Source organism: Acidilobus aceticus (assembly GCF_055392325.1).
In genome coordinates, this window is record NZ_AP042407.1 from 677,374 (window position 1) to 792,716 (window position 115,343).

A 115,343-nucleotide genomic window follows, 5' to 3' on the forward strand; every position below is an offset into this window, starting at 1 on the left:
CCCAGGTCGCTGCACGTTAATATCCTTGAGGTGTTGGGCATCGCTGTGAAGAAGCCTGACCTGACCAGGTACTGCCACTCGGACACCAGCTCCTGGTACTCCTGCTGGTTTATGCAGACAGACGTTGGGGTGTCGTTGGTGGAGGCCCACACCAGCTGGGACACGTTGCCGGGCACGCCGTAGAGCTTCTCAAGGGCGAGGGCCGCCAGGCTCTCGTTGTGGTCCCAGGCCTCGGCCGACTCAGCGTGCAGGGTGAGCACGTTGACCAGCAGGTGCCTGTTGCTGACAAGCTTTGACGTGGCCACCCAGACGAGGAAAGGAGCCGTCTCCTGCCCGGTCAGGTTGCGCCACATCTCCTGGTAGGTGGCTATGACCCTCATGTGGTAGAGCTCCACCGCCTCGGCCAGCATGGGCTGCCATATGACGCCCGCCTGGGCCGAGCCTGTGAGCACGGCGTCTATGACGTTCCCCGGGGCGGCGTTTATGACGTGGACCACGTCGGGGCCCGTCAGGTTAGGCGACACGGTTAGGTTGTAGAGCTCCTTCATCATTATCACGAAGAGGTAGTAGGTGCCCGTGCCCACGGGTATGGCGACTGTCTTGCCTGCCAGCTGGGCCGGCGAAGTTATGTTCGAGCCCACGGGCACAACTATTCCCTGGAATAGCGGGAAGTCGACGGCGACCACGTAGGTGTTGTTGCTCTGCAGCAGGGCCAGCCCGGCCAGGTCAGCTGGCAGTATGGCTATGTCGACCTCGCCCCTGAGCAGGGCGTCGAAGAGCGAGGGCGTGAGCGAGTAAATCACGTAGTTAACCTTGACGGGGACGTTTGATATCGACGGGTCAACCCTGTAGGCGTCGAAGGAGGAGACGCCAACTGATATGCTCCCGACGCTAACCGAGCTGCTGCCATGGCTGACCACGAGGGCCACCGAGGCCCCTATGACAATAACTATGATAATGACCGCGACCGCCAGCAGCGCAGGCCTCGTGATAACCACCAAAGGGTGGTGTGCAGGCCTTAAATTTAAACTTAACCTGTTAGAGTTAAAATTTCTAGAGGTTATAATTAAAACACCATTAAAATCGCCGATTGAAACCCCTCAAATCCTTAGCTGGGATAGCATATGGCAAAAAGGCTTAACAATATTAAGTTAGATCGCCTCACACAGAGCCGGAGTGAAGGTTGCCCGCGAAGGCCATTCTAAGGCCTGAGGTCGACTCCTTCTACTCCTTCTACAAGGTTGCCGTGGGCGAGGAGCACTGCAGGGGGCTGGCGTGCTACGCAGCCAGGTCCCTTAACCCTGAGGCCTGGAGGAGGGCCGTGGCGCAGCAGCCGCCTACCTACTGCCTCGGCAAGTGCTACGCCGGGCCCTCAAGCACGCTGACCGGCGGCGCCCCTCACGTCGAGGTCAGGTCCAGGAAGGCCATAGTGCTCAGGCACGTCGTGGACGGGCCAGTCAAGTCGCTGCAGCAGTACCTTCAGCTCGGCGGCATGAGGGGCCTGGGGAGGGCCCTCTCCATGCCCCAGGCCGAGGTCGTCGAGGAGGTCAAGAGGTCCCAGCTGAGGGGCAGGGGAGGCGCTTACTTCCCGACGGGCCTCAAGTGGGAGTCAGCCATGAGGCAGGCGGCGCCCGCTAAATATGTCGTCGTCAACGGGGACGAGGGGGACGCGGGGGCCTACGTGGACAGGTTCCTCATGGAGTGGGACCCATACCTCGTGATTGAGGGCGCGCTGATAGCTGCCTATGCAATAGACGCGGGCAAAGTCTACTTCTACATAAGGAGGGAGTACCCAGGTGCCGTCGCAGCCGTCAAGAGGGCAGTGCAGGAGCTGCGGGAGGCAGGCTACATAGGAAGCAAGGCCAGTAGGGGGCCTAACGTTGAACTTGAGGTCCACGTCGGCAAGGGCTCCTACGTGGTTGGCGAGGAGACGGCTATGATAAACGCCATAATGGGCAGGAGGCCCGAGCCAACCCCGAGGCCCCCTTACCCAACCGAGAGGGGGCTCTTCGGCATGCCGACAGTTGTGAACAACGTGGAGACCCTCTCCAGCGTCCCCTGGATCATAGAGAACGGAGGCGATGCCTACGCCGAGCTCGGCTTCAGCAGGAGCAGGGGCACCAAGGTGCTGAGCCTCAGCTCAACGTTCTCGAGGCCTGGCCTCTACGAGGTGGAGTTCGGGGTCAGCCTCAGGGAGGTGGTCTACGACATGGGAGGGGGAGTGAGGTTCGGGAAGCTGAAGTTCCTGGTGGTTGGGGGACCCCTCGCGGGGCCTGTGCTCCCCTCAGAGCTTGACGTGAAGCTCGGCGTGGAGGAGCTGAGGGCCATAGGGGCCAGCCTGGGCCACGGCAACGTCATAGCTTTCAGCGACGACACCAGTATGCTTGAGGCGCTTCACGAGATCGTTCACTTCGCCTCCTTCGAGTCGTGCGGCAAGTGCTTCCCGTGCAGGCTCGGCACGGCCAGGGCTGACGAGATATTGGAGGAGGCCCTCAGCAGGGGGTACCTGACTCCCGCTGAGGCGGACGAGCTGAAGTCAATAGCCACGGCAATGAGAGCTGCCAGCCTCTGCGGCCACGGCCAGGCCACAGGCGACGCCATACTCTCGTTCCTGGCGAAGGGGGCAGATGAAATGGTCAGGGGGTGAGCGAGGTGGCCGTCAGGATTAAGGTTAACGGCGTCGAGCATGAAGTCGATGGCAACCTGAGCCTCCTCGAGGCCCTCAGGAGGCTCGGCTACTACGTGCCAAGCCTATGCTACGACGACAGGCTTGGCCCCCAGGGGTCGTGCAGGCTGTGCGTCGTCGAGGCCAACGGCAGGCTGGTGACCAGCTGCACCACTAAGGTCCAGGACGGCATGGAAGTCAGGACCGACAGCGAGCAGGTGAACCAGGTTAGGAGGGAGGTGCTGGGGCTCCTGGCAAGGAGCTACCCAAGGGACGCTTACGCCAGGTACCCGTTCAAGGAGTTCCACGTGGCTATGAGCAAGTACGGCGTTGAGCCTCAGGGAACCGAGAGGCAGGACCTAGTGGACCTCTCACACCCCTACATAGTCGTTGACATGAACAGGTGCATCAAGTGCTTCAGGTGCGTGAAGGCCTGCGACGAGGTTCAGGGCTACCACGTCTGGAGGGCGTGGGGCCGCGGCGGCAGGATAATGATAAGGCCAGATGGCCCTGACTTCGCCCACAGCTCCTGCGTGAGCTGCGGCCTCTGCGTCGACGTCTGCCCCACGGGGGCCCTTGAGGACAGGAGCGTGCTGATCTACGGGTGGCCGGACTCGTGGGTCAAGACAACGTGTCCCTACTGCGGCGTCGGCTGTGAGCTTAACGTCGGAGTCAAGGACGGGAGGATAGTGGACGTCAGGCCGTCCAGGACGTCAGTTGTGAACAGGGGGAACCTCTGCGTCAAGGGCAGGTACGCGTGGGACTACATATATTCACAGGACAGAGTGCTGAGGCCGCTGATCAAGGTCAACGGCGAGTGGCGCGAGGTCAGCTGGGACGAGGCGATAGGCTTCGTCGCCTCAAGGCTGAAGGAGATACTGGCCAAGTACGGCCCGGGCAGCGTGGGGGTACTTGTAGGTGCGAGGGTAACTAACGAGGAGGAGTACCTGGCCGGCAGGTTTGCCAGGGTGGTGCTGGGAACGAACAACGTTGACAGCTGCGCGAGGGTCTGCCACGAGCCCTCCGCCCAGGGCCTTGAGGACATGTTGGGCACGGGAGGCGCCACAAACACGTTTGAGGATATAGACCTGGCCAGGACAATAATGGTCGTGGGCTCTAACACCACCGAGAACCACCCGGTCATAGGGAACAGGATCAAGCTGCTCGCGGAGCAGGGCAAGGTGAAGCTGATAGTCGTGGACCCAAGGAGGACGGAGATCGCTGAGTACGCCGACTACCACCTGGCCCTGAGGCCTGGCACCGACGTGGTGCTCTTTAATGCAATGGCTAACGTGATAATAAGCGAGGGCCTCATAGATAGGGAGTTCGTGGCAGAGAGGGTCGACGGCCTTGAGGAGTTCGAGGACGTTGTCAGGAACTACACGCCTGAGTTCGCTGAGAGGATAACAGGGGTTAAGGCAAACCTAATAAGGGAGGCGGCGAGGCTCTACGCGACTAACAGGCCCTCGATGATATTCTGGGGCCTCGGTGCCACCGAGCACATACAGGGGACGGAGATCATATATCAGCTCATAGACCTCGCGCTCCTCACGGGTAACGTTGGCAGGCCGGGCTCGGGCCTCATGCCGCTGAGGGGCAAGAACAACGTCCAGGGCACTGCTATAATGGGGGACCACCCTAAGAAGCTGCCCGGCTCGGTGCCGCTGGCCCAGAACTTGGAGAGGTTTGAGAAGCTTTGGGGGGTCAGGCTTAACCCCAACCCCGGGCTCGACGGCATCGAGATGGTCGACGCTGCCATGAGGGGTGACCTGAAGGCGCTCATAGTGTTCGGCGAGGACGTGGTCATGTCGCACCCGTACAGGGAGATGACCGAGAGGGCGCTCTCAAAGCTGGAGCTCCTCGTGCTTGTTGACATGTTCCACAACGAGACCTCCAGGTACGCCCACGTCTTCCTGCCGGCGGCCAGCTCCTTTGAGAAGGAGGGCACCTTCACCAACGCCGAGAGGAGGATCCAGAGGGTGAGGAAGGTCATAGAGCCCCTGGGCGAGTCCCTGCCCGACTGGCAGATAATAATTAGGCTGGCCAAAGCCATGGGTTACGGGGACTACTTCAGGTACTCGTCGCCCGAGGACGTGTGGAACGAGATAAGGTCCGCGTGGCCGGCGGTCTACGGCATAACTTACGAGAGGCTGGAGAGGGAGGGGGGCCTGCCCTACCCAACCCCAGGCCTCGACGCCCCGCCGGTCAAGGTGCTCCACGTTAACCAGTTCACCGTAGGCAGGAGGGCCAGGCTGAGGCCCGTGGCCTACATACCGTCGCCGGAGCAGCCAACGGAGGAGTACCCGTTCACGCTGATAACCGGCAGGACCCTCTACCACTTCAACATGGGCTCTATGACGAGGCGCACCGGGGACCAGGTCATAGAGTCCGAGGACTTCATAGAGATAAGTGAGGACGACGCCAGGGCCCTGGGCATAGGCGACGGCGACATGGTCAGGGTCACCAGCAGGTGGGGCTCAGCGGTGGTCAGGGCGAGGATATCAAGGAGGGTCTCCAGGGGCACAGCCTTCGCCACGGTGCACCACCCCGAGGCCTCAATTAACTACGTGGTCTCGCCCGCGGTCGACAGGATATCCCACATACCGGAGTACAAGGTGACGGCCGTCAGGATAGAGAGGGTCTCCTGAGCAGGGCCCTCAGCCTCTCGACCCTCCTGGCCACGCCAAGCCCAAGGGCCTGGGCGTCAAGCAGTGAGTGGAGCTCGAGGTGCCACACCCTCAGCCGCCTGTAGGCCGCCGACTCCTCTCGGAAGGCCAGGGCCGCCCCCTGAACGTCGCCAGCAGCTGCCAGCGAGACTGCCCTCCTGTAGGCGGCCGGGTCGAGCTCAACGGTCCTCCGCGGCCCCCTCGACCTCGGAGGCCTGTCGCCCGGGACGTCAAGGTCGTAGAACCTGGCCTGGCCGCCCAGCGGCGAGGCGCCAACGAGCCTAGAACTTGAGGACCTCAGCAGGTCCGTCATCCTTGCCCTTAGCCCGAGCGACGCCTTAGAGCACATGAGGTCCACGGCCTCCCTCAGCAGGCCTGTGGGGCCGCAGACGAAGGAGGGGTTGACGAGGCCCCCGCTCATCAGAGGCGAGGCGAGCCTCTCGGCGCACTGCCTGAGCAGGGCCTCAAGGCTTCCTGCCGTCGCCCACGCCGCGTCGCCCGGCATTACGAGCACGCGGTCCGAGCTCACGTGCCCTATTGCGCTTGCAACGCCCCTCGGCGGGCCCCCGCACGGGAGCTGGGGCAGGTCCTCGACAACCCTCGCGCCGGCCAGGAGCCCGCCAAGCCTTGAGATCTCCTCCCACGAGGACACAACTATGACGTCGCCCACCTCCGCGGCCACGCTAAGAACCCTTGATATCAGAGGCCTCCCGTTGAAGGGGGCCAGCAGCTTGTCCGAGCCAAACCTTGATGAGGAGCCGCCCGCCACTACTATTACTTCAGGCTTCCCCGGCACCCCTTTCACCGCGGGGCACGAGCAGCGCGGCCCAGAAGGCCACGGAGGCAAGGAGCATGGCGACCCCGGCGTACATAGTGTACCTGCAGGCGCCGCAGCCAAGGGCCACGGCCAGGGCGCTCAGGAACATGGCTACGGCGCCAACGCCTCCGAGGAGCGACGCCGCAAGAGTGGAGACGTCGTCCTTTTCCAACGGGGTCCCCCTTACCTGACGCCCTGCAGGCCTTATGTCTGCAGCGGCAGTCAAAGCATGCACCGCGGAGGCCTATTATGTGAGTGAGCCCGCGGGCCTGGGAATGCCGTCAACGTGGGGGACCTGCCCCAGGGCGGCCGCCCTCGGGGGCGAAGTGGGTTTGCAACACGCCCAGGCGTCTCGCGCCAAATATTTCCCCTTCCGCCTAGCCCTGCGGTGGGCGCGCTGATAACCTATCAGAGGGACGAGGCGCTCGAGAGGGCCGTCAAGTGCATAATAGAGAGCGCTGGGCTTAACTACATAGACCCCGGCAGGGTCTATGTCATAAGGAGCAGGGGCTCGAGGTCAAGGGCCATAGCCAGGATATACTCAATGCCGTCCGCCTGGAGGTACGCCCTTAACATGGAGCCTGCCTACCTCATAGAGTTCATCTCTGAGAGGTTCGACAGGCTCACGCCAGGGAGGAAGGCCGAGGTCATAGTTCACGAGCTGCTCCACATACCCATGGCCTTCAGCGGCGGCCTGAGGCCCCACGGCAAGTACGTCAACGACAGGGTGGCGGCGAGGATAGCCGCTAGGGTTGACAAGAGCTGCCTTGAGGCTTTAAGCTTGACAGGACAGCAGGGACTGGGCCGATGATGTCACCATCAGTGTCGGAGCCGTGAAGACGGGTTATCCCCCTGAGGCCCCTAGATCCTCATCAGCTGCCTGGCCGCCAAAACCACCGGGTCCCAGGCCCTTCCAGAGCTGGGGTGGTAGCCTATCTCTACGAAGAACAGCTCCTCGGCGGTCATCCTCTTCATAATAGCCGCGGCTATGACGCCCAGCCTCCCTATGACCTCCTCAGGCCCCGCGACCTGGCCCCCTATTATGACCCCGCTGGACTCCTCGGCCAGGAGCTTCACAGTCACATCGCCGCCGCCCGGGTAGTACCTGGCCCTCGACCTGGTGGTTATTATTGATGTCACGTACCTTATGTTGGCCCTCCTCGCCTCGGCCTCGTTGAGGCCAACCCTGCCAAAGGCGACGCCCTCAAACCTAGTCACTATGTCGCCCAGGACGCCGGGGAACCTCTTGTCGCCCCCAGCCGCGTTGACCCCCGCCACAAGGCCGGACTTGTTGGCTATGGGGGCCAGGGGCCTCCAGTCAGGCTGCCCCGTGACCATGTTCCTGTGTTCCATGGCGTCACCAGCAGCGAAGGCGTAGTCGTAGGTCGCCTGCAGCCTGTCGTCAACTGCAATGGCCCCGTGGGGGCCCAGCCTCAGCTGTCCCCTGACAAGGTCAACGTCTGGCTCAACCCCTACGGCGGCCACCACCAGGTCAGACCTCAGCTCGCTGCCGTCGCTGAGCCTAACCCTGTCCCCGCTCACCTTGGCCACAGTAACCCCGAGCCTCAGGTCGACGCCCGCCCTCCTGGCCATCTCCGTCAGGCTTGAGCCCAGCTCCTCGTCCAGGTCCCTGCTCATCAGGTAGGGCCCCCTGTGCACCAGGTGAACGACCTTGCCCATGTTCCTCAGCTGCTCGGCCATCTCGACGCCCAGGACGCCTCCGCCAACCACGGTGACCTCCCTGGCCGCCTCTGCGGCCCTCCTGGCGGTTTCGGCGTCAGCAGGGTGGTGAACGTAGATCACCTTGGCGTCGTCGACGTTGTTGAGCCTCCTGGGCCTCGCGCCCGTGGCTATGACGAGCCTGTCGAACTCAAGCTTGACCCTCTGCCCGCCCACCCTGGCAACCGCTACCCTTGACTTAACGTCGAGCTCCTCCGCCTCGGCGTTCGTTATAACCTCTATGTTCCTCCTCTCCCTGAAGAACTTGACGTCGTAGGCCTGGAGCAGCCAGTAGTCCTTGAACAGCCCGCCTATGTAGTAGGGCACGCCGCAGGGGGCGTGGCTTATTATGTTGGTCCTCTCGAGGACCGTTATCCTTGCATCAGGGGCCCTCCTCCTGGCCCAGGAGGCCGCTGACATGCCGGCCGCTCCGCCGCCTATGACGAGTATCTCCATGCACTTCCCTTGCTACCCGCTGATGCCGGGAGTTTAACGCTCAGCTACTGGCCTCCAGCCTGAAGCCCCTGTTGAGAAGCGGCCTGCAGCCCCCGCTCAGGTCGACCTCTATTGGCCTCGTTGACGGCATGGGCTCCCCCCAGACCCTGAGCGGCTCAAGGATCGCCCTGTTCCCCCTGGCGGAGAGGTAGAAGACGTAGTCGTAGTAGCCCGAGAGCGGCACGCTCCAGACGGAGTCCCTGGGCGAGGCATAGAGGTGGAACGTGCTTATGTTCATTGATGACCTCCTGAGCAGCGTCCTGTAGACGAGCCCCACGTAATCGCCCTTCTCGCTGAACTCGCTGAGCAGGTGGACACCCTCAACTATAACTACGTCCGGCCTGAAGCTGACGTCGCTGGAGTAAGTCATTATTTCAGCCTCGCCTATGGTGAGCGAGGACGCGTCGTAGCTCTCAATAAGGAGGTTATCAGCCCTATTAATGACTTCAGGCCCGCAGTCCTCCATGAGGTCCCTCATGCTTGCCATGCCATGTATGTAGGAGCCCATCTTGACCCTGAGGCCCGAGGCCAGGGCAGGCGCGGCCAGGTACCAGAGGGAGAACTTGGTGGGGTCGAGCGAAGGGTCATATACTATTAGCGTGCCGGTGCCAATGGGCATCGCAAGGTCGTCGAGGCGGTACCTGCGCGCGGGCTTCACCCCGCTGGGCAGTGCCTCAGGCCTGAGGGGCGGTGCGAACTCAACGCCCCTCCCAGTGAAGGCATAGGGGAGGGACGCGTACCCTATGTTAGTCCCCCTCATCTTCCTTATCTCGGCGTACCTCTCAAGCTTCCCCTTGACGACCCTGTACCTCAGGACTATTATGCCGTCAACTATGAACTCCTCGGGCCCCAGGCCTGAGGCCTCCTGGCCCACGGGGAGCTCAGAAATTAGCAGCGCCGTCGCCCCCCTCCTCTTCAGGCCCAGGTAGAGGGCCGAGTGCATTATCTCCCTCGCCCTGGGAGGGTCCCGGGCCAGCTGCTCAACCGCTGTGACGCTGTCTATGACCACCCTCTTCGCCCCCATGCTGTCGGCCTGCGACAGCACGTCCTCGACCACTTCCCCCAGGGCGTCCGGGTCGCTGACGCTCAGCGCCTCGTAGTACCTGAACAGGCCCCTGCCCTCCAGGGGCCTGAAGTCCATGTTGAACTGAAGGGCGTTGGCCATGAAGTCCTCCCTGGGCTCCACGAAGCTCACGTAGAGCGAGGGCTCCCCGGATGAGGCCCCGTGGTACGCGAACTGGCTCGCCAGCGTCGTCTTCCCCGCCCCGGGGTAGCCGGCGACCAGTATTATGGAGCCCCTCGGCACGCCCTCAGAGAACATGTCGTCTAGGCCTGGCACCCCAAGGAGTATCCTCTGCCTGGCGGCCTGGCTGCTCTGGCTCAACGCGATAACCTCTACTCAGTCATGGACAGGATATTGTCGCAGTGGGTTTTTAATCTAACTCCCCCGGCGCGTTAACCCTAGAAAGTAAACCCTTTTATGGGACCAGACCTTTCCATGGGCGTATTTTTATCTTCCCCAGGCAGCGAAGGGCGCGGTGCAAGAGGACTTGATGCCGAGGGTCTCCGAGGCCGAGCTCAACAGGAGGCTGAGGGCCCTCAGGGAAAGGGTAGCCGCCTCAGGGGCCCAGGCGGCCGTGCTTACTTCCTCCGTAAGCATATTCTACTTCACAAACCTCTCGTTCATAACCACTGAAAGGCCCGTTGTAGTCATAGTGCCTGTGGACGGTGAGCCCTTCGCGGTCCTGCCGAGCGTCGAGATGGGCCACGCGGAGTACAGGAACTCCAGGTGGGGAGGCGTTGTCAAGCGCTTTGAGTACTACTTTGACTACCCCGGGGAGGTGCACGTGGCCAACTTCATAGCCGACGCCATAGCAGGCTCTGGGCTAAGGCATGTCATGGGGGAGCCCCTGGGGCCCAAGGGGGCCTACGGCTACTCTGGCCCGCCCCTCCAGGAGCTGCTTGCCAAGAGGGGGGTCAAGTGGACTGACATGGGTGACCTGGTGGCGGAGATGAGGCTCACTAAGTCGCAGGAGGAGCTCTCGCTGATAGAGGAGAGCGGCAGGTGGGCCTCAAGGGCCATAGACAAAGCCATGGAGCTTATGGCCCCGGGCAGGTGGGACTGGGAGGTCTCGCTGGAGGCCAGCCTCGAGGTCAGCAGGGAGATGAACAGCCGCTACTCTCCCTACGTGCCCCTCAGGGGCACCGTGGGCTGGGTCGTGGGCTTCAGGGGGCAGGTGGGCGAGTTCTCGGCCTACCCCCACGCCCTGGTGGCGGAGAGGCCCATGAGGGAGGGGGACGTCATTGGGATAGGCTCTGGGCCTGAGGTGGGGGGCTACTTCGCTGAGCTCGAGAGGACCCTCGTCCTTGGGACGCCGAGCAGGGAGGTGAGGGAGTACTTTGACAAGATGCTGAAGGTGAGGCAGGCGGCCATTGAGTCCCTGAGGCCAGGCGCCAGGGCCTCAGACGTGGACAGGGCCATGAGGACCAGGGCAAGGGAGCTCGGGGTGGAGGGCCTGCTGAGGCACCACAGCGGCCACGGCCTGGGGCTTGAGGAGCACGAGCCCCCGTTCCTCGACGTCGGCAATGGCCAGGAGCTCAGGCCGGGCATGGTAGTGACCATAGAGCCAGGCCTTTACGTGCCCGGCCTAGGGGGCTTCAGGCACAGCGACACCTTCGTCATAACTGAGGACGGCGCCAGGAGGCTGACAAGTTACCCGGAGGACATAGACGAGCTCACAGTAAGGCGCTAGAGCTCGTAGTAGGCGTTAGCTACAGAGCACGCCACGTCCCACGACTTGAGGGGCTCCCCCTCCCTTATCCTGTAGTACTTGAGGGCCAGGGACTTCACCTCGTCAGAGAAGTCGCCCCTCGGGAAGGCCCCGAAGCCTACTGGAACACCGAGGGACGAGGCCTCCCTGAGGACTGAGAGCGTGTCTGAGCTGGCCCCGCCCTCAGAGAACACTATGATCCTCCTGTCCCCCAGGAAGTCCCTGAGGCTGTCCGCCACCCTCCACGCCAGCGGCCTCCCGCTCGGCGGCACCCTGTTGTCCCTCAGCAGCTGCGCCATGAGTCCCTTGAACCTGTCGTAGTTCTTTGGAACCCTTACGTCTGGGGCGAAAGCGAAGACCCTGCCGTCCTGGACGTGCATGTAGACCTCCACCTTGCCCTCCAGCACCGGCCTCTTCTCGAGCAGGTTCAGGAGGCTGAGGTGCACTATGTCCGGCCTGCCCCTCCTCCACCAGCCCTCCAGCGACCTCATAGCCTTCCAGTGCAGGCCAGCGTCGAGGACCATCTCCTCCGGCCTGAGGCCGTACCTCCTGGCCGTCTTGACCACCTGGGGGTGGGAGGCGAGCTCCCTGGGGATGACCTCCAGCGCGGAGTCCAGGAGGAGCACGGTGAGCTTGGCCAGGCCCCCTCACCCTATATTATAATAGGAAATACAGAGATGGAGAAAGGGCTGCGCAGCGGCGTCTACTCATAGTCTTCGCCGCCCTCCTCGGCCTCCCCCTTGCCCTCCCTGCCCCAGAGCTCCCTTCTCCTGGCCTCCAGCTGGTTCACCTCAACCCCCATCAGCTCGGCCGCCGTGAGCAGCCTGACGCCGGCGTCCTCAGCGGCCCTGTAGTGCTCCCTCAGCCTCTCCCTGTAGTTGAGGTCCCTGAGGAGGTGGTGGTCAACTACTATGGTTTCGGCCACACGGGCCTTGATCAGCTCCATCAGGCCATCCAGGCCCCTCTGGACGGCCTCAACGGGCACCTTGAAGCCGGCGAAGTAGGTGGGAGGGCCGCTGAGCACCAGGAGCCTGGCCCCCGCCCATGACTTTAGCTGCTCCACGGCCTGGGGGTCCGCGGGCCCCTGGGAGTCGCTGGCGAATATTATGGATTCGCCGTCGCACGAGGCCCTGACCATTATCAGCCTCCCCACCTTGGTGCCCGGCTCGCCGTGCCACACGGGCGGGGAGAACTCGAGCGTCAGGTCCCCCACCCTGAAGGTCTGCCCGTCGGCGTAGGACACCTGGGAGTTCTGCTCAACCTTGCCCTCAACAAGGAACCTCCTGGCCCTCCCCCTCTGGCTCCAGTTGATGTTACTGTTTGGGTCCTTGACGAGGAGTCTCTTGCCGTAGTAGAGGTTGGGCCTGTCCTTGAGGTAGTGGTCGTAGTGGTAGTGCGTTATTATTATAGCGTCCGAGCTGGAGACCTCCTCGGCTATCCTCTCAAGGGCGCTGTGTAGCGCCTGGAGCTCAAGCTGGTGGGGCGGCAGGCCGTACCTCCTGGGCGCGAGCGAGGCGCCGAGGTCTATGCCGAGCCTGACGCCGCAGGCCTCGGCCACTGTTGCTATGCTCCTCACGCCCATGCTGTCGGCCGCGAGTATAGAGACGTCGAAGGGACCAGCCCTTACCAAGCTCCCGCCGAGGACCCTGTGGCCCCCGGCAATAGTAAGCGTTTACACCTGCGGCTCAGGGTTAAAGGCACAAGCGGACCTGGGCCTGGGAGGGGTTAGAGGCGATCTCAGTAATACTCTCGGGCGAGAACCCGACGCTGCAGAGGGACCTTGAGGCCCTCTACCCGGACCAGTTCAAGTTCTTCTACATGCAGTACAGGCCCGGCCACGGCATAAGGAAGGACGAGATGGACATCATGTTCGCCGAGCTCTCCAAGATAAAGGGGGAGGCGGAGCGGGCCGACGGCATACTCTACGCCAGGTCCTACGGCGCCTTCAAGGAGTTCCAGTTCAGGCTGCTCAGGGACTTCTTCTCGGTGCCCGTGGTGATAGCCACAGAGGCCATACTCACCAGGCTCAGGGAGCTCAGGGCCAGGAGGGTCTACCTCGTGACCCCCTACAACCAGTGGAGGCACGACTACGAGGTCAGGTGGCTCAGGGATAACGACTTCGAGGTGGTGGGCTCCATAGCGCTGGGCAGGACGGGGGGCAAGGCCATAGCGTCAACGCCCCACGAGCTTGTGATAGACGCTGTCAGCGTGGCCCAGAGGAGCGAGGCCGACGCGATATACGTGGCGTGCACGATACTTTCAACGCTCCCCATCCTCGACAGGCTGAGGGGGAGGCTGCCCGTGGTCACGGCCTCCTCAGCGATGCTCGACGTGGCCAGGGAGATCGGCATCTTCAAGGGGTGAGCCGGTTGCTCTCCATAAGCTCCGAGCTGCTCGAGTTCCTCAGGCTCAGGGAGGGCACGGTAGAGGTCATAGACAGGGCCCCTCCCTCTGACGAGCAGCTGGTGGGGCTAGTCAAGGAGGCCATGGAGAGGGAGAAGTCCCTGGTGTCGGGCCTCAGGCTGGGCGACGACATGAAGTACGCCATAGACGTGGGCCTCACCAACGCGTCCTCAGGGCTCCTCTACCCGGCCGAGGTGGCCGTCAGGTTCTTCCTCGAGAGGGGCTCGCTGTGCCTCATAGCGTCGAGGACCACGGAGCTCTACATAAGGGCCCTTAGGGAGAGGGCCTGGCACGCCATGGTAGATGACGGCTACATAGTGAGGAGCGGGCCGGAGGCCGTGGGCAGGGTGAAGAAGCTGAGCGGCAGGAAGAGCCTTGAGGGGGACGCCATATTCCTTGCCGGGAAGCCCGTGTGCGAAAGGCACCTTAAGTGGCCCGAGTACTCAAAGCCCATTGAGGAGCTGCCCCTCGAGAAGAAGTACCTTAAGGCGACCCTCGACACCAGGAAGAGGAAGAAGGGCTCGGCAATAAGGTGCGCGTTCTGCAACAGGGAGGCCAGGTACTTCACCTTACCCATGATAAAGGCCAGCGCCCTGGTCTTCATAGCGAGCTACCTGGCCGGCCTTAATCCCGAGGGGCCCATGGAGCTCTACTCAAACCTCTCCAGGGTTCTCCACCCCTACGGCTTCTCGTGGCTGAGGCCCGAGGTGGCGTTCACCGTGTGGGCCAGGGACATGCTGACTGCGGCCTTCTACGTTAACTCCATGCTCGGCTTCCCGCTGCCGAGGGTCAGCCCGAGGAGGGCCCCGGCCGAGGCCGCGCTCGAGCAGCTGTCCATAAGCGACACTGACGAGGCCTCAAATGCCCCCGCATAGGGCTCCCCAAGGGAAGTAGGTTGCTGTGGCTGGTGTTCACCACGGGCTTTTGCAACCTGAGGTGCGACTACTGCGGCGGCTCCTTCCCAAGCAAGGTGGTGCCCTACACGGTGAGGTACGACATTGAGAAGCTTAAGAGGCTCGTGGAGGCGGACCCCCAGGCCACGGTCATATTTTACGGCGGCGAGCCCCTGGCCAACCCCAGGTTCATAGAGGAGTTCATGGACAGGGTCAGGGCCAGGAGGTACGGCGTGCAGACCAACGGAACGCTTTACAGGCTGCTGCCCGACCCCTACTGGAAAAGGATGAGCGTGGCCCTCCTCTCAATAGACGGCAGGGAGTCGGTCACCGACAGGCACAGGGGCAGGGGGGTCTACAGGAGGGTGCTGGAGGCCGCCAGGCACCTCAAGTCCCTAGGGGTTGAGACGATAGCTAGGATGGCGGTGACCCAGGACACGGACATATACGAGGACGTCACGCACCTCCTGGGCCTTGGGCTCTTCGACAAGGTGCACTGGCAGCTTGACGTGGTCTGGTCGCCCAGGTGGGACTTCGAGGGGTGGGCCGAGAGGAGCTACTTACCTGGGGTGAGGAGGCTCGTGGACCTCTTCATCTCGGAGCTCAGGAGGGGCAGGGTGCTCAAGATAATTCCAATACTCGGCGTTGTGAGCGCCCACTTCTTCGGCGGCTACCCCGGCTCGCCGTGCGGCGCGGGCTACAGGAGCGTGGCCGTGAGCACTGACGGCAGGGTGCTCGCCTGCCCCATAGCTGTTTACGAGAGGTGGGCCGAGCTGGGCACCGTGGACGGGGGGTTCAGGCTCATGGGCCCCTACCTGGCCAAGGAGTGCGCCTCCTGCCCCTACAGGAGGTACTGCGGCGGCCGCTGCCTCTACGCCTCGATAGAGAGGGACTGGGGCGAGGAGGGCTTCACGGCAGTTGACAGGGTCACCAGGGCCTACCTTGACGCTGTGCTCTCAATAATACCGGAGGTGGAGCGGCTGGTAAAGGAGGGCGCCGTGAGGCTGGAGGACCTGAGGTATGACCCAACTGAGGACTCCACGGAGGTCATACCGTGAGCTGCGGAGCTCAGGGTTATTAGCCTTGGAGCCCGCGCTGTAGCTGAAGGTCATGTCGCTGCTGCCCGACCTAGGCAACAGGAGGCCCGTCAGGCCGAACAGGTCCTGGAACCCGGTCACTGGCTGCCCCCACCTGTGCACCTACTGCTGGGCCATGAAGTTGATAGAGGGGAAGCTCAGGGACAGCCCCAAGTACAGGAACGGCTTCGCGCCGACGCTCCATGAGGAGGACCTTGAGAGGGCTAGGTTCAGGCCCGGCGACACCGTGTTCGTGGTCGACATGGGCGACCTGTTCAGTGACGCCGTGCCCTCCGAGTGGATAGCTAGGGTGCTCAGGAGGGCCAGGGAGTTCCCGTCAACGAGGTTCATGTTCCTGACCAAGAACCCTGCCAGGTACAGCGAGTTCCTTGACCTCTTCCCCAGGAGCTCGGTGCTGGGGGCCACCATAGAGACCAACAGGGACGACCTTGCTAGGTCGGTGTCTAGGGCCCCTCCGCCGTCGGCCAGGCACGAGGCCATGGCTGAGCTCAGGTGGCCCTACAAGTACGTCTCAATAGAGCCGATAATGGACTTCGACCTGGACGTCATGGTCTCCTGGGTGGCTGACATAAGGCCGGTGAGCGTCCACGTGGGCTACGACAACTGGAACTCAAGGCTGCCTGAGCCTCCTCTATGGAAGGCAAGGGAGCTGGTCAGGAGGCTCTCCTCCGTGGCCCCCGTGGCCCTGGGCTCCATGAGGGAGCCGTGGTACGAAGCCGCGTTTAGGAGGAGGCTGGGGAGCGCAGTTCTCTGAAGTCCTGGAGCATCTCTGTTAACTGACGAGTTCCCTCGCCACTTGGGCCCGAGGGGCTGAGGAGCGCGCTCGTCAGAAGGCTTTATCTTTGACGAGTCGCTTCACGTAACTGAGCGGGTGGGCGGTTGTCAGAGGACGTGTTTGACGCCCTGTCGCACCCGACCAGGAGGGCCATAATAAGGGCCCTGGGCGACAGGGGGCACCTGACCTTTACAGAGCTCATGGACGCCGCCGGGGTCAAGGACACGGGCACCATGACCTTCCACCTGAGGAGGCTCTCGCAGCTCATCGCGAGGAACAGCTCGGGCGAGTATGAGCTGACAGAGCTTGGGAGGAGGGCCTACGAGGCTATAAAGGTGGTGGAGCAGAAGGGCCAGGAGCAGGCCAACGTCAAGGCTGAGGCGAGGGGCGGCGAGGCGGGCCTCCTTGTTATATCTAATAGGCTTCACGTTGACATCACAAGGTCACTGCTGGAGGACGCGAGGGCCCAGGGCAAGAGGGTGCTCGTCAGCGACTGCATAAGCGTGAGCGTAACCGATGACGTGGACGAGGCCCTCGTCAGGGAGGCCCTGGAGGGTATAAGGGATGTCGTGAGCGTCGAGGCGCCCAAGTGGCTGGCCGGCGTCCTTGAGCCCAGGCTCAGCGACGTGGTGGTTGTAAGCTACAGGGACCACGTCAAGGGGCACGGAGGCGTCTACGTCTTAGGCCTCGGCTGGCTGGACAGGCTGCTGGGAAAAGCCGTAGGTAACGCTGTTGGAGCTGCCTTGGGCGAGGCGGCCGGGAAGGGGTCCGAGGTGTACTCCACCTCAATAGGGCCGGTCAGGGCTGTGAGGGTAAACCTGAAGAGGAGCTCCCTGAGGCTGGAGCAGGGAGAGGGCAAGGTAACGGTTTACCCATACTGGAGGGGTTGCAAGCACGACGTGAGCGTTAAGGACGAAGAGCTCATAATAAGCTCTGACGGCTGCCACGTTGAGGTCTCCCTGCCCCCTGGCGCCTCCTCCCTCGCACTGGAGGCCGAGAAGGGCGACATCAAGCTGGCCTACGGCGGCCTAAGCTCGTTCAGGGCTGACATGCTGGAGTCCTCCCTCTCAGCCTCCCTGAGGGACCTGGGCAGCATGACAGCTGAGCTCGACCTCAGCGACAGCGAGGCCAACCTTGAACTGTCATACGGTGAGCTCAGGGGGGAGTCCAGGATAGCGGTTGACGCCGAGGGAAGCAATGTTGACATTAATGCCACCGTCAGGGGGAGCGCCTCGGTAACGCCGAGGGTTAAGGAGAGCGAGGACAGCTCAATCTCAATAGACGTCGACAGCTCCCTGGGCGGCGGCGAGGGCTCCATAGTCTTTGAGCTGAGCTCGAGCGAGAGCCGCGTGAAGGCCAAGTTCAGGAGGGGATGAAGGGTGGACGCTGCCATAGAGGTGGAGGGGCTGAGCAGGTCATACGGTAAGGTGGTCGCCCTGGAGGGCGTCAGCCTGAAGGTGATGAGGGGCGAGCTGGTATCCCTCCTGGGCCCCAACGGCGCCGGCAAGACGACCCTTGTGAAGCACCTGTACTGCGAGCTCAGGCCCCAGTCAGGCAGCGTCAGGGTGCTGGGCGGCGACCCCTGCGACAGGAGGGTGAGGCTAAGGCTCGGCGTAGCCCCGCAGGAGGCGACCCCCTTCCTGGACCTCACGGTATTTGACAACGTCTACTACGCCGCCAGGATAAGAGGAGTCCCGGGCGGCAAGGCCAAGGCCATGGCCGAGGAGACCGTGAGGGCCCTGGGGCTCTGGGAGCACAGGGACAAGTACGTCATAGACCTCTCCGGAGGGCTTAAGAGGAGGACCCTGATAGCCATGGCTGTTGTCCACAGGCCTGAGGTCCTCATACTTGACGAGCCCACGACCGGCCTTGACCCCGAGGCCAGGAGGGAGTTGTGGGACCTGCTGAGGCAGCTCAAGGGCGAGGGGAGGGCCATACTCCTGACGACACACTACATGGAGGAGGCCGAGGCGCTCTCGGACAGGGTGTACTTCATAAACAGGAAGGTGATAGCCGAGGGGACGCCGGCGGAGCTGAGGAAGAGGTTTGCCTACTACTACGAGGTCGTTGACCTGGAGGAGGGCAGGGTCTACAAGGTCAGGGAGGACGAGGTCAGGGACTTCGTGTCAAGGCTTAGGGGGAGGTTCGAGGTGAGGGCCCCGTCCCTCGAGGAGGTGTACCTGGAGGTGATGAAGGGTGCTCAGGGAGCTTGAGTCGCTGGCCGAGATGTTCATCAAGGAGGCCAGGACCTGGATAGCGGTGAACCTGTTCTTCATGATAGTGTTCCCGGTGGCCATAATAGCGTCGTTCGGCTACATAGTGAGCAGGCAGGACGCCTACTACCTGGTGTCGGGGACAATAGTCTTCCAGGTGGCCCTCTCCGGCATGCTCTCAGTGCCGAACAACATAGGCATGGACAGGCAGGGCGGCAGGATCTCAATCATGATAGCCAGCGGGGTGCCGCTGTGGGTGTATGCTATGACGTCCGCGCTCGTCAACAACGTCTTTGCCGTGCTGTCAGGCCTGCTCATAGTTGGGGTGGCGGCGGCGCTAAGGTACATAGCGGTCAGCGCCGTCGACGTTGCCTACCTCACGGTTGCGCTGCTCCTAAGCACGTTCGAGGGCTCCATGGTTGGCCTGCTGATAGCCGCAAGGATAAGGAACTGGAGGCTGCTGCAGCAGGTGACGCAGATAGCGTCGTTCACGCTCACCTTCTTCGCGCCGGTCTACTTCCCGCTCTCGGCGGTGCCCAGGTACCTGCTGCCGCTGGCCATGCTTGAGCCCACGACTTACGCGGCGCAGGCCATAAGGCTCTCGCTCCTCGGCAGCCCGGCGTCGCTTCTCTGGGGGCTGGCGGCCCTGGCCTACGGCGCTGTCTTTGGAGCCGTGGCGGGCAGGTGGGGGCTGGCGTGATCACTTTAGCTCGTCGACGTACTTGGCCAGGCTCTCCTTGAATGAGCTGTAGCTGAACCTCCTTGCTACCTCGGCTGAGGCGGCCGACAGCTTGGACCACCTCTCCTCGTCGCCCAGGAGCCCCGATATGGCCCTGGCGGCCTCCTCGGGCGTGGCGTAGCCGAGCCCCCGGTCCACCCTTGAGGCCATGTCGGTCCACCCTCCCCCGTCCCTGTAGACCACAGGCACGGCCCCGGCTGCCATGCCCTCAGCTATCGCGATGCCGAAGTGCTCCGCGAAGGGAGGGTGGAGGTAGATTTTGGCCCTGGCGTAGAGCCCCAGCAGCTCGCCCCTGGGCACGTTGAACTTCAGGTGAACCATGTCGTCAACCCCCAGCCTCCTGGCCTCCCCCCTTATGGCCTCTATGACCGGCCCCGAGTAGCTGGCCGTGGAGCCCACTATGTAGAACTCCGCCCTCACGCCCATCTCCCTGGCGGCCCTGGCTATTGCAGGGATGACATCAAGCCTCTTCTCGGGGCTGAACCTGGACACGGTGAGCACCAGGGGCTCCTTCTCGGCCTTCCTGGCGGCCTCGCCTATGGCCTCCACCTCAACTGGGGGGTAGAGGACCCTCGCCTCAACGCCGTAGGCCTGCTTAACCTTTTCGGCAGTCCACGAGCTGTTGGTCAGCACCAGCCTCGGGGGCCTCCTGGAGGCCTCCCTCAGCACGGGCCTGGCTGCGAGCCTCACGGCCAGGTTGTAGGCCCACCTCAGGCCGCCCCCTCCCATGTAGTCCAGGAGGGCCGGGTAGTGTATGTAGACGGCGTCCGAGGGGAAGGGCACGTTGGCCTGGGTCTCGAATATCAGCTCGTAGCCCTCCTCCCTGAGCCTGGGGAGGCCATCCCTCATGAAGGCCCTCAGGGCCAGTATCCTCCTGAGCCTGGTCAGCCTGTTCCTGGAGATGCCCTCGAGCGGGAACCCTATGTCCAGGACCCTGGGCGGAGGCTCCCCTGGGGCCAGGAGCTGCCAGGCGCTGGCGCTGAGCCTCATCGTGTAGAGGTCCGCCTCGTGCCCCAGCTCCCTCAGCGCCCTGTAGACGCTTATGGCCAGCCTCTCCCCGCCGCCCGCCTCCTCTATCAGCGTGTGAACAACTGCTACCTTCATGACTTACCATAGCTGGAAATGCCATGTAGCAAATAAAAGCGTGAGGGCCCCACGGCATGTGCGCGCCAACAGAGGATATAGCCCCCTGCAGCCCCCCTAGCTGGGAAAGCCCTCTTGGCGTCCCTTGGAGGCTACCTAAACCTGGTCCCTCCCAGCGGCCTCAGGGACTGCGTCGCCGCGTCCTCAACAAGGGCAGGGGAGTCAAGCTGGGTTACAGTGAAGGACCCTCAGGGCCATGGCATAGCCGTTGACCCCAACCCGTGGAACACCTGGGAGGGCTCAGGCAGCTCCTCGGTGAAGCTCTGTAGTGACGGACTTGACGTGGTGGTCTCCTACAGCGAGGCCACGGCGGCGAGGCCGCCCGAGACGGTGCTCGGCTACCCGGAGGTGATATACGGCTACAAGCCGTGGGGCGCCCTCTCAACGCCGACGTCCCCCCTGCTCCAGCTGCCCGCCAAGGTTGGCCAGCTCCCCCAGGCGCTCGTGTACGTTGACTACTCAGTGGAGTTCCCCAACGGCAGGGGCAACCTGGCGTTCGACCTGTGGCTCACAAGGGGGCCGGGCCAGAACGGCGTGGGGCCCCGGGAGCTCGAGGTCATGATATGGCTCTACCGCACCCCGGGCTTCAACCCCATGGGCTACCAGTCGCCCAGCTCAACCCTTGCCCTGCCGGCCATAGTTAACGGCAGGCCTGGGGTTGTTAACTGGGGAGTTTACATAGCCGACCCCATGGGCCCGGGCCGCTGGACCTACGTTGCCTTCACCCTCGAGCCCCCGCTGGCCTCGAGAAGCGTTGTGGTGCCCCTGACCCTTGTGCTGAGGTCGCTGAGGGACCTGCTGCCATGGGGCAACGAGGTGAGCGACCTCTACCTCAACGGCCTTGAGCTTGGCATGGAGTACACCTCGCTGACCTGGCCGCCTACCAGGGTGAGCGTCATGGCCAGGTACAGGCTGAACTCATACGGTGTCCTGGTCCTCCCCCAGGCTTAAGGCTTAATAGCCCCCGCTGAAGCCACTCCGTGGCCTCTGAGGAGGGATTGGGGGATGTCAGTTCGCGTGGCACTCGCGGGCCTCCATTGGTAAGCCCGCGTTAGGTCTAGCGGTAGTCTTTATTGTAGTTCTCGCGCTCCTGGGCGTCCTCCTGTGGCACCACTTTAATGGCAGCGCAACGCCCACAAGCACGACGGAGCAGCAGGCGTACTCCCTGCTGCCCCCAGCCCTGAGCTCCTACACGGCAATAGCCGGGCAGCCCCTTTACATAACCGTGACCTCGTACTCGCCGTCGCCCGGCCAGTACGTTATCATCTACACAGGAGACGGCAGCGACGTGAACTCAACTGCGGGCTCCGCGCAGGTCACGTATGCCTACCCAGGCCACTACCTGGTGTACTACGCCATATATAAGAACGGCCAGCTCGTGGGCAGCTCCCAGGGCAACCTGCTGGAGGTCCTCGTGGCCCCGCCGCAGTTCAACGAGAGCTACGCCCAGCTCATAACAGTGCCCGTCATAGCCCCCTCGGCCCAGGTCATCAACGTAAGCCAGCCCGTCAACCTCTCGGCGGGCTTCCTGCAGCCGCCCTCGGGCACCAACATGACCATAGAGGAGTACGTCTGGAACCTCGGCAACGGCACGACGATAACTATACCTTCAGTCAACGGCACGGGCTACGCCGAGCAGGTGGCCCTCACGGGCTCAGGGAACGTGACCTACCTGGAGCCAAAGGAGAACCCGGTGACAGTCAAGTACACAAAGCCGGGCCTCTACACGGTGTGTCTCACAGTAGTTACGGAGAACGCGAGCAGCGGGGCCACGTATAACTACACCTCGTGCTACACGTTGGCCGTGAGCTCGTCCAAGGAGAGGTTCTCAATATTCGCGCCGCAGCTCTCGGTCCCCAACCCCGGCACCATTGTGGTTGCCGAGAACGTGCCAGGAGGGCCCTTCAGCTTCGACCCGGCAATAGACTACGAGACCGTGGGCTTTGAGGTCATAGACAACATATTCGCGTCCCTGCTGATATACGACGGCCCGTACACTACCAAGTTCATACCCATGGCTGCTGAGTACATACCTACCGTGGGCAACTGGTCAAACGTGACCGCCAGGCACCTCTACGGGGCCATATCGCCGAACTACACTGTTTACGTTTTCAAGGTCAGGCCAGGCCTCAGGGCCGCCAACGGCGACCCGATAACTGCCTATGACGTGTGGTACAGCCTTGTCAGGGACATACTGCTGGCCGGAGGTGTGCCCTCCACGAGGGGCTGGATCCTGGCTCAGTACCTCATACCGAACTACACGCCGTTCACCTTCGTGGTGACCTCCCCCAACGACACCCAGGGGGCAGAGGAGATCGTGAACGCCATAACCTACGACAACGCCACCGACACCGTGACGTTCCACCTGGTGAGGCCCGTGGCCCCTCAGGTGTTCTTCACAGCACTGGCCGAAGGCTGGGGGCCTGGGATACTTGACGCCAAGTGGCTTGAGGAGGTGGGGGACGGTATAAACTTCACTGGGCTCTACGACCACAACATGACCCAGCTGGCGGAGGCCTTCTACAGCTACGAGCAGACGGCCAACGAGTGGGACTATAACGAGGAGGTCAGGTGGGATCCCATGGCTACAGGGCCCTACTACATAGCTGCCTACACGCCGGGCCAGAGCATAGTGCTCAAGCCAAACCCATACTGGCCGACCAACATAACTGATATACCGAGGCCCAACGACACCGTAATCATAGAGTGGGTCAAGGACCCGACAACCGCTTACGAGCTCTTCGCCTCAGGCCAGGCCGACATAGTCACGAACCTGCCGAACAGCTTCATGCCGAGCATAGAGCAGCTGGAGAGCGAGGGCGAGGCGAGGGTTTACGAGTTCCCGAGCCTCCTTGAGGAGTTCTTCGGCTTTAACCTTAACATAACCGAGTCCCTGCTCTCCCAGCTCAACCCTGCCTACCACATACCGGGCTGGTACTTAGCCAACCCGCTCGTCAGGGAGGCCTTCGCCTACGCCTTCAACTACACCGAGTACATAGACGACATAGTTGGCAACGTGAAGTATCACTTCAACTTCGGCAGTCTTTACTGCGGAGCTATAATCAAGGGACTAGATATATACATACCCCCCTCCGAGCTCACGGGCTGCCCAACGTTCAACCTCACATACGCTAAGCAGCTGCTGGAGGAGAGCGGGTTCTACAACATAAGCGTCTACTTCCCCATCGTGATATCAAGCGGCGACACCACCGACTACACCGCCGCCCAGATGTGGGCCGCGGCCCTACACAACATAGACCCGAACATAGTGGCCCAGCCCCTCTACCTCCCGTGGCCCACAATGCTCTCCTACTGGGTGCCTGGCATGAACCCTATGGCTATATGGAACAGCGGCTACGTGGCCGACTACCCGCTGGCCTCGGACATGATGAACGCCCAGTACACGGGCACCGTGTGGGTGGAGCCTGACGGCTGGAACGCGACCTACCTCGAGAACCTCAGCGCGTACTTCAACCAGTCAAGGGTAAGCTACCCGGGGCTGAGCCCGAGCGTCGAGCCTGAGATAGGCAGGTGGCTCTGGCAGGAGGCAGTGGAGTACCAGGAGCTCCAGAACCTCATAGCGGAGGCTGACAGCGTCGAGCTGACGAACTCCACGGCGGCTTTGCCGCTCTTTAAGCATTCTGAGGACCTGGCCATAGAGCTCTATATGTACGTCTACACGATACAGCCCAACGCATACTGGATAGTGAAGCCATACATAACGGGCTACATGGGCTCTGTCGCATGGGAGGAGAACCCCATGATAGGCGGCGGAGGGGACGCCATATACTGGTGGTGGGTCAAGGCCTAGGCGGGGCCCATGTTTTATAGGCCAGAGGGCCCCCAGTTCCTGGGCCCGTGGCGCAGCCAGGATCAGCGCGCCAGCCTCCGGAGCTGGTGGTCCCGGGTTCAAATCCCGGCGGGCCCGCTGTTTAGTCATTATCGGTAAAGTAAGCGCCCGTAACTTTGTAACATAAAATATATTTTCCCTCCAGAGTTACACACTTGCAGAGGCTAAGTGGTGGACATTATGAGGTCTTCAATCCCCGCGCTCGTGGCTGTCCTGCTGGCCGTCCTGCTTATGGCCCCCATGGCAGGCGCCGTGTCTTCCCCCAGGGCTTACCCGCAGCTGCCAGCCGCCCACGAGGCCGCGCCATACCCAGGCCCCCTTAACTTAGCTGCTAGGGACCTGGGGGTCGCGGGCAACCATGACGGCTACTACTCCTTCCAGGCCTTCAGGTACGTGCCGCCCAACGAGACGCCCACTGTCATATGGATAGGCAAGAACGTGGTCTTCAACCACACTGGCCTGCCCTACAACGCCACGGTCTACATACCTCCTGGGAACTACAGCCTGATACTGCTCAACATGTCAATAAGGGAGCTTGGGGGCACTCAGTATGACACGGTAGCGTACGTCTTCGCCAACGGGACCCCGCTGCTCTGGGGCTCTACTCAGGAGATACTGAACTCCACTACAACGGTTGACGTGACGCTTTTCGAGAACCTGCTCAGGGGTCCCGTGAGGTTCCAGTTCATGGTGCCCAACGGCTACGCCCCCTCCATAGGGATAACGGGCTACTACGTGGCCAACGTCAGCCTGCTGCTCTACAAGGGGAGCCCGCCGCCCGGCCTGCCGAACTACTTCATACCGCTCTTCGTGAACAAGCTTGGCTACTCTATGACGCCTTCAATAAACGCGTACAATGACTACGTTGAGCAGCAGGTGACGATACCCAACGGCACCTACAGGGCGTGGTTGATACTCTACACCAAGGGCAACGCCTATGACGAGTTCTGGTACACCAACATACCAGCGGTCAGGTACGTCAAGGTCTACTACAACGGTCACCTGGCAGGCGTGGTGAACCCGTTCGAGACCATCTACACTGGCGGCATAGACCTGTTCTGGTGGAAGCCTGTGCCCTCAATAAACACGCTCTCGTTCCACATGCCTGACATAGTTGACCTAACCCCGCTGCTGGCCTACGGGCTCAACGCGACGTTAGCGATACACATAGCTGACCTGCTGGCCTCCTCAGAGGCCCTGGGCGTGCCGGGCACCGAGTTCAACTGGAACCTCGGGGGCGTGCTGCTGCTCTGGGTCAACAGCAGCAACCCGCTCGTTGGAGCCAAGGTGATAACTGGCCAGGCCTCGTACCACGACTCGGGCCCGCTCATAATGAACCAAGGCGTTGCCGGCCTCTACTTCCAGGAGGGGGCCAGCTACTTCATAAACTACACGTCCCTGCTTGAGTTCGAGCACGGCCAGGAGGTCGTGAGCAGCCAGCAGGAGGGGGTGGCCACAGTGGACCAGGCGTACAACTACGCCGGCACGTTTGCCTACAACTACCTTGACGAGGACTTCACCGTGAGCTCGTGGGCCCAGGGCTACGGGCCCTACAGGCTGTGGGTGAGCGCCAACTGGCCCGTGACCCTCTACTACGACTTCGTGGCGATACCCATAACCCCGCCGACGAGGTTCCCGTACAACGCGACCTTCCTGCAGAACGGGAGCATAGCCCTAGCGCCAACCTACGCTTTAAGCTACGCCTGGCCAGGCTATAACTTCACCGAGAGCCTCAACTACGACCTCAGCGCCGTGGGAGGCTTCGCGGGCATACTGGAGTTCATAAACCCGACGGGCGCGGTCATAATTGGGCTGACGTCGAACAACGCGCTGACCCAGAAGTCCTTAACGGCTGAGGTGCTGGTGAACGGCAGGGGCTTCGAGGAGAACGCCTACCTTGAGGGCTTCCAGAACAGCACCGTTAACACGGCAGGCTACCTAATGGCGAACCAGTTCAGCTACCAGCTCATAAACGGGGGCCTCCAGTAAGGGGTCGGTTCCAGCTAACTCTTAATTTCATTTTTATCTTTTATCTTATCTTGAAGTTTCCTCCGCGCTAACGATGAGGCCTCAGGCCGTGAAGCCTCGTCACAGTTCTCGCGGTTGGGCTCCGTGGGAACGTTTGTCCTCATCGGCCTGGGCTAAGGTAGGTCCCAGGGCTAATAAGCTCAAGCCGAGGCGGCCTTAAACTTAAAACTCCAAGCACCTGGAACCAGCAAGGTGCGGCGGTAGTCTAGCCTGGACTAGGACGTCGGCCCTCCAAGCCGAAGGTCCCGGGTTCAAATCCCGGCCGCCGCACCACTTCTTGGAGTTGCACACCTATGAGCCACGGCTTTAATTAGCGTTGGACTGCGACAGTGACAGCTGTCAAGCGAGGCCTAAGGGCTGAAAGGCCCGTCTGGCGACATCATCTAAGGAAAGGCCTTTAGACTTTGCCCCGCCCCCTGCGCAGAGGGTGGGCTTCTGTGGGATCCCAACTTAGGAGGGGCTCCATGCCTTTTTACGCCATGGTTGCTGCCGTGGTCGCCGGAGTCCTTCCAATCATAGGCCCCATAGAGGTCACGGCGTTCATAAGCGACTCAGGACCCGCCGCCATATGGCCTGTTATTATAGGTTACGTGCTCTTCGTGCTGGTCTCCCTTCCAATACTGGAGTACACCAGGATAGTGTCATTTGCCGGCGGCTACTACGGCCTGGCCGAGCTGGGCTTCGGCAAGGGCGCCGGCAAGTTCACGGCCCTGGGCAACTACTTCTTCTACAACTGGTGGCAGGCCGCCAACGCGTTCTTCATAGGCTGGCTGCTCGTTGACACCGTTTACTACGCATACCACGTCATGCTGCCCATCTGGGCCTGGCTGCTCGCCAGCGTGGCCACGCTTGTGGTGACCTATGCAATGTCGGTACAGCCAGCCAGGAGGCTTGGCATAGCCATAACTGCAGCCGTGCTTACAACGCTTGTGATTGTGGTGGCCTTCACGGCGGCCGTGATAGCCAGGAGCCCGTACAACTCGGCCTACTACCTCAACCCTGCCAACAGCGCAGGCGGCCTCAGGGGCCTCATGCTGGCCACCGCCGTAGTGGGCTTCTTCACCTTCGCTGGCTACGGCACGGCCCTCTTCTACTCCGAGGAGGGTGTCAACCCGACCAGGGACGTCTGGAAGGCAATATACGTGGGGCTCACCGTGTCTGCCGTGGCCATAGCCCTGGCGGCCTACTCGGAGCTGGTGGCCGTCCCCAGGAGCGAGCTGTCCCAGGTGACGTCCTCGGCCCTGCCCCAGCTGGTGGCCTGGTCAAGGTACTTCCCCCTCAGCGCCCTGGTGGGGCTTAACTTCCTCATACTCGTGGTCTCCCTGATAGCCTTCGGCGCGGGAGGGGGGTCGCAGGCCAGGCTCCTCTGGGCCATGGCCAGGGATAACTTCATATCAAGCGGCTGGCTTAAGGAGCTCAACAGGCACGGCGTTCCAGCGAACGCGGCCCTCCTAGACTTCGCGCTGGCCCTCGCAACGACCCTTGCGGTGGCGGCCTCCCTGGTCAAGGTCTACGGGTACAACCCCAACACGGTGGCCGTGGCCTGGTATGTCATGGGCACCGCGTCAAGCATAACGTGGTACTTCCACCACTTCGTGCCCGAGTTCGGCCTCTTCCCGTACGTGAGGAGGCACCCTGAGCTGGGGTTCTCAAAGCTTAGGCTCGCGGTCTCAGGCCTGGCCTTCCCAGTGCTTGGCACCGCGCTCTTCGTCTACACCTTCTACGAGGGCGTCGTGAGCGACCTTGTGGAGCCTTACTTTGCCTTCATGGTGACGTCGCTGCTGGTGGTTGTTGGCATCGCAGCCTACACGGCGTACAGAGCCTCCAAGGGGGCCCTCGGCGAGAGCGTCGTGAGCTACATGGCTGTCGAGGCTGGGAGGTCCAAGGAGTGAGGTAAGCAGCCCAGAGCCTGCCCGGGCCCTTGAAGGCCTCCCCTAGAGGCTCACAGGCTTAGTTTTTGTGCTTTGAGCTTCGCGCTGCGGTTCAGCGTGACGCCCTCCTCAGGGAACAGCGTTACAGAGGCGCGGCTGGCCTGGGTGAGGACACGCTCTCGAGCAGGGCCCTCCTGGTGTCGTAGCCCCTGAGCCTCCAGAGCACCGAGGTCGCGGCCCCAACGCCCCAGAGGGCTATGTTAAAGAGCACGAACTGCCACTCGCTCCAGCTGCTGGTGACGTAGAGGGACACGTCGTAGGAGGCTATGGGCACTGCCCTCACCAGGCCTATCATGGTCGCCCTAATGTGCGTCGGGAAGAGCACCGGCTCATAGATCGTCCTGACTGCCCACGCGAGCTCGCTGAAGACCATGTTTAGGAAGAGCAGCGGGTAGAAGAGGGAGAGGAACCCCTGGGAGCCAAGGTAGCGGAGCGCCAAAGCTATTGGTATCATTGAGAGGAAGCCGCCTACGTAGGCAAGTAACGTGAAGTTCCTGGTGTCCATGATGTCAGGCAGGAAGGCCGCCGGCACCCCCGCTATGGAAGCGCCCAGGAGGGCCACCAGCTGTATGAAGTACACCGTGGCGCCGCTGTAGTAGAAGTAGGCTATGGTGAACGCCATGAGGCCGAACGTTAAGTACTGGGAGAGGCCGAGCAGCGCAAGGAAGGCGTACCTGCCGCCTATGCCAACTGTCGGGCTCACGCTTGACACCTGCTCGCTGGGCCGCGAGACCAGGGCCGAGGCCTCCCTTGAGGCCCTATCGCTCATCCCCTTAGTCATGAGCCACCTGACGGACTCCGGCATCGTCGCCCTCACAGCGAAGGTGACAGCCAGCGCGACGGCCGTGGCTACCAGCAGCGCAAGGGCGGCGTAGAGGTAGGAGTTAGTGCTAGTATACGTAAGGTACAGCACGGCTGCCCCCACGGCGCCCCCTATGTTGTTAAAGTTGGGCGAGAGCACGAGCACCCTGTTCCTGTACTTGGCCGGCGTGTTCTCAGCGAGGAACGCGAGCGACACGGGCACGTCGCCCTCTATGCCAATTTTCATTACGGCCGCCCCGGCGAGGCCAGCGAGGACAGCGATAAGCCCCCTGCCGGCCGTGATCATGAGGTCGAGGCCAAGAACTAGGAGGCCGACGCCTATCAGGGACATGGTGACGTAGAAGGCCCCCTTCCTGGCGAGCGTGGTGTCCGAGAGCCTGCCTATGGCTATGTCACCTATGAAGTCAAACGCGTAGAAGGCTATGAGGAAGGCCAGGCTCCTGTGAAACGCAAAGTACCCCGCGGGGCCTATCATGGCCTCAAGGCCCCATATGAACATGCCGAGGCTCGTTGACGTGAATATTAGCCCGTGGGCCGAGGTCCACCTTGAGCTGTCGAGCCGACGGGCCAGCTCCTCCAAGCCCTACACCGCGTTGTTACTACTGGGGGTGGTAAAATGCCTTTCCTACATAGGTTGGGCTGATGTAGAAAGGTGCGAGGAAGAGTCCCCTAAAAAGGCCTACCACTGGGGCGGCAGGAAGGCCTGAGCCACTAACATGGCCTCACAGGGAGGCATGGGGGAGTAGACCTCAGGCGACTGCCTCCTCTTGGACTTCCTCAGCAGGCTCACTTGCTATCACCTCTTTTTGCCTTAGTTATTAGTATAGGATAGCGGGCGAAGTTTTTAAACAGTAACACTTATCGCGCCGGGTCTATCCCAGCTCAGTGGGAATTAAATGAGGCGGCGGTCCTGCACATCGCTCCGGCCCTCCGGCCTTGTTCAATGAATATTAACGCCTCCAACGGCCAGCTACTGGGTGGCCGCTTGAAGGGACTCCTGGGCCTCCTGCTGGTGTCCGTCATCCTGATAGCGATGGTATCGCCTGCAGAGGCGGAGGCCATGGGGATTAGGCTGCAGCAGTCGCCACAGAGGCTCGGCGAGCCGCTGCCGGGCTTCAGGCTGGTAGGCCAGGCGCCTCCGCAGTCGCAGGTAGTTGGCGTCCTCTACGTGCCTCTGAGGGACGTGCCCCTCATATTCTACTACGCCCAGGCCGTCAGCGACCCCGGCTCGCCCCTCTACCACAAGTTCCTGACGCCCTCGCAGGTTGCCAGCATGTTCTACCCCGAGGCCGAGGTGTCCAAGGCCATAAGCTACCTCAGGTCCCACGGCCTGAGGGTGATAGCGGTTGCAGGGTCAATGATTGCCTTCAGCGGCCCGGCCTCAGCCGTTGAGGGTGCCCTGGGGGTCTCAATAGGGGTCTTCAGCAACGGCACCTCAAGCTACTACGCCGTCACAGGCTACAGGGGCAACCCGCTGGGCCTAGTGCCCTACGTCTCAAACGTCACGGGCCTCGTTTTCAGGCCGCTGCTATCGCTCGCCTCATTCACGCCAATTAAGGGCCAGGAGGTGTACGTGACCACCGAGGCCTACCCCCTGACCAAGGTGGCCCTCGCCTATAACGTGACGCCGCTCTACTCCAGGGGCTACACGGGACAGGGGGTAAACGTTGGAATTGTCGACCTCTATGGCGACCCTGAGATCTACCAGGTAATGTCTTATTACGATAAGGCGTTCGGCCTCCCGCCGGTCAACCTCACGGTCGTCCCCATAGGCCCATATAACCCTAACCTGGGCGTGCTGACGGGCTGGGACGTGGAGATAGACCTGGACGTGGAGGCAGTGCACTCGATTGCGCCGAGGGCCCACATATACCTTTACATAGCGGCTGGCTACCTGCCGCTCTCCGCAGTGATAGCCTACATAGACCAGCACGACAACGTCTCAATAGTGAGCCAGAGCTTCGGCATACCGGAGTCCATGTTCTCTAACATGGGGGCGCCATTCTACTACTACAACGTCTACCTGAGCGACGTCTACTACGCCCTCGGCGCGGCGGAGGGCATAACATTCCTGGCCGCCAGCGGCGACGGCGGGGGCATGGGCTACAGCGCTGGGCCCGTGGGGGACGTCAACTACCCTGCCTCCTCGCCCTGGGTGCTGGCCGTGGGGGGCACAACGACGTACCTGGACTTTTACCCCAACGGCAGCGTGAGCTCCTATTACAGCACTGCCTGGTCCTCGGCGGGCTTCGTGCCGTACATGCAGAACGTGGGCGGCTCCACGGGCGGCTACAGCGCCTATGAGCCCATGCCGTGGTGGCAGGAGGGGGTAGCTCCGAGGCCTCCCGATGGCTTCCCGCACGGCAGGGCCGTGCCGGACGTCTCGGCCAACGCAAACATATTCCCAGGCGTCTATGAGGTGACATACAATAACGTAACTATAGTCGAGGGAGGCACTAGCGAGGCGTCGCCCCTGACGGCCGGCCTCCTGGCCCTGGTCGAGGGCTACGTGGGCCACGGGCTCGGCCTCATAGCGCCAACGCTCTACGCGATGTACAGGGCCTACCCAGCAGCCATAGATAGGGTCACCTTCGGCTACAACATACCGTGGAGGGCCGGGGGCAACTACAGCCTCGTCACGGGCCTAGGCACTATAAACGCTGGCCAGCTGGCCTTCGCGTTGAGCAACAAATACATAATGGACAGGGTCAAGTCGATGCTCCCGTCCCTCTCAGTTAAGGTCAACGTCATCGGCGCGCCGAGCGACCTGGAGCTGGTGCCGGGGCACAGGGTGACGGTCGTAGCTAACATAACATACCCTGATGGTGCCCCTGTGGCCTTCGGCAGCTTCCAGGTGACTCTGGAGACAGCCCAGGGGGTCGGGCTCACGCAAAGCATGACGTTCAACGGCACCGTCTGGGAGGCGGAGGTGACAGTGCCGGCCAATGTCTCAGGCCCCACGCTAATAGTTGTGGGCGGCTCCTCGGGGGGCCTCAGGGGCGAGTCGTTCGTCGAGGGCTTCATAGGCTACTTTGCGTCGTTCACATACCCCACCGCCGCGTACCCGTGGGACCCCTCGCTTGGGCTCCCGGTGGAGGTCAACCTGACGTACGTTAACGGGACGCCGGGGCCCCAGATAACCTATAACGTGTCGCTGCTGTACTATAATTACGTCACGAACTCCTACTCGGTTTACAACAGCACTGTAATTGTGGTTCAGGGCAACTTCGCCCAGGGCGTGGTGGCGTTCCGCGCTCCCTACGGCTACGTGCTCATGGAGGCTAGGCCGCCGGCCTTCGGCGTGGTGCCGATGTTCTTCGGGGACAGCCTGCAGGACACGGTTGTCCTCGGCGAGAGCGCCATGATGCCTGGCACAGTTGAGCCAGGCCAGGATATAGTTGTCATGGGCTACGTGCTCCCGCCCGTTGAGACCCAGGCCTACACCTCCTACAGCACGGGCCAGTCCCTCTTCGACACCATAGCGTTGGGCAGCAACGTCACTGTGACCCTTGAGTACCTCAACGGGACGCCCGTGGCCTCCTCCCAGGCGTTCTACGACCCGGCCCTGGGCTACTACCTGGGTACCCTGAAGGTGCCGCAGCTGAGGCCTGGCCTCTACTGGGTGCTGCTCAACGCCTCCTACAACTCCACCACGCTGGGCGGCCTCGTGGAGGGCTACGGTGTCGACATGATATATGTGGGGCAGCCGCTCAATGTCAGGGCCTGGGCCGCGCCTAGTGAGCCGGCCGAGGGGCAGGGGGTGACCATTTACGCGGACGTCACCTACCAGAACGGCACCCCCGTCAGGTACGGCCTCTTCTCGGCAGTCCTGGTGCCCAAGGCAGATGCCAGCGCCTACTGGCAGCTTGACGGCGGGCTGCAGGCCACAGTAATGCTTTACTACAACTCGACCCTCGGCCTGTGGGTCGGCAGCGCCGTCATGCCATCACTTTACTCGCAGGGGAGCACGGGGCTCTCGGGCCTCTACCTCGGAGAGCCCTGGGTCGCCGTCATCACGGGGGCGTCGTTTAACGGCATGCCTGCCAGGCCAGCGGTAAACGTAACTATAATGGAGACCAAGTACGCCTACTACGCCAACGAGACCCTCGGGCCCGGCAGCTTCTACCCCTATGACGACCTCTTCTATGACGTTAACATAACTGGCTACAGCGGCCCCATAGAGGACTCCATCCTCAACGGCACGGTCTACATAGTGGACAGCAACGTGACCCTGGTAAACGTGAGGTCCCTGGGCCGGCTCTACTTGGTCAACAGCACAGCGAGGCTGATGGGGTCTCAGCTCAGCTACCTGGGCGTGAGGGGCGGCACGGTGTACCTCTACGCCTCAGACGTGGTTAACAGGTTAAGCTCCAACGGCACTGTCAGCTACGTGCTGCCCAGCAGGCTGATGAACATAATAGAGCTTGACACCAACACTGCAATAGCCAACCTCAGCAGGCAGCTGAGGTCCATCTATTACTACCTGAACTCAAGGATATCCAGCCTCAACCAGACCGCTGAGGGCCTAGGCCTCTCGCTGAGGGAGCTGAACAGCACCGTGGCGCTGTTAAGCGGTGACGTAGCCAGGCAGTCCGAGGAGCTGAGCTCTAACGTCACCCAGCTGAGCCTCCAGCTTCACTTCCTTGGCCAGGAGGTCAACGCCGCGAGCTCCGCGGCCCTCGAGGCACAGGCCAGCTCCCAGAGGGCCCTGAGGGAGGCAGGCCTTTACATGGACGCTATGGTGGTCAGCGCGGCCTCGGCTATAATCTCAGTGGCGGCGCTGGTAAGTGCGACAAGAAAAAGCAAGAGGGGTTCCTAGCGGAGGGAACCGTCAGAGCCTCCTCGGCTCGAAGGGAGCAACTATATAGTAGGGCTCAGGGGCCGCCGCCGTGGTAGTGGTCGTGCTGGTGGTGTAGGCCTCCATGTCCTGGACCCACGCCGCGGCGGCCTGCTGCAGCGCCTGGGAGGCGTTTGTTATCTGCCCCTCAAGGTAGCCGAGCACCTCCTTCTCAAGGGCCGGCTCAAGGGCGGTGGTGCTTATCGAGACCGCAGGTATGGCGGCGTAAGCGTGCTCCGCCGCGTAGTAGGTGGCGTTTATCCACTCCCTCTCATATGCTGGGAGCGAGCTGTTCTCGAGCAGCAAGTGGTAGGCCTCCTTCGATATTGGGAAGTTGGTCATGTTGTAAAACGAGGCCACCTGCAGCTGCGGGCTTGCTATGAAGCTCAGGAACTCCAGCGCCGCTGCCTTGTGCTGCGAGTACTTGCTGACGCCGAAGAACGTGGCGCCGCCGAGGGCGTAGCCTCCAGGCGCGGGGGCAAGCCTTATCTCGGACAGGTTGTTCTTGTTGGTGAAGTAGGAGAGCTGTATCGCGAATATGAAGCCTCCTGGGGCGTAGTTGGGCTCCTCCAGCAGGGGCACTATGTTATCATAGGACACCAGGAGCTGGGTGGGCGGCGGCATGTAGCTGACGAGCTGCCTCTGGACCTCTAGGGCCTCAACGCCTGCAGTGCTGTTGAACGCGGGCGGCGGGAAGCTGTGGTTCCACCAGCTCGGCACGCACCCCATGAACAGGTCGCCGTAGAGGGGCATCATTCCCATGACGTTGCCACAGCTCAGGCTGCTGTTGTGCATGTAGTACCACTCGAAGACGAGGGCGTATGCCTCATAGAGGTCTAGGTCGCCCGGCTGGTCCCAGAGCAGTATACCGTACTTTGTTATGTTGTGGCTCACGAAGAACTTGTCAGCGTCGATAACCTGGCTCCAGTTGCTCCAGGTCCAGGGGTTGAGGCTGAAGCCGTACTCCTCCTGGAACTCGTGTTGCAGCGTGGCGTTGTCAAAGTAGTTGGCGTAGTAGGCCAACAGCATGACGCTGGTCCCCCTGGCCACGCCATAGGTCACGTTATCTATGGTGCCTCCCAGGGCCTGGACAGGGTAGATCAGGTCTGACTCGTTTATGTAGGTTGAGTTGAGCGGCACCAGGTAGGGTATGAACTCCATGGCGTTGGCGGGCGTGTAGGTTATGATGTCATACTTGCTCTCCCCGGCCTCCAGCTCGGTCAGCTCGTTGGTGACGTACTGCGTGAACGGGAACGCTATAACCTGCACCTGTATGTTAGGGTGCTCCTTCTCAAAGAGGCGCGCCGCGAAGTCCATGAAGCCCTGGCCCGAGGGGCCGGTGTAGGTGACCACCGTTATTGTGACCTGGGGGCCTGACGATGAAGTTGTTGCAGTAGAAGTTGACTGAGAGCTAGTGGAGGTAGTAGCTGTCGTTGTCCTGGGCCTTGAGTAGTATAGGAAGGCGCCGACGGCAGCGACTATAACCACAATAATTACGACCGCCGCGAGGGTCGCCCTGCTCAGGGAGTTCAAACTATCACCTACTTTCCCCGGCTGAAAGTGAAATAAAAGCTGTAGGGCCCTGGAGCGCCACCGAACATATATAGAGAACAGCCGTTTATGTAGGTTCAGTAGGTAACCTTTAAATAGAAGGGTACGACTTAAAAATGGTGGTTGCCCTGAACAGGGCCTCGATCTCAAGGGCTGTCCTAGGAGCAGTCATAGTAGTTGTTGTGGTTGTGGCGGCCCTCGGTGCCTACTACGCGGCCACGGCGACCAGGAGGCCTATTACCCTGACAGTGGTCACCTACAGCGGCGCCCCGGCCCAGCCGCTGCTCAGCCTTGCGGCCAGCTTGTTTGAGAAGGAGCACCCCGGCGTCAAGGTTGACGTGGTCACGTTCCCCTACAGTGAGTACATATCGAACGAGCTCTCGGTGCTTGAGGCCAAGAGCCCGGAGTACGACGTGGTCACCTACACTACGACTACCGTGGGCCAGGTGGCGCCTTACCTGCTGCCCCTGAACTCCTCAGTCATAAACGAGAGCGACATACTCCCGCCTGACCTGCACGCCGCGGGCCTCTACTACAACCCCCTGACAGGCAACACGACGTGGGTGGGCGTGCCCATACAGACCGACGGCATAGTCATACTTTACAACACCAGGTACTTCGACAACGCCACCCTGCAGCAGGAGTTCTACAACGAGTACCACGTGCAGCTGAACCCGGAGACCTGGGGCAACTGGAGCACCGTGCTTGACGTTGATAAGTTCTTCGTCAGCCACAACATAACCAAGTACGGAGTGCTGCTTTACACAGACCAGGCCGACCTGCCGGCGAACTCATTCATGGCGGTCTTCGGGTGGTACTACGTCAGGAACTCGAGCCTCAACTGCGGGAACCTGTTTGGAATGACAAGCTTTGGCACCATGTTCATGGGGTGCGTGCCGAGCTGGTGGGGCCACGGCTTCCCGCCGCCCGCCATAAACACCTCGGCCGGGGTGCAGGCGCTGGAGACGCTCAAGGAGCTCGTCAGCTACATGCCGCCGCCCACCCAGCTCCAGGTAACATTCTACAACTCGCTGCCCCTGATGCTCAGCGGCCAGGCTCCGGCCATAGCTGGCTACCTGGGCCAGCTGCCGAGCATAGCCAACAGCTCCAACGCGAGCTTGGTCGGGGTAGCCCCGCTGCCGGGGGACTCAATAAGGATAGGGCTGACTTACATAGGGGTGAGCAGGTACTCGCAGCACAAGCAGCTGGCCCTTGAGTTCCTCCAGCTCGTCGAGTCCCCGCAGTTCCAGGTGGAGGCGTTCCTCAGGACTTTCGTGTTCCCGTCAAGCAGGCAGGCGTATCAGATGATAATATCGAACACTTCCATACCGGCGTACCTGAGGCAGTGGGCCCAGGCAGCCCTCGCCGCAGCTGGGAAGACCGCATACGTGGCGCCTTACTTCCCTGCCATAACGTCGTCCGTGAACAGCCAGGTCGGCGAGTACCTCTTTAACTACATAGTTGGCACAACGCCCAGCGCGGAGCAGGCCCTCCAGCAGGCGGCGGCGACCCTGGCCAGGGCGATAGAGGTCTACTACAGCGGCAGCTCATCATAAACCAGCCTTGGGGTGAAGTTTTTAATATGAACGTAAAAGAGCTGCGAGTTAAAGTATCGCGAGCTTAAATCAACGGGGTATGTAAAGTATACTGCGTAACTACCATCATTTGTTAATGAGGACTCCTGCTAGTGCCCACTCTCCTGGGGCCGCTGCATCCCTGAAGCACACGGCCTCCCACGGCCCATATGGGACGCACTTAAGGGCAGCACCTGCGGGGGACCGTTAATTTAGGTTAACTTAAATATTTTGATAAAAATAAAAACGTAACTTAATGGTAGCCCTCCCAGGCGGCCCCTGGGGGATATCGGCTAAGCGTCAGGGCGGGCTTAAATAGTTCCAAGTGGACTCAGGGAGGCGGGGAGGTACACCCGGCCCCGCCACGTGAACTCATGGAGGGGCCAAGGCTCGGAATCCGCTCAATGGAATTGAAAGTTTATGTAGCCCCACAGGGGCGACGTGTTCGTTATGTTAATCAGTTGTTGGAACGGAATCCGCTCAATGGAATTGAAAGCCGCTGCTGCAAGCCCAGCACGCGCTGGCGCGCCAGGGAATCCGCTCAATGGAATTGAAAGTGTAATTCCTCAGGAAGGCTTTAACGGTGTTCCCTATACCGATAGAAAATCCATTCAATGGAATTGAAAGCTATACCTGCCAGGCTGAGGGAGATAAGCAAACTCACTGTCCGAGAATCCGTCCAAGGTGGGAGCTCAACGACAGGAATCCATCCGGTTTTAATTGAAAAGGGTTATTGAAATTAAAAGTCGCTCACAGGTAGTCCCAGACCCCCTTGCCCTTGTAGTTGTAGATTATGGACTTATACGCAGTGACGAAGTCTATCGTGTACCCTATGCCCTCCCTCCCTATGCCGGAGTCCTTCATGCCGCCGAAGGGGTAGTAGCCTATGCCGTGCTTCGGGTAGTCGTTTATGTAAACCGCCCCGACCTCGAGCAGCCTGGCGGCCTTCCTTATCTTGCTTACGTCGCTGCCGAATATGGCCGCGTCAAGGCCGTACCTCCTGCCGTTGGCTAAGGCTATGGCCTCGTCCAGGCTATTTACCTTGACTATGGCTGCCAGTGAGGCGAACACCTCCTTGTTGTACATGTAGAGGTCGGGCAGCCTGGAGGCCTCGACCTCTATCAGCGTCGGCTTAATGTAGTTCGGCCCCAGCTCCTCCACCTTCTCGCCCCCGTGGAGCACCTTGCCTCCCTTGGACACAGCGTCCTTGGTGGCCTCTATGACTTCGTCGGCCGTCCTCACGTCAATTAGCGGACCCATGTCGGTGCCCTCGTCCCTCGGGTCGCCGACCCTGACCTTGGAGAGCTGCTCGGTCACCTCCTCCTTGAGCTCGTCGTAGACCTCGGGCTCGGCCAGTATGTACTTTATGGAGTCGCACCTCTGGCCCGAGTAGCTTGTAATCCCAGTCACTATCTTAGATGTGGTCTGTTTTACGTCAGCGTCGCTTAGAACTATTGCGGGGTCCCCTCCCCCGAGCTCCATGACGTACTGCTTCACGCCCGCCTCCTTTATCACCTGCAGGCCCGTCTCTGTGCTGCCCGTGAACGACACCGCCGCAACCCTCCTGTCCGCCAGGACCTCGCCCATGTCCCTGCCCCTCATGGGGACCACCGCCAGCGCCTCCGGCGGGAAGCCGGAGTCCACCAGGGCCTTTGCAAGCGCCAGGGCCGGCAGCGGGTCGGCCTCAGCGGGCTTCACTATCACGGCGTTGCCGGCTATCGCGGAGTAGACTATCTTGTTCACCGCGTCAAAGAGCGGGTAGTTGAACGGAAGTATTGCAGCCACGACGCCCAGGGGCTCCTTCTTAACTATTGCCTCCGTCTCAAGCGTGTCAGCGGACCAGTCCCCGGGCACGAAGTCGCCGTATATCCTCCTGACGTCAAGCTTTGCCAGCCTCAGCCTCTCTATGCTCGCGGCCACCTCGCCCTCCGCCGCCTTCCTTGTCTTGCCCGCGTTTATCATTAGTATGTTCACCAGGTCCTCCTTCATCCTCTCCAGGGCGTCGGCCGTCCTCTCGAAGATCTCAACCCTCTCCTCGCCCGGCGTCTCCCTGATCTTCCTCCTGCCTATGGAGTAGACCCTCTCAAGGATCGAGAGGGCCGTCTGCACGGAGGGCCTGGCGGTAACCGCAACTGCGCCGAGGTCTATGGGCGACCTGACCTCAAGCCTGTCGCCCTCGAGGCTCCACTGGCCCGCGGCGAAGTAGGGGAAAGCCGGCACCTCCCCCTGCCTCACGAACCCCTTCACCGCCTCTGAGCTCAGGCTCAGCTCGGCCTTCCTCATGATCTCACTCATGATATATGTGCGGGGGAGAGGGTTTAAAAGAGTGTTAGTACTGTGACCCGCCTTAGGATGTGTATTAAAATTTATACATGCCAAGGCCCTGGGAAGGCGTTTATCCTTCCTGTAACACTGGGAACGTGTGACCAGGTATGTCCTTTGACGTAAGGCAGGTAGTAAGCATGAGTCCTGACGAGAGGGAGAGGTTCATGACGCAGGTCTTTAACCAGCTGATGGGCATGAGCAGGGAGCAGGTGGTGTCGACGCTGGTGGAGTTCATAAGGCAGCTGGCGGCCGTCGCCACGGACGAGCAGTACAAGGAGGTGTGCAAGACCAACGTAGGCATCATAGGGAAGCTGCCCGAGGACGTGGCCAAGCAGGTGGTCCAGATGAGGCTGGAGGCCCAGTCGAGGCTTCCCCCTGGACTGAAGGAGAGGGACCAGCGCCTGCTGATGCAGGCCATAAGCGAGAGCCCCTACGCTAACAAGGTCATGTCCTTGCTCAAGTGAGGCGACCCGCGTCCATTACCTTTCCTGATTTTTCTTTTGGGCTCTAGCCCCTTTAACCGGGGCCGGCAAGGCTTTCTGGGGGACGCCTTGAGGAAGTGCATAGTGGCCAGCGGGGTCCTCGTGGAGGACGGCAGGGTGCTCATGATATGGCACAAGAAGCTCGGCGTCTGGCTCTACCCGGGAGGGCACGTGGAGCCCAACGAGACCCCGAGGGAGGCCGTCGTGAGGGAGTTCAAGGAGGAGACGGGACTTGACGTGGAGGCCGTGGGCCCTGTCTACAACCTGGGCTCGGGCGAGGTCAGCGACGAGCCCATGCCCATGGCGATACTGCTTGAGACAGTGAGGTACCCCCAGGAGACGCACCTCCACTACGACCTGATATTCAGGGTCAGGAGAGTCGGAGGGGAGCTCAGGGAGGGCACGTGGATGACGCCCGAGGAGGTGGAGAGGTCAAGGACTTATGAGAACGTAAAAAGGATCGTGAGGCTCGCCGTGGCCCTGGACTCGGTCACCTCTGGCTCAGGTACTTCATTATCGCGTTAGCGGCGTCCATGCCGCTCTTGAGGGCCGGGCCCAGCTGGCTCGGCCCGTGGACCACGTCGCCGGCCGCGAAGACCCCCTTCCTGGAGGTCATCATGTCCTTGTCGACAACTATGGTGCCCCAGTCTGTCAGCTTTATGCCGCAGCACTCCTTCCCCTCGAACGGCGGGGTGGGCCTCTCGCCTATGGCCTCCAGCACGAAGTCAAAGTATGCGTCAAACTCGCTCCCAGGTATGGGCTCTGGCCTCGGCCTCTTCTCGCCCGGCGCCTGGACCAGCCTGTTCCTTATGATCCTTGCAATCCTTCTGCCGTTCTCCTCCCTGTAAGCTATGGGCACTGTTAGCTCCCAGATCTCGACGCCGGAGGCCTCTATGTTAGTCATCTCCATGGGGCCCATGGGGGCCTCGTTCCTGGTCCTCCTGTAGCTTAGCACTATCCTCCTCATCCTGTCCCTGTACTCTGGGTATGTCCTCGGCACGTAGGCCGCGTCCTCGGCAGTGTAACCTCCACCCACGACCAGCAGGTCGCCCTTGACGTCGGGCACTATGTCCCAGGGCCTGTAGCCGAACTTAGCCAGGTGGGTCGCAACGAGGAACTCCATCGCGGGGTACACCCAGGGCAGCTCCTCGCCGGGCACCTTTGACTTGTTGCTGGTCCACGTGCCCGTGGCTATCAGGACGGCGTCGTAGGACTTTATTATGTCCTCAAGGTCGACCACGTTCTTAGCCTTCACAAGCTCGTCCATCCTTTCAAGGTCCCTGTTGCCGACCTTGGTGTTGAGGACGAACTCCACGCCTGCGTCCATGAGCTCCCTGACCCCCTCCCTTATGGGGGGCTTCGGTATCCTGTCAACGTGAATGCCGAATATCAGCATGCCTCCCGGCTCGGGCAGCATGTCGTATACGGTGACGTCGTATCCCTTGCACTTAAGGACTCCGGCCGCCCCCAGGCCGGCGGTCCCAGCGCCTATGATGGCAACCTTCTTCCCGTTGCTCGGGGGCACCTGGTTGGGCTTACACCTCAGGAACTTCAAGCCGAGCACCCCTTGCTTCACACGTGTCAAAGAATTTATGCATTAAGAGGCCCAGGACATTGGTGCGGCGCCTTGCAGTGCGAGAGGGGGACTATCGGGGACTGCAGCGTCTCGTGGATTGTCTGCTCCTCAGGCCTCCCAGGGGCCATCGGGGAGGCGGCTAAACCTTTCAGGTACCTCAGGCCGGGCTCCCTGCTGCCCGCGGTCTCCCAGGACATGGAGTGGGCCTACTTCCTCTACTTCAACGAGGCCGGGGCGGGCTTCTACCTAGCCATGAGGAACGAGGACTTCAACAACCCCGCCTGCGCCCAGAGGGTCAAGGAGGAGCTCATGAACAGGGTCGACGAGGTCCTCGAGGGGGACCCGCACAAGGCCGTGGTTGAGTACATAATAACCAGTGTGATGTTTCCCCTCTAAGTACCTGCCGTTAAAATCGCTGGACCCCTCGGCGTAGCTGGTGGTAGGCCCTGCAGGTCTTCGACTACAGGGGGAAGGAGTGCCCCGAGGGCTACGTCCTGGCCATGAGGGTGATAGACAAGCTCAGCGTCGGCGAGGAGGCGGAGGTGCTCATGGACTCCTGGAGGTGCGCCGCCATGATAATTTACTCCCTCAAGGAGAACAGGAAGGTCAGGGTCGACGTTGACAAGGACGGCAACGTGATAAGGTTCAGGTTCACGAGGGTCTCCTAGGCCCCTCGGCGTACAGTATGCCCACCAGGAACGGCGTGGGCTTGAAGGACACCCTCCTGAACCTCCTCGAGGCCTCCCTCACCAGCTGGCTCGGGGTCAGCATGCTGAGCACAGTCCTGTAGATGTCGCCGAACTTGAGGCCGTCCCTGCCGCACCCCATGGCAAGGCCTATGGCGGGGCCTATGTACCTGAACTGCATGAGCGACATGGCCAGCTCCAGGGAGTTCTCGGGCCTGTAGAGGTCAAGTATGGCGAGCCTCCCGTCGTTCTTCAGCACCCTTGAGAACTCGTCCAGCGCCATCAGGTAGTTGGCCGCGTCCCTGAAGGAGAACATGGCCACGGCCCCGTCAAAGCTCCCCTCCCTGAAGGGCATGTGCTCGAACATTCCCTGCGCGGCCCCCGTGCCGTCCCCGGCAGCCCTTGAGGCCCTGAGCAGGTTGAGCGCGCCGGGGTCCATGGCCACTACCTTGGCCCTGGGGTACAGGGCCCTGACCACCTTGGTTGAGGTGCCCGGGCCGCAGCCCGCGTCAAGTATGGCCTCAGGGGGGTCCCTGTTAAGGCCTATCAGGGCGGCGGCGAGCACCCTGAGCTTCCTGGCTAGGTAGAAGCTTATGGCGTCGCTCACGGGCTCGTAGCAGCCCTTGGTCGAGAGCCTTTGTATGTCGTCAACTATCAGGTTCCACAGCTCGCCCTCGAGGCCGGACATGAGGTCAAAGGCCCTTTAGCGGCCTGGGCGCTTGGGAATTAAAAGGCTAGGCCAGGGCCTGCTCCAGCTCCTCCTGGGTCAGGTTGAGCATTATGCCGCTGAGCGCGGACCTTATGTTGTCGACCTCTAGCATAAGCAGCGTCAGGGCGGCGGCCACCAGGGCCGGCGTGAACGGGTAGCCCTCGTATACGGCCTCGGCGGCCCTCTGGGCGGCCAGCCTGGCCGACCTCCTGACCGAGACCATGAGCTCCCTCCTGGTCTTCCCCTCAAGCCTTGAGCGCCTCAGCAGCGGGGCCACGTCGAGGATCAGCCCCGAGAGCTCGCCCTCGAAGCCCCTCTCGTAGGCCGCTGCCATCAGGTCCCAGCTGACGCCACAGACCTTGGGCCCCTCTATGGCTCTGGCGAAGGTCTTGGGGTTCACCCTTATGGCCCAGGCCTCCAGGACGCCCAGGGCGGCCCTCTCCTCTATAAGCGGGCACACGACGCTCTCTACGTCGCCCACGTCCTTGCTGGTGAAGCCCGCCACCGCGCTCCTGAACATGATGAACGAGCCGGTGAGCGAGAAGAACGTGAAGACCTCGGGCTGCCTGAGCTCAGCGTAGGCCTCAGAGGCCGTGGCAAGGGTCTTGGCCAGGTCCCTGTCCCTCACCACCTCCTGGAGCCTCGTCATCGTGGGCGAGGCCTCGACCTCCTGCAGGACGTAAGCCATGGAGCCGAGCCTCCACTCCGCCGAGGGCAGCCACCTCGGCGGCCTCTGGCCCTCAGCTATCGCCCTGGCCACTATCATAAGGTCCTCGACCTCCTTAGCTTTGGCGAAAGCGGCTGCCAGCCCCTTGGCCTCGTCAGGGGAGAGCCTGTAGACCTCCTCCACCGTCGAGAAGTAGAGCGACGCCAGGGCCCTCTCCACGCCCTCCAGATCCTTGGCCTCGGCCACGGGCGCGTACATGCTGTCCCTGAGGACTGCTACGGCCTCGGCGAGCGGAGGGGCCAGCTCCCTCACCTTGGGGCCAAGCATCCTAGACTTGAGGTACCTCAGCAGGGGGACTACCTTAGCGTAGTCAGCAGGCCCAGCCAAGGGCTACACCTCAGCCGGAGAGGGCCTTCTTGACGGCCTCCACTACAGCCTGAACGGCCGCCTCCCTGTTCTGCTGGGCGAGCCTGTTGAGCCTCTCCTCCGCCTCAGCCAGCCTCCTCCTCAGGTCCTCGTCGACCTTGGCCTTCTCCGCCTTGTAGGCCTCCTCCAGCTCCCTGGCGGCCTCCGCTATTAGGGGGTCAACTGAGGAGGCCAGCCTCGATGACAGCTCGTCGGCGGCCTTAACAATGTTGGCCTGCTGCTCCTTCACGTAGGCCTCGGCGTCCCTCAGCCTGGACTCAAAGCTGACCACGGCGTTCAGCAGCCTGTCCACGGCGCCCTTGGATGACAAGCCCAGCACCGGTAAGTTGGCCACGGCCTTGGTTAAAAGCGTTTAAGGCCAGCGCTATTCGTCAGCAGGGTCGTCAGGGCCAACGTTAACGGTTGCAGCAGCCTGTTTTAAGCGCTGAGAGGACTCACAGTTGCCCTCCAACGTGACCATGCCCTAGGCCTCTGCCTGAGCAAGAGGCCCTAAAAACCTCCGCAGGGAGATAGTTAGGGCGTCTGAGCTTGGAGCGCGTGCGGGTCTTAGGTGACGAGCTGCCATACGCAAGGTGGCTGCTCCTGAAGCTGAGGGACAGGAGGACCGACTCGCCGACCTTCAGGTACTACATGAGGGAGGCGGGCAGGCTCCTGGCTATAATGTCGTCAGCTGAGCTGGAGTGGACCAAGGAGTCCGTCACCACGCCGCTGGGGGTGCAGACGGAGGAGCTTAACCTGGCGGCCCCTCCGCTGCTTGTGGGCGTCCTGGGCGCCGCCCTGCCGCTCCTCGAGGGCTTCTCCGAGGTCTACCCACAGGCCCCGGTTGGCCTCGTGGCGGCCAGGAGGCTCGAGGACAGGGACGGCGTTAAAGTCGAGCTCTACTACAGGAGGCTGCCGAGGGTCCACGAGGGGGTTGCAGTCGTCCTCGACCCTATGCTGGCCACCGGCAGGACCCTTGACAGGGTGATATCGGAGGTCAAGTCCCTCGGCTCTGGCAAGGTGATAGTTGGCTCGGTCATAGCGTCAAAGCAGGGGCTGTCCTTTATACTCTCAAGGCACCCGGACGTGTCCATTTACACGCTTGCCGTGGACCCAGAGCTTAACACGTCGTTCTTCATAGTCCCGGGGCTGGGCGACGCGGGGGACAGGGGCCTCGGGGTCTCGCCGCCTTAGGCCCTTTTCCTGTTGAGGAACTGCAGCACCCTCTCGCGCACCACCGGCCTCGCGGTGAACGCAGCCAGGGTCCTCAGCCCCTTGTCGCTCAGGGCCTGCATCTTGGCCTCAGCCATGAGGGCCCTGGCCGCCGCAACTGCCTCGGGCTCGGCTTCGGCTATCTTGGCTGAGACCTCCTCGACCGTCGACCTCAGCTGCTCCACGCCGTCCACGACGCCGTTTATTATTCCGTACCTCGCCGCCTCCTCCGCAGTTATGAGGTCGCCCGTGAGCACAAGGTATGAGATCACCTTGGGCATGCCGAGCAGCATGCCTATGGTCGAGGAGGCCGGGGGCACCATGCCGTACCTCAGCGGCGGCAGGCCAAACTTGGCCCACTTAACTGCGTATGCCAGGTCGGCGGCGTAGAGCACCTCAAAGCCGGCGCCCAGGGCGTAGCCGTTAACCGCGGCTATGACGGGCTTCCTGCAGTTGAAGGCGGCCCTGCAGAAGCCCCCGAGGCCGTCATACATGAGCCTCCAGGCGTCCTCCTCGCTCTGGGCCTCGGCGGTCTCCTTGAGGTCTATGCCAGTTATGAAGAACTTCTCGCCGGCCCCGGTTATAGCTACGGTTGCCGTCGAGCCGCTGGAGCACTCGGCGTTTATCGCCTGCGTGAGCTCCTGGAGGTCCCTGTAGCCCAGCGAGTTGCCGGCCTCCTGCCTGTCAACTATTATCCAGGAGGTGTGCTCGCTCCTCTCAACCCTTATGGCCATGTTATCCCCAGTGAGCCAACGCGCTCAAGGTATTAATGCCTTTCATTGTCGTCCAGCAGTATAAAGGCCCTCCTGTACCCCGGGCCCGACACTATGACTGCCCTCCTGGGCCTCGCGGCGTCGGCCGAGAGGTAAGCGGCGAAGGCGAGGCCAAGGAGTATGCCGTAGTATGCCACAGTTATCGCGAAGCCCGCCCTGAGCGACCACGGCGGGTAGGAGGCCACCATCAGGGCCGCCAGGGCGAGCGATATTGCCAGAGACGCCAGGGCCCTGGAGCCCCCAAGGCTGGCCCTCCCAAGGGAGGCGCTGCCCCTGAGCCTGAGCTCCCCTCCTGGGGTAACCAGGATTACCTCGTCGCCCTCCACCCTGTAGGATATGGCGAGGCCCTCGGCCCTCAAGCTCAGCCCCGCAGCGGCCTGGGCCGCGGGAGATAAATGCTCAGCCAACGACGCCGTCAGCCCTCAGGGACTCCAACTCCTTGTCGTCAAAGCCCAGCTCCCTGAGCACCTCCTCCGTCTGCTCCCCCTGCCTCGCGGGCGGCGGGGACCTGATCTGGGGCCTGACCCCGTTGAGCCTGCCCGGGAACGAGATGAGGCCGTAGGGGGACCCGCTGACCCGCTCCACGTCCTCCCTCGAGTAGGGGTCAGAGAACAGCTCTGACAGCGTGTAGACGGGGGCCACAGGCACCCCAGCCTTCCTGAGGAGGTCGACCCAGTGGTCCCTGGGCCTCGTCGAGAAGACCTCCTGGAGCCTCCTGTTTATGTATTCCCTCCTGCTCACCCTGGCCAGGTTGCCCTGGAGCTCCCTGTCCTCCGCCAGGTCCCTCAGGCCAAGGGCCTCGCACAGCTTGGCCCACTGCCTGTCGTTAACCACAGCAACCACGAACCACCTGCCGTCAGAGCCCACGTAGGCCTGGTGAGGCGCATATGACGGGTGTTCGTGGCCCAGCCTCTCCGGGTCCCTGCCGGTGGCCAGGAAGGCGTTGACCAGGTAGTTCATGGAGTATAGGCCTACGTCAAACAGGTAGGCCTCGGCGTAGTAGGGCCTCCTGCCCGAGTAGAGCCCCGCCAGGGCCTCGAGGGCCGCCATGTAGCCCGTGAATATGTCGAAGAGGGCGAAGGGGACCCTGAGGGGAGGGTCCGAGGGGGTCCCGAGGGACATCATGAGCCCGCTCATGGCCTGGACTACCATGTCATAGGCCGGCAGGTCGCCGTACTGAGAGTCGGGCCTGAAGCCCTTTATGCTGACGTACACCAGGTCCCTGTTGACCTTGAACAGGGACTCGGGGTCGACGCCGAGCCTCTCCCTTACGCCTGGCCTGAAGTTCTCGAGGACCACGTGCGAGGACCCAGCCAGCCTGGCTATGACCTCCCTGGCCCTCGGGTGCCTTAGGTTAACCGCCACGCTCTTCTTGTTCCTGTTAGACGCAGCAAATATGGCGCTGAGCCCTCCCACCACCGGGGCCGCCTGCCTGACCTCGTCGCCCTCGGGCGGCTCGACCTTTATGACCTCGGCCCCCATGTCGGCCAGTAGCATGGAGGCGAAGGGGCCGGCCACCGCGTGGGTGAAGTCAAGGACCCTCACGCCCTCAAGCGGCAGGCCGCTCAAGCGCCCTCACCGTAGTCCTCGAGCAGCCTCTTGGCGGTGGCGTAGTGCACGTAGTCCACCAGCTGGTCCCTGAACCTTATGGCCCCCCTGCCCTGCCTGGCCGCGGACTCGTAGGCCTTAACTATCTCCCTGGCAAGCTCCAGCTCCTCCTTGGACGGCGTGAAGACGGCGTTTGCTATAGGTATCTGGGAGGGGTGTATGACCTGCTTGCCCACGTACCCAAGGGCCCTGGCCTCCCTGCACTCGGCCTCAAAGCCGGCGAGGTCCCTCAGGTCGAAGAACACGGAGTCTATGGGGTCCACCCCGTAGGCCTTGGCGTAGACCACTATGGCGGTCTTGGCGTACTCGTTCCTCTGGTACCTCTGCGCCTGTCCCCCGACGCTCAGGGCCAGGTCAGCTGGGCCGTAGGTTATGGCCGCCACCCCCTCGGAGGTCACCAGGTCCTCGATCCTCGCGAGCCCCCTGGCGGTCTCAACTATGGGCTCCAGGCTGACCCCCAGGGACCTGTGTATGAAGCTCAGGTCCCCCTCCGCCTTAGGTATGACGACCAGGTCTACGTCGAGCTCAGAGAGCAGGGCAAGGTCCTTGAGGCCCTCCTTGGTAGAAGGCGAGTTTACCCTGACGGCCAGCTCCCTCCTGCCCCAGTCAAGCTCCTTGACCAGCCTCCTGAGCAGGTCCCTCGCCTCGTCCTTCTTGTCGGGCGGCACCGCGTCCTCAAGGTCTATTATCACGCTGTCCGCCTCCAGCTCGGTGCTCTTCCTTATCATGTGCTCGTTGTTCCCGGGCACGTAGAGCTGGGACCTCCTCCTCAAGCCCGGCACCGCCGCTATCTCGCTGAGAAGCGTTTATTACGCACAGGCCCTTTTGCTTTAATTATAACTTTCGTCTAAAGTCTACTTGACAATTGTCTATACTTTTAATCCTGCCGCAGCTCAGCCTCAGGCAATAGCTCAGGTGGCGCAGGTTGAGTGGGTCCAGCAAGAGCCTAGGCGAGGCCCTTAAGCTGGCTATATCCGCGAACCTGGGGTGGGGCTTTGAGCTCTTCGACTTCGTCGTATACCTTTACGCTGGAACCACTATGGCTGAGCTCTTCTTCCCGTCAAGCGTTAAGATAGCAAGCCTCCTGGAGTTCTACTTGACCCTTGTCATAGGCTACCTCGCAAGGCCCGTAGGCGGCGTCATATTCGGCCACTACGGCGACAGGCTGGGCAGGAAGAGGCTCTGGTTCGTCTCGCTCCTGGGCATGGGCATCTCCACGATAGCCATAGGCTTCCTGCCGACCTACGCAGCCATAGGCATAGCGGCGCCCATTGCAATAGTGCTCCTCAGGGTGGTCCAGGGGCTCTTCGTGGCGGGCGAGTGGAGCGGCGGGATGACTTTTGTCGTTGAGAACGCCCCTGACCACCTCCGCGGCCTCCTGGGCGGGATACAGCAGGGAGGGGCTGCCCTCGGCCTCATATTTGCGGCCATAGCCTCCGAGGTCGCAAGCTACTTCGCCCCGACGCCGGCGCAGTTCGCGTCATATGGCTGGAGGGTAATGTTCTGGTTCGGCGCTATCCCCCTAGCAATAGCCCTCGCCGTGAGGTGGAGGGTCTCGGAGAGCGTGGAGTGGCTGGCCAAGGCCAGGGGCGACCCGGAGAAGGTGCCAATACTCACCGTGTTCAGGAGGTGGTGGAGCCTCGTGATAATTTCGACCCTAATAATAGTTGGCGAGGCCACCGTCTACTACGGGGTGGTCGCCTTCATGCCCGACTTCCTCCAGAACAACGTCGGTATGCCATCCGGCGAGATCGCCATGGTTGTCCTCGTCACAAACATCGTCTGGTTCGTGACCTCACCCCTCTTCGGCTACATAAGCGACATAATAAGGTCCAGGAAGCTTTACCTGGCGGCTGCCTACGCGCTGATAGCGGCTACTTCCTATCCAGTGCTCCGCATGCTCTACAGCGGCAGCTACGCGGCCGCCCTGGCGGCGGGCGCAGTCGTGGGCCTGCTGTTCTCATGGCAGTACGCCGTCCTGCCGGCGTTCCTGGGCGAGAACATAAGCACGAGGGTGAGGTACTCCTACATAGCCTTCGTCATAAACGTTGGCGTGGCCCTCTCGTCCCTAGCGCCGTTCGCGGTGACTTACCTGGGCTACAGAATTAACAACACGCCCCTCGCAAACATACTGGTTGCCATCGGGGCGGCCGTGCTCGCCATGACATTCACCCTGGCGTCGCCCAGGGACAGGATAGGGGCCCCGCTCATGTAATTAGTAGCTGGCCTCCACGACCCTAGCCCCCTCGGCCCCGGCCTCGAGGGCCCTGACCCAGCGCGAGTGGGCCGAGAGGGCGCTAACCACGTCGTTTGTTTTCTCAGGCTGCGCAATGGCTATTATCGAGCCTCCCCACCCGGCCCCAGTGAGCTTGGCGCCCAGGGCCCCGGCCCTCCTGGCGGCGTGTACCAGCTCCTCAAGCTCGGGCGTAGAGACGCCTATTGCCGAGAGGAGCCCGTGGTTTATGTTCATGAGGTTCCCGATGTCCTCCAGTGAGCCCTTCCTGATGGCGTCAGAGGCCAGGTCTATGATCTGCTCCACGAGGCCTATCATGGAGTCCCTGAGGCCCCCTATCCTGTCGAGGAACCTTATCACTGAGAGCACCGGCGCGCTGGTGCTCCTCCTCGCGCCGGAGTCAGCTACTATCAGGGGCACGCTGAGGCCAGGGCTTATGGTTCCTACCACGCCGGCCCCCTTCCTGAAGACAATGGTGCCGCCGTATATCACCGCGGCCGGGTCGACGCCGCTCGGGTTCCCGTGGGCCGCCCTCTCGCCCTCCATGACGACCCGGTAGAGCTCCTCCTTGCTCAGGCCTGCCCCGGCGAGCTCCGCCAGGGCCGAGGCGAGGGCCGCTGACGATGAGGCGCTGGAGCCGAGCCCAGCCGAGGCCGGCGCCTCGCTGCTTATTATAACCCTGGCAGGGGGCACGTCAACGTCAGCGCCCCTCAGGGCCTTCACAACCGCCAGCAGCGGGGTGGCCTCCCTCGAGCTGCAGGAGAGCTCAGGCCCGGTGGCGCACCTGAGCCCAAGGGCTGGGGACTCCACCTCAATGGGCCAGGAGGGCTTCTCGTACGCTATTGCCTGGGTCCAGAGGCCGAGGGCCGTGGCTATGGCCCTTGAGCCGTTGACCACGAAGTGCTCCCCGAAGAGTATTGCCTTGGCCGGGGCTACTGCCTTGGCGTACCTCGTGATTGTCCCTAGGGGAGCCGTGGGCCCAGGAATATTTAAGCTAGGCCAGGGCCCTTAGCACAGTTATGAAGCCCGTGTGGCCTATCATCCTCACGGCGGGCCTGAGGGCCTCTGGCCTGGCCTCCCACTCCCTCTTTATGAGCTCGCTCACCTCCTGCACGGCGTAGCCTCCTATGGACTTCAGGGCGTCGAGAAGCTTAATGACCTGGTTCACGGTGGGCGTGAAGACCACCACCGGGGCCGAGGGCTTGAGCGAGGGCCTTATGGGGCCCAGGGCCTCCCAGGGGTCAGGCATGTCAAGGAACGCCGCGTCCAGCTCCCTCTCCTCAGCCCCCTTCCTTATGTCGCCCTCCTTTATTGTGACGCAGCCCTCAAGCCCAGCGGCCCTCACGTTTGAGGCGGCCAGCTCCCTCATGTCGCTCCTCACCTCATATGTGTAGACAGCTCCCCCCGGGCACACGTGGGCTGCTAGCCATATTGTCAGGAAGCCGCTCCCGGCCCCGGCCTCAAGGACCCTCATGCCGGGCAGGAGGCCCGCCGCGGACGCTATGTAGCCCGCGTCCTTAGGATATATGACCTGGCTCCTCCTCGGGAGGACGTGCATCATTAAGTCGTAAAGGTTGGGCTTCAGCACGTAGGCGACCCCCTTGCCGAGCTCCACCCTTGAGCCCCAGGGGATCCCCACGAGCTGGGACCCCCTCAGGCTGCCGGCAAACGTGGTGTAGGAGGCCTTGGACCTGACCCTGAAGACGTAGCTCTTCCTCCTCTCCCTGCCCTCAACTATCAGCAGCGCCCAGTCGCCCTCGGCGACGGCTGACATGGATGGCCCCAGCTAGAGCTAGGCCCTCAGGCTTATAGGACTTAGGACTAAGGGAAAAGAAAAGGGGAAGGTTAAGACGCTCAGTAGTCCTCGGGCAGCTTGATTACTACAGGCTCCTCCTCGAGCTTCTTGAGGTCAACCCCTGGCAGCAGGGTGGCCTCGGGCGGCAGCGGCACCTTCTCGCCCTTCTCCGGCGGCGGCCCAATGATCTTGCTGACCCTCCTCTTGTAGAGCCCAAGCCTGAACCTGAACAGCTTGCTCCTCAGCGACTGTATGGCGCCCGCGGGGTCGACTGCCTTCGGGCACACGGCGCTGCAGGAGGCGGCGAAGTGGCACCTGTGGCAGCCGTGCTCGGTGTCCACTATCAGGAACCTCTCCTTCCAGCCCTCGTCCCTGACGTCATTGACGAACCTCAGGGCGTACATAAGCGCCTGCGGCCCAAGGAACTCCGGGTCGGCGGCGACCACTGGGCAGGCCGCGTAGCAGAGGCCGCAGTAGACGCAGTTGGTGTACTGGTAAATCTGCAGGTACTCGTCGGGGTACATGTCGTACTGTCCCTTGGGGTTCTCCTGCTCCTCCTTGTCGTTCCTTATCAGGTATGGCTTGACGCTCCTGTGCTTGTTGAAGAAGTCCGTGAAGTCAGTCATGAGGTCCCTTATGACTGGGAAGTTGTAGAGCGGCTCAATTGTCATAACAGGGTTTGCATCACTCACGACCTCTGTCAGCTGGGTCTGGCACGCCAGCCTCGGGGTGCCGTTGACCACCACGCCGCAGCTGCCGCATATGCCCTGCCTGCAGCTGTACCTCATCACTATCGTGTGATCCACGTCCTCCTTTATCTTAAGCAGTGCGTCGAGCACTGTCATGCCCCTGTGGGCCTCTATCTTGTACTCCTGCCACCACGTCTTCTTGGTCTCGGGGTCGTACCTCCTTATCCTCACGGTCACCTGCTTGGGAGGAGACCTCCTCGCAGCCTCCATGTCCATTGCCATTGGCTCTCACCTCACGGGTAAGCAGGCAGCTTTACCACAGTTAGTGTGGCTATAGCGGCGAACACGATAAACACTATCCAGAAGAGGGCGTTTATGGTTGCCGTGTACATCCTGCCCTGCCTGAGCTCAAGCAACATGCCCCTGACGCCGTTGAGGCCGTGGAAGAGCGCAACGTAGGCCAGGAGGAGCAGCGCCCAGCCGAAGTGCACGTAGTCACTGTAGACGAAGGCGGCGGTCAGGGTCTGGTCCATCGTAGACACGCCCCAGATCCAGGGCACCCTCTCAAGCAGGTGGAAGCCAAGCAGCCCTATGAGCAGTATGGCAGTTATGTACTGCCAGATCTGAACGCTCGAGGCCTTACCGCTCGACATTCCCATCACCCCTCACGTGAATATTATCACCCCAGCTATGATCCAGAGCACTATCCACACCACAAAAACAGCGTAGAGCCACTGCCTCTGCGCCGCAGTGAAGGTGAAAGGCACGTAGGGCGGCTTCGGGTCGCCGGGCCTGCCGACGCCGACGCCGAAGAACTCGGTGAGCAGCAGCCTTATGCCGTTGGGGGCGTGGAAGAGCACCGCCCCGGCCACTATGAACTCGCCAATCCTGAAGGCCAGCCCGCTCTCAATGCCCATTATGTGGTTCCAGAAGGCCCAGCCGTTCACGTGGTAGACTATCTGAGACCAGACGGGCGAGTCAGTCTCAAGTATGTGCGCCAGGAGGAAGGCCAGAATTATGAAGCCCGTCACCCTGTGAAGCACGAAGGCCACCCTCTCCGGGTTGTTCTTAGTCCTGACAGTCCACGGGTTGAGGCTCGACCTCCAGAAGCCGGGCCTGTTCTCCTTCTCCACCGCCCCTCCCTGTTCCCTGGCCATTGTAACCACCCCTTCAGTAGTGCCTCTCGACGGGCTTCCACGTGGTTATGGTGACAGGCCAGTATGAAAAGCCGACGCCTAGGTTTGTACTGGCGTCCCTTATAGCTATGGTGTGCTTCAGCCAGTTCACGTCGTCCCTCTGCGGGTAGTCGGTCCTGTAGTGCGCTCCCCTGCTCTCCGTCCTGTTGAGGGCTGCGGCGGCCACCACCACGGCGTTCTGGAGCATGTTGTACGTCTCAAGGGCCTGCACTAGGTCAGTGTTGTAGATCCTCTCCTTGTCCTCAAGGTAGACCTCGTTGAGGTAGGAGTCCCTGAGCTTTATGAGCTGCGAGAGGCCCTCGCTCATGTCCGTGCCGTTCCTGAAGACGTAGAAGTCCTTCATCATTATGTTGTGCATCTGCCTCCTTATCTGATATGACGGCGTGCCACTCTCCTTCTTCACCAGGCCCCACACGAAGTCCTCCTCCTTCTTGGCGACGTCAGGCTCTGGGCTGGAGGGCTCGCCCAGCTTGAGGGCGTACTCGCCCGCGAGCATCCCAGTTATCCTTCCGCTCACCAGGCACTCAGCTGTCGCGTTGCCCCCGAGCCTGTTGGCCCCGTGCACCGATGCCGCGGCGGCCTCGCCGGCCGCGAAGAGGCCCTTGACCCACTTGTGGTCAGGCGTCATGACGCGGTAGTATATGTCGGTTGCTATGCCTCCCATGTGGTAGTGCGCCGCTGGGAAAACGGGCAGCGGCTCCTCGACTGGGTCTATGCCCACGTACCTTATGCCTATCTCCCTTATCGCTGGTAGCTTCTCGTTTATCTTCTCCTCGCCCAGGTGAGTCATGTCAAGCTGCACGTATGGCATCCCTGTGGCCTCGTCAATGAACGCCCTGCCCTGCAGGTACTCCGTGTATATTGACCTTGAGACCACGTCCCTCGGGGCCAGGTCGAGGAACTTGGGCGCGTACCTGGCCATGAACCTCTCGCCGTTCTTGTTCTTCAGTATAGCTCCGTCGCCCCTGGCCCCCTCAGTTATGAGGATCCCGTTGGGCACCAGGCCGGTTGGGTGGAACTGCACCATCTCAGGGTCCTTTATAGCGAGCCCCGCCCTGTAGGCAGCCGCCATGCCGTCGCCCGTCACCGTGTGGGCGTAGGTGGTGAACGGGTAGAGCCTCCCCAGGCCCCCCATGGCTATTATGGCGGCCTTGCTCCTGAACATGTAGAGGTTGCCGTCCTTGAGGTTTATGGCGAAGAACCCCTTGTACGTGTTGTTCTCAATTATGAAGTCCGTGACGAACCACTCGTCGTACCTCTCCCAGCCGTCGTACTGGAGCAGCTTGTTGTAGAGGGTCCTCATCACGGCGTGCCCCAGCCTGTCGGCCGCCATGGTGGTCCTCGGGAAGCTGTGGCCCCCGAAGGGCCTCTGCATTATCCTCCCGTCGGGCCTCCTGGACCACTGTATGCCCCAGTGGTCCAGCAGCAGGATCTCCTCGGGCATCAGCTTCACGAAGTTCCAGACGACGTCCTGATCGGCAAGGAAGTCAGAGCCCTTAATCGTGTCCCAGGCATGCAGGGCGAAGCTGTCCCCCTCCTGGGGGTAGAGGGCGGCCGCCGTGCCTCCCTCGGCGGCCACGCTGTGGCTCCTCATGAGCTGTACCTTGCTTACTATTCCAACGTTGAGCTTATCGCCGTACCTTCTCTTGAGCTCAACTGCGGCCCTCAGCCCCGCGATGCCGGACCCTATGACTACAACATCGTGATAAATAGTCTCAACCGGCATCCAGGCTTTCGCCTCTACACCACGTGTACAGCAAGCTGTGCTGGGAGGAATATAAAGCAAGCAGAGTTGGCTATATTAGTTCAAATAGTAATGCTTTTTAGAAGCTTCAGTTCACTTGCTCCTTGACTTGACGTTGTTGACGTACGCCTGGTGGTCAAGGAACTTAGATTTGTCGAGGCCTCCCTTGACCTCTATGACCGCTATCCAGCCGCCGTCGTATGGCTCCTTGTTTATCAGCTCGGGCCTGTCAAGCAGGGCCTCGTTGACCTCCTTGACGACCCCGTTAACCGGCGAGTACACCTCGGCCGTGGCCTTGACAGACTCCAGCACTGCAAGGTCCATGTTCTCGTGGACCTCCTGGCCGACCTTTGGCAGGTCGACGCCAACTATGTCCTTGAGCTGCCTCTGGGCGTAGTCCGTTATCCCCACCCTCACGCTGTCGCCCTCAACCTTGACCCACTCGTCGCTCTGCGTGTAGAGCAGGGAGTCATCAACCGTGAACGTGGTCTTGCCGACCGTGACCTGGTACCTTGCCAAGCCCAACACCGCGCCTTGGTGCGCTCACAAATATTAATGCTTTAAATCTTGGCAACACGTAGGCCTACAGGCAGGCGCGGGGAAGTGGAGGTCATAGATGAGGCCCTTAGGCTTGGCGCTTCCTTCGCCGACCTGAGGTACTACAGGGCCAAGACGCTCGTCGTCACCAGCAGCGAGGCCAGGGACCTGGTCAACAACTACGGCATATCAGAGGGCTACGCCCTCAGGGCCCTGGTCAACGGCTCCTGGGGCTACTACACCACCTCCTCGGAGGTCACCAGGGAGGCGGCAGGGGAGGCCGTGAGGTCCGCCTCGGGCCAGGGGAACGCCAAGGTGTACCTCCTCAGCCCCCTGAGGGACAGGGTCAGGGTCAGGGAGAAGTACCCGCTTGACAGGGACCCGCTTGAGGTGATGAACGAGCTGAGGAAGGTAAGGGAGCAGGTGAGGGCCGCGGAGCCGAGGGTCAAGTCGATCACTGTCAGCTACGCCCACGTCCAGTACGACAAGGGCTACTGGAGCAGCGACGGCAGGGACCTGGAGCTGAGCTACTCAATATCGAGGGTCTCGCTCACCGCCGTGGCCCGAGAGGGCGACATTGTGGCCTCGGCGTACGCCTCGGCCTCCACGTACCTGGGCTACGCCCTTGAGGCCTTTGACGTCAGCGAGCTCGTGGACACCCTGCTCAGGAGGCTCAGGGCCCAGCTCAGGGGCGTGGCCGTGAAGCCTGGGCAGTACCAGGTTGTGCTCAGCCCCGACGTCTCCGGCGTGTTCGCCCACGAGGCCCTGGGGCACCTGGCGGAGGCGGACCTGGCGGTTAACGGGATACTTGGGAAGCTCAGGGGCAAGAGGATAGGGGCCGAGTTCGTCAACGTCTCAGACTCGCCTCAGCTTGACGAGCCCATGGCGATAGGCATAACCCCCTACGACGACGAGGGCGTCAGGGGGAGGGAGGTCAAGATAATAGAGGGCGGCGTCGTGAAGGAGCTCATGAACGACAGGTCATACGCGGCGTCCCTGGGGGAGGAGCCCACGGGCAACGGGAGGGCCGAGGACTTCAGGAGCAGCGTGATAGTCCGCATGAGGAACACCTACTTCAAGCCAGGGGACATGACGCTCGACGAGCTCCTGGAGGACGTCAAGGACGGCTTCCTTATGGAGTCAGTCATGGGAGGGCAGACGAGCAGCGACGGCACGTTCCAGTTCGGCATACAGGAGGGCTACCGGGTTGTTAACGGTGAGGTGAGGGAGCCCATAAGGGGCGCGGGCATAGCGGGCTACACCATAGAGACCATAGGCAACATAGACGGGGTCTCGAGGGACTTCAGAGTGTGGCCGGGGGTCTGCGGCAAGTCGGGCCAGAGCGTCTTCGTCGGCACAGGGGGGCCCTACGTTAGGGTGTCGAAGCTCAAGGTGGGGTGACAGCATGCAGCTGAGCCTTGAGGACATTCTGAGGAAGGCCTCAGCCAGCGGCGCCCAGGCTGAGGTGCTGTTCGTCAGGTCGCGCTCCGTGGAGCTCTCGTGGGAGAAGATGAGCCAGTACGGCATGACCTACGTCGAGGAGGGGTGCGGCCTCAGGGTGATAAAGGACGGCAGGGTGGGCTTCGCGTACTCTAACAGGTGCACTGAAGAGCTGGTCAACATGGCCCTGTCCTCCATGGAGGCCTCGCAGCCCGACCTCGCCAACGCGCTCCCGGGCCCGGAGCCCGTGAGCCCCCTGGAGGACTCCTACGACAGCTCCCTGGAGGAGCCGTGGGGCCTGCTGAGGGACCTCATGGAGGCCGTCCTCTCCTACTCCGGCAGGGGGCTGAACATAATATCGGCGAGGGCGTGGGGCGGCACGGCAACAGTGACGGTCAAGAACACGGAGGGCGTTGACGTGAGCTCCACCACGTCGTTCGTGGGGGCCGCGGCCACCGGCAACTACATGAGCGAGAGCTACGTCGGCCCTGAGGTTTACGAGTACGGCGACTCCAGGACGGCGAGGGGGGTCAGCGTGGACCCCTTTATGAAGGAGCTCCTGAGGAAGGTCGAGCTCACCAGGAGCAGGAACCCGCTTAAGCAGGTCGACAGGCCCGTGGCCCTGACAGCTAAGGCGGTGTCTGAGCTCCTCTTCCCCCTGCTTAACCACGCCGTGAGCCTTGAGAACGTCTACAGGGGCAGGTCGCCCCTGAGGCCCGGCGACGCCTTGGGGAGCAGGGTGACGGCGGTTGACAACCCCAGGCTGCCAGGCGGCGCATGGTCAAGGGCTTTTGACGGCGAGGGCCTCCCGACCAAGGAGGTCACCCTGATAGACTCGGGCACTTTCAGGACGCCGCTCTCCAACACTTTCTGGGCCAGGAAGGCCGGCGGCGTCAACACACACTCCTCCTGGAGGACCTTCATGACGCTGCCCTCGATATCCATGAGCTACCTGGTGCTGGACGCCCCCTCGGCAGGCGACCTGGGCGACGCGGTGTTCATAGACCAGGTCCAGGGGGTGCACACGAGCAACTTCGACACGGGCGAGTTCGCCGTGAGCGCCGCCCTGGCCTGGGACTCCGACGGCGGCCTCAGGGAGTTCGTGCTCTCGGGCGACCTGAGGTCCCTGCTGGGAGGGGTCATAGGCATGGCCCCCGACAGGTCGAGGTTTGGCAGGGTTGTCAGCGGCACCCTGCTGGTGAGGGGCCTCAGGCTCTCGCCCTGAGCCCTAGCGAATTTTAACTAATGGCCCTTCACAGCCCTGGGGAGAGGCTTGGCGCTTTCCAAGGCGTTCGCAGCCATAGTGATAGCCATATTCCTCCTCGCCATGTTCTCGGCAGGTTACTACGCGCTATTCCAGCCGCGGCAGCACAGGGCCTCACCGGCCGCCACCTCCACGCGCGCCAGGGCCACGACAACTACCTCTTCACAGGGCCTCACCACCACAACAACTTCAACTACCTCAGCGGCCACCTACACACCCTCATTCCTGGTCTTCGTGACAGCGGTGCCGGTTAACGCGGACGGCAGGCTCAACGTCAGCGCCATAGTGTTCTACGACGGCACCCCAAACGTCACCCTGACCTACGCCGCGCTGAGGTGGCCCAACGGCACCGTGGCATGCTACAGGGAGCTTAACATAACTATGAAGTACTACTCCGACGCCAGGGTCTGGGTGAGCTGCGACAGCGTGCCCTTCAGGCCGGGCGAGCAGGTCTACATAATTGTTATGGACTCTGCCAACGAGACCGCGTCCTACGAGGTCACGGTGCCCTAGGGTGTTGCCCTTGCTCACAGTAAAGGCCTACGAGGCCCTCGCGATCCTTGCGTTCTCGGTGGCCCTGCTGATATCAAGGAGGCTGAGACACGACATAGTTGGCGTCATAACCGCCCTGGCCCTGGTGGCCCTCGGGCTGGTCAGCCCCTCGCAGGCGCTCTCTAACCTGTCCTCGGTGGCTGTCATAGTGCTGGCCTCAGCCATGATAATAGCTGGCGTGGTGGCCGACTCCGGAGTCCTTGACGTGGTGGGGGACAGGATAGCCTCGAGGGTGAGGGGCGGCCTCCTGGTTATAGTCATAGTGCTGCTCATATCGCTGTTCAGCTCGGGCTTCGTGAGCGACGTGGCCCTGACGCTCATGTTCATGCCGCTGATCTACAGCGTCGCCTCGCGGATGAAGAGGCCGGCCTCGAGGTACCTGATGCTCCTCTCCTACGCCGCCATACTGGGCGGGAGGTACACGATAATTGGCACCTCCTCAAACATCGTGCTCGAGGGCCTCTGGACCCAGAGGTTCGGGACCCCCTTAGGCATATTCTCGACGCTCCCAGTGGGCCTCGCAGCCGCCCTGGCGGGCCTGGGGGTCGCCATAGCCCTGGTGCCGCTGCTTGTCAGGGGGAGCGCCGGGGGCGCTGCAAGCCTTGAGGCCGTCGGAAGGCACGAGATACTTATTGAGGCCAGCGTCGAGGAGGGAAGCGATATAGCGGGCCTCACCATAAGGCAGGCCGAGGAGAAGCTCGGGGCCAGGATAAGGCTGCTTAGGGGCAGGTTCTCTATATATTCAAGGCGCACCATAAGGGCCGGGGACAGGCTCATACTTTCCGTGGAGAAGGACAGGCTGCCCATCATAATGAGCGTCAAGGGCCTCAGGACTGAGCTTGGCCAGGGCCCCTTCTACGAACTCATGGTGACCGGGGACTCGGCAGTCGTGGGGAACACTGTATATGAGGTCAACCTGAGGCTCAGAGACGTCAAGGTTGTTGGCGTGGCCACCAGGAACAGCCTCAGGAGCATAAGGAGCTACGCCCTGTCGCCGGGCGACATAATCCTCGTTGAGGGCGACGAGAAGGCCGTGGCGCGGGCGGCCGAGGCCTTCAGGCTCACGCCGCTGACCACAACGCCCGTGAGGTCGCTCAACGTCAGGGCAGCGGCCTCCGGCCTCCTTGGCCTGTCCGCCGCCCTGGCCGCCTCGGCGGCCGGGCTTAACATGGCGCTCAGCTTCCTGGCCGGGGCCCTGCTGGCCATCCTCCCGCAGCCCGGGTCGCTGAGGAAGGTCTACTCCTACGTGGACTGGCCCGCGATAGTCTTCGTTGGCACCTACCTCTCCATGGGTGAGGCGCTGCTCAGCTCGGGGCTTGGAAAAGCCATGGGCTTCCTGGCCTCCTCGCCGCTCCTGCTCATGGTTGCCGGCGTGGTCCTCGCTAACCTGGTGGGCAACGTGGCCTCGGCGATAATACTTGGGCCCCTGGCCATCAGCTCGCCCCACCCGCTCACCTCCGTGCTGGCACTCTCAATGGCGGCCTCCTCGACTTTCATAACCCCGTTCTCACACCCCGCCAACCTGGTAGTCTACTCAGCTGGGGGCTACACGCCCAAGGACTTCGCCAAGGCGGGCGTGCCAGTGGCTATCGCAGTGATCGCGGTCACCGCCCTAATGCTTCACCTGCTCTAAGCGCTCAGGCAGCTCGTGCTCCGGTCACCGCCGCCCCAGGCTCTCCAGAGGTGCATCCTCCTCATCGCGCGCCCTCCCTGTTGTACTGGGCCCTTTAATGCCTGTACACCTCCGGGCCCCTGAGGTACCAGGCGACGCCGGCCGCGGCCCCCACGGCCCAGAGGCCCACGTTGTAAAGCATGTACTCCCCCGTCGTCACGTTGGCCAGGTAGAAGACTGAGGCCGCGTAGAGCGCGTAGGGCACCACCCTGACTATCGCTATTGCCGTGCCCCTGTAGTGCACCGGGAAGGCCAGGGGCTCCAGGAGGACCCTGGCCGCCCAGGCCATCTCGCCGAAGATGCCGTTTATCAGGAGTATGTAGACGAACAGGGTGAAGCTGTTCCTAAGGAGGCCCAGGGCGACCGCGGCCACTGCCATGGTAATGGCGCCGCCGAGGTAGCTCACCAGGGCCAGGCCCCTGCTCCTGCCCCATGGGAGCACCGCCAGCGCTATCGGCCCCCCGACGAGCTCGCCCACATTATAGAGGACCAGCAGCAGGCCGGTCTTAGAGGGGAAGAGGTAGGGGCCTATTGTAAGCGCCAGGAAGGCGTAGGTCAGGGCCGTGGCTATCACAAAAGCCGTCAGCGCCGTTACCCTGAACGCTATGCCCGGCCCCTCCCCCGGGCTCGTGACCCTGCCCCTGGACTCCCTCGGCACGGACTGCCACTCGGGCGACTCCGGCATCATAAACCTCATGACAAGTATGACCGCTATGGTCACGCCGAGCACGGCGCCGAGCGCGTCGACCGCAACAGAGACTGGTATGGTGCTGCTCTGGTAGAGCATCATTATCAGGCCGTCTATCAGGACGCCCAGGTTCGACACGTCAGTTATCAGTATGAGCGCGGCCGCCCTCCACCTGGGCTCTATCACCTCCGCCAGGTACGCCAACATGGCTGGCATCTCTCCCCCGAGGCCAACCTGGGCCACCGCAAGGCCCGCGAGGAGGACGTAGACACTGCCCCTGACGCTCAGCAGCGTTACGAGCGAGCCCACGCCGTAGAGGGCCAGGGTGACTATGAACGACGGCTTCCTGCCTATGATGTCCGTGAGCCTCCCTATTATCAGGTTGCCGGCCAGCGTCCCGACCGGTATGGTCAGGTACATGACGCTCACCGCCCAGGAGGGCGCCGAGGACCATATGGCCGCCACGGGCACCAGGCCGAGCACCAGGCCGTAGACTACCATGGACACCGTTGTCGAGGCCACTATCAGGCCCTGCCTTGAGTCCAAGCCCGACACCTGCCCCTGAACCAGCGCCCTGGAGGAAAACGGCCTGCTGAACGTTCAGTACCTGAAGGACTCCAGTGCGGCCCTGGCGGCCTCCTCTGGGCTCACCCTGAGGCCCAGGTCCCTCATGGCGCTGCCAAGGGCCAGGAACGCCCTGGCCAGCTTCTCGGGCGAGGCCTGAACCCCCATGTGGCCAACCCTTATCACCTTGCCCTGCAGCGGCCCCCAGCTGCCGGCTATCATGGTGTTGTACTTCCTCCAGGCCAGGTCCCTGAGCCTGGCCTCGTCGACCCCTTCAGGCACCTCGGCTGCGGTGACCGTGGGCGAGCTGTGCTCCATTAAGTCCGGGTAGTGCCTGAGCCCAAGGGTCTCAAAGCCGGCCCAGGCGGCCCTCCTGGCGGCCAGGTGCCTTGAGTAGACTTTGTCAAGGCCCTCCTCAAGCACCATGTTTATGGCCTCTGAGACCGCGTAGAGGAGCGGCTCGCTCACGGTGTAGGGGAACACGCCCTTGGAGTCAAGCCACGAGTCCCACTGCAGGAGGCTCATGTAGAAGCCCTGGTAGCCGACCCTCCTGGCCCTCTCCATGGCCTCCTCGCTGACGCTCATCAGCGTGACCCCGGCGGGCGCGTTAAGGGCCTTCTGGCTCCCCCCTATGGCTATGTCGACGCCCCAGCTGTCCACCTGGAGCGGCACTGCCCCTATAGTTGAGACCACGTCAGCTATGACGAGCGCCCCGAAGGACTTGGCCACCCTGGCCACGCCGGCCAGGTCGTTTAACATGGCTGAGGGCGTGTCGCAGTGCACCACGGTCACGGCAACTGCGTCCCTGTTCCTCTCGAGGGCCCTCTCTAGGTCCCCCAGGTCCACGGCCCTCCTCCAGCTGGCGCCAAGCTTAACTGGGACCCCTCCGTAGGACCTGACGAGGTCGGCGAAGGCGTCACCGTAGACACCGTTGTCAACGACTATCACCTTGTCGCCCCTGCTCACCGTGTTGGCTATAGCCGACTCCAGGCCGAGCATGGCCTCACCTATCATGAGGTAGACCCTGGACCTGGCGGCCCCGAAGAGCCTGGCGGCCCTGGACCTGAGGTCCTGGTAGAAGCTAAGGAAGTCGGGGTCAAGGTCTGAGTTGGTCTCCTGCCTAGTCATAGCCATCATGACCCTGTAGGGGACCTCCGTGGGGCCGGGGGTCATTATGAGCCTCTCGCTGAACAAGGCTTCCACAGGGCCTGCCTTTGGCCGCCCAAGTAAAAACGGCTTGCTGAACTTTCAGCCCAGCTCTAAGAGCTTCACGTCCGCCAGCAGGTTGACGAGCTCCGTGAGCCTCTCAGCGGAGACCGAGGCTGTTCCATACTCAGCTGCAAGAAGGGCCACCACCTCCCCCAGGGGCCTCTCGGGCGCGGCGAGCATGAGGCCCTCCCTGAGGTAGACAGTGCTGGCCATGGGTCCCGAGGTGGCCAGCAGCTCCTCGACCCTTATGGCTGCGTCCAGCGACCTCCTGGCTATGACCCTCGGGCCCTCTATCATCGGGGGCTTCACCTTTACAACTGTGTCCACCTTGGGCGGCCAGCCCTCGGGAGGCGCCGAGGCCTCCTGCAGTCCCAGGGCCCTGGACATCAGGCTGGCCGCGAGGGAGGCCGCGACCTGGTCCCCGTTGAGGTAGTGCCTCCGCGACAGGGTTGACACGAGCCTTGACCTGAAGGCCGTCGGGTCGGGGGGCGACTTGGCGAGGATGTACAGCGAGGAGGAGGCTATAAGCGACGACAGCCTCAGCATGCGCCTCGAGACGCTGTCAAGGTCGTCGATGTCAGTGTGGTAGTTCACGTCCGGCCAGCCGTTGAGCATAGCTGAGGGAATGCCAAGGGCGGAGGCCACGTCGTGGTCGCTCCCGCCCTCGTAGGGCACCAGCCTTAGGGAGTCAAAGCCCAGGAGCTCGGCGGAGGTCTCCGCGGCCTCCTGAAGCGCGGCGTCGGCCTGCCCGAGGGCGGACAGGCTGCTGGCCACGACCCTCAGGGGGCCGTTGCCGCCGCCAGGCTCGACGCCCACCATGTCAAAGTTAAGGAGCTGGGTGACCTGCCCCTTGAGGGTCTTCGTCAGGGCCACGGCGCTCCCCGTGTACTCTGGCACCCAGACGAACCTGACCGTGGCCTCCGGCTGGGGCAGCTGGCCCCTGTCAATCAGCCTTGAGAGAGCGACCGCGGCCTCCACCAGGGAGGCTGAGCCGCTGCCGTTGTCGTTGGCCCCCGGCGTGGGGTGGCACACGTGGGCCATGGCTGCCGGCCCCTTCCCGTCCTTGTCGCCCAGCCACGCTATGACTATGGGGAACCCCGGGTCCCTCCTCACGTCCGAGTCCACCACAACCGACAGCCTCCTGCCGTGCCTCAGGGGCTCAACCATGGAGCGAGGTATTGAGACGGCCGGCAGGGAGCCGTTGGCGGCCTCGCCCCTGCTCAGGAAGAGGCTCTTGTAGGGCACGGCGTCCGGGGGAGCGGACTCGCTGTAGAAGGCCACCGCCGCCGCGCCGGCGTCGCCTGCTAACCTATATACTATATATGGGTCCCCAGGGCTCACCACGACCTTCCCCTTGGCCGAGGAGTAGGACTCGGGCCTCCACCAGTACCTGTCTATGACTATTGCTTCCGCCTCGGCGCTGCCCGGGGGCGAGTGGGCGGCAGCCAAGGTTGGGTGGGACTCAAGGGTAAGCTCCTGGCCCCCCTCGACCTTCACCCTGGCCTCGTGTATGGCCCAGCCCGTGGGGGAGGAGACCCAGTCGGGGACGTTGGTGCCCCCGAACTTTACCAGCTCCACCTCGAGCGAGTCCCCCGCCTCCTCCAGGAGCACCTCCTGGACGTGCTTCGCGGCGTCGACAAGCTCTATGGTGCCCTGCACCCTGTTGTATGCCGTCAGCGAGGCCAGGACCCTCATGGCCCTGTGGTCGCTTATGGCCGGGCTCAGCGCCCTGACCACGTCCTCAGCCCTTAGGCTCAGACCTCCTCACCGCCTTGGCAGGAGGCTATTAACAAGATATGCGTTGTTGCCGCAGGCGGCCCTGCGGCTCAGGGGGCGCCGCGGGCAAGGAGCGAGGCCGCCGCGGAGCCCGCTAAGACAACGACAAGGTTTACTGCCAGGGCTATGAGCCCAACGAAGACGGGCACGCCCCCGACCACTATTGAGGTGGTCCTTATGGGCCCGAACCCGTTGGCGAGGAGGGTCAGGTAGACCCCCGACGCCAGGCCCGCGGCGAGGCCCGCCAGGAGTGCCCTTGGGTCGAGCCTCCTGATGACAAGGCTTAGCATGACAGGGGGCAGCGTCTGGAGCACTATTATGCCGCCGAGCAGCTGGAGCTGAATCGCATACGTCAGCGGGGTCACGAACACGAAGCCCAGGGCTAGGAACTTGAAGAGCACCGAGACCCACTTGGCGGCCGCCTCCTCACCCTCCGGGCTGAGCCTCGCCAGGGGCCTCACTATGCCCCTCACCAGCAGGTTCGACTGGGCTATGGCCATTATGGCAGCCGGCACCATGCCGCCTATGAATATGCCCGCGAGGATCACAGCCGCAAGCGGGCTGGGGAGGAGGAGCTGGGCCATGGCAGGGACGACGAGGAGCCCCCTCTGGGACGCCGGGAACTGGGACACGAACCTGAGCACGCCAGGCATGAGGTAGGCCGCGAAGCCAAGGAAGGAGAACACGCCAACAGCTATGACGTAGAGGGGCAGCAGGGCCGTGGAGGTCCTTATAGTCTTTGGCGACTGGGAGCTCATGACTCCGTTGATTACGTGTGGGTAGAGGTAGAGGGCCAGGGCGCTGCCCAGGGCCAGGCTGAGGTAGTCAACGTAGAGGTCGCTCCTGAGCGTCAGCGTGCCCGTGGGCAGCGGGTCCCTGGAGAGCCCTGAGAAGAGGCCCTGGAAGCCCCCGACCCTGGATATCACCACCGCGGCCATTACAACCACCGTGAGCCAGAGGAGCGCGTCCTTGAGCACAGCCCCAAGGGCCGAGCCCCTGAGGCCGCTCCTGTAGGTGAAGGCCGCCAGGACGGCGAAGGCAAGCAGGAGGGAGAGCTCAGACACGAGGCCCGGGCTTGAGACGCCCTGGAGCAGGACCTCCAGCACGGCTCTCATGCCGTCTATCTGCACGGCCATGTAAGGCAGCACGGCGACTATGCCCGTCACCGCGACGGCCACCCCGAGGGCCCTGCTGCCGTAGATGTCGGCCACGAGCTCCGCGGCAGTGAGGTGCCCCCTCCTCCTGGCCTCGGACCAGAGCCTAGGCATGGCAGCGTAGGCCACCAGGAACGTGACGGCGTAGGGTACGGTGAAGAACACTATAGCGCCTGAGGCGAAGGCCAGCGAGGGCACGCTGACAAGCGTGTAGGCCGTGAACACGTCAGCGCCGAGCAGGAACCAGATTATGACTGGCCCGAACCTCCTGCCGGCTATGGCCCACTCCTCGAGCCCCCCGCCCGACCTCCTGAACCTGTGGCCCAGGAAGCCCAGGGCCGAGAGGGCCGCCACAACCGCAGTGAACATCGCTAGCTCAGCGGCGTTCAACTGGGCTCACCCCCGCACCTGGAGGCCATGACAAGGCAGGCGCTGAGCACTAGTAGCCAGACCAGCTGGTACCAGTAGAAGAAGGGAATCCCCAGGAGCTCAGGGGACGCCCTGTTGTAGAGGGGGACCGGAAGTATCATTACCAGGGGCGCCAGGAGGAGCAGCACCTCTACGAGGCGTCCCCTGCGCCCCCTACATATTCCCATTCCATCACCGCGCACCTCGCTCTCGGCTAATCCAAGGCCTCAGGCATTTAAGTGTTAGCCCAGTGGGAACGCGTTATGGCTGTATACATCCTCCGGCCCCGGCAGCGGTGTTACTCGCCCCTCCCTGCGAAAGCCCCCTTTAAGCTAAGGAGCTAAGGGGCGGAGCTTGAGCCAGCAGTCTGAGAGGGCAGTGAGCAAGGAGACGCTGGAGGCCTACCTGAAGAAGAGGATACAGGAGCTCGAGGAGGAGCTGTCAGCGCTCAAGGCGCTTCTCGACTACATAGAGGACGCGGGCAAGGCCAGCCCGGCTGAGAGGCCCGAGGACATAAAGGTAGGCAGGAGGAGGGTGGCGAGGCTCCTCAGGGGCGAGGGCTACGTGAGGGTCGTGCCGGAGGTGCCCATGGCCCTCCCCAAGGAGGTCAGGGAGTACCTCAGCACCGTTGAGGCCGAGATAAGGGCCTACCAGGGCAGGGAGGGGAGCGACGAGGGCGGAGGGGTCAAGCTTACCATAAGGGACAGGCCCGACGGCAGCGTGGCTGAGATCAAGTTCGACGGCCTCTACTCCACCCTGGAGTTCCTCAAGGCCAAGGCGGCGCTGAAGTATGCGATGGAGGTCTCATACGAGGTCTACAGGGCCCAGATGAAGGGAGGCGCCGAGGAGGAGGGAGAGGGGAAGGAGGAGGGCGGCGAGGAGGGCGAGGAAAGTAATAGTGAAGACAACGAGGAAGCTTAATTTTGTACTTCGGCCTCCTTAGCCAGGTGCAGGCCTTGGACGCCGGGGAGCTGATAAAGCAGTTCATGAGGTCGGCCGCCCAGCAGGTCTACGTTGTCACGGCGAGGGACCTGGGGGGCTCCTACGCGGCCCTGACCGTGAGCTCGATGACAAGCCTGAGCATAAGCCCTCCCCTGATACTGATATGCATAGACAGGTCCAGCAGGAGCCACGAGGTCCTGACCCAGGCGCCTTACTTCATAGTAACCATGCTCTCCAAGGACGACGAGTGGGTGTCCCGCTTAATGGCTGAGCCGGGCGACGCCCTTGACAAGCTCAGGAGGGTGAACTACGTGGAGAGCAGGTATGGCCCCATGCTTCCCGGCGACAGGCCCTACCTGGTGGCCAGGAGGTGGGCCGTCTACGACGGAGGGGACCACTCAATAATTGTCGGGGAGGTAGTTGACGGCAGCGCCCCTCCCATGAGGTGCCCCCTGCTTTACCAGAACAGGGCGTACACCACTGTTAAAGGGTGTTAAGGGCTCAGCAAGTTAGCTTAAATCAAATGACACCAGTCAACACGTATAAGGGTACCCACCACGGGTGACCAGGAGGAGTTAGACCTAGGGTGGATAGCGATGGCGTTCGGAGGGCCTTCGGTTCCGTTCGTGCCTACCAGGCCTGAGGTCCTTGACCTGGTGTTCCAGGCGCTGGACCTCAAGGAGGGCGACGTCCTCTACGACCTCGGCTGCGGCGACGGCAGGATAGTCATAGAGGCCGCCAAGAGGTACCCGATAAAGAAGGCCGTCGGCGTTGAGCTCAGGGACGAGCTCTACAAGGAGGCCAGCGAGAGGGTCAAGAGGGAGGGGCTCGACGGAAAGGTTGAGATAGTTCATGGGGACTTCTTCAGGGTCCCGATAGGCGAGGCCACCGTGGTCTACATGTACCTGCTGACCAGCGTCAACGAGGCCCTGAAGCCGAAGCTCAAGCAGGAGCTGAAGCCGGGGACCAGGGTGGTGACCCTGGACTTCCAGATACCTGGGTGGAAGCCAGTCAAGATAATAGGGGACAGGGGAGGCTGGCAGAGGACCCTGTACGTCTATGTCATAGGAGACTCCGACTCGTAGCTCTAGGTTATCTCCCCTTTTTGTTAGAAGTCGTCAAAGCCCAGGGCCTGCAGCGAGCCCTCTCCAATGCCGTAGTACTTGGCCGCCAGCTTCCTTATTGCCGTCTTAACTAGGGACAGGGCGTCCTCGAAGCCCACGCCGAGCTCCCTCGAGGCCTCTGGCCACGGCCTCCCCTGCATCACCTTGACGGTTATTGCCAGCTCCTCCTCGCGGCTCAGCAGGCCCCTGTCCAGGGGCGCCCTCTCCCAGTACGTCATGACCACGTCCCTTATGACGTCGTTGCTCGTCTCGTAGGTCATGGTGCCGTAGAGGTAGGCCCAGAGCCTCTGGAGCCTCAGCTTGTTCATGGGCGGCACGTCGTCCCTCAGGGGCGCCGTGGCGTTGAGCATCGCAACCGCTATGTCAGGCTCCATGCCCCTGTAGGTGTCCTGGAGGCTGTTGAGGAGCTTGTACTTGAACTCCCTGTTGGCGGCTGCCGTGAGCCTGGAGGCCTGCTCGCTTATGGGCTTGAGCACCAGCACCGTGAACTCGCCGCTCACGGGGTTCCTGTCAGGGCTTATGTGGATGAGCTGGAAGCCGTTCCTGGCCCAGAACCTGACCAGCTTCTCGTTGACGCCGAAGCCGCTGCCCACCCAGTCGTAGCCCCTCTTGACGGCCTCCTCGTATATGCCCCTGAGGAGGGCCGAGCCTATGCCCTTGTCCTGCACCTTGGGGTGGGTCGCTATCCTGACTATCCTCCAGCCCCTCAGCCTTCCGAAGGGAGGGACCCTCAGGTGCTTTATCACCCTGTCGGGTATTATGTTGCCCTTGGTCTTGTCCTGGTTGAGGAGGGTGTTGCTCAGCTCCTCGTCCAGCCCTCCCTCCTCGGCCAGGAGGACCGCTGAGACCACCTTGCCCGAGGACGTGGCCATGGCCCTTATGCTGTAGTGGGGGGCGTCGGCTATTAGGGCGAGGTCGTCGGGCTCGTTCCTGTAGTGGGCCTGCACGTATATCCCGAAGGCCTGCCTGAGCAGGTCCTCCCTCTTTGAGAAAAGCTCCTCGGGCTCCAGCGCCAGGTACTGCAGCCTCCCCTCCCTTATGTCCCTCAGGTCAGCGTCGTCTAGGTCCGCAGGCTCAGCGTCTAGGAGCAGGACGTCGAACAGCCACCTCTCGACCGGGTCGTTGGCGGAGTACCTGATGGGCTCGCTCATCTCGAACTCCCTCAGGTCCGTGTCGGGGTCCTGCCTCACCTCGCCGAGGAACCTGACGCTGAAGCCCCTTCCTGCGCCCTCGTAGCCGTGGATCGTCGAGGCCACGAGGACCCTCGAGTGGCTCCTCCATATCTTGTGCAGCAGGGGGACTGGGAGGCCGCTGGCCTCGTCTATTATCACCAGGTCAGCGTCAACCTCTGGCACGTCGTCGGGGCTCACGTATTTTATTCTGATCCCCTTGCCCCTGAAGCCGGCTATGAGCCCCCTGTCAACTATGGGCTCGACGTCAAGGCCCTCTGCCTTGAAGGCGCTCTCGGCCAGCTGCATGAGGCTCTGCGTGTTCTCAAGGTCGGGGGACGTGACGACGGCCCTGAAGGGCCTCTCCCTGGAGAGGACCTTTGCCAGGCCGGCCATGGCTATGCCTGCGGCGCAGCTCTTGCCCCTGCCCCTGTCGGCGGTTATCACCAGCAGCTTCCTCCTGCCCCTCTTCGGCGGCTCTATGAGCCACTCCGCCTGCTTTATGGCGTTGACCTGGTCCTGGGTGAGGGCCAGGGAGTACAGCTCCCTTGGGAACTCTGCCTCCTCGGGCGGCGTCACCTTCCTCTCAGCGGCGGCCGGTAGCTTGGTAGGCTGCCCGCTTACTATGCTGTCGTTATCAAGGTCAACTACGAATATGTTCTCCTGGTGCTCCAGCAGCTTCCTCTTGAACCAGCCTATGAAGACGTACCTTGGCTGGTCGTGGCCTGGGACCAGCAGGTTCTTCCTGAAGTCCGTGAGCTGCTGGTCCCACGAGCTCCACGAGGGTGCCTGGAATATTATTATGCCCCCTCCCTCGACGACGCCGACCAGGATGCCTACCCTGTTGGGCCTGAGGTCGTTGACCAGGTCAAGCACCAGGCCCTGGAAGGTGGTCCCGAGGTACCTCCTCGAGTCCTCGGACTTTATTATGGTCAGCTTGAGAAGGTTGCCCCTCTCCTTGACTGACCTCTTGACGAGCTCCTTCCTCAGCTGCGAGTCCTCGTAGTCCTGGTTGAAGGCGTAGAGTACCCTGAGCTGGGGCCTTAACTTCAGGGACCTCATGACCTGCTCGTAGGTTATCAGCGCGCTGGCCGTGGCAACCCCGACCTTTACTGGGTCGGAGCCGCTGAGGACCACCATGACCCTAGTGTTAGACGCCACTGCGTACTTTATGGCCCTCCTAAGCAGCCTCCTTAGCCTGAGCACGGACTCCGGCAGCTCCTTACCGAGCTCGTAGGAGGCCTCCTCGGCCTGCCTCTTGACCCTCTCCCTCTCCTCAGGGCTCCTCCTCAAGTCGGGACACCACGGCCACAAGTCTAGGGCTGGGTCGGCCCTATTAAGGACGGGCCTTGCAGTGAAGGCATTAAGCGGCGGCTTTCAGCGTCCCTTGCTTGACGTCTTGAGGTCCTTGAGCTCAACCCTGCTTTGCCCTGCGGGGCCTCCGCCCCTTTATAGTCGCTTTACAAGAGTAGTACGGGGACCAGCGTGGAGACGAGGTCAATAGTTAAGCCTGCCGTGTGCCCATCCTGTGGAGCCCTGGGCGAGTACCACTACGAGGTCTCGGGCCCCGTGGTCAGGGACGGGCAGGCGTTCATAGAGGTTAAACACCACTTCAGGTGCGAGGCCTGCGGCCACGTTGAGGAGGGAACCGTGTACGTGCCCCTGGAGGGCCTCTACAGGCTGAGGTACCTGCTGGTCCCAGAGGCCATGGCGGTGGTCGAGAAGGCTAAGCTGCTGAGCGAAATAAGCCCCGAGGTTAAGGGGTTGGCCGCGGCTGGGACAGGCTAAAGGTACTTCTCGCAGACCCTCTTCATCAGGAGCGCGTCCTGCTCAAGTATGGGGCTCTCGCTTATTATGACCCCGTCAATTCCCGTGTCCACGTAGGCCTTGCAGACGTACTCCCACTCGGGCCCGAAGTCCCTCTCGCCCAGCGTGTGGTGCTCCCTCTCGCCGCCCTTGCCGTACTCTATCTTTGAGAAGTGCGTGTGCAGCGGCCTCACAGCCCACGTGCCGAGCTCCTTCTCTATCCTGTCAATAACCTTAATGACGTCGTCCTCGCTGTTTATGTCAGCCCCCTCCGTCCTGGCGTGGAGGTGGGCCCAGTCAACGGCAGGCCTGAGCCTGTCGTGGGACTGGCATATCCTTATGGTCTCCTCCACGTCACCCACCTGGGACTCCTTGCCAGTGGTCTCGGGGGCCAGCCAGGCCACCCTGAGCTCAAGTCCGTCGAAGACCTGTTTGAGGGCCTCAATGACCCTGTTCAGGGCCTCCTCCCTGCTGGAGTTCCCCTTTATGTAGCCTGGATGAAAGACCACCGCGTAGGCGCCCATCCACTCGGAGGCCTGGGCCGCCTCCCTGAGCCTCTCCACGCTCTTCCTGACGGTCTCCTCCTCGGGGCTGGCCAGGTTTATGAAGTAGGGGGCGTGCATGCTGAGCGTTATGTCGTACTTCTGAGCAGCCTCCCTTATTTTCTCAGCCTTCTCCTTGGTCACCCTAACGCCCCTGACCGCCTCGTACTCGAGGGCGTCAAGGCCCATCTGCCTCAGCACCGGGGGCACGTCCTCGTAGTCCCCACTGAAGTTCGTGGGCTTCCCCGCTGGGCCAAACCTCAGCGCGGTCAAGCCTCTCCCCAGCCAGAAGTTGAATAGGGAAGGTAAAAGGGGGAACACTTACTTATGCCTAAGAAGGCGAAGTCTGGGTAAGGGAGAAACCCCTTATCAGCAGGGTGCCGTTCACGTCATCAGAGAGCAGCGTCACGGAGCCCAAGCCCACTAACGTCGGCGAGTAGAAGCTTAGCGTAAGCCTAACCCACCTTCCCTGGGGCAGCAGCGAGACGGGCACGCTCTCGTTGAGGAGCGTTATCGGGGTCAGGAGGCCGTCGCCGCTTAGGTAGTAGCCTGTGACCACGGCGTAGAGCCTCGTTGACGGCGAGAGGCCGTCGTTCATTACGTAGAAGGTCACGTTGTACCTTCCCGGCAGGAAGTTCAGCGCGTGGGGCTCCGCGAAGAGCCCCTCAAACCTGCCGTAGTGGAAGTTGGTCACATTTATGTAGCCCTTTCCATACCATGCCGTGAAGAGGGGCCAGAGGTCGCCGGCCCCGTAGCTGTAGGAGTACGGCCTGAAGGCGACCACGCCGCCCGAGTAGTTCCTCTCAAGCAGCATGGTGCCTCCCTCCTCGGCCACTATGCCGTAGCCTGACCTGAGGGCCCAGTCCGCGACCTCAAGCATGCTCTCGCCGCAGACATCAGTGTTATCGTAGTATAGGTAGAGGCTGTGGATTACGTTAACTACTATGTACTGGCTCTGGTTGGCCTCTATGCAGCCCAGGAGGACGTCGCCGTCGGGCCTGGGCAGCAGCTCAGGCATGTTGTCCTGGGCCGCTATCATTGTGGCGTTGCGCGGCACCATATTTATGACGTCTATCATGCTCTCATAGTAGGTCACGTTGAAGCTTGTCCACTGGGAGAGCTGGTAGTCCGTGAAGGACATGTAGTTGAGCGGCCCGTAGGGCTCAAAGAAGGCGGCAGTCACAGCTGACATGACGAGCACGCCAGCTGCCACGTAGGTGGCGACCCTCCGCGACCCCCTGGATATCACGGCTGCGCCCTCTACCGTGCCGAGCCAGACGGGAGCCATGATTATCGAGGGGTACTCGAACCTGAAGAAGTAGGGGTAGTGGTAGCCCCAGTAAGATGAGAACGCCAGGAGCGCTATAAACGGCAGCAGCGCGGGGGCCCACCTCCACGAGAGCAGCGGCAGGAAGAGCACAGGCAGGAGGGAGAGCCCGATGGTAAGGGCGTCAACCACGTAGCCCCTCACGTAGAGCAGCTGCACGTGGCCGGGCTCGGCCACCGGAGGCGCCACTATGTTTATCGAGAGCAGCTGCGACAGGCCTGGAGTCAGCCTTAGATACGTGGACGCCGTTGAGCTCACCGAGGTGGGGGCCGCCTGGATCGCCTTAGTGGGCGACGTAAAGAGCGACGTCAGGATTCCTACGTTATACGCCGCCAGCAGGAGGGAGACGACTATGAGCGTGAGGCCCGCGGCAAGGCCGAACCTCTCCCTCCTGTCCCTGAGGGCCCAGTAGCCAACTAACGTTATGCCAAACCACAGGGGGTAGACCTCGTAGCCGAACCTGAGCATCGAGGAAAATATCATCAGGGGCACCGAGACGTACCTAGATCTGCCTCCCCTCAGGTAAAGGTAGTATGAGGTTATGAAGAGGGTCGGGAAGAGGGCCTGCCTGTGAACGTCGAACCAGTTAACGCCCGCCAGGGGGAAGTATATGAGGTATGAGATAGCTAGCATGAGGGCGGCGACGTCGCTCCTGAGGTACCTCCTGGCTATCGCAAATATCGGGAAGGCCGCGGCCCCCAGCCACAGCGTCTGGAAGATCACCAGGGCCTCTATCATGTGGGGGCCGAGGGGCAGGAACAAGGCATATATTAGGAGCGCCGCCTGGCCCGTGAGGTAGTTAACGAAGCCCTGGACGCCCGAGTGCACGGAGTCCCAGGCGCCCTGCACTATTATGCCCAGGTCGCCCAGCGTAACCCTGAGGCCATACACCTTGGTCAGGGTTATGTAGGACCACGCGGCCGAGTAGGCAGCGTAAGCCGCTAACAGCACGATGTAGAAGGCGACGTTCCGCCTCAAGCAGGACCCCGAGGGTGCCTTGCCCGGGGCAGGTATTTAGGGCGGGAGGCAAGGCCTAGGGAAGGCCGGCTGCCGTCACTGGGAATATGTGGAACAGGTACGACATCAGGGCGGCCACTCCAACTATGGCGCCTCCAGTCATTATTGAGAGTATTGCCAGGAAGAGGTAGAAGGACCTCGGGCTCCCCACCTTGGTGACCGCGAGTATGTAGGCGTTTATGAGCGTTATCACTGCTGCAAATATGAGCGTTGAGGACTCCAGCAGGGGCACGTTTATGTTGCCGAAGACGAAGATGTTTGCAAAGGAAGCGCTTATGCTGGCCCTCAGGGGTATCAGCAGCTGTGAGAAGTAGTACATCATCTCTGCCATGAACACCATTATCGCTACGACGCTGGCGTGCATAAGTATGAGCGTTGACAGGAAGTTCCCCGTGACCTGGAGCTTCCTCTCCCTCAGGGTGAGCAGCAGGTTCATGTGATCAGAGAGGGCCACGCCCGCCTCGCTCAGGTCCCCTCCGTGGTCCATGACGTCAGCGAAGACCTGAAGCGACCTGTATATGTTCTCGCTGCCCGTCCGCACGGAGAACTTGGCCATAGCTATGCCCTTGTCGACCCCCATGGCGAGGGAAGCCTGGAGGTTCTCGAGCAGCTTCCTCAGCCTGCCGAGCTCTATCTTGGAGAGCTCCTTGACCGCTTGCCTCAGGTCGGGCACCTGGGACAGGTATATTCCAAGGCTCCTTATCATGACTGGGAAGAACTTGTCGTAGTCGTCTATCAGGTTCTCCATGTTGTTTATCACGTAGCCCGCGGGGACGAAGAGGAGGCCGAAGACTATGAATGATATGCCCACGGTAACGTAGTTAATCCCGCGCGACAGTATCATGTATGATATTATGACGCCCAGCACGAACCCGGCAGCGGCAAGGATATCGGCGAGGAGCGCCGTGGGGTTCCTGGACCTCTTGGCCTCGAATAGGTCCTTTGGGGCCTTCAGTATCACCAGCACCCCAAGCACGGAAATCGCTACCAGGGCGGCCACGTAGCTCAGTATAACTATCCTGAGGCTGGTGCCCCCAAAGAAGAAGAACAGCAGCATCATCGTTGTGACTGCGAATATCACCGAGACCATGGTTGACGCGTAGGCGCCGTACAGCACGTTGAGCGAGTCAAGGCTCCTGTTGTAGAAGTTCTGGTAGTTGAACTTTATGGTCTCGTACTCTACCTTGAGGAACGACGTCACCTCCTCGCCCACTGCTGAGATGACAGCGAACCTCTCCATGAACTCCTTGAACGCCTTGTTCCTCTCCCCCCTTGAGGAGAGCGACAGGGCCTCGGGTACTGTGTAGCCCCACCTCTTCGAGAGCTCGGCGGCCCTCCTGTAGGTCTTAGAGTAGTGTCCGTAGGGCCCCTTAGACGCGCTCCTAACTATTTCACCTGGCGGCTGGGAGCCCGTGGAGACCACGTACATGTGAAGCAGGGAGTAAAGGAAGTCCACGTCTAGCTTTATGTACGTCCTGTGGGAGAGCAGCCAGTAAAGGAGCGCGCCGCCGCCCGCCATAATTATCAGCAGTGACGGCGCCTCCAGCCTCGTCCTGCCCACCGCAAGCAGCAGGAGGCCGGCAGCGATCACCAGGGCTGAGACGTGCAGCAGGCTAACCTTAGGCCTCCCTGGCCTCCTCAAGACAGGTCAAGCCTCCCTGCCCTCAGCTCCGCCAGGGCCTTCTCTATGCCCATGCTCTCTGCCTTGACCACGGCCTTGAAGACCTGGAAGTAGTCGAAGACCTTCCTGTTCACCAGCTCCCTCAGGAAGGAGGCCCTCAGCTCAAGCTCGTCGTATATCAGCCTGTAGTCCCTCCTCGAGAGCCCCCTCATCCTCGCTATCTTCTCCTCCAGCAGGTAGCTTGAGCCCCTGCCTGAGAATATGAAGCGGTCAGTGGAGGGGTCCCAGGTGAACACGGGTATTGCGCTCACCGAGTCGCTGTTGGGGTCGTAGCCGACTATCTCGTAAAGCGCGGTCATCCTCCTGACCAGGAGGCCCGTCTTAGAGTAGGTCGAGGCCTGGAACCAGGCGAAGTTAAGGTTGTCCATGTAGGGCTTGGGTATGTCTATGGGGTGGCCCGTGAGCCTCTGTATGAGCCTCGTGAAGTCGCCCGCGTGAAACGTTGAGAGTACCGGGTGGCCAGTCTGCATGGCCTGGAATGCGACTGCGCCCTCAGCACCCCTTATCTCGCCCACTATTATGTAGTCGGGCCTCTGCCTCAGAGCTGCCCTCAGCAGGTCGAAGAGGGTCACGCTGGTCTCAGGCCTTCCGGTGTCCCTCGCCAGCTCCCTGGTCCAGTTGGGGTGGGGAAGCTGGACCTCGGCCGTGTCCTCGATTGTGACTATCTTGTAGGTGGGCCTTATGAAGACGGCTATCGCGTTTAAAGCTGTTGTCTTGCCTGAGGCCGTCTCGCCGCATATGAAGCCGCTCATGCCCTCCCTCAGCAGCATCCAGGAGTAGGCTGCGACCCTCTCGTCTATCGTGCCCCAGTCTATGAGCTGGGTGACGCTTATGGGCACCTTCGACGACTTCCTTATGGTGAAGTTCGTGCCCCTGAGGCTCACGTCGCTCCCAAAGACAATGTTTATCCTGCTCCCGTCGGGCAGCGTGGCGTCGACTATGGGCCTCGCCCTCGTTATGGGCTTGCCTATCTTCTCCCCCAGCCTGAGCACGAAGGAGTCCAGCTCGTCCTCAGAGGAGAAGCTCACGGTGCTCTCCATCCTGTTGAATATCTTGTGCACCAGGTATATGTTGCCGACACCGCTGGCCGAGATGTCCTCGAGGTACGGGTCCCTGAGGAAGGGCTCAAGTACCCCGACGCCTATCTTGTCCCTGACCACGTGGTACTTTATGTAGTCGACCCACTCCCTCTTAACAGGCACCTTCCTCAGCTCCAGGTCGCTGGAGAGCGAGGAGTAGTCCACGTCCGAGCTGGCAGGCTCAAGTATCCTGTCCAGGAGCGAGAGGAGGAGCCTCCTCCTCTCCTCCGCGGACTCTGGGGCCTCGCCGCTTATCACGTTGGCCAGGGCGACGTCTATCGCCCTAAGGAGCTCGGGCGGGGGCCTCGGGGGCTCTATAACTATGTACCTGCCCATGTCGCTGCCCCTGACGGAGTGCGCGTGAATGAAGACGCCCCCTCCCACGGGGTAGATGACGTTGTACTCCCTCCGCTTCTTAAGCGAGGAGTCCAGCTTCTCCATGTAGACAGGCTCCCCGAGCTCCCCGCTCACCTTTGAGATGTACTCCTGGAGGTACTGGGGCCTCTCGCCGAAGTCAGGCTCCTTTACCTCAGGAGGCCCCTGGCCCTTCGACCTCCTCGGCAGAAGGCTAAACCTCAAGGCAAGCACCTCAGGACAACACTATTGGTATGACCTTGATCCCGAAGGCCGGGTCCACGTCAAATGTTATGGAGCTCTGGGCCCCCGAGGGGAGGCCCTTGAGCTTAACTATTGTGAGCACCTTGAGCCTCCTGCCCCCAAGGCTGGCCTCGCTGAGCTTTATGTAGCCGTCACACGTGGCCTTTATGGGCTCCGAGAGAGCCTTGGGCAAGGTGTTCGGGTGAAATGTGACGACCACGCTCATGCCCCTGTCCGCTGACTTCCTGAGGGCCTCAAACAGCATCTTTATTGAGCTCTCGGGGGCCGCCGAGGAAAGGTAGGAGAGCGTGTCTATCACGGCGGCGTCGAAGCCCAGCCTGCCCGAGGTGAATATGTAGGACAGGGCGCCCAGGAGCTTCTCAGCGGTGTTCCTCGTTACTGGGACGCCCACGTTCATAGTGTAGACCCTCAGGGAGCCCCTCAGGAAGTAGTCGAAGAGGTCAAAGCCTGACTCCTTGGCCTTGCTAACGAAGGTGTAGCTGCCCCCCTCGTTTGTGAAGTACACCACAGAGAGGCCCGCCCTGAGGTATGTCTGCGCCAGGAGGAGCGCGACGCTGGTCTTGCCCGAGCCGTTGTCGCCCTCGACGGCTATGAGGCTCGGGTGGGGTATCCCTCCCCCCAGCCTTGAGTCTATCTCCTCGTTGCCAGTGCTAAGTATCACTCTAGGGGCCCGGTGTAAAGGAATACTGGGCGGGAGGTGCTTTAAGGGGTATTACTGTAACGCTCATCGGCTGCGACCTAATGGCCTGGTACGTCAGGGTCAGGTTCAGCTCTATGGTCTCGCCCGGCATGAGGCCGGAGCCAGGGGAATAGGGGGCCGCGTAGTCCCCTACGAACTTGAACACGGGAGGGCTCGAGGTCAGGTTAAACACCTGGACCCTCTCCCCCAGGGAGGTGCTGTAGAGCACTATCACGTAGGTCTCGCCGACCAGGTACAGCGGCTCCTGGCCGTAGTTTGTAACGTTTACCAGCAGGGTCCTGTTGTTGGACCCCAGGTAGGCCGAGGTCACCCTGATGTAGGGGGAAGGGCTGAGGGCCTGGGGCTGCGGGACCGCGCGGTAGGCCGTGAGTATCATCCCTGCAAGCGAGCCCAGGACCACGACCAGGGCCACGGCGGCTATTGCCATACCGACAGCTACCTCAAGCCCCATGGGATCCACCTAAGGGGACGACTGGAGGTACGCGCTGAAGTCCTGGCCGTCGGGGAGAGATATGACCACGTGCACGGTGTTGCCGAAGTTAACCCCGGTCCTCACAACTATCTCTGCCATGGCTCCGGGGCTCAGCTGGCCTCCCTGGGAGCCATAGATGGCCACGAGCCCCCAGGTCCCCTGGCCGCCCGACTGGGAGTAGAGGTACATGTTCAGCGTCCCGTTGGCAGGTCCCAGGAAGACCTCGACATAGCTCAGCTCGGCTCTGCTTATCGTGGTGTACCCGCTGTTCCTTATGAAGACGTAGTAAGAGGAGTCAGTGGAGTTGTAGTAGGCGTAGACCGGCGTAAGCTGCGTCTCAAGGGCCTGGGCCTCGGCGCTAGACCTCTGCGAGTAAGCGCTCATTATCTGATATGTTTTAAGTATGACAGCGGCGCTCACGGCAGACACGAGTATTACAGTGACTATAATGAAGATAGTGTGACTTATCGCGACCTCGCTCAAGGCCTCTCACCTCGACTCGTCCTGCCTCCTCAGCTTAGACAGTATCACCTTGGCAAGGCCGCTCCTTATCACCTCGTCGTTGTCAACCCCGGCCTCGCTGAATATTATTGCCAGGAGGGATACCACCTCCTGAGGAGAGAGGCCCTTCTCGACGCCGAGCTTCATCGTGTTCAGGAGGTAGACTAGGGCATCCCTCTCACCGTCGCTGAGCACCCCGAGGGAGCTCATGGCCTTAACCACGCTCTCGAAGAAGTCATTTGAGAGTATGTTCATGTCGGCGAAGAGGTTGAGGAGCTTCATTACCCTCTCAATGTTAGTCACAGGGATTACAGGCGCGGCGGCCCTGCTAGGACCTACCGCCTGGGAGACCATCGGCTGGGCCTTTACCACCTCCGTGCTGGTCGTCTCAGGGCGAGGCTGGGGTCTAACGACGTCCTCCTGCTCTGCGCGCTTCGCCTCCTGTGGCGCTTCCTGGCCCTGGCTATGTTGCTCCCTGGGCTGTGGCTGCTGAGGGGCCGCCTGCTGGCTCTGCATGGCGTTGGCCGCTATTGCAGCTAGCGGGTTGTTGAGGCTGTCTATAATTGACCTGAGCTGAGCGGCGGCGTCCCTGAGCATCTCTGCCACGTCCCTGAGCTCTGTGGATGCCCCCTGAGGTGGCTGCTCCTGCGGCCTCTGCTCACTCATGGCAGCACACCCCCTCGCAAGCCTGACCTTCCTGAGGAGGAGGGACTCCAGGGCCCCAGCCGGCGTGAACCTGACAGGGCCGAGCTCCTCCTCAAGGGTGCCAGCTTCGAGAGGAAAAAACCGGGGGAAGCGCAGTCCCCCTTAACGCTGGTGGCAAGTGAAAGGGGCACAGGAACGTCGAGGGCCGCAACTACCAGGGCGGCTATGCCCACAGCTGAGTACAGGGGTCCGCGGCCCTCGACGATCATAAGTGCCCCCATGACGCCAATCGCAAGGAAGAGCCCCGCCAGGGCAGCTGAGACGTTGCTCACTTTCCTGGCGGAGCCCTCAACCACAAAAAAAGACCTTTGAGTTGGCCTCTCGGTGCGCAATTTTGCGCACCTCACCCAAGGTCTATTATTGTGCTGCTCACGTCGTCAGGCGGTATGATCCTGGATACAGTTATAGCTCCTCCTATGCTTGGCGATATGGTCACTGTGAAGCTCGAGTAGGCCGACAGTCCGTATGGCAGGTGTATCACTAGCAGGGCCTGGCCGTAGGGGCCTAAGACGTAGGGAGTTATGTTGCCGTGTATGAAGTAGACCACAGCGGCAGCCTTGTCAGAGTAACCATTACCATTATTGTAGTAGGTGCCACCTGGTGAGGTGAAGTTATTCGCTATTTCAATAAGGGTCACGTTGGGGTGCGCGCCCAGGCTTAGGTCACTGACGCCAATGTATATGTCGGAGTAGCTGGCGTTTGGAGTTATAATTGACACCTCCATCAGGCTCGGGGCTAAGCTGACGTAGCCCGTGCCGGGGGTCACTCCGAGCGGTATGAATATGTCCTGCACCTCACCGTTACTGTTCACGTACGCCATGACGTTGCCGTCGACCTGGAGGGCCGTGGACGACTCCTGGAGGCCGCTCTCCATGGTCTGCTTGGCCTTCTGAGCAGACGTCATGCCCATGTCAAGGACCACGAAGGCCACTGCCGCGGCCACGAGGACGAACGCTATGAGGATTATGGCCGTGTCTATGCCCACCATGCCTCTCCTGCTTCTCCTGGGCATGTCTCAGACCAAGGAATGTTAAGGCGCCCCCGTAAGATATAGGGATTTACGTGGGGTTACTTGCCAAGTGTGAGGAGCCTAGGCTGACCCCTGTAATACCTCAGGCCCTGCACAGTATTACGGTCCTGGACTTGAGGAGGCCAAGGCTGCCAAGGTTGCCAGGGCTCCCCGTGAGGGAGAACCTGGCTGCCATAGCCATGTTCGCCGCGGCGGTGCTCATAGCCCTGATGTTGGCCAGGCTGTCGCCCATAATAGCCTCAAGGATAGGGGCCCCTGGGATAGCGATAACGCAGCAGAGGGTCACGCTGCTCTCCTGCGGCGCTGTGGCCACGCAGCAGGGCATGCTCCAGGTCTACGCTATAGCTTATAACAACGGGACCTCGGGCGTCGAGGTCTCAAGCGCTTACCTTTACGACAGCGCCGGCTTTGAGGACGCCTCGAACACCACTCAGGTATACATACCTCCCAAGCACTACGTGCCCATAACCATGTATGTCATGGCACTTAACCAGTATGAGCCCTACACGGTGACCGTCTTCACGGCCTCCGGCTACCAGGCCAGCTGCCAGTTCACCTACGGCGGCTAGATAGCAATCACCGGGGCCTCGCCGAAGCGGCCCAGGTCCACCTTGTCCCCGGGCTCAGCGCCGTCAACCGGTATGAGCCTCACCCCGAGGGTCCTTCCCTTGGCCCTCGAGTACGAGGCCACGTCAAGTATGAGGCCCGCCAGCCCCTGCAGGTCCGCTGGGACAGCGACCATGTCAAGGCCAGCCACGCAGGCCCCGCTGAGCATCGCAAGGTACCTGGCGTTAACGTCGCCCTCGCTGGCCCTTGCCTTGAGCTTGGAGTCCTCGCCCACGGGTAGCATGACCTCGTTGAACCCTATAGTCCTGAGCCCCCTGGAGGCCTCAGCTATGGCCTCGTTGACCAGCCTCACGCCGACCACGAAGCCCGGCTTCGGCATCCTGACCCCGGCCACCTCCTCCACAAGGCCAAGGGATGAGTCCTCCATCCACGGGGAGACGCTGAGGTCCACGCCCATGTACTCCGCCCCCAGGTAGCTGGCGACCGCCTTGGCCAGCGACTCAGCCCTGCCGTGGGCCTCGGCTATGGCCTTGACTAGGCCCTTGATTCCGCCAGACCTGTAGGCCGAGGCGAGGTACGAGGGGTAGGTGAGGGCCGCCGTGACCCCAACCCTGCCGGGTATCGCGGACGCGAGCGGGTAGTAGGGCGTGACGAAGTGCCTCTCGCCGGAGACGTTAACTGCCACCCTCGTGGCGAGGGTGGGGTCCTCGGAGGCTATGCCCGCTATGAGGGAGGCGGCGGCCCTGGCCTCACTCCATGAGGGCTCCCTGAGCAGCAGGGAGGCGTAGAGCCCTGCCGAGGCCAGCGCCTTCAGGTCGTCCTGGCTGACGCTCAGCTCGAGCTGCCCGACGCTTATTGACGCCTGCGAGGTCAGGTGCTCAAGCTCCTTTGCTAGGCCGCCCAGCCCGGCGCCACCTGGGTCAGGTATGGCTACCCTCACGTACGTCGGCCTGATGCCGAGCTGGGAGGCGGCGGAGTCCACAGCGTCAAGCAGCCTGCTCACGGCGTCCTCGAGTGACTCTGCAACCTCATCGCCCTCCACCGTGCCAAGGTGAAGGGTTACGGCCCTCACCTCGAAGCTCACGGCCTGCACCTGGGCCTGTGGAGGCCTTGAGGTTATTAGCCTCAATCGCTGGGGAAACCAAGGGAAAGCTGCCTTGGTGCTCGAGGGCCTCAGGGAGGCTGTGAGGAAGTTCCTCGGCGGGGGCTCCACCTACAAGGACTCGGTCGAGGAGTTCATAAGGGACCTGCAGAGGGAGCTCATAAGGGCGGACGTCAACGTCGCACTTGTAAAGAGGCTCAGCGACGCCATAAGGCAGAGGGCCCTCGAGCAGGAGCCGCCCCCGGGCGTCAGCAGGAGGGACTGGTTCCTGAAGATAGTCTATGAGGAGCTTGTCAAGGTGTTCGGGGGAGAGGAGCCCCCGAGCGTGGAGCCGAGGAAGGTGCCCTGGGTGATCCTCCTCGTGGGCGTGCAGGGCTCGGGGAAGACCACAACGGCGGGCAAGCTCGCCAGGTTCTACAGCGCCAGGGGCTACAGGGTAGGCCTGGTGGAGACAGACACCTACAGACCCGGGGCCCTCGAGCAGCTGAGGACCCTGGCCCAGATGTCAGGGGCCCTCTTCTACGGGGAGCCCGCTGGGAGGGCCGAGGAGATAGCCTCCAGGGGGGTCAAGGAGCTCGAGTCCAGGGGGGCCCAGGTCATCATAGTTGACACAGCCGGGAGGCACGGCTACGGTGACGAGCAGGCGCTCCTGGACGAGATGAGGAGGATAGCCGACGCCGTGAGCCCCGACGAGGTGGCCCTCGTGGTTGACGCCGCCATAGGCCAGAGGGCCTTCGACCTTGCAAGGAGGTTCCACGAGGCCACCCCGATCGGCACAATAATAGTGACAAAGCTTGACGGCACGGCCAAGGGCGGAGGGGTTCTCTCGGCCGTCGCGGCCACGGGGGCGAGGGTTAAGTTCGTGGGCACGGGCGAGAAGGTGGACGAGCTGGAGCCCTTCGACCCCCAGGGCTTCGTCTCAAGGATCATGGGCCTCGGCGACATAAGGTCGCTGCTGGAGAGGGTCAGGGAGGCCGAGGCCGAGGAGAGGGCTGTAAAGGTAGTGGAGGAGGACATAGAGAAGGGCAGGGTCAACATGAGGACCATATACGCCCAGCTCAAGTCAATAAGGAGGCTGGGCCCGCTGAGCAGGGTCCTGGAGATGCTGCCCCTGTCCACGCTCCCTGTCAAGGTTGGCGACGAGCAGGTGAAGCTCGGGGAGGAGAAGATCAACAAGTGGCTTCACATAATAGAGAGCATGACTTACGAGGAGCTTGACGACCCGGACATAATAGACAGGTCGAGGATGAGGAGGATAGCTGTGGGCAGCGGGACCACGGTTAACGACGTCAAGGAGCTGCTGGCCTACTACAAGTCAGTCAAGGCGGTGGTCAAGAGGCTGAAGAGGGACAGGTCCCTCCTCAGGAGGTTTGGCCTGCAGGCTGGGGAGTAGGCTGGGAGCCCTGCGGGGCGAGGGCCACCGTTATCTCCACGGCCGGGAGCTTCACCTTGCCTTTGTCAGTGTCGACCTCCTCGTAGTCCGCCGAGAAGGACTTGACATAGAGGTTCGTGAAGTACCTGGCCTTCACGGCGCTTATCACGTCAACGGCCTTGCATATGGCCTTCCCCCTGGCCTTAACCTTGACCTCGGCCGAGGGGGACGAGTTGAAGACCTCTATGAGGGCAAGCATGTAGTTAACTACGGGCTTCTTGCCTATGAGCACCACGTTCTCCTGGCCCTGCGACATATACTTCGCCTCAAGGTGGGTGGGGGCTTGGCAATAAAAGCGTTAGGCAGCCCTCCTGAGGAGGTCGTAGGCCAGCGAGGCCACCACGAGGACCGCTGCCCCGGCGGCCGCCCCCAGGTTTGAGAGCCTCCCGTAGCCCGTCACCCTGTAGTCCACGCTGACCCCCACGCTTGAGCTGGAGTTGCTGGGCACTGCCACCACCACGAGGTAGCTGGAGCTGTTCACATTGCCCCTCACGGTGTAGACGCCGTTCACCGGCCTGGAGTACTTCACCGCGTTCTGGAAGGCCTCCTCCACGAATATGGGGTTGCCCTGGAGGCCGGCAACCTCCACTATCACTCCGGCCCTGAAGTCCTCGTCCGTCGAGAGCGTGACGACCTTGAGCCCGAGGCCCTTGACCTGAGGCAGGAGGGCTATCGGGTTTGCCTGAAGGCTCAGGTAGAGCACCTGGGAGGCCCCGGTGATCCTCATGGTGGCGACCCCCTGGGACGTCGTCGGCATAACCACTGCCACCGCCGCGCCCACCTGAGACGAGGGCACCGTGGTAGAGTAAGAGGTCCCCAGCTGGACGCCGTAGTAGGTGGCCACCAGGCTCGATATTATCAGCGCGACGCCGACGAAGAACAGCAGCCTTGACACCGCTGTCCTGTACCACCTCAAGTCGGCTCGAACCTCCTCTCAAAGTAGTAGAAGTAGAGGCCTAATAGAACAGCGTACGAGAGCGGCACCACCAGGTACTGCCAGGCGCTGACGGCCTGCCCAGTGAGGCCGTAGTAGACGTCGAAGTAGAACCCCATGGAGTTCGAGGCGTTCACGAGCGACTGTATGTTGTCAAGGAGCCCTATCAGGTAGAGCACCCCCGAGAGGGCCACGTAGCCGAAGTAGAATGATATGCTTGCAATGATGGCTGTGCCCGTGGACCTGAACCTGCTGGCCAGCAGAAGGAAGACTGTGCCGTAGAGCTGGCTCTGCACCAGGTACGAGGCCCACATGGCCGCGTACTGGGCGGGGCCCCTGAGCACCACGGGGTAGAGCATTATGGCCGTCACTATGGCCGGCACCCCAAGGAGCATGGCCGCCGGGAGCAGCGACCTGGTTATGTAGAGCACCGCCGCCACAGCCCTCCTCGAGATGGGGTAGCTCATGTAGACCTGCATTATCCCCCCTTGCACTATGTTCACGAGGTCCGACGAGGCCCTTATCGCGATGTATATCGTCGTCACGAAGAGCGCCAGCGACTCCGGGCTGAAGGTGAAGCCGGGCCCCAGGGCTGCCGCGGGGCTTGATATTGGCTGAAGCACTGAGAGGGCGCCGCCCATGGCCGCTACAACGAGGAGCATTATGTCAAAGCCGGGCGGCCTGAGGGCGTCCCAGAGGTCCAGGTAAAGCAGCTCAAGGCTCCTCCTTATGGACAATCAGCCCACCTCCCTCAGGAGCTCCTCGAGGCCAGGCTCCACCAGGTCTATGCCGTAGTACCTTATGCCGGAGCTCACTGCGTCCGCAAGCGCCAGCAGGAGGGCCCTCTCGTCGTCAGGCCCCCTGAGCCTGACCGTGACCTCCTGGACCCCGGCCTCCGCGTTGAGCCCCCTCCCGATGAGCGCCTTTGCCAGCGCCTGGGGGTCAGGCGCCCTGACCCTGGCTACCTTGATGGACCCTATGACCTCGTCGGGGGCCCCCTGGGCCACCACCGAGCCCTGCTTTATCACGACTATCCTGTCGACGACCCTCAGCACCTCGGAGAGCACGTGGCTTGAGAGCAGTATCGTCACCCCCCTCTCCTTCTTCAGCCTTGAGAGCGTCTCGAGCACGGAGGCCCTCTCTACGGGGTCAAGGTTGCTGGTGGGCTCGTCGGCCACAAGGAACTTTGGGGAGGCCACTAGGGCGTGGGCTATGGCGGCCCTCTGCTTGAGGCCTGCCGAGAGCTGGCCGAAGGGCCTGGACTCGTGGCCCTCGAGGCCTGCCAGCTTAACCGCCTCCCTCACGTCAGACTCGGGCACCCCGTAGATCCTGGCCGCCCTCCTCAGCAGCTCTATGACCGGCATAGTCGCCGGGAGGGAGGGCCTCTCAAATATGACCCCCACGCTCTCCCTCGCCGTGGGGTCAAGGAAGGGGTCCCTGCCGAACAGCCTGACGTCGCCCGAGTCCCTCCTCAGGAGGCCCAGGGAGACCCTTATGAGGGTGGTCTTGCCCGCGCCGTTGGGGCCCACGAGGCCCAGGAACTCGCCCTCCCCAATGCTCACGCTGACGCCCCTCAGGGCCTCCCTGTCCCCGAACCTCTTCCGCACGTCCCTGAGCTCCAGCACGGCCTGGCCCAAAGCCTTAGCTCCCAGCCCCACTGTGGGCGCGGGCTTAATTTTCCTTTAATACAGGGAAGACCGGGGTCGGGTTGAGCTGCAACGCAATAGTCACAGGGGCCAGCAGGGGCATAGGCCTCGAGGCGGCCAGGGCCCTGGCCTCGAGGGGCTGCGACGAGCTCCTGGTCGCAAGGGACAGGGCGGGGCTCGAGGAGGCCTCCAGGGAGCTGTCATCGAAGTACGGGGTTAAGGCCATACCAAGGCCCGCCGACATGACGTCAAGGGAGTCGGAGGCCATAGTTGACGAGGCCAGGTCCCTCCTGGGCGACATAGACGTGGCATTTGTGAGCTACGGCAATCCCCCGTGCGAGCCCTGCGAGCCCGCCGACGCCAGCTGGGACGACTGGCAGTACGCCGCCTCCATGTACCTCGTGTTCCCCGCCAGGCTCCTGGGGAGGCTTGCCAGGGTCAACGGGAGGAAGGCCACAGTGATACTGGTCTCCAGCTTCTCCTCCAGGTCGCCCATGTGGCCCACCGGGGTAAGCGACGTCGTGAGGGCCGGCCTCCCGGCCATGGCGAAGCTCTTCTCAAGGGCCTACCCGGGGTCGCTCAGGGTCATAGTCCTTGAGCTGGGCAGTTTCAGGACCCCCGGGGCTGACAGGCTCATAGGTGAGCTCGCGAGGAGGGAGGGCGTGAGCGCCGAGGACTACTGGTCAAGGGTTGCCTCCATGTCGCCCCTGAGGAGGCTCGGGAGGCCGGAGGAGCTGAGGGAGCTCATAGCGTGGCTCGCCTTCTCGCCCGAGTACCTCACCGGCGTCACCGTGCTCTTCGACGGGGCCACGCTGCAGTCCCTCTAGCCACGATATGGATTCCCGTTACATGAGGAATCCATATCATAGGGCACTGGTGGAGCCTTTTAAGAGCAAGGGCACAGGCCTCGCTGGGGCCTAGGTTGAAGTTCAAGAGCCTTGAGGAGGCGGTGGCCAACAGGAAGGTCCTGGTGCTCGGCATAGGCGGAGGGGGAGACGCAGCGGGGGCCGTCTACCTCTACCAGAAGGTCAGGAGGTTCGGCGGGAGGCCAATACTCGGCTCGGTGGTCTGGGAGAGGTACGCCATAGACCCCTACCCAGGGCCCATACCGCTTGAGGCCATGGTGGACGTCGACATACTCGGGGACTCCGCCGCCCTGGTCAGCGGGAGCTCATATGCAGTAAGGTTTGGGAGGCAGCTCAGGCCCCAGATAGTCAGGGCCGCCGAGTTTCTGGGCGAGAAGGCCCTCTTCGTTGACATAAGCAAGGGGAGCGAGGGGGTGAGGAGGGCCCTTGAGGCCGCCAGGGACCAGCTTGGGGTTGAGCTCGTCATAGGGGTTGACGTGGGAGGGGACGCGCTCGCCCTCGGGTGCGAGGAGAACCTCTGGAGCCCGCTGGCCGACTCCGTCTCGCTGGCCGGCCTCGGCTCGGCCGGCGTCGACTCCCTCATAGCTGTGCACGGCCCGGGCGCTGACGGGGAGCTCTCGACGGACCAGGTTCTCTCCTATATAGCGGACGTGGCCGCCCAGGGAGGCCTGCTGGGCATATACGGCATAAACGAGGAGGAGGCGGAGCTGCTCGACAGGGCCACTAAGGCCATCGAGACCGAGGCCTCCCTGATGCCCCTGCTGGCCTTCAGGGGAAGGAGGGGGGACCAGAGGATAAGGGGAGGCACGAGGACAGTCAGGCTCTCGCCCGTCCTGGCCACCACCTACGTTATGGATGCGCTGACCGTCTACAACAGGAGCCCGCTGGCCAGGGCCGTCTCAGGCACCATGGGGATCTCGCAGGCCAGGCAGATACTCAACTCCATGTGCATCTACACCGAGCTTGACCTTGAGTACGACCTCTTTAACATGAGGGGCTCCACCAGCTCCAGGCCCGTGAGCCTCGAGGACATCAGGAGGGAGGGCATAGGAAGGCTCGTGAGGCAGGGCTGCAGGCCGGTTAAGTGTTGACGCTCTCCTGCTCAACGCCAAGCGCCTTCTTAGCCTTGACCTCCCCTATCAGGTCCTCAAGGGCGTCAAGCCTCTGGAGTATGTAGTCAAGCGCCTCCTCCAGCTGCCTGTACCTGCCCTCCATCATGGTCACCTTGAGCTTCAGGTCCCTCTCAACCTTGTCAAGCCTGTTCGACAGGTTGGCGACCATCACCTCTGAGGCGCCCTCCTGCCTGGCGGCGAGGCCGCCCTGCAGGCCCATCTTTATGTAGAGCTTTATCAGGTCCGTTATCTGTATGCCTATCTCGTCGCTCTTCTCCTTCAGCTGTTTGTACATGGCGTCGCTCAGCGACAGGTGCACTGTGGGCACTGCTGTCTCCCCGTTGTAAGAGGAGTACTGCAGGAGGCCTAATATACTCTTATGTTACATAGAGTCCTATTGCAGGTTTCCTCTTGTAGTCCGAGAGGGACTTTCAATAAAGCCTCCAGTAGTACTGCAGTAGTATCGGAGCCCTGTTGGAGGGTGAAGACAGGAGGTGGAACGCATGAAGGTGCTCAGCTTCAAGCTCGAGGACGACCTCCTCGAGCTCCTTGAGGAGTACTCAAGGAAGAGGAACATACCCAAGTCTGAGGTCATAAGGAGGGCCCTGAGGCAGTACATAAGCGCGGACAGGGACAGGCCCTACGTGGGTAAGTACATAAAGATCTACACGTGAGCCCTGAGCCCCTTTAGTCCCGGCCCCTCCTCCTTGTGATTGAAGGTTAAGAGCTAGGCCTCAGCCAGCTTCCTGGGGAGAAAGTGTCGCTGGAGTACGGCGGCTTTGAGGTCATAGGCGCGGAGGACGTGCACAGGGACATGCTGGAGAGGGCCAGGCACATTCAGAGGCCCGACGTCAGCCAGGCCATTAAGGAGAAGCAGGAGGTGATCATGGCCACCAGCAGGTGGTCCCCGAGGGAGGTCAGGGTCGGGTCCGAGATGCCGAAGCTTGAGGCCAGGCTGAGCAGGGCCTCAGCCCTCATAATAGTCATGCCTCCCAGGCACACGATGCTCGCAGTTGAGGCAAGCAAGGAGATGGAGGACCTGCTCGAGTGGGCCGAGGGCGCGGAGAGCAAGGCGATATTAGTATACTACTCGAGGAAGGGCATCATGACCACGGCCGCCTACCTCTACCTGGGCAACGTGATGGAGGAGGCCGACGTGGGCATACTCTTTGTCAACGGCCCGCCATCGGAGGTGGCCGAGGTCTTCAGCACCCTCGAGTCGAGGGGAGAGTACACCCCGGCCGAGGGGGGCTACATAGACATAAACTTCTGACGGGGCAGCGGCCTGGCCCCCAGGGCCCAGGGGCCTGAGCTGTAGGCCCACTCGAGCTCCAACGGCCCCCCGACGGCCTCCTCAGCCCTCAAAGCATACGAGGCCACCTCCCTGGCCTCCTCGTCGCTCAGGGACTGCGTCCAGGGGTCGGCCATGGGGATGGCCACGACCCCCCTGCCTGGCACGTACCGCCTCGCGCTGGCCTTCCTCATGACCCTCCTCTCCACAAGCCTCAGGGAGAGGTCAAAGGTGAAGCTGTCGTGCGGGGAGCCGACGCTCATGAACTCGTCCCCGAGGCCCGGCACCGCCTCAACTATCAGCCTCCTGAACCAGGTTATCGGGCTGACCGTGTAGGCCGCCCCAGAAGCCTTGGGGGAGGCCACCAGGCTCTGGACTATTATCATGCTCCCCGCGGCGGCCGGCGTTACCTCTGCGGCCCTTGAGACGAGCCAGGTTGCCAGGTATGGCACGTCCTCCGGCCCCTCCGCGACCCTGAGGCCTATGGCAGAGAGGGCGAACTCCGCCAGCCCCACCTCGGGAGGGCTTATCCTCACAGCCGCCGGGAAGGAGCAGCCAGAGGAGGAGCAGGCCTCCTCGACGGCCCTCGGGGTCACCTCGCTGACGCTCATGACGAACCCGGGGGGCACCCTGAGGCCAGCGTCCATGAGGAGCCTGAGCCTGTAGGCCTTGACGCCGCCTGACCTGGTGGCATCGCTCAGGGGCATCATCAGCTCAGCAGCCTCTCCAGGGCCTGCCTCGCCTCCTCAAGCCTTACGGTGAGCCTCTCGCCCTTGGATGGCGAGTACAGGGTCACCGAGCCGGAGGCCTCCTCCTGGGGACCGACGAAAGCCACGACAGGGACGCCCAGCTTTAGCGCCCTCCTCCTCTGCTCGTCCTGCCCCGACCTGTTGAGGTCAACCCTCACGCTGAAGCCCCAGGACCTGAGGACGTCCGCCACTCTCCAGGCGTAGGCGTAGCTCTCGGGCCTCACGTTGACAACCATGACCTGGGTGTAGGTCCTCCTGTCGGCCCTGAAGAGCCCGACCTCCAGGCCAGCGTCTATCAGCCTGTCGATGCCTATGCTCGCGCCGGTAGCAGGGACCTCCCTCTTGGCGAACAGAGATATCAGGTTGTCGTACCTGCCTCCCCCGGCCACGCTGCCTATCCTGGGCCTGTCAAGCACGACCTCAAGTATCGGCCCAGTGTAGTAGTCAAGGCCCCTCACGAGCGACATGCTGAACTCCAGGGCCTGGGGCCTCCTGACCAGCTGGGCCACCTGCCTCAGGTGCTCCACCCCCTTCATGAGCGTGGCGTTGGAGCCGTGCTCCCTGGAGAGCCTGTCCAGCGAGTCCGCCACGTCGCCCTTAATTGAGATGACCTCCATCACCTTGGAGGCGGCCGGGGCGCCCAGGAGCCTCTCAAGCTCGGCCCTGACCCCCTCCTCGCCCACCTTGTCAAGCTTGTCTATAACCCTGTAGACGGCCAGCGGGTCCTTAAGGGAGAGCTCCTCCTCGAATATGCCCGCCAGTATCCTCCTGTCGTTTATGAGAACCCTGAAGCCCGACCCAACCCCAAGGGCGTCCAGGGCGTCAACTATGACGTTTATGATCTCGGCGTCGGCCTCCGGGTAGGGGCTCCCGACCACGTCAACGTCTGCCTGGTAGAACTCCCTGTACCTGCCCCTCTGGGGCTCGTCGTGCCTCCACACTGGGGCTATCTGGTACCTCTTGAACGGCATCGGTATCTCCGGGTGGGACGCTATGTACCTAGCAAGGGGCACCGTGAGGTCATACCTGAGGGCGTACTCCCTGTCGCTCCAGGGGTCCTTGAACCTCCATATGAGCCTGCCCTCCGCCTCCTCGCCGTACTTGCCCGCCAGGACCTCCCAGCTCTCAACGGCCGGGGTCTCGAGCGGGTCGAAGCCGTACCTCCTGTAGACGGCCTCCACCCTGCCCATTAGCTCCTTCCTTAGTATCGCTAGGTCGGGCGGTATGTCCCTGAAGCCCCTCGGGGGCCTGAGGTCCAAGCGCTTCCCCAGGCGGCTGGGGAGAGGCTATAACTTAAGCCTTAGCCCTGGAGGCCAGCCACCTGGTCAGGCTTATGTCGTCTATGCCCCCGCACGGCCTGGGGCCGCAGAAGACTACGGCCACGTCGGAGCCCAGGGACTCCATCACGTCAGCCGCCTCGCCCACCGTGGCGCCCTCGTCTATGTAGGCCGCGGGCGACATGGGCAGGTCCTCCACCTTGGCCGACATGGCCTGGCCCCCGGCGGAGGCGTAGGCCTGGAGCACGTCCCTCACGGTGACTATTCCCAGGAAGCTGTCGCCGTCAACAATTAGGACGCCGCTCGTCCCCCTGGAGCTTATCACCGAGGCGGCCTCGAGCAGCGTGGCCCCCGGGTCGAGCACGGGGTAGTCTGGGACCAGCGCCTCGTGGAGCGAGGCCGACCCGGCGGCGCCGTAGGGCAGGTATGAGACCACGTCGTGGGTCGTCAGTATTCCCTGGGGCGAGCCCTCGGGGCCCACCAGCACGGCCGTGACGTCCCTTGAGGCCATAACCTTCGCCGCCTCGATCACGGGCGTGGTGGGCTCCACGTAGACGGGCACGTCAAGGCCTGCCCTGGACAGGGGCCTCGAGGAGGGGTCGGTGCCCGTGGCCAGCATCCTTATCAGGTGGAAGGCGCTGAAGACGCCTATGGCCCTGCCCTCCTCCGTGACGAGGAGCCTCCTTACGTTGTGGGACACCATGTACTCCGCCGCGTCCTTCACGCTGGTCTCCGAGGACACCGAGAGCACGGGCCTCGAGGCGACCTCTATGACGTTCTCGCTCACTCCTCACCCACCAGCATTATTCTTCCGTCCCTCTCCCTCGAGAAGAGGAGCCTTAAAGCGTCCTTGGCCTGCGACATTGGCAGCTTCCTCCAGACCTTGACCTTCAGGAGCCCTCTCGAGGCCATGTCTATGAGCTTAGCCATCTCGGCCCTGGTGCCCCCGGTCGTCCCTATGACCCTCACCTCCCTGTTGTAGAGCTCTGGCACCGAGAAGGTCACGGTCTCGCCCCTCAGGGCACCGAATATGGCCAGCCTCCCCCTCCTGTCCAGGAGCTTCATGCTCACCGGCAGGGTGGGGGTGCCTATGGCGTCTATCACTACATCAGCCAGCTTGCCGCCGGTCATCTTGATGAGGGCGTCGTAGCTCTGCTCCACCGGGGCCACGGCGTCGGCCCCGAGCTCCAGGGGCCACTTCTTGGTGCTCACGGCCAGGACCCTGGCGCCCATGATCTTTGCAAGCTGGAGGGCGAACTGGCCGGTGTTGCCCGAGGCGCCCACTATTGCCACCACGTCGCCAGGCCCCACGCCGGCCTCAAGGAGGGCGTGGAAGGAGGTTAGAGCCGCCACTGGCAACGACGCGGCCAGGTCCCAGGGCACGTTGTCGGGCAGCCTGAACAGGTTGGCCTCGTTGACCACTGCCTTCTCCGCGAAGCCCCCGTGGGTTATCATCCCAACTATGCCGCCGAACCTGCAGAGGTGCTCGTGGCCGCCCATGCACATGTCGCACCTGCCGCAGAAGACCCTGGGGTATACGACGACCCTGTCCCCTGGCCTGAAGTCCTTTACCCCGGGGCCCACCTCCTCCACGATGCCCGCGAACTCGGCCCCAGGGATGTGGGGCATGGGCTCAACCCTCCTCATGCCGCTCACGACAAAGTAGTCAACCGGGTTGACACCGGCCTCGACCACCTTCACCACGACCTGGCCGTGGCCTGGCCTGGGGTCGTCAAAGTCAACGTAGCTGAGTGAGTCTACGCCGAAGGCCTTCATCAGGTTTGCCTTCAACAGGACCACCGTGGTTATATGTAAGGGAATGTATAAAAGCTTAGCTTGAGCCACTCGCCTTAAAAACTAACTATTTAAATTCCTGGATACCGTGTCCAGGTATTGGGAACGCGGTTGAGGTTCGGCATCATAACCAGCAGGCCCGCCGAGCCAGTGGTCAGGGAGGTGCTGCAGGAGGGGGGACTTAAGGACTTCGTCATAGTCGCGCTCCCGGTGCCCGCAATATCGCTCCTTACGACGACCGCCATAGCCTCGGTGCTCAGCTCCAGGAGGGACCTCCTCTCGGGCCTCTCGGACGTAGACATGGTCGTGCTGCCCGGCACTGTGAGGGGGGACGCCTCCGAGGTCGCCAAGGTCACGGGGAAGCCCGCTTTCAAGGGCCCCAGGAGCCTCGGGGAGCTGCCGGTCACGCTGAAGTACGTGAGCCAGGGGGCCAGGCTTGACACCGTTAAGGCTGCAGACGAGGTGCTGGGCTCCCTGGCGCCCAGCATAAGCTACGAGGAGGCCTTCAGGATAGGCCAGGTCCCTGTGCCGAGGAGGGGGCCCCCAGTGCTGCTCTTCTCCGAGGTGGACCCCAGGGCCCAGGACTTCACAGCGACCGCGAGGAGGTACGTTGGCGAGGGGGCCCAGGTCATAGTGGTTGGGGCCGAGGACGGCATGAGCCTCGGGGAGCTGCGCCGCAGGGTCAGGGAGGCCAAGGGGCTCGGGCTCCCAGTTATAGCAGAGGCTCCCTCGAGGGCCTACGCCGAGGAGGCCATAGCCGCCGGGGCCGACGGGCTCAGCGTGGCCGACTACCAGGTCCCCGAGCTTGAGGACCTGCTGTCCAAGGACCTGGCGCTCCTGGTTGGCGGCGACAGCCTAGACAGGCTCAGGGACGTTGAGAGGGAGCTGGCGGGGAAGGCGAAGCTCATAGTTGACCCCTCCCTGGCCGTTCCCCCGCTGGGCCTGTCGCAGAGCGTGGAGAGGTACCTCAGGGCCTCCAGGGAGCTCTCGTCGCCGCTTCTCTTCTCAGCGGCTAACGTCACCGAGGAGGTTGAGGCCGACACCGCTGGGGTGCACGCGGTCCTGGCCCTGATGGCCGTCGAGGTCAGGGCCTCCGCGTACCTTGTTGTTGAGGAGACCTACAAGTCCGTGCATGGCACCTCCGAGGCAAGGGAGGCCATAAGGCTGGCCGAGAGCGCCTACGCCGCCAGGGCCAGCGAGAGGGGCATGTTCAGCAGGCTCCTGGTGCTAAAGCAGGACTACCCGCCCCCTCCGCAGCCCCAGGAGGAGGTCAGCGCCGAGCCTGTTGGCTACGTGGAGCCGCAGGTCTCGGCCAGCGAGTACGTCAGGATATCAGCCGACCCGGCGAGGGGGGTGATGAGGGTCACGCTATACAGGGACGGCAGGGCCGTCGGGAGCCTCGAGGGGTCCCACGCGCTCAGCCTCGCCAGGGCCCTGGTCAGGAGGTTTAACGTGAGCGCGGAGCACGCGGCCTACATAGGCTACGAGCTCAGCAAGGCGGAGCTCTCGCTTAAGCTGGGCAGGACATACGTCCAGGACGAGCCCATCATAGTGACGCCCTGGGAGAAAAACGGGAACTCGCACTGCTGAAAAAACTGGAAGTCACTTGCCCTTCCTGGCCTCCTGCCCCCTCATCTCAGGTATCGTGTACCTGTTCCAGAATATCTTGTAGAGCCTCAGGTAGTCCGGCAGGTTCCTCAGCCCGGGTATCCAGGGCAGGAACAGCACTATGAGGAAGAACACCATGGCTATTGATGCGTTGTAGAGCGTGTGCCACCAAGGTATGTGGTCGCCCCAGGCCTCGAGGGCGTCGTAGGGGGCCAGCCAGTAGCTGCCTATCTGCCACGGCTCAACGTTGAACTTCGTCATTCCCATGAAGTACTCGTGCAGGTGGTACTTGAAGCCCTCTATGGTGTGCATGAGGCCCGTGTCGGCTATCAGCCTTATCTCATACAGCTGGTCCAGGCTGCTGTGGTCCCAGGTCTCCTGGCTCAGGGCCCCGTCGTAGAGGCCAGACTGGGCCATCACGGTCAGCTGGGCCGCCACGACCTCTATCGGGTTTGACGTGTTGTGGAGGGCGGCGGCTATGGAGCCGTTGTCGCTGAAGTAGTTGTAGGCCGCGTTGAGCTGCTCAAGCTGCACTGACGGCGGCTCGGCCTGGAACTCGGCGAGGTAGTTGGTTCCGTCGGTGGAGTTTATGAGCATCTCGTAGGGCTTCACCACGTAGACCTCCCTCGTGTTGACGTAGGTTATGTTGTCCCACCTGAAAGAGTACGGGTTTATGAAGCCGAATATCGAGAACTTCTGGTAGGTCGCGGTCCCCGAGGTGTAGTTGTACTCCTGCAGCAGCGTGGCGGCGAAGAGGTCCGGGTAGTGCTGGGCCGCCCACTGGGCGTCAAGGGCTGGTATGAACGGGTAGGCCCAGAGGGGCCCAAGTATGAGGCCAAGGGCTATAACTATGACCACGAGGACGCCCGCCCCTATGAACATCTTCCTGTGGTCGGCCTTAACCACGGAGTACCTTATCTCCGGCCTGTGCGGCTTGCTGAGCCCCCTCCTCCAGGCGAGCATGAAGTGGGCCCCGGCCAGGAGCATGAGTATGCCCGGCACGACTATGGCGTGCCAGCCCAGGACGGCCCCGAAGTTCTCTGGGTTGACGAACCAGCCGAGGCCGAGGGCGTTCCAGAGGCCGGCGCCGCTCTTGTCGTTGTACTGTGCCACTATGTTGTTGTTAAGCCCTATGCCGAAGGCGTACTGTATGAGCACCAGGAGCAGCATTATGGTCCCGAGGACCCACATGTCCTTCCTCTTCTCGTAGGCCTTGGTGGAGAAGTTGACGAACATGTGGACGAACAGCAGAGTCACCAGTATTTCAGCGGCCCAGAAGTGTATCTGGCTAACGTACATGCCCGCGACGCTGTAGTTCCACCAGTAGGGGCCGAAGAACATCATTATCGCGCCGGTGACGGCCAGCACTATGGCAAGCACCAGCAGGTAGAACCCTATCTGGAACCAGAAGCTGTTGCCATACGAGGGCACCGTCTCTATGTAGAACATGTGAAATATGTCGCTCAGGTCCTTGAATATGTCCCTGAACTTCGAGCCCCTCTCGCCGGGCTCCTGCTTACTTCCCACAGAATTTTCACCTCGTCCAAGGGGACTAACGTCTGGGGCTGTGTATGTACAAGTCTTTTTAAGCGTTGGTATTGATTTGACTGATCCTTAAAACGTGGACATACACGTTTATGATATCGGATACTAGATGTAAAGCGTTACTGCCAGAAAAGGCCGCCAGGGACCGCCCGTGACGCGCTTACGTAACCCTAAAAAGCGTAATTTACCTCGGGGCCAACCATAGCCTGGGATGAGCGGGCCGACATAGGCCGAGGAAACGATGAGGAGGGGTTGATTGGGCGACCTAGAGGGGCCCGGAGCCCTTAAGCTCTGCGGCCGCGACTGCCGCGTTGGCTATCAGCATCACATGCATTGTGGTGCAGTAGACGCAGATGGCGTGTATCCTGAAGAGCTCAAGGTAGACCAGGTACGGCACGAAGGAGACGCCGAGGAACCTCCAGGCCGCCTGGGCGACCCTCAGGGCCCTCGGGAGCCCCGTGGCTATTGTCAATGCTGAGAGCGCCAGGTCCGCCGAGAACCACGCTATCGCGAGCTCGTCAAGGCTGAAGCTGTAGACCCTCGAGTAGCCGCTCGAGAGCACGTCGAGGCAGTTTATTGCAACGCCGGAGACCCTGACCGGGTATGTGCAGGCCAGCGGGGCCGACCTGTGGAGGTAGAAGCTGTTGTAGACCTCCAGGGCCGCCGCCAGGCCCACGGCTGAGAAGGCCAGCAGGAGGAGGGCCGCGGCTAAGGTCCTCTGCCTCACTGCGAGACGTCCGCGACTATCGGCCTGAGCGCCCTTAAAAGATCTCTTACTGACACGTTGGCCAGGGCGTTCATCGAGCCTCCCCCGGTCCAGACCCTCTCCTTGGAGGCTATGCTCCCGTCCACTATGACCTTCAGGCCCCTTATGCACTCCGAGAGCGGCGTGAGCCCTCCTGGCATCAGGCCTGTGAGCTCCTCTATCTCGTCGGGCGACGCCATCCTTATCTTCGAGGCCTTGGTCAGCTCCGAGAGCTTCCTGTAGTCAAGCTTCCTGTCCCCCGGCAGCAGGACCGCCATGGGCCTCCCGTCCACTATGAGGAGCAGGGTCTTCACTATGTCGCTCGGCGGCGCCCCCGCGGCCCTGGCCGCGGCCTCGACAGTCTCAACGCTCTCCTCGAACTCGACAATCTTGGCGTCAACCCCGTACCTCCTTATGAAGTCGCTGGGCGAGTCCACGCAGGCCAGGGTGCTCACCGGAGCTTATAGTGGAGCGCGACACTTTTAGCCTAAGCACTCACGAGGGGCGGGGGGCCGCCTTGAGCCTCATAGCCTGGGGATCACTCTTGTTAGCCCTGGCGGCCCTGGCCATATCCCTGTACAGGGCGGTGAGGTCCCGTTGGAGTGGTCGCTCTGCGCGAGCTCAACGGTGAGCGTGGCCATGAGGCTGGAGAGCATGGGCTACGACCTCCACGGCCACGACGTTGAGGTCACCGCCTGCTACTGCTACGGGGAGGGGGAGGCCAGGGACGACCTGGAGGCCATAGGGGCCGCCCTCGACTCGGCGCTAAGCAGGGCCAACAGGAGGCCCCTCTGGGAGGTCACGGGGAGGGAGGGGACGCTGGAGGACCTTCTAGAGTACGTGGCCAGGTCGCTCTCGGCCTCGGGCCTGAGGGGGAGGCTCTGCTACCTCAGGGCCAGGGTGCCAGGCAGGGAGGTGGAGCTCAGGCTCTAGCCGCCGCCGGTCTCGGGCAGCAGCACAACCGTGCTCCCCGGCCTGACCGGGGTGTCGGGCTCAGCCCCCTTGCCGTCCACCAGGAGCACGTAGTCGGACCTCCTCAGCTTCCTTATGACCGGGGCGACGTCCTCTACCTTGGCCTCGCCGTTGACCTCCACTTGGGCCTCATTGGTGCCGGCAAGGTCGGCCAGGAAGCCCAGGTACTTGACCCTGACCTTGCCCATCCTCCCCTTCCCCTGACAGCTGATGCCCAGGGGGCTCTAACGCTTTAGCACTTACCTCCCAGGGCCTCATTGTAATATACCGTCCAGGCACAACCGTGTCGGTGAGCGGCTTGTACAGGCTCGAGGAGCTCAGCTCCGCCCAGGCCAGGGAGCTCATGTCAAGGGAGGACGCGATAGTTATCATACCGGTGGGCAGCGTTGAGCAGCACTGCGAGGGCCCCCTGGGCACAGACCTCATGATAGCCCAGGGCGTCGCGGAGGCGGCGTGCGAGAGGGTGAGCGGGCCCTGCGTCCTCGCTCCCCCCATAGCTTACGGCTTCTCCGCCGAGTGGTCCCTGGCCCCGGGCACGGTGTCCCTCTCGCTCCAGGCCCTCCAGCTGCTCCTCAGGGACGTCATAACGTCGCTGGTGAGGTCCGGGGCCAGGAACGTGGTCATAGTGAACGGCCACTACGGCAACTCCCCGGCGGTTGAGGCTGCGCTCAGGGACATGATGCCCTCCCTGCCGCCCGAGGTCGCGGTGGTGCAGGTCAACTACTGGGAGGCCCTGGAGCTCGACGTGGGCCACGCCAGCGACGCCGAGGCCGAGGTCATGAAGGCCCTGGGCTACAGCGTTGACTTCGGCAGGTGCGAGTGCCTCCAGGGCTCGCCGAGGGGCGCGAAGGTCTACGTGAGGCCGGGCGAGGGGCCCGCCACGCTTAGGTCCCCCGCCAGGGGGCTCACCAGGGACTTCATAGGGTCGGCCGTGGCTGAGGCCATAGAGGGGGCCCTGAGGGCAGCCAGGGGCTCAAGGAGGCCCCTGCCGTAGGCCCTTGGCCTTGTTGGCCACTGTCCGCTGAGGGTGGTCAGGCACGTCAGGGCCGCAGTTGTAGATGCTTATGACTGCTCTCATTTCTTCGCTTTTTCTATAGAAGCCCTGAGAAGAAGCTGTGGAGCTCGGTCAAGAAGATGGCCACAACAGCCCAACATGCATAGACAACACTAGGATAACCGTGGCTAGGAGCCAGTTTGATACTCCAGCAATTATCCTAGTCCTTTCACTGGTCTCCATTAGGCTAGTCTTGGGCCCACCTGGCTAGCCCCACGTAGCTGGCACTGCTAACTCATAGATAGACCATGCCGGAGAGGTCAAGCTGGCCCTTTGACTGATCCTGCTGCGGGGTCCCCAAGTTTAAGGCGTGTTCTGTATGGATAGGGAAAACTCAGGCTTCCACTGTAAGTATAGGCCTTGCTTGACCGTAGAGCCCTTATGTTTACTTAGGATTGCGCGCTGAGTAACTATATGAATAACTACATTAGCTACCTTAAAACGCTCTTAGATCTTATCTTCAGCATATGGGCCTCTTGGTCCCAGTAGACATCATAAACTATGGGTTGGCCTGTTGGTATCTCCAGCTGAGGTACTTTATCCTCAGGTACGTCCTCAAGGTACATTATTATTGACCTTAGGCTGTTGCCGTGCGCTACCACTAAGACGTTCTTGCCATTAACAAGGTCCAGCAGTATAGTATTCTTGAAGAATGGCACTGTCCTCCTCTGAGTGTCCTCTAGGCTCTCCCCGTTGGGAGGCCTTGCTCTGAAACTCCTCCTCCATAGCCTGACCTGCTCTTCTCCATATGTCTTGGCTATCTCATCCTTGTTTAGGCCTTGCAAGTCTCCGTAATGTCTTTCATTTAAGTGCTCGTCTTTAATTACTGGCACGCGATAGCCCATGGCTAGCATCACCAGCTCCAGGGTCTCAATAGCTCTCTCCAACCTGCTCGTGTAGGCCACATCAAACCTATAACCTCTTAGAAGAAGCCCAGCCCTGATGGCCTCCTCCCTGCCCTTGTCGGTTAGTGGTACGTCAACCCAGCCAGTGAACCTGTTCTCCCTGTTCCACAGCGACTCCCCATGCCTTAACAGGCACAACGTAGGCACGCGGTTCGCCCCTACTCTAGTCATAATCAGAAAAGAAGGCCTTAAGCCCGTGACGTCGAAGAACTCACTTGAGTTTCTCAAGCTTCTTTGCTTCCTCTGCTGCCTAACCTATAGTCTAATTGCTGCTGTCGTTCCCCACTGATCGCTGGCCAGGCCGAAGCCCTCCAGACTATAAAAAGTCGCTAAGGGGCACGCCAGCCTTAGCGGGAGGGCTTTGATAATGGCGTCTCCAGACAACTTCGCCATCTTGATAATGAAATGAGTGGGAAAAGGGAAGTAAAATAATAGAATCAAGGTAGTCCTTTGTCTCAGGAGGCCCCGCGTGGCGTAGCCGTCCCTCACGTATCATATGACCATCGCCTCCCCCTAACATGCCCTTCAGCTGGCCGAGGCCGCGCGGGGCCAAGGCGAGGGGTCAGCATATATACCTGGCCGAACCCATGTACATGAGTTGACGGCTTATGAGCCAAGGTTACGCCAAGGCTGCCGCGGAGCAGCTGAAGGAGGGGTCCCTCTGGGCCTTCATATCCCTGCTGCTGGCTGCGATAGGGGCGGGGATCCCCATCGTGGGCTTCCTCGTCACGGGCGTCGGGGCCTACCTCTTCCTGACAAGGTCCAGGGGGAGCCTCGAGGCCTCCCTGAGGGACCTCCGCTCCTCAGGCCTCAGCCAGTACGACGGCTCCGGCTGGGTCAGGTACGTTCCGTATGCCCTTGGGGCCGTGGCGCTCGGGGAGCTGATAATGGCGGCCGCCGCGCTGATGGCTTTAGCCTCCATCCCGGGGCCCGGCGCCCTGATAGCTGTGATCGTTGTCAGGGAGCTCGGCTATGCCGTGGCGGCCCTGGGCTGGGTCGGCGTGCTCCTGGCCTCCATATTCCCCGGCCTTGAGATTTATGACGTCGGCAGCAGGCTCAACGACGACCTCCTGAGGGTGGCCGGGATACTGATAATAGTCCCCTTCGTGGACGTGGTGGGCTGGATAATGGCCTTCGTGGAGGCCGACCCCCTTGCCCAGAGGCTCGGAGAGGGAGGCCAGCGGCCGGGGCCCTCGTGAGGCCGCGGCCTGCCAAGGGCGCCTAGGAATCAGGCCAAGCCCTGGGCTGAACCCTTTCTCATTCTAACAGAAACCCTTTTTGTATCTGTTTACACAACAAAATATTGACAAAGGATGAGCTCCCGCCAGCGTGGGCCGTGCCCAGAAGGCGGGGCGAGGGCCACCGCGGTGATATGTGAGCCCCGCGCCGCTGAGCTCGGCAGGTGGCCGAGGGCAGTCCCTACGCTCGATCACGAGTGAACGTAAAATGACCGAGGTGAAAGCGCAGGGACGAACGGAAATAAAAAAGGACCAAGTTAAGGCCTAGGCCGCTCCCTCGGGCCTCATGGGCCCTTTCCTCCCCCGTCGGCCTGCACTGGGGCGACGCCGAGCTCCCTCAGCACGGCGTCGAGGTCCCTGGTGAAGATGCCGCTGTATACCGAGTAGAAGAACAGGGCCAGGGCCACCAGGGCGGTCACCACGGTGTCCCACGGGAACGGTATTATAGGCGACGTGAAGGGGCCGTACTGGCCGAGCCAGGAGAGCGTGTAGGCGCCGAACAGCACGGCGAGCACCCAGTAGCCAGCGTTGGTGTGGGCCCTGCCCTCCTCGTTCATCTCCCCCTTGAGCCACTCCGTGAGCCCAACGGCGGCGCCCAGGTTTACCACCACGAAGCCCACCAGGGAGCCGACGGTCCTGGCGTCGACGGGCGCTGGGGCCACGGACATGACGTTCCTCCACACCAGGAAGTACGTGGTGGCCGCCAGCACTGCCCAGAACATCACGCCCGCCGCAACGCCGTGGGCCCTGCTGACGCCGAACCTGGACGGGGCGACCATCATGTAGTAGAGGCTCACGCCGACGAGTATGAAGGTCGCCGCCAGCCAGAGCACCGAGAACGTGGACCAGTAGACTATCAGGAAGGAGGCTATGAACGCTATGGCAGCTATCACCCAGGCGACCCTGTCGCTCCCCACCCTGAAGGGCCTCGGCATGTTGGGAACCGTCCTCCTGAGCACCATGAGGGCGGAGCCGCCAATTATGTAGGTCAGCACCGTGGTCAGCGATATGAAGCTGACCATGAGGGCCCAGCCGGAGTAGGGCACCATGAACAGGGCCCCGAGCAGCCACGAGGTTATCAGGGCTATCCACGGTATCCTGTACTTGTTGAGCCTCAGGAACCACTCGGGCAGCACCCCGTCGGCAGCCATGCCGTAGAGCACCCTGGTCGTGGTGCCCTCGTATATCCAGCCGGTGCCGCTGGGCGAGACGACGGCGTCAATGAGCAGTATGAAGGCCCAGCCGACCAGTATGCCGACGCCGCTCACCGCCAGCAGCTCGTAGAAGGGCCCTGAGGATAGCACGGTGTAGCCGAGGCCCTGCCAGTTGCCGGGCGAGAGCTGGACCACCTTGTATACCGTGGTCCCGTTCGGGTAGGTGTAGGTCAGGTTCATCTGGTACCTGGACCAGTCTATGCCTCCCACGAAGGAGACCTGCAGGAGCACGTAGAGCACTATGGCTATTATGAAGCCGAGTATAGTGCCGAGCGGCACGTCCCTCTGTGGGTTCTTGGCCTCGCCGGCGTACTCAAGGCCCTGCCTGAAGCCAAGGTAGGCGAACACTATGCCTGTTGTGGGCAGCGCGAAGAACACCGGGGCCCAGCCGTAGGGGGCGAAGCCGTGGGCCGGAGAGAACGAGTAGGTCTTGTTGCCAACCGTTATGTTTCCGCCCGAGTAGCTCAGGGAGGCGAAGTTGGCCGGGTGGAAGATGAGGACAAATATCAGTATGACTGTGGCGAACGGTATGACCAGCTTCCACCAGCCGGCCCCGTGGGTCACGGCGCCCAGCACTTTGACGCCGAACCAGTTGAGCAGGAAGAACGCTGTGAGGAAGGCGAAGGCTATGGCGAAGCCCACGCCGGTGAGCAGGGTCACCGTGACGCCGGCCACCGTAGTTGAGTACGTCAGCGGCGGCCACTTGGAGGGCCACCAGGTGGAGAGGTAGGTCACAGCCGCCTCAGCCTCTGCTGGGGCCACCGTCACGGCGCTCAGGAAGTAAGCCCAGCCGAGCAGGGTCGAGGCGAAGCTCCCGTGGCTGTACTGCGGGTACCTGACTATCGCGCCTGTCTTAGGTATAGCGCCCGAGAGCTCGGCGAAGGCGAGGGCCACGAAGAGCAGGAGCACGCCTGCCATGATCCATGACACCACGGCTGCCGGGCCCGCCATGGCGGCCGCGTAGAAGGAGCCGAAGAGCCAGCCGCTGCCTATTATGGCGCCGAGCACCAGGAACATTATCTCGAGGAGCCCTAGGGCCTTCCTCAGCTCCCTGTCGCTCGCCTGCGCCTTCTCTATGTAGGAGTTCGAGCTGCCCACCAGGATCACCTCATGTATATCAGAGTTACAACAAAGTGTGGGAAAAATAAAAATTTTACCTGTAATTAAACCACCTAAAGTCCCACTTTCTATTATTAGGAAAAGTGAGAGCCCAGGAGGCCGAGCCGGCAAGCGCTGGCGCGGTCCTCAGCCCCAGGCCCTTCATCGGCCAACAGGGCTGCTGAGCACGTCGACCAGGCCTCCTCGCTCAGGAGCTAAAGTCGTCGGTCGGGCCGCAGGTCGGCTGGGCGAAGTTGGCAGGGCACGCGCTCCAGGGCTTGAGCCCTTTCCATAGCGCGCTTGACTTTTCAGCACAGCAAGTTACCTAAGTAAGCCCTTTAATGAAAACAAAAATAAAAAAGCGAAGAAAAAGGCCGAAGGCAGCTAGTCGCGGCCGCCCCCACGTCACGGCAAGGGCCTCCTACTCCCCTGGCCGCCCTCAGGCCCTCGTCTATCGCCGCGGCGACCACCGACGCTATCTGCTCCCTCACGAGCTGGTCGGGCGAGGCGACCCTCGGCTGGGCCGGGGCCTCCGCGTACCTCGTCGTTGAGGAGACCTACAAGTCGTTCAGGGGCACATCGGAGGCCAGGAATGTGATCAGGCTGCGGAGGCGGCCTGGCAGGGAAGTCCACTGAGAGGGCGTGTTCAGCAGGCTCCTGGTGCTGAGGCAGACCACCCCGCCGCCTATGACAAGTATCCTCAGCGCCGTCCCAGGGCCAGGTGATGGGGAGGGTTTTACGTGCTGATCAAGGGGCCTGAAGACAAGAAAGCGGGCTGGGGTCCAGGGATTGATAGGAGGGGACTACGCCTTGACCCACCTCTTGCCATAGAGTTCTCCTCCCAGGCCGCCCTCCCTATGTAGCCAGCCATGTAGGGCTTCGCCACCCAGTAGGCGTTGGGCTGTATCGTGTAGACGTGAAAGTTCAGCTGGACCGCCAGGTCCCCTGCCTTGTTATTGGCTGACGGACCGGAGCAGGGACGCTGCATTGCAGACTAGATCATGAAGGCCTTCTTTTTGCTAACCAGCCTGTCCACCATCTCTGCGCTTAAGTCTATCACGTTGTCTACTATGAGGATGTTGTCCTTCTTTATTCTATCTATATCTTTTATGGCCTTCTCGAAGGCCAGCTCGCACCTTTCCTCCAGCAGCGCCTTGGCCGGGACTATAATGGCCTTAGGGTTGCCTGGGACGTCCTTAATTATAGCAATCAAGTACCTGTCCCTGTTAACGATGAGCGACTTTATCTCATTGTCGGTTAAAGGTGGTCTCTCGCCCCCCTCGCTGATGGTCTTCACCTCAATGTAGTATTCCACTGGTTTGCCGTCATCGGTTTGGCCTTTGAGCAATATGTCGTAACCCAGGTTCTGGTCAGAGACGTCCTTGATCTCAACCACCTTGAAGGCTACGTCGCCAATGATTATCCTGTTAGCTTGAGAGGGCCCTGCTAGCTCCTTGAGCTTCTTCATTACGTACGCCTCCCCGAACTCTCCGAGCATTTTCCTGCGCAGGTCGGACGAAGGCTCAGACTTTACGCCCATTACGTTGGTCAGGAAATCCTTCCAGCCGCTGCCGTCGTTGTCGGCCTCGATGTAGGCATCACTTATAAAGCAGACGTTCGGGAACTTTTCAAGGTTGACATAAGACGCCCACACGCCCCAGTCTTCTGCCGCGCCGTACCTGGGGCCTAGCAGGCACTCTACGCCATTAGTGAAGGGGCTGAACCTTCTGTTCATCCTGTCAATCAGCACTATGTTTGGCCTAACTTCGTGGCTCTTTATAACATCTTTAACAGACTCTTCCCTCCCCGTCGCCTTGCAGCTTACGTATAAATCCTTGAGGTACTTCACGTACTTAACGTGATCCATTAAGTTGTTAGTGCTGCCCGTGCTAAGCGATGAGGCCGCCCCGTTCACCAACTTCTTAATCAGGTCTTCGGTCGCCTCCCTATTCTCGCAGGGCCTCAGCCCCTTCACCCCGGCGTTCCTCAGCAGCCTTACGAATTCTTTCTCATTATTATTAAGGACGTCGAGGTAACTTTTCTCGTCAACAAACGTGATTCCAAGCTTACTGAGGTAGTCCTCAGCCTCGCTTGACCCCCCGAGTAGTCTTAGCACATCACGCGCGTAGAGCTTAGTGGATGGTATGAGCTCCCCGCCCTTGCTTAACATCCATATCCCATTGTCACCCCTGAGCGGCAACCCGTGAGTAAAAAGCACGAAGGCTGTCAGCGCCGGGAGGTGCTCTTTTGCTATTGAGCTTCTCTGTTTATCGGCGCGGGACGCGTCGTTGCTCACAGTAAGGAGGTTTTCCAGGAGTAGCTTCGCGAAACTATCCAGGTTTACCCGCTTTATCTTCTGAATTTTTTCAAGTCCTTCACGCAGCCTATCGGCGTCCTCTTTGCCCAGAACCTCGACGGCTACCTTAAAGAACTCGTCGTCGAGGAACTTCTCCTCTGACAGCCGAGATATCTGTTGCTTGTAGCCTAATACGATGTCCTTGAACTGCGAGAGGTCCTGCGGGAATGACGCAAGGCTCTCGTCATCTAGGAACAACATTTCTGAGCCATCAACGTTGCCATTGAGGTCTGGCAATACAGCTATACTCGGGTTCAGTTTGTTGTTGTGTAACAGGTAAGCGTAAAGCCTGACCAGGAACCTATATGTCCTCAGCCTGTCCTTCTTTAACATGCTACCTATTAGCTGCCTGTTGAGCAGGTCCTCAGCCTTAAGCTTGGTGATTTTCTCCTTTATTTTACTTGGAAGCTCCTGAGCCTTCGAGATCGGGTAAAGCCTCCTGCCGTTGAAGACATAGCTGAGGTCATCCTCATCTATCAGGTTCTGCGCCAGCAGGTCATATATGATGTCATCCTCAGGCCTGAAGACTTCAGCAAGGGTTCTTATGGTCCCCTGCTGGTCGAGCGCTTTGAGCTCGGATAGCCTGCTCGCGAGATCGTCTATGGTCTTCCACACGGTCTCCTCCAGCAGGCGTTCCATCTCTTGCCTGACGTTCTGGCTATTATAGTCAAGAATCGCTAGATACGAGCTCGTGTAGTTATCCATGAGGTATGGCAAGGAGTCCCTCAGGAGCTTAGCTATCTCGCCCATGGTCCACTTGTTCCACTGGGCCTCAAAGTTGATGGTCCTCCTCCCTGCCTGGAGAATGAAGTCGGCCTGTATGAGGAACCTGAGCCCGCTCTCAACCTCTTCGAGCGGGAGGAACGAGTAGACTCCGAGAAGCTGAGACCCCCTCGGCCTCTTGATTTCGTCCTTTACTGGATCGAGCTCAAACGCTATGGAGATCTCCCTCTCCTCAACGTCGCCCCTGTTGGCGTTTATGGTCTCCCTGTCCCTCCTTACATCAGGGGGCACTGTGACCTCCCTGCTGAAGACCAAGAACCTGCCCCCGTACTTCAGAGGCTCACCCTCGCTGCCGTCAAGCGACTTCTCAACCTCCAACGTCCTGTACTTGTAGATAGTGATGTCGTTGAACTTCCTGGGCTCCTCCTCGAGGGACCACTCTATTACCTTCTGTTTTTTCGCGACGTGGTCGTAAATCTCGACCCTGTTTATGTACCTGAGGAAGAGGAACATGTGCCCCCTCAGCTTTTGGTGTATCGCATCGCTGAGGTTCTTTGCCGTCTGCTGATCCACGTAGACCGTGAACCTTGTCAACCCCCTCTCAAGGTCGCTGGGGGGCTCCACAGGTATTGGCGTCAGCTCCCACACTACATCCTCGGGCTTGACGTTAAGCTTGGAGAGCAGGTCCTTGAGGGAGGGGTCGTTGTACCAGGCGTCCTTGGAGAAGCTGAACGCCACAGCGCCGTCGCTATCGTGAGGCCTTGAGGCCACGTCGACCCTGGCTGACACCTTGAAGACGGACTTCCACCCTATGCCTATGAACCCCTTGTAGCCAGCCGAGGGCCTCTTGTGCTGCTTTATGTAGCACAGGCCCTCTATGTCGTCCTTGTCTATGCTCTTCCCGTTGTTCTCTATGACTATCCTGTCAGTGAACACGGAGACCCTGAAGACCCCCTTGTCCTTACAGAGGTCGGGCCTCTTCTGACAGAGCTCGAACCTGGCGTCCTCGGCGTTCTGGAGGAACTCCAGTACGAACTGGTCTGAGGACATGAAGACGTTCTTATATATTATTCCCACGGCGTTCTTGGCAGTCTCATAGATGCCAGTCCCCTGCGAGGCCTGAGACAGCCACTCATCCCTAACATCGCACACGGGTTTGTAGGGCGGCGGAGGTGACTGACAGGAGATCAAGCTGGTAGTCAATAGGCTAGCCCCCCTTAGGGTCACGCTATAGCCAATAGTAACGACGACGCATATAAGTTTTCACTGCACTTTGCTACGCGACGAGCCAGGCAGCGAGGCGGCCTTAACGAAGGTCCCCTCGACTATACGCCTCAACAGCTGTAGGAGGTCGCGCCGGTGACCTCGACGTCGCGCTGCCTTAATGGCCTCGGGAGGGGCGCCGGCCAAGGCGGTTAGGGCACTTCCATTGCAGCCCACCAGCTTGTCAACGGGGGTAATGTCGATGTCAAGGGAGCGTGTTAGGCCAGCGACAATCCTCTAAGCATAACATTACCTGGGTCTGCAAAGGCGTTTGGCGGCCGAGGAAACTATTATACGTCAAGGTGCCATCGGCGAGCGGGTTCATTTAAGTAAACTGCTACCCCCTATATAATGTGGGTGCCCCTATTTGTCTACTGGCGAGGGGACTGCAAAGGATGATCTAGTCGGTGCGCTCTCAGGGCTCTTAGAGCTGGTCTCCAACGGGAAGCTAATGTTAAAACCGGGCTATGCTGTGGTAGGTATTGCAGACAAGGATGTAAACATTTGGGATATTGGCGATGATGATTATAGGCTTAGTATGATAGACCTGCACTTTCGGGACATAGTAGGCATTGGTAACATTGTGCAAGTGCGACTGGCGCGGATACAACCCTTCTTCTCCCCAGGGTGCAACAGGATAGGAACCCTCTGGGATATACTGAATGACGTCACGCTAAAGCTTATAGATAGCTGTATGAAGGATTCTAAAGTTCCGTATCCATGTCCGACAGATCTTGGTAAAATGATCTTAGAGTTGTCTGATAGGAAAACTGCTATTTTAAGCAGCAGTAGCCTATCGTCGTCCTATCCGCATGGGTTCAGCGTTTTCATTCCGCCCTACGAGGGCAACGCGCTGAAGAGCATAAGGGGACTTACAAAGATTGGCCTCCTCTGGGAATTATCGTTATTGGACATTCTAAACTCTACGAACCTTAGTAATTTAGCGGCGGAGCTGCAGAGCGTCATCACCAGCTACTCGGAGAAGGCAGGCGACGTTTTCGTTGGATGGAACTGGGTTTCTGACAACCCTGCGCGAGTCAAGGACGTGACTGAAAACGGCTCCCTCTTAAAGATTTACCTGAACTTCTATTCCTTGAACTACTACTACATTGACCGTAATCGTAGTCGTGATTATAGTGCACTTACTCTGTTACCTGGCCCTAGGGTGGGGTTGCCCCTGGGCATGCCCGCTGAGTGGGACAACATCAAGGCGCTGGCGGAGTTCTATGGGAAAGGGAAGGCCGTTAGACTGCTCGAGGTCACATCAGGCGAGGAGCTCCTTGAACTGCTCAAGGACAATGAAGTAAAGGTGAACTGCGCTGGCGATCTTAAGCAGGCCCAGCAGGAAGGCTTGCAGATGGCGGCCCTCTCGCTGTACATAGCCTCCAAGAACGCCTACCTGACATTGCAGGTGTTAGTCCCACTGCTGCTACAGGCCAGGTGGATAATTAAAGATCTCATTTAATTAATAACTCTGAGAAATGAGCTGGTCGCCCGCTGGGCAAGCACTTGGCGAGGCTATGGGGCCCGCGAAACCTGTGAGCCTTGATAGCGCCTTGACGAGGCCTGTGCCAAGAGAGACAAGCGGCCGGCCTTCAAAGAGTAGGGATATATGGACGGCAAGGAGTCACCTAGCACCCAGGCGTGGCGCGCTAGGACATCCCTACGTAAAGGAGCGAGCCACCTAAGTCGACGGATAGCTCACTTGTTATCGCTTAGGTCGCTGAGTATTGTCGTAGCCATCCGTCACGGCTCACCTCATGAAGTCTCTCTTTAGGAAGCAGTAGGCAGCCCTGACGGCCTTCGGCGAGCGCACCAACTTAGGCAGCGTCGAGAGCACCTCGTCCCTCTGGCGGGCCCAGTAGTCCCTCCTGCTGTAGTTTGTGGCGTGAACCATCCTCAGCGTGGTGGCGGTCCTGTCCCACACGACGTTGAAGTCACAGAATTGTGCTGAAACTATACCATGAGCAATCGACCGTAGGAGCAATTGACAGCGAAACCATAGAATGGGTTAAGACGCCGTGAACCGTGTAGATAGTAACCATGGAAATAGTGTTGAAACCTTATATATACCTTTGTGTCAAAGTTTAGATTGGTGGAGAAACTAAGGGAAATGCGTTGAGACTGGACTCCAAGTGCAACATCATTAACTGGCGAAGGTTAGACTTCTGGGGTGACATGGCTATGCCGAGGCTCGATAACCTCCTGGTCAAGGCCGTGGCGATAAAGAACAATGTCAGGCCCGTGGTGGTCCAGTATCTGGCCAGGGCGGCGCTGAGCGGCAGGCAGTACTCGAACTACCTGAGGGCGTTCGGCCGGCATAACGGAGAAGCAGGCCAGGAAGATAATGGGCTACTACCTCGCGCTCGCAGGGGGTGGGGGCAGTGAACATAAACGGCTGGTTTGACTTAGATTGGAATAACGACGAGAGGGGCAAACTGTACTCACTTGTCGTCTACTACGAGATCGAGAAGGGCGTGATGAAGAAGGACGCCGAGAGGTACTACATAGCCATAGGGTACGACGAGAATAACGGCCTGATGAGCGTGCACTACAAGCAAGTCGACAAGGAGGGCCACAGCAAATACAAGTTCATCAGTATTAAGCCTAGCCAGGGGACGCTGCTCAGTTTCATGGCCCTGTTTGGCCTCATAATTCAGGTGAAGGTGAGGCTTAGGGAGAGCGAAGAGAAGGCGCTCCCCGTCGTTGCCAGGGAGGCCCTCATGGTCGTTAAGTCAGCGCTTGAAGACTTCGAACGGCTTAAGAAGGGCGCACAACAGCAAGGCGGCGCAGGCGCACAACAGCAAGGCGGCGCAACTCATACGTGAGTCGCGGGTTAAATACTGGGCTGAATCCTTGTTCATGACCACGGAAATCTCTTAAGTTCATTCATCGCTAATTAGCCTTGTAGAGACGAGCGGCTAGTCTTCAATGGGCAGGGATAAACGAACGACAAGGAGTTACCTAACACCACGTAATTCTTGTCGCCCATTCAGAACTTGGAATGGGGGCGGGCCGCGGGCTTTTAAGAAAGCTCAGGTGCGGTGCGGTAAAACTCCCCTACGATAAAAGAGAAAACCACCTAAGTCAACGGCCCGCTCACTTGTCGGCGCCTAGCTCGCTGAGTGTAGACCTTACGACCGCTGCTGCTGTGTCATGCGCCCTCGCCCTCCTGTCGAGCTCCCTTATGAACTCGCTGACCCTGCCCTGGGCCTCGGCCCTTGAGAGCTCCATGGCCACCCTCTCAACGGCGTCGAACAGCTCGCCGTCCCTGATGTTCTGGGCGGCATACCTCATCACTGCGTTGGCCAGCGGGGCCCTCCTCTCGTCGAGCAGCACGGTTTTGTCGACCTCGAAGCCCACGTACCTGTAGCGAGTCCTGGTCGTGACCTCCGCCTTGAGCTTGCCGAACACGACGTAGGACACGCCGTCCTTGATGTCGTTCACGGCCACCGTGGAGAGGTACACCGTGCCGGTCTCATCAATGTCGCCGAGGGCTGGGTACTTTATGACCTCAAGGCCCTCCTCGGCGAAGGCGCTCCTCACGGCTTCGTAGAGCTGGTCGAAGGAGTCCTCGTCAGCGAAGGTCACCGCCATCTCAAGCAGCTCCTCGTTAGCCGACACGACGTCGATCAGCCTCTGAATGACGGCGTCCTCCGAGGGCTCCTCGCCCACGCCCCTTGCCCATGTTAAAAGGGGGACGCCGAGGAAAATAGGTTGTACGTTTCTGACGCCCTCCCGCCCGGCCAGCTTATTTCCTGCAGACGCCAATACGAGGAGGGGACCTCTGTGGGCAAAACGCTGGTCCTCCTGGTACTCAGCAAGACCAAGGACCTGATGAAGGGCTCCATAGACGCCGCCTTCAGCTACGGCGAGTTCCCCAGGGCGTTGCTGCTCGTCCCGGCCAGCTCCTCCACCAGGCTCTGGCAGGGGGTCATAGATGCCCTCAGGAGGGGCGAGGAGGCCGGGAAGGGGTGCGACGAGGAGACCATGAGGGCCGCCAGGGAGGCCCTCGAGAGCATGAACGACGCGAAGCTTAAGGAGGTCAAGGAGGTGGCCAGGGCGTACCTTGACCTCAGGGAGGACCTGTTCAGGGAGCGCAAGTACTGCCACAGCGTCAGGGACCTGCACGACATAAGCAGCACGGACACCCTCGACATAGCCTACGAGATAGTCAAGCTGGTGGGTGATGCCATAGGGGACAGCAGGGACTACGACAGGATAGTCCTCGACGTGAGCAGCGGCCTGAGGGGCGTGGCGGTAGCCATGGTGTTCGCCGCCCTGGCCATGACTCTGTTCCTCAGGCCCAGGGGAGGGCCGGAGGTGCAGCTCTCCATGAGGAACTACCCCCAGAGCGGCCAGGGGTACAGCGGCGACGTCATAAGCCTTAGGGCCTCGAGCTCCGTGTTCCTGGGCCTCTGGGAGGCAGCGAACGACAGTGACAAGATAAGATAAGGATACTGGAGGGGGCCAGCGGCCTCTCCGCCCCTGAGGAGGAGCTCAGGAGATGCAGGGGCCTCAAGCTAGTGGGCAACGCCTTCTGGAGGGAGCAGGTGCACGAGGCCGTGAACGACATAAGCAGGAACACCCTTGACAAGAAGCTCAAGGAGCTCGTGGATGTCGGGGTCCTGGCGAGCGGCAGGTGCGGGAGGCGGACGCTCTACTGGTTCACCGACGAGGGCAGGAAGGTGCTCAACATGGTGAGGGCCCTCGAGAGGGTCCAGGGGGCTCAGGTCAGCTCGCCGAGCAGCTCCCCGAGGTCGCCGCCCGACGCGTAGTCCTTCCACTCCTTCAGGAACCTGCCGCTGCTGAACCTCCTCAGCGACTTGCAGAGGTCCAGCTTTACGAGGGCCGGCACCGGGAGGCCGTCGGCGAGCAGCAGGCCCTCCCCTGGCCTGAGGCCAGGGCACGGGTGACGGGCCCTGAGCGGCAGGCCCGGCGCCTGGCGAGGCGGAGGACAAGGATGGCATGACAGCTCAGAGCTTAAAAGTAATGAGATTGTTAAAACAAGCTGGCTAGTGATCCTCTTCAGATATTATTGATGGTATTGCCCAGAGAAGCAGGTGATTACGATGAGCCTCTGAGAGCTCTGGGAATTTCTGCGACATAATATCACCCACGGCCATGGGGATATAGCACCTCATTACGTGCTTCCTGGAGAACTCGTTAAGGTTAAAGAACGCCTCTTCATTGTCTATCTGGCCAAGGTCTTCGGCTATCGGGTCATAGACTGTTGTCCACGTACCCTCACAGCCTAAGTATGAGAATTGCCCGTCAGGCATATTCACCCGGACAATCCTGCCGTAGTTGTCACCGTTTAGGTTTACATAAATGTAGGTGGCGAGCCTTGACATTAATAGAATGGCCATGATGATTAGGCCTCCCAGGGTCTTTGGAAGTGGAAGTGAGGAGTCCATGTAATAGATGGCGTCGGCCAGCACATGGTGACGGTAAAGCCAAAGCTGCCTATTACTTACCGAGGTTTTTTCACAGGAGTAAGCGCGGCCTGATATAAAGACCTCACAGCGTATCAAGAGGTTCCTGAAGTCAAACCGTACATGGACATTATAGTTGTTTGTACTTTCTGGCGCAGGAGCGTTGACGCGATTCTTTATAACGTCCCTTACATATTCCCAGTTAGGGAAGTCAAAGCCGTAGAACTCGAAGGTCCTGTCCTTGCCCCTCACCTCATCAACCTTGCCTAGGCCGAGCAGCTCCAGGGCCTCGGCGGAGGCCGGGTTGGCGGCCTTTATTGAGTCGACGTCCTCCTTAACTGTCAGCCTGAGGCCCCACAGCAGGTCGCTGTCCTCGTTGAACTCTGGGGCGCACTTCATGAGCGCGTTAAAGAGGTCAGCGACCAGCTTCGGCAGGGCCTCGGGGCTCGAGAGTAGGTCAACGTCTTTGGGCGAGGGCTCCTCAACCTCCAGGCCCTTGGACCTGGCCACCTTAACGGCCTCGTCTATCACTTGCAGGAGCCTCCGCAGGAGCGCGACCCACTGCGTAGGCCCCTCGGGCAGGGCGTCCCCTACCTTGATGTCGGGCCTCTGGGAGGACCTTATGTAGACGTCGGGCCTGGTCCCGTAGAGCTTCCAGTAAGCGTAGGAGAGAGACCCCGCGGGGGGAGACCCTCCTCTGAGGTGGGGCCCGTCTACCTTCAACTCCACGTGCTCCTGCCTTACGCCGCCCAGGAATATCTTTCTGATTGAGGGCCTCTCCTTCTCGGCCTCAGCGACCGTCTTGTCGGACGCGCCGAGCAGGTCGTCGTAAAGCTTGAGCAGGGGCCTGGCGCTCTCCCTCACGCCAACAAGGCAGCTGAGGAGCCGCGCCACGGAGTCCTTAGTGAAGGAGCTGTATGCCTGGGCCGACGACACGCTCTCACCCCTAGCTTTCCTTAAACCTAATGAGCTTGTTAGCCAGCTCTATCCAACGCTTCACCTCCCCGTCCATGTCGATAAGGCGTAGGTTCGTCAGGTCCATGAGGTAGAACTTTATGGTCACATCTTCGCCGATCTTCTCGTGGGCCACTTCCCTGGCATGAAGTAGCTCACCGTAGTAGAGGAGTGCGTAGACACCAGAGGTGAGCACAACGTTAATCGACTTCAGCCCCAGCCCCTTGGCGTACTCAGCGTACTTCATCAGCGTTGGTGATTCTTTGGACTCCATGAGCTTCCGGTAGGGGTTCTTTTCATTGAAGAAGGTCTCAATCTCATAAACTTCAATGCCGTCCTCGCCGTAATAAGTTATGTCAGGTATCACCTCGCCTGAGGCCATACCGCTGAGTGAGGC

The 115,343-nt window shown here is 61.5% G+C and carries 111 protein-coding genes and 2 tRNA genes (2 of these 113 only partly in view); 48 read left to right on the plus strand and 65 right to left on the minus strand.

Annotated elements, in window-relative coordinates:
• A protein-coding gene (locus tag ACZ5OO_RS03615; RefSeq protein WP_464078494.1) for an ABC transporter substrate-binding protein crosses the window boundary here: on the minus strand, positions 1-998 show its 5' portion. Its footprint begins 10 nt before the window's first position; only the first 998 of its 1,008 coding nucleotides appear in the window; its start codon is at positions 996-998; the stop codon falls past the left edge of the window.
• Between the two features lie 185 nt (positions 999-1,183).
• On the opposite strand from ACZ5OO_RS03615, the gene ACZ5OO_RS03620 reads away from it, so the two are divergent.
• Complete coding sequence (locus tag ACZ5OO_RS03620; protein ID WP_464078495.1) at positions 1,184-2,647, plus strand: complex I 51 kDa subunit family protein; 1,464 nt, start codon at positions 1,184-1,186, stop codon at positions 2,645-2,647.
• The gene (gene fdhF, locus ACZ5OO_RS03625; RefSeq protein WP_464078496.1) at positions 2,644-5,313 is read left to right on the plus strand and encodes a formate dehydrogenase subunit alpha; all 2,670 of its coding nucleotides are present in this window, start codon (positions 2,644-2,646) and stop codon (positions 5,311-5,313) included. Before ACZ5OO_RS03620 ends, fdhF begins: the two co-directional genes overlap by 4 nt.
• Here the strand turns inward: fdhF and mobA are convergent.
• On the minus strand, positions 5,291-6,127 hold the full coding sequence (gene mobA / locus ACZ5OO_RS03630) for a molybdenum cofactor guanylyltransferase (protein WP_464078497.1): 837 nt from the start codon (positions 6,125-6,127) through the stop codon (positions 5,291-5,293). The genes fdhF and mobA overlap by 23 nt on opposite strands.
• Positions 6,111-6,374, minus strand: coding sequence for a hypothetical protein (locus ACZ5OO_RS03635; protein WP_464078498.1), 264 nt, complete (start codon positions 6,372-6,374; stop codon positions 6,111-6,113). Before ACZ5OO_RS03635 ends, mobA begins: the two co-directional genes overlap by 17 nt.
• A 162-nt stretch (positions 6,375-6,536) precedes the next feature.
• On the opposite strand from ACZ5OO_RS03635, the gene ACZ5OO_RS03640 reads away from it, so the two are divergent.
• A complete protein-coding gene (locus ACZ5OO_RS03640; protein ID WP_464078499.1) occupies positions 6,537-6,959 on the plus strand; it encodes a putative metallopeptidase in 423 nt (140 codons plus the stop codon).
• Positions 6,960-7,009: 50 nt separating this feature from the next.
• Here the strand turns inward: ACZ5OO_RS03640 and ACZ5OO_RS03645 are convergent, their stop codons facing one another.
• Complete coding sequence (locus ACZ5OO_RS03645; RefSeq protein WP_464078500.1) at positions 7,010-8,323, minus strand: FAD-dependent oxidoreductase; 1,314 nt, start codon at positions 8,321-8,323, stop codon at positions 7,010-7,012.
• Positions 8,324-8,363: 40 nt separating this feature from the next.
• Positions 8,364-9,746: an RAD55 family ATPase gene (locus ACZ5OO_RS03650; protein WP_464078501.1), complete on the minus strand. Its 1,383-nt coding sequence runs from the start codon at positions 9,744-9,746 to the stop codon at positions 8,364-8,366.
• A 154-nt stretch (positions 9,747-9,900) separates the two neighbouring features.
• Between ACZ5OO_RS03650 and ACZ5OO_RS03655 the strand changes: the two genes are divergently transcribed.
• Positions 9,901-11,115, plus strand: a complete 1,215-nt coding sequence (locus tag ACZ5OO_RS03655; RefSeq protein WP_464078502.1) for a M24 family metallopeptidase — start codon at positions 9,901-9,903, stop codon at positions 11,113-11,115.
• On the opposite strand, the gene ACZ5OO_RS03660 is transcribed toward ACZ5OO_RS03655, so the two are convergent.
• Both ACZ5OO_RS03660 and ACZ5OO_RS03665 read right to left on the minus strand, forming a co-directional pair.
• Positions 11,112-11,759, minus strand: a complete 648-nt coding sequence (locus ACZ5OO_RS03660; protein WP_464078503.1) for a 16S rRNA methyltransferase — start codon at positions 11,757-11,759, stop codon at positions 11,112-11,114. The two genes, ACZ5OO_RS03655 and ACZ5OO_RS03660, sit on opposite strands and share 4 nt — an antisense overlap.
• 77 nt (positions 11,760-11,836) lie before the next feature.
• Complete coding sequence (locus ACZ5OO_RS03665) at positions 11,837-12,763, minus strand: MBL fold metallo-hydrolase (protein WP_464078504.1); 927 nt, start codon at positions 12,761-12,763, stop codon at positions 11,837-11,839.
• 188 nt (positions 12,764-12,951) lie between these two features.
• Here ACZ5OO_RS03665 and ACZ5OO_RS03670 point away from each other — a divergent pair, with 188 nt between their 5' ends.
• The 7 genes from ACZ5OO_RS03670 to ACZ5OO_RS03700 all read left to right on the plus strand — a co-directional run bounded on the left by ACZ5OO_RS03670 (position 12,952) and on the right by ACZ5OO_RS03700 (position 19,214).
• Positions 12,952-13,497, plus strand: coding sequence for an aspartate racemase/maleate isomerase family protein (locus tag ACZ5OO_RS03670; RefSeq protein WP_464078505.1), 546 nt, complete (start codon positions 12,952-12,954; stop codon positions 13,495-13,497).
• 5 nt (positions 13,498-13,502) lie between these two features.
• A complete protein-coding gene (locus tag ACZ5OO_RS03675) occupies positions 13,503-14,411 on the plus strand; it encodes a hypothetical protein (RefSeq protein WP_464078506.1) in 909 nt (302 codons plus the stop codon).
• A gap of 20 nt (positions 14,412-14,431) precedes the next feature.
• The gene (locus ACZ5OO_RS03680; protein ID WP_464078507.1) at positions 14,432-15,487 is read left to right on the plus strand and encodes a TIGR04084 family radical SAM/SPASM domain-containing protein; all 1,056 of its coding nucleotides are present in this window, start codon (positions 14,432-14,434) and stop codon (positions 15,485-15,487) included.
• Positions 15,488-15,539: 52 nt separating this feature from the next.
• On the plus strand, positions 15,540-16,280 hold the full coding sequence (locus tag ACZ5OO_RS03685) for a DUF5131 family protein (RefSeq protein ID WP_013267326.1): 741 nt from the start codon (positions 15,540-15,542) through the stop codon (positions 16,278-16,280).
• A 125-nt stretch (positions 16,281-16,405) separates the two neighbouring features.
• The gene (locus ACZ5OO_RS03690) at positions 16,406-17,677 is read left to right on the plus strand and encodes a winged helix-turn-helix domain-containing protein (protein WP_464078508.1); all 1,272 of its coding nucleotides are present in this window, start codon (positions 16,406-16,408) and stop codon (positions 17,675-17,677) included.
• Between the two features lie 3 nt (positions 17,678-17,680).
• A complete protein-coding gene (locus ACZ5OO_RS03695) occupies positions 17,681-18,514 on the plus strand; it encodes an ABC transporter ATP-binding protein (protein ID WP_464078509.1) in 834 nt (277 codons plus the stop codon).
• Positions 18,498-19,214: an ABC transporter permease gene (locus tag ACZ5OO_RS03700; protein ID WP_464078510.1), complete on the plus strand. Its 717-nt coding sequence runs from the start codon at positions 18,498-18,500 to the stop codon at positions 19,212-19,214. Before ACZ5OO_RS03695 ends, ACZ5OO_RS03700 begins: the two co-directional genes overlap by 17 nt.
• On the opposite strand, the gene ACZ5OO_RS03705 is transcribed toward ACZ5OO_RS03700, so the two are convergent.
• Positions 19,215-20,357: a glycosyltransferase family 4 protein gene (locus tag ACZ5OO_RS03705; protein ID WP_464078511.1), complete on the minus strand. Its 1,143-nt coding sequence runs from the start codon at positions 20,355-20,357 to the stop codon at positions 19,215-19,217.
• Between the two features lie 114 nt (positions 20,358-20,471).
• Between ACZ5OO_RS03705 and ACZ5OO_RS03710 the strand changes: the two genes are divergently transcribed.
• The 6 genes from ACZ5OO_RS03710 to ACZ5OO_RS03735 all read left to right on the plus strand — a co-directional run bounded on the left by ACZ5OO_RS03710 (position 20,472) and on the right by ACZ5OO_RS03735 (position 28,166).
• Positions 20,472-21,347: a GH12 family glycosyl hydrolase domain-containing protein gene (locus ACZ5OO_RS03710; protein WP_464078512.1), complete on the plus strand. Its 876-nt coding sequence runs from the start codon at positions 20,472-20,474 to the stop codon at positions 21,345-21,347.
• Positions 21,348-21,621: 274 nt separating this feature from the next.
• Complete coding sequence (locus ACZ5OO_RS03715) at positions 21,622-24,207, plus strand: ABC transporter substrate-binding protein (RefSeq protein WP_464078513.1); 2,586 nt, start codon at positions 21,622-21,624, stop codon at positions 24,205-24,207.
• Between the two features lie 41 nt (positions 24,208-24,248).
• Positions 24,249-24,324: transfer RNA gene (locus tag ACZ5OO_RS03720), tRNA-Arg, on the plus strand.
• 102 nt (positions 24,325-24,426) lie between these two features.
• Complete coding sequence (locus ACZ5OO_RS03725; protein WP_464078514.1) at positions 24,427-26,235, plus strand: peptide-N4-asparagine amidase; 1,809 nt, start codon at positions 24,427-24,429, stop codon at positions 26,233-26,235.
• 233 nt (positions 26,236-26,468) lie between these two features.
• Positions 26,469-26,547: transfer RNA gene (locus ACZ5OO_RS03730), tRNA-Gly, on the plus strand.
• A gap of 164 nt (positions 26,548-26,711) precedes the next feature.
• Positions 26,712-28,166: an APC family permease gene (locus ACZ5OO_RS03735; protein ID WP_464078515.1), complete on the plus strand. Its 1,455-nt coding sequence runs from the start codon at positions 26,712-26,714 to the stop codon at positions 28,164-28,166.
• A gap of 121 nt (positions 28,167-28,287) precedes the next feature.
• On the opposite strand, the gene ACZ5OO_RS03740 is transcribed toward ACZ5OO_RS03735, so the two are convergent.
• Positions 28,288-29,607 carry an MFS transporter gene (locus tag ACZ5OO_RS03740; RefSeq protein WP_464078516.1) on the minus strand — a complete coding sequence of 440 codons (1,320 nt, stop codon included), beginning with the start codon at positions 29,605-29,607 and terminating at the stop codon, positions 28,288-28,290.
• Positions 29,608-30,012: 405 nt separating this feature from the next.
• On the opposite strand from ACZ5OO_RS03740, the gene ACZ5OO_RS03745 reads away from it, so the two are divergent.
• On the plus strand, positions 30,013-33,846 hold the full coding sequence (locus ACZ5OO_RS03745) for a protease pro-enzyme activation domain-containing protein (protein ID WP_464078517.1): 3,834 nt from the start codon (positions 30,013-30,015) through the stop codon (positions 33,844-33,846).
• Between the two features lie 12 nt (positions 33,847-33,858).
• On the opposite strand, the gene ACZ5OO_RS03750 is transcribed toward ACZ5OO_RS03745, so the two are convergent.
• Positions 33,859-35,397, minus strand: a complete 1,539-nt coding sequence (locus ACZ5OO_RS03750; protein ID WP_464078518.1) for an ABC transporter substrate-binding protein — start codon at positions 35,395-35,397, stop codon at positions 33,859-33,861.
• Positions 35,398-35,531: 134 nt separating this feature from the next.
• Between ACZ5OO_RS03750 and ACZ5OO_RS03755 the strand changes: the two genes are divergently transcribed.
• The gene (locus ACZ5OO_RS03755) at positions 35,532-36,971 is read left to right on the plus strand and encodes an ABC transporter substrate-binding protein (RefSeq protein ID WP_464078519.1); all 1,440 of its coding nucleotides are present in this window, start codon (positions 35,532-35,534) and stop codon (positions 36,969-36,971) included.
• A gap of 768 nt (positions 36,972-37,739) precedes the next feature.
• On the opposite strand, the gene gapN is transcribed toward ACZ5OO_RS03755, so the two are convergent.
• Positions 37,740-39,272: an NADP-dependent glyceraldehyde-3-phosphate dehydrogenase gene (gapN, locus tag ACZ5OO_RS03760; protein WP_464078552.1), complete on the minus strand. Its 1,533-nt coding sequence runs from the start codon at positions 39,270-39,272 to the stop codon at positions 37,740-37,742.
• Between the two features lie 149 nt (positions 39,273-39,421).
• Between gapN and ACZ5OO_RS03765 the strand changes: the two genes are divergently transcribed.
• Together ACZ5OO_RS03765 and ACZ5OO_RS03770 are read left to right on the plus strand one after the other, a co-directional pair.
• On the plus strand, positions 39,422-39,778 hold the full coding sequence (locus ACZ5OO_RS03765; RefSeq protein ID WP_013267341.1) for a hypothetical protein: 357 nt from the start codon (positions 39,422-39,424) through the stop codon (positions 39,776-39,778).
• Positions 39,779-39,865: 87 nt separating this feature from the next.
• Positions 39,866-40,321: an NUDIX hydrolase gene (locus ACZ5OO_RS03770; protein WP_464078520.1), complete on the plus strand. Its 456-nt coding sequence runs from the start codon at positions 39,866-39,868 to the stop codon at positions 40,319-40,321.
• On the opposite strand, the gene ACZ5OO_RS03775 is transcribed toward ACZ5OO_RS03770, so the two are convergent.
• Positions 40,287-41,351 (minus strand): FAD-dependent oxidoreductase, encoded by a 1,065-nt coding sequence (locus tag ACZ5OO_RS03775; RefSeq protein ID WP_048812896.1) that lies wholly within the window; start codon positions 41,349-41,351, stop codon positions 40,287-40,289. The genes ACZ5OO_RS03770 and ACZ5OO_RS03775 overlap by 35 nt on opposite strands.
• A gap of 72 nt (positions 41,352-41,423) precedes the next feature.
• Here ACZ5OO_RS03775 and ACZ5OO_RS03780 point away from each other — a divergent pair, with 72 nt between their 5' ends.
• Positions 41,424-41,768: a hypothetical protein gene (locus ACZ5OO_RS03780; RefSeq protein ID WP_013267344.1), complete on the plus strand. Its 345-nt coding sequence runs from the start codon at positions 41,424-41,426 to the stop codon at positions 41,766-41,768.
• A 104-nt stretch (positions 41,769-41,872) separates the two neighbouring features.
• Positions 41,873-42,040 (plus strand): hypothetical protein, encoded by a 168-nt coding sequence (locus ACZ5OO_RS03785; protein WP_464078521.1) that lies wholly within the window; start codon positions 41,873-41,875, stop codon positions 42,038-42,040.
• Here ACZ5OO_RS03785 and ACZ5OO_RS03790 read toward each other — a convergent pair.
• From ACZ5OO_RS03790 to ACZ5OO_RS03800, 3 genes are read right to left on the minus strand one after another with little or no spacing between them, the layout of a single operon-like run.
• Positions 42,024-42,746, minus strand: a complete 723-nt coding sequence (locus tag ACZ5OO_RS03790) for a class I SAM-dependent methyltransferase (RefSeq protein ID WP_464078522.1) — start codon at positions 42,744-42,746, stop codon at positions 42,024-42,026. The two genes, ACZ5OO_RS03785 and ACZ5OO_RS03790, sit on opposite strands and share 17 nt — an antisense overlap.
• A gap of 46 nt (positions 42,747-42,792) precedes the next feature.
• Positions 42,793-43,821 carry a V-type ATPase subunit gene (locus ACZ5OO_RS03795; RefSeq protein ID WP_464078523.1) on the minus strand — a complete coding sequence of 343 codons (1,029 nt, stop codon included), beginning with the start codon at positions 43,819-43,821 and terminating at the stop codon, positions 42,793-42,795.
• A gap of 10 nt (positions 43,822-43,831) precedes the next feature.
• Positions 43,832-44,170 (minus strand): hypothetical protein, encoded by a 339-nt coding sequence (locus ACZ5OO_RS03800; RefSeq protein WP_464078524.1) that lies wholly within the window; start codon positions 44,168-44,170, stop codon positions 43,832-43,834.
• Positions 44,171-44,397: 227 nt separating this feature from the next.
• On the opposite strand from ACZ5OO_RS03800, the gene upp reads away from it, so the two are divergent.
• On the plus strand, positions 44,398-45,033 hold the full coding sequence (upp, locus tag ACZ5OO_RS03805) for a uracil phosphoribosyltransferase (RefSeq protein ID WP_013267349.1): 636 nt from the start codon (positions 44,398-44,400) through the stop codon (positions 45,031-45,033).
• On the opposite strand, the gene ACZ5OO_RS03810 is transcribed toward upp, so the two are convergent.
• The 4 genes from ACZ5OO_RS03810 to ACZ5OO_RS03825 are packed head-to-tail and all read right to left on the minus strand — an operon-like array spanning position 45,030 to position 48,160.
• Complete coding sequence (locus tag ACZ5OO_RS03810) at positions 45,030-45,785, minus strand: enoyl-CoA hydratase/isomerase family protein (RefSeq protein ID WP_013267350.1); 756 nt, start codon at positions 45,783-45,785, stop codon at positions 45,030-45,032. The two genes, upp and ACZ5OO_RS03810, sit on opposite strands and share 4 nt — an antisense overlap.
• 32 nt (positions 45,786-45,817) lie before the next feature.
• Entirely contained in the window at positions 45,818-46,183 is a 366-nt protein-coding gene (locus ACZ5OO_RS03815) for a hypothetical protein (RefSeq protein WP_013267351.1), read from the minus strand.
• Between the two features lie 40 nt (positions 46,184-46,223).
• Positions 46,224-47,393 carry a CaiB/BaiF CoA transferase family protein gene (locus tag ACZ5OO_RS03820; RefSeq protein WP_464078525.1) on the minus strand — a complete coding sequence of 390 codons (1,170 nt, stop codon included), beginning with the start codon at positions 47,391-47,393 and terminating at the stop codon, positions 46,224-46,226.
• The gene (locus ACZ5OO_RS03825) at positions 47,390-48,160 is read right to left on the minus strand and encodes an HpcH/HpaI aldolase/citrate lyase family protein (protein ID WP_464078553.1); all 771 of its coding nucleotides are present in this window, start codon (positions 48,158-48,160) and stop codon (positions 47,390-47,392) included. Before ACZ5OO_RS03825 ends, ACZ5OO_RS03820 begins: the two co-directional genes overlap by 4 nt.
• 197 nt (positions 48,161-48,357) lie before the next feature.
• On the opposite strand from ACZ5OO_RS03825, the gene ACZ5OO_RS03830 reads away from it, so the two are divergent.
• On the plus strand, positions 48,358-49,647 hold the full coding sequence (locus ACZ5OO_RS03830; protein WP_013267354.1) for an MFS transporter: 1,290 nt from the start codon (positions 48,358-48,360) through the stop codon (positions 49,645-49,647).
• Here the strand turns inward: ACZ5OO_RS03830 and mvk are convergent, their stop codons facing one another.
• The 7 genes from mvk to gcvH form a co-directional block, all read right to left on the minus strand.
• On the minus strand, positions 49,648-50,562 hold the full coding sequence (mvk, locus tag ACZ5OO_RS03835; protein WP_013267355.1) for a mevalonate kinase: 915 nt from the start codon (positions 50,560-50,562) through the stop codon (positions 49,648-49,650). It lies immediately after the preceding gene.
• A 97-nt stretch (positions 50,563-50,659) separates the two neighbouring features.
• Positions 50,660-51,439: a tRNA (adenine-N1)-methyltransferase gene (locus ACZ5OO_RS03840; protein WP_464078526.1), complete on the minus strand. Its 780-nt coding sequence runs from the start codon at positions 51,437-51,439 to the stop codon at positions 50,660-50,662.
• 80 nt (positions 51,440-51,519) lie between these two features.
• A complete protein-coding gene (locus tag ACZ5OO_RS03845) occupies positions 51,520-52,431 on the minus strand; it encodes a succinate dehydrogenase/fumarate reductase iron-sulfur subunit (protein ID WP_148217215.1) in 912 nt (303 codons plus the stop codon).
• A gap of 11 nt (positions 52,432-52,442) precedes the next feature.
• Positions 52,443-52,802 carry a succinate:quinone oxidoreductase hydrophobic anchor subunit D gene (locus ACZ5OO_RS03850; RefSeq protein ID WP_013267358.1) on the minus strand — a complete coding sequence of 120 codons (360 nt, stop codon included), beginning with the start codon at positions 52,800-52,802 and terminating at the stop codon, positions 52,443-52,445.
• Positions 52,803-52,814: 12 nt separating this feature from the next.
• Positions 52,815-53,306: a succinate dehydrogenase/fumarate reductase transmembrane subunit gene (locus tag ACZ5OO_RS03855; protein WP_013267359.1), complete on the minus strand. Its 492-nt coding sequence runs from the start codon at positions 53,304-53,306 to the stop codon at positions 52,815-52,817.
• Between the two features lie 13 nt (positions 53,307-53,319).
• A complete protein-coding gene (locus ACZ5OO_RS03860; RefSeq protein WP_013267360.1) occupies positions 53,320-55,071 on the minus strand; it encodes a succinate dehydrogenase/fumarate reductase flavoprotein subunit in 1,752 nt (583 codons plus the stop codon).
• 111 nt (positions 55,072-55,182) lie between these two features.
• Positions 55,183-55,608, minus strand: a complete 426-nt coding sequence (gene gcvH / locus ACZ5OO_RS03865) for a glycine cleavage system protein GcvH (RefSeq protein WP_013267362.1) — start codon at positions 55,606-55,608, stop codon at positions 55,183-55,185.
• 84 nt (positions 55,609-55,692) lie between these two features.
• On the opposite strand from gcvH, the gene tldD reads away from it, so the two are divergent.
• Genes tldD through ACZ5OO_RS03885 form a run of 4 tightly spaced genes read left to right on the plus strand, consistent with a single transcriptional unit; the run spans position 55,693 to position 60,515 of the window.
• Positions 55,693-57,027, plus strand: coding sequence for a zinc metalloprotease TldD (gene tldD / locus ACZ5OO_RS03870; protein ID WP_013267363.1), 1,335 nt, complete (start codon positions 55,693-55,695; stop codon positions 57,025-57,027).
• 4 nt (positions 57,028-57,031) lie between these two features.
• Positions 57,032-58,291, plus strand: coding sequence for a TldD/PmbA family protein (locus tag ACZ5OO_RS03875; RefSeq protein WP_464078527.1), 1,260 nt, complete (start codon positions 57,032-57,034; stop codon positions 58,289-58,291).
• Positions 58,292-58,339: 48 nt separating this feature from the next.
• Positions 58,340-58,843: a hypothetical protein gene (locus tag ACZ5OO_RS03880; protein WP_464078528.1), complete on the plus strand. Its 504-nt coding sequence runs from the start codon at positions 58,340-58,342 to the stop codon at positions 58,841-58,843.
• 10 nt (positions 58,844-58,853) lie between these two features.
• Positions 58,854-60,515 carry an SLC13 family permease gene (locus tag ACZ5OO_RS03885; RefSeq protein WP_464078529.1) on the plus strand — a complete coding sequence of 554 codons (1,662 nt, stop codon included), beginning with the start codon at positions 58,854-58,856 and terminating at the stop codon, positions 60,513-60,515.
• A gap of 94 nt (positions 60,516-60,609) precedes the next feature.
• Here the strand turns inward: ACZ5OO_RS03885 and ACZ5OO_RS03890 are convergent, their stop codons facing one another.
• The 5 genes from ACZ5OO_RS03890 to ACZ5OO_RS03910 all read right to left on the minus strand — a co-directional run bounded on the left by ACZ5OO_RS03890 (position 60,610) and on the right by ACZ5OO_RS03910 (position 66,541).
• The gene (locus ACZ5OO_RS03890) at positions 60,610-61,788 is read right to left on the minus strand and encodes an MFS transporter (RefSeq protein ID WP_048812899.1); all 1,179 of its coding nucleotides are present in this window, start codon (positions 61,786-61,788) and stop codon (positions 60,610-60,612) included.
• A gap of 54 nt (positions 61,789-61,842) precedes the next feature.
• A complete protein-coding gene (locus ACZ5OO_RS03895; protein ID WP_464078530.1) occupies positions 61,843-63,009 on the minus strand; it encodes a pyridoxal-phosphate-dependent aminotransferase family protein in 1,167 nt (388 codons plus the stop codon).
• A 45-nt stretch (positions 63,010-63,054) separates the two neighbouring features.
• On the minus strand, positions 63,055-64,752 hold the full coding sequence (locus ACZ5OO_RS03900; protein ID WP_464078531.1) for a M28 family peptidase: 1,698 nt from the start codon (positions 64,750-64,752) through the stop codon (positions 63,055-63,057).
• Between the two features lie 89 nt (positions 64,753-64,841).
• Positions 64,842-66,335: a sodium:solute symporter family protein gene (locus ACZ5OO_RS03905; protein ID WP_464078532.1), complete on the minus strand. Its 1,494-nt coding sequence runs from the start codon at positions 66,333-66,335 to the stop codon at positions 64,842-64,844.
• Positions 66,332-66,541: a DUF3311 domain-containing protein gene (locus tag ACZ5OO_RS03910; RefSeq protein WP_464078533.1), complete on the minus strand. Its 210-nt coding sequence runs from the start codon at positions 66,539-66,541 to the stop codon at positions 66,332-66,334. The genes ACZ5OO_RS03905 and ACZ5OO_RS03910 overlap by 4 nt, the downstream gene beginning before the upstream one ends.
• A gap of 166 nt (positions 66,542-66,707) precedes the next feature.
• Here ACZ5OO_RS03910 and ACZ5OO_RS03915 point away from each other — a divergent pair, with 166 nt between their 5' ends.
• The 3 genes from ACZ5OO_RS03915 to ACZ5OO_RS03925 all read left to right on the plus strand — a co-directional run bounded on the left by ACZ5OO_RS03915 (position 66,708) and on the right by ACZ5OO_RS03925 (position 68,380).
• On the plus strand, positions 66,708-67,274 hold the full coding sequence (locus tag ACZ5OO_RS03915; RefSeq protein WP_013267372.1) for a hypothetical protein: 567 nt from the start codon (positions 66,708-66,710) through the stop codon (positions 67,272-67,274).
• Between the two features lie 26 nt (positions 67,275-67,300).
• Positions 67,301-67,792 (plus strand): flavin reductase family protein, encoded by a 492-nt coding sequence (locus ACZ5OO_RS03920; protein ID WP_464078554.1) that lies wholly within the window; start codon positions 67,301-67,303, stop codon positions 67,790-67,792.
• Between the two features lie 99 nt (positions 67,793-67,891).
• Complete coding sequence (locus ACZ5OO_RS03925; protein ID WP_013267374.1) at positions 67,892-68,380, plus strand: SAM-dependent methyltransferase; 489 nt, start codon at positions 67,892-67,894, stop codon at positions 68,378-68,380.
• Between the two features lie 23 nt (positions 68,381-68,403).
• Here the strand turns inward: ACZ5OO_RS03925 and ACZ5OO_RS03930 are convergent, their stop codons facing one another.
• Positions 68,404-70,881, minus strand: coding sequence for a tRNA(Met) cytidine acetyltransferase TmcA (locus ACZ5OO_RS03930; RefSeq protein WP_464078534.1), 2,478 nt, complete (start codon positions 70,879-70,881; stop codon positions 68,404-68,406).
• 192 nt (positions 70,882-71,073) lie between these two features.
• Here ACZ5OO_RS03930 and ACZ5OO_RS03935 point away from each other — a divergent pair, with 192 nt between their 5' ends.
• Positions 71,074-71,376, plus strand: coding sequence for a CpXC domain-containing protein (locus ACZ5OO_RS03935; RefSeq protein WP_013267386.1), 303 nt, complete (start codon positions 71,074-71,076; stop codon positions 71,374-71,376).
• On the opposite strand, the gene ACZ5OO_RS03940 is transcribed toward ACZ5OO_RS03935, so the two are convergent.
• Genes ACZ5OO_RS03940 through ACZ5OO_RS03985 form a run of 10 tightly spaced genes read right to left on the minus strand, consistent with a single transcriptional unit; the run spans position 71,373 to position 81,048 of the window.
• Positions 71,373-72,209, minus strand: coding sequence for a deoxyribonuclease IV (locus ACZ5OO_RS03940; RefSeq protein ID WP_464077835.1), 837 nt, complete (start codon positions 72,207-72,209; stop codon positions 71,373-71,375). The two genes, ACZ5OO_RS03935 and ACZ5OO_RS03940, sit on opposite strands and share 4 nt — an antisense overlap.
• 58 nt (positions 72,210-72,267) lie before the next feature.
• On the minus strand, positions 72,268-74,241 hold the full coding sequence (locus tag ACZ5OO_RS03945; RefSeq protein WP_464077836.1) for a DUF2079 domain-containing protein: 1,974 nt from the start codon (positions 74,239-74,241) through the stop codon (positions 72,268-72,270).
• Between the two features lie 55 nt (positions 74,242-74,296).
• A complete protein-coding gene (locus ACZ5OO_RS03950) occupies positions 74,297-75,922 on the minus strand; it encodes a type II secretion system F family protein (RefSeq protein WP_464077837.1) in 1,626 nt (541 codons plus the stop codon).
• A complete protein-coding gene (locus tag ACZ5OO_RS03955; protein ID WP_464077838.1) occupies positions 75,919-77,628 on the minus strand; it encodes a type II/IV secretion system ATPase subunit in 1,710 nt (569 codons plus the stop codon). Before ACZ5OO_RS03955 ends, ACZ5OO_RS03950 begins: the two co-directional genes overlap by 4 nt.
• Position 77,629: 1 nt before the next feature.
• Entirely contained in the window at positions 77,630-78,319 is a 690-nt protein-coding gene (locus ACZ5OO_RS03960; protein ID WP_464077839.1) for an ATPase domain-containing protein, read from the minus strand.
• A gap of 1 nt (position 78,320) precedes the next feature.
• Positions 78,321-78,809: a hypothetical protein gene (locus ACZ5OO_RS03965; RefSeq protein ID WP_464077840.1), complete on the minus strand. Its 489-nt coding sequence runs from the start codon at positions 78,807-78,809 to the stop codon at positions 78,321-78,323.
• Between the two features lie 9 nt (positions 78,810-78,818).
• Positions 78,819-79,313: a hypothetical protein gene (locus ACZ5OO_RS03970; protein ID WP_464077841.1), complete on the minus strand. Its 495-nt coding sequence runs from the start codon at positions 79,311-79,313 to the stop codon at positions 78,819-78,821.
• A 6-nt stretch (positions 79,314-79,319) separates the two neighbouring features.
• Entirely contained in the window at positions 79,320-79,997 is a 678-nt protein-coding gene (locus ACZ5OO_RS03975) for a hypothetical protein (protein ID WP_464077842.1), read from the minus strand.
• The gene (locus ACZ5OO_RS03980) at positions 79,994-80,368 is read right to left on the minus strand and encodes a hypothetical protein (RefSeq protein WP_464077843.1); all 375 of its coding nucleotides are present in this window, start codon (positions 80,366-80,368) and stop codon (positions 79,994-79,996) included. Before ACZ5OO_RS03980 ends, ACZ5OO_RS03975 begins: the two co-directional genes overlap by 4 nt.
• Before the next feature lie 11 nt (positions 80,369-80,379).
• Positions 80,380-81,048, minus strand: a complete 669-nt coding sequence (locus ACZ5OO_RS03985) for an archaellin/type IV pilin N-terminal domain-containing protein (protein ID WP_464077844.1) — start codon at positions 81,046-81,048, stop codon at positions 80,380-80,382.
• 131 nt (positions 81,049-81,179) lie between these two features.
• On the opposite strand from ACZ5OO_RS03985, the gene ACZ5OO_RS03990 reads away from it, so the two are divergent.
• Positions 81,180-81,635: a hypothetical protein gene (locus ACZ5OO_RS03990; protein ID WP_464077845.1), complete on the plus strand. Its 456-nt coding sequence runs from the start codon at positions 81,180-81,182 to the stop codon at positions 81,633-81,635.
• Here ACZ5OO_RS03990 and ACZ5OO_RS03995 read toward each other — a convergent pair.
• Positions 81,632-82,717, minus strand: a complete 1,086-nt coding sequence (locus tag ACZ5OO_RS03995) for a DUF711 family protein (protein WP_464077846.1) — start codon at positions 82,715-82,717, stop codon at positions 81,632-81,634. The genes ACZ5OO_RS03990 and ACZ5OO_RS03995 overlap by 4 nt on opposite strands.
• 76 nt (positions 82,718-82,793) lie before the next feature.
• Between ACZ5OO_RS03995 and ACZ5OO_RS04000 the strand changes: the two genes are divergently transcribed.
• On the plus strand, positions 82,794-84,128 hold the full coding sequence (locus ACZ5OO_RS04000; protein ID WP_013267390.1) for a signal recognition particle protein Srp54: 1,335 nt from the start codon (positions 82,794-82,796) through the stop codon (positions 84,126-84,128).
• On the opposite strand, the gene ACZ5OO_RS04005 is transcribed toward ACZ5OO_RS04000, so the two are convergent.
• From ACZ5OO_RS04005 to ACZ5OO_RS04020, 4 genes are read right to left on the minus strand one after another with little or no spacing between them, the layout of a single operon-like run.
• Positions 84,097-84,423 (minus strand): AlbA family DNA/RNA-binding protein, encoded by a 327-nt coding sequence (locus ACZ5OO_RS04005; RefSeq protein WP_013267391.1) that lies wholly within the window; start codon positions 84,421-84,423, stop codon positions 84,097-84,099. The two genes, ACZ5OO_RS04000 and ACZ5OO_RS04005, sit on opposite strands and share 32 nt — an antisense overlap.
• A gap of 42 nt (positions 84,424-84,465) precedes the next feature.
• Entirely contained in the window at positions 84,466-85,083 is a 618-nt protein-coding gene (locus ACZ5OO_RS04010; protein WP_464077847.1) for a hypothetical protein, read from the minus strand.
• A complete protein-coding gene (locus ACZ5OO_RS04015) occupies positions 85,080-85,838 on the minus strand; it encodes a hypothetical protein (RefSeq protein ID WP_464077848.1) in 759 nt (252 codons plus the stop codon). Before ACZ5OO_RS04015 ends, ACZ5OO_RS04010 begins: the two co-directional genes overlap by 4 nt.
• Positions 85,839-86,738, minus strand: a complete 900-nt coding sequence (locus ACZ5OO_RS04020; protein WP_464077849.1) for an ABC transporter ATP-binding protein — start codon at positions 86,736-86,738, stop codon at positions 85,839-85,841.
• A 71-nt stretch (positions 86,739-86,809) separates the two neighbouring features.
• On the opposite strand from ACZ5OO_RS04020, the gene ACZ5OO_RS04025 reads away from it, so the two are divergent.
• Positions 86,810-87,574 carry an SDR family oxidoreductase gene (locus tag ACZ5OO_RS04025; protein ID WP_464077850.1) on the plus strand — a complete coding sequence of 255 codons (765 nt, stop codon included), beginning with the start codon at positions 86,810-86,812 and terminating at the stop codon, positions 87,572-87,574.
• Positions 87,575-87,669: 95 nt separating this feature from the next.
• Positions 87,670-88,704, plus strand: coding sequence for a DUF1152 domain-containing protein (locus tag ACZ5OO_RS04030; RefSeq protein ID WP_464077851.1), 1,035 nt, complete (start codon positions 87,670-87,672; stop codon positions 88,702-88,704).
• Here the strand turns inward: ACZ5OO_RS04030 and ACZ5OO_RS04035 are convergent.
• Positions 88,694-89,053, minus strand: a complete 360-nt coding sequence (locus tag ACZ5OO_RS04035) for a hypothetical protein (protein WP_048812904.1) — start codon at positions 89,051-89,053, stop codon at positions 88,694-88,696. The genes ACZ5OO_RS04030 and ACZ5OO_RS04035 overlap by 11 nt on opposite strands.
• 175 nt (positions 89,054-89,228) lie before the next feature.
• Here ACZ5OO_RS04035 and ACZ5OO_RS04040 point away from each other — a divergent pair, with 175 nt between their 5' ends.
• Both ACZ5OO_RS04040 and ACZ5OO_RS04045 read left to right on the plus strand, forming a co-directional pair.
• Positions 89,229-89,399, plus strand: a complete 171-nt coding sequence (locus tag ACZ5OO_RS04040) for a ribbon-helix-helix protein, CopG family (RefSeq protein WP_013267398.1) — start codon at positions 89,229-89,231, stop codon at positions 89,397-89,399.
• 83 nt (positions 89,400-89,482) lie between these two features.
• The gene (locus ACZ5OO_RS04045) at positions 89,483-89,998 is read left to right on the plus strand and encodes a hypothetical protein (protein WP_464077852.1); all 516 of its coding nucleotides are present in this window, start codon (positions 89,483-89,485) and stop codon (positions 89,996-89,998) included.
• Here the strand turns inward: ACZ5OO_RS04045 and ACZ5OO_RS04050 are convergent.
• The 4 genes from ACZ5OO_RS04050 to ACZ5OO_RS04065 are packed head-to-tail and all read right to left on the minus strand — an operon-like array spanning position 89,977 to position 93,842.
• On the minus strand, positions 89,977-90,726 hold the full coding sequence (locus ACZ5OO_RS04050) for a PEP/pyruvate-binding domain-containing protein (RefSeq protein WP_464077853.1): 750 nt from the start codon (positions 90,724-90,726) through the stop codon (positions 89,977-89,979). The genes ACZ5OO_RS04045 and ACZ5OO_RS04050 overlap by 22 nt on opposite strands.
• Entirely contained in the window at positions 90,726-92,024 is a 1,299-nt protein-coding gene (gene hisS / locus ACZ5OO_RS04055; RefSeq protein ID WP_464077854.1) for a histidine--tRNA ligase, read from the minus strand. Before hisS ends, ACZ5OO_RS04050 begins: the two co-directional genes overlap by 1 nt.
• 34 nt (positions 92,025-92,058) lie before the next feature.
• Complete coding sequence (locus ACZ5OO_RS04060) at positions 92,059-92,829, minus strand: CBS domain-containing protein (RefSeq protein WP_013267402.1); 771 nt, start codon at positions 92,827-92,829, stop codon at positions 92,059-92,061.
• Positions 92,826-93,842, minus strand: a complete 1,017-nt coding sequence (locus ACZ5OO_RS04065; protein ID WP_464077855.1) for an alcohol dehydrogenase catalytic domain-containing protein — start codon at positions 93,840-93,842, stop codon at positions 92,826-92,828. The genes ACZ5OO_RS04060 and ACZ5OO_RS04065 overlap by 4 nt, the downstream gene beginning before the upstream one ends.
• Positions 93,843-93,947: 105 nt before the next feature.
• Between ACZ5OO_RS04065 and ACZ5OO_RS04070 the strand changes: the two genes are divergently transcribed.
• On the plus strand, positions 93,948-95,426 hold the full coding sequence (locus tag ACZ5OO_RS04070; RefSeq protein WP_464077856.1) for a dihydropteroate synthase-like protein: 1,479 nt from the start codon (positions 93,948-93,950) through the stop codon (positions 95,424-95,426).
• Positions 95,427-95,438: 12 nt separating this feature from the next.
• Here the strand turns inward: ACZ5OO_RS04070 and ACZ5OO_RS04075 are convergent, their stop codons facing one another.
• The 3 genes from ACZ5OO_RS04075 to ACZ5OO_RS04085 form a co-directional block, all read right to left on the minus strand.
• The gene (locus ACZ5OO_RS04075; RefSeq protein ID WP_464077857.1) at positions 95,439-96,971 is read right to left on the minus strand and encodes a cytochrome b N-terminal domain-containing protein; all 1,533 of its coding nucleotides are present in this window, start codon (positions 96,969-96,971) and stop codon (positions 95,439-95,441) included.
• Between the two features lie 283 nt (positions 96,972-97,254).
• Positions 97,255-97,716 (minus strand): vitamin K epoxide reductase family protein, encoded by a 462-nt coding sequence (locus ACZ5OO_RS04080; protein ID WP_464077858.1) that lies wholly within the window; start codon positions 97,714-97,716, stop codon positions 97,255-97,257.
• Positions 97,713-98,189 (minus strand): aminoacyl-tRNA deacylase, encoded by a 477-nt coding sequence (locus ACZ5OO_RS04085; protein WP_013267407.1) that lies wholly within the window; start codon positions 98,187-98,189, stop codon positions 97,713-97,715. Before ACZ5OO_RS04085 ends, ACZ5OO_RS04080 begins: the two co-directional genes overlap by 4 nt.
• Positions 98,190-98,331: 142 nt before the next feature.
• Here ACZ5OO_RS04085 and ACZ5OO_RS04090 point away from each other — a divergent pair, with 142 nt between their 5' ends.
• On the plus strand, positions 98,332-98,667 hold the full coding sequence (locus ACZ5OO_RS04090; protein WP_464077859.1) for a hypothetical protein: 336 nt from the start codon (positions 98,332-98,334) through the stop codon (positions 98,665-98,667).
• Here the strand turns inward: ACZ5OO_RS04090 and ACZ5OO_RS04095 are convergent.
• A complete protein-coding gene (locus ACZ5OO_RS04095) occupies positions 98,664-98,894 on the minus strand; it encodes a MoaD/ThiS family protein (protein WP_427973047.1) in 231 nt (76 codons plus the stop codon). The two genes, ACZ5OO_RS04090 and ACZ5OO_RS04095, sit on opposite strands and share 4 nt — an antisense overlap.
• A 101-nt stretch (positions 98,895-98,995) precedes the next feature.
• Between ACZ5OO_RS04095 and ACZ5OO_RS04100 the strand changes: the two genes are divergently transcribed.
• On the plus strand, positions 98,996-99,700 hold the full coding sequence (locus ACZ5OO_RS04100) for a creatininase family protein (RefSeq protein WP_464077860.1): 705 nt from the start codon (positions 98,996-98,998) through the stop codon (positions 99,698-99,700).
• A gap of 491 nt (positions 99,701-100,191) precedes the next feature.
• Here the strand turns inward: ACZ5OO_RS04100 and ACZ5OO_RS04105 are convergent, their stop codons facing one another.
• Positions 100,192-100,812, minus strand: a complete 621-nt coding sequence (locus ACZ5OO_RS04105; RefSeq protein WP_048812906.1) for a 2,3-bisphosphoglycerate-dependent phosphoglycerate mutase — start codon at positions 100,810-100,812, stop codon at positions 100,192-100,194.
• 461 nt (positions 100,813-101,273) lie between these two features.
• Here ACZ5OO_RS04105 and ACZ5OO_RS04110 point away from each other — a divergent pair, with 461 nt between their 5' ends.
• Positions 101,274-101,864: a DUF973 family protein gene (locus ACZ5OO_RS04110; protein WP_464077861.1), complete on the plus strand. Its 591-nt coding sequence runs from the start codon at positions 101,274-101,276 to the stop codon at positions 101,862-101,864.
• A gap of 323 nt (positions 101,865-102,187) precedes the next feature.
• Here the strand turns inward: ACZ5OO_RS04110 and ACZ5OO_RS04115 are convergent, their stop codons facing one another.
• The 3 genes from ACZ5OO_RS04115 to ACZ5OO_RS04125 all read right to left on the minus strand — a co-directional run bounded on the left by ACZ5OO_RS04115 (position 102,188) and on the right by ACZ5OO_RS04125 (position 108,497).
• Entirely contained in the window at positions 102,188-104,215 is a 2,028-nt protein-coding gene (locus tag ACZ5OO_RS04115) for an APC family permease (protein ID WP_464077862.1), read from the minus strand.
• Positions 104,216-104,951: 736 nt separating this feature from the next.
• Complete coding sequence (locus tag ACZ5OO_RS04120; RefSeq protein ID WP_464077863.1) at positions 104,952-105,203, minus strand: hypothetical protein; 252 nt, start codon at positions 105,201-105,203, stop codon at positions 104,952-104,954.
• 6 nt (positions 105,204-105,209) lie between these two features.
• Positions 105,210-108,497, minus strand: coding sequence for a protein NO VEIN domain-containing protein (locus ACZ5OO_RS04125; protein ID WP_464077864.1), 3,288 nt, complete (start codon positions 108,495-108,497; stop codon positions 105,210-105,212).
• A 427-nt stretch (positions 108,498-108,924) separates the two neighbouring features.
• Here ACZ5OO_RS04125 and ACZ5OO_RS04130 point away from each other — a divergent pair, with 427 nt between their 5' ends.
• Complete coding sequence (locus tag ACZ5OO_RS04130; protein ID WP_464077865.1) at positions 108,925-110,022, plus strand: hypothetical protein; 1,098 nt, start codon at positions 108,925-108,927, stop codon at positions 110,020-110,022.
• 288 nt (positions 110,023-110,310) lie between these two features.
• Here the strand turns inward: ACZ5OO_RS04130 and ACZ5OO_RS04135 are convergent, their stop codons facing one another.
• A complete protein-coding gene (locus tag ACZ5OO_RS04135) occupies positions 110,311-110,544 on the minus strand; it encodes a hypothetical protein (protein ID WP_464077866.1) in 234 nt (77 codons plus the stop codon).
• A 197-nt stretch (positions 110,545-110,741) separates the two neighbouring features.
• On the opposite strand from ACZ5OO_RS04135, the gene ACZ5OO_RS04140 reads away from it, so the two are divergent.
• Both ACZ5OO_RS04140 and ACZ5OO_RS04145 read left to right on the plus strand, forming a co-directional pair.
• A complete protein-coding gene (locus ACZ5OO_RS04140; RefSeq protein ID WP_464077867.1) occupies positions 110,742-110,945 on the plus strand; it encodes a hypothetical protein in 204 nt (67 codons plus the stop codon).
• Positions 110,942-111,385, plus strand: coding sequence for a hypothetical protein (locus ACZ5OO_RS04145; protein WP_464077868.1), 444 nt, complete (start codon positions 110,942-110,944; stop codon positions 111,383-111,385). The genes ACZ5OO_RS04140 and ACZ5OO_RS04145 overlap by 4 nt, the downstream gene beginning before the upstream one ends.
• A gap of 271 nt (positions 111,386-111,656) precedes the next feature.
• Here the strand turns inward: ACZ5OO_RS04145 and ACZ5OO_RS04150 are convergent, their stop codons facing one another.
• Complete coding sequence (locus ACZ5OO_RS04150) at positions 111,657-112,232, minus strand: hypothetical protein (protein WP_464077869.1); 576 nt, start codon at positions 112,230-112,232, stop codon at positions 111,657-111,659.
• A gap of 114 nt (positions 112,233-112,346) precedes the next feature.
• Between ACZ5OO_RS04150 and ACZ5OO_RS04155 the strand changes: the two genes are divergently transcribed.
• Positions 112,347-113,012 carry a hypothetical protein gene (locus ACZ5OO_RS04155; protein WP_464077870.1) on the plus strand — a complete coding sequence of 222 codons (666 nt, stop codon included), beginning with the start codon at positions 112,347-112,349 and terminating at the stop codon, positions 113,010-113,012.
• 71 nt (positions 113,013-113,083) lie between these two features.
• Positions 113,084-113,335 (plus strand): winged helix-turn-helix transcriptional regulator, encoded by a 252-nt coding sequence (locus ACZ5OO_RS04160; RefSeq protein WP_464077871.1) that lies wholly within the window; start codon positions 113,084-113,086, stop codon positions 113,333-113,335.
• Here ACZ5OO_RS04160 and ACZ5OO_RS04165 read toward each other — a convergent pair.
• The 3 genes from ACZ5OO_RS04165 to ACZ5OO_RS04175 all read right to left on the minus strand — a co-directional run.
• Complete coding sequence (locus tag ACZ5OO_RS04165; protein WP_464077872.1) at positions 113,287-113,415, minus strand: hypothetical protein; 129 nt, start codon at positions 113,413-113,415, stop codon at positions 113,287-113,289. The two genes, ACZ5OO_RS04160 and ACZ5OO_RS04165, sit on opposite strands and share 49 nt — an antisense overlap.
• A 157-nt stretch (positions 113,416-113,572) precedes the next feature.
• Positions 113,573-114,928 carry a hypothetical protein gene (locus ACZ5OO_RS04170; RefSeq protein WP_464077873.1) on the minus strand — a complete coding sequence of 452 codons (1,356 nt, stop codon included), beginning with the start codon at positions 114,926-114,928 and terminating at the stop codon, positions 113,573-113,575.
• A 10-nt stretch (positions 114,929-114,938) separates the two neighbouring features.
• Positions 114,939-115,343, minus strand: partial view of a hypothetical protein gene (locus tag ACZ5OO_RS04175; RefSeq protein WP_464077874.1) — the end only. Its footprint extends 1,689 nt past the window's final position; the window shows 405 of its 2,094 coding nt (coding positions 1,690-2,094); its start codon lies beyond the right edge, outside the window; its stop codon occupies positions 114,939-114,941.

What these genes read in the sequence shown, in the direction of transcription:
- ACZ5OO_RS03645 (WP_464078500.1), bottom strand. Translation starts at nt 8,323, where the DNA reads ATGGAGATACTCGTCATAGGCGGCGGAGCGGCCGGCATGTCAGCGGCC.
- ACZ5OO_RS03670 (WP_464078505.1), top strand. Translation starts at nt 12,952, where the DNA reads ATGCAGTACAGGCCCGGCCACGGCATAAGGAAGGACGAGATGGACATC.
- ACZ5OO_RS03685 (WP_013267326.1), top strand. Translation starts at nt 15,540, where the DNA reads ATGTCGCTGCTGCCCGACCTAGGCAACAGGAGGCCCGTCAGGCCGAAC.
- ACZ5OO_RS03705 (WP_464078511.1), bottom strand. Translation starts at nt 20,357, where the DNA reads ATGAAGGTAGCAGTTGTTCACACGCTGATAGAGGAGGCGGGCGGCGGG.
- ACZ5OO_RS03725 (WP_464078514.1), top strand. Translation starts at nt 24,427, where the DNA reads ATGAGGTCTTCAATCCCCGCGCTCGTGGCTGTCCTGCTGGCCGTCCTG.
- ACZ5OO_RS03755 (WP_464078519.1), top strand. Translation starts at nt 35,532, where the DNA reads ATGGTGGTTGCCCTGAACAGGGCCTCGATCTCAAGGGCTGTCCTAGGA.
- gapN (WP_464078552.1), bottom strand. Translation starts at nt 39,272, where the DNA reads ATGAGGAAGGCCGAGCTGAGCCTGAGCTCAGAGGCGGTGAAGGGGTTC.
- ACZ5OO_RS03765 (WP_013267341.1), top strand. Translation starts at nt 39,422, where the DNA reads ATGTCCTTTGACGTAAGGCAGGTAGTAAGCATGAGTCCTGACGAGAGG.
- ACZ5OO_RS03785 (WP_464078521.1), top strand. Translation starts at nt 41,873, where the DNA reads ATGAGGGTGATAGACAAGCTCAGCGTCGGCGAGGAGGCGGAGGTGCTC.
- ACZ5OO_RS03790 (WP_464078522.1), bottom strand. Translation starts at nt 42,746, where the DNA reads ATGTCCGGCCTCGAGGGCGAGCTGTGGAACCTGATAGTTGACGACATA.
- ACZ5OO_RS03810 (WP_013267350.1), bottom strand. Translation starts at nt 45,785, where the DNA reads ATGGCCATAAGGGTTGAGAGGAGCGAGCACACCTCCTGGATAATAGTT.
- ACZ5OO_RS03825 (WP_464078553.1), bottom strand. Translation starts at nt 48,160, where the DNA reads ATGATAAGGAAGAGCACCGAGCTGGAGGCGGACAGCGTGATAATAGAC.
- ACZ5OO_RS03840 (WP_464078526.1), bottom strand. Translation starts at nt 51,439, where the DNA reads ATGTCAGCCGTCGCCGAGGGCGACTGGGCGCTGCTGATAGTTGAGGGC.
- ACZ5OO_RS03845 (WP_148217215.1), bottom strand. Translation starts at nt 52,431, where the DNA reads ATGGCAATGGACATGGAGGCTGCGAGGAGGTCTCCTCCCAAGCAGGTG.
- ACZ5OO_RS03850 (WP_013267358.1), bottom strand. Translation starts at nt 52,802, where the DNA reads ATGTCGAGCGGTAAGGCCTCGAGCGTTCAGATCTGGCAGTACATAACT.
- ACZ5OO_RS03855 (WP_013267359.1), bottom strand. Translation starts at nt 53,306, where the DNA reads ATGGCCAGGGAACAGGGAGGGGCGGTGGAGAAGGAGAACAGGCCCGGC.
- ACZ5OO_RS03860 (WP_013267360.1), bottom strand. Translation starts at nt 55,071, where the DNA reads ATGCCGGTTGAGACTATTTATCACGATGTTGTAGTCATAGGGTCCGGC.
- ACZ5OO_RS03875 (WP_464078527.1), top strand. Translation starts at nt 57,032, where the DNA reads ATGCAGCTGAGCCTTGAGGACATTCTGAGGAAGGCCTCAGCCAGCGGC.
- ACZ5OO_RS03910 (WP_464078533.1), bottom strand. Translation starts at nt 66,541, where the DNA reads ATGGGAATATGTAGGGGGCGCAGGGGACGCCTCGTAGAGGTGCTGCTC.
- ACZ5OO_RS03925 (WP_013267374.1), top strand. Translation starts at nt 67,892, where the DNA reads ATGGCGTTCGGAGGGCCTTCGGTTCCGTTCGTGCCTACCAGGCCTGAG.
- ACZ5OO_RS03965 (WP_464077840.1), bottom strand. Translation starts at nt 78,809, where the DNA reads ATGGGGCTTGAGGTAGCTGTCGGTATGGCAATAGCCGCCGTGGCCCTG.
- ACZ5OO_RS03975 (WP_464077842.1), bottom strand. Translation starts at nt 79,997, where the DNA reads ATGAGTGAGCAGAGGCCGCAGGAGCAGCCACCTCAGGGGGCATCCACA.
- ACZ5OO_RS03985 (WP_464077844.1), bottom strand. Translation starts at nt 81,048, where the DNA reads ATGCCCAGGAGAAGCAGGAGAGGCATGGTGGGCATAGACACGGCCATA.
- ACZ5OO_RS04005 (WP_013267391.1), bottom strand. Translation starts at nt 84,423, where the DNA reads ATGTCGCAGGGCCAGGAGAACGTGGTGCTCATAGGCAAGAAGCCCGTA.
- ACZ5OO_RS04040 (WP_013267398.1), top strand. Translation starts at nt 89,229, where the DNA reads ATGAAGGTGCTCAGCTTCAAGCTCGAGGACGACCTCCTCGAGCTCCTT.
- ACZ5OO_RS04050 (WP_464077853.1), bottom strand. Translation starts at nt 90,726, where the DNA reads ATGATGCCCCTGAGCGATGCCACCAGGTCAGGCGGCGTCAAGGCCTAC.
- ACZ5OO_RS04095 (WP_427973047.1), bottom strand. Translation starts at nt 98,894, where the DNA reads ATGGGCAAGGTCAGGGTCAAGTACCTGGGCTTCCTGGCCGACCTTGCC.
- ACZ5OO_RS04110 (WP_464077861.1), top strand. Translation starts at nt 101,274, where the DNA reads ATGAGCCAAGGTTACGCCAAGGCTGCCGCGGAGCAGCTGAAGGAGGGG.
- ACZ5OO_RS04120 (WP_464077863.1), bottom strand. Translation starts at nt 105,203, where the DNA reads ATGCAGCGTCCCTGCTCCGGTCCGTCAGCCAATAACAAGGCAGGGGAC.
- ACZ5OO_RS04140 (WP_464077867.1), top strand. Translation starts at nt 110,742, where the DNA reads ATGCCGAGGCTCGATAACCTCCTGGTCAAGGCCGTGGCGATAAAGAAC.